Raw genomic sequence first — 108,523 nt, 5'->3', positions numbered from 1 at the left:
TCAAGTCCCGGACCAGTGTGGGCCTCATCGGTCTGTTCATCGCCGCCTACAGCGGACTCGGCTGGATGGCCAACCTGCGCGCCGCGCTGACCGAACAGTGGGAACAGCCCGCGCACGAGGGCAATTGGTTCAAGACCAAACTGTCGGACCTGATGGCGCTGGCCGGGCTCGGCGTCGCGATGGTGGTGTCGCTGGGGCTGTCGGCGTTGTCGTCGAGTGGACTGGCGCTGCAACTGCTGGAAAGTGTCGGGCTCGACAAGGCGCCCGGTGTCTCGTGGCTGTTGCGATTGCTGACTCTGGTCCTCGCGGTGCTCGCGTCCTGGGCGGTCTTCGTCTGGATCATCGCCCGGCTGCCTCGCCAGCCGGTGACCTTCCGCAGTGCCGTGCGCGCGGCGTTCATCGCCGCGATCGCCTTCGAGATCTGGAAGCAGGTGGCCTCGTTCTACCTGCAGAAGGTGCTCACCAGCCCCGCGGGCGTCGCCTTCGGCTCGATCATCGGCCTCATGGTCTTCGCCTACATCACCGCCCGCATCATCCTGTTCGCCACCGCCTGGGCCGCCACCGCCCGGGAGAACGAGGTGGAGGCCGAGATCCCGGCGCCGGGACCGGCGGTGATCGAGCCGCGGATGCACGCGGGCATGACGGCGTCCACGGGTCTGGCCCTGTTCGGGGTGGGTGCGGCGCTGGGTTCGATGGTCGGTATCGCGCGCCGGAAGCGGTGACGGGCCGGGCTCGGAAGTTATTGCCCGCCTGGTGGTCTGATCGTCGCACCGTCTGTGCCGGGACCGAAGTCCGTCTCGGGCTCCTCGGGATCGGGGAACCGCTCGGCGTAGCGGTCGATGATGTTCGCCCCCGCTTCGTCGTCGCCGACCGTCTCGTGCACGGTCGCCGCGATCTGCTCCCGCATCCGCACCTGGGCGCGCTGCAGGGTGCGCATCAGCTCGGCGGACAGCGCGACGGGATCGATGCCGCGGACGGATTCGGCGAAGCGGATGTCGGTGGGAATTCCCTCGCCGTCGACCGTCACCGCGATGCCGTCGCGTGAGGTTTCGGTGACGCTCAGACTCGCCATCCGGTCGTGCAGCTCCCGGTATTGCCCGGCCTTGTGTTCGAGGTCGTCGGCCCAGGCCGTCAGCTGGTCGGCGGCGCCGTCCGGGTCGTTCGGATCCACGGGGTCCATCCTGACACAACGGACAGGTTTGCCGGGCGCGGGAACCGGCAACCGATCCGTTGCGTCGTAATACAGGACGCGACAAGTCCGATTGAGGGGAACCAGTGGATTCATCCGGCTACGATCAGCTGCGCGCGCGAACCGACGCCCTGCGGGTACAGGTCGATTCGATGCTCGAGAGCTATGAGCATCAACTGCGCGATATCGCCACGGCCCGAGACACTTTGGCCGCCGCGACCGCCGAAGGGTGGTCCTCGGACAATCTGATCCGCGTCACCAGCAATTCGGCGGGCATCCCGATCCAGGTGTGGGTCGACCCCGCCGCGTTCAAACGCACCACTCCGGAGAAACTCGGCGACGCCATCACCGAGGCCGCACAAGCCGCTGCCCGTGCGGCGAAGTCGGAGATCGGTGCGGCGATGGCCCCGATCCTCGCCGACGAGAAACGTTTCCACATCACGAATCCGCTCGGCGATGACCCGGACCTGGAGCGCGTCGTGGGCGGCATCCTGCCGCCGCCGCCGCAGCCGGTGGCCGAGCCGGAGCCTGTTCCGGAGCCGCCGCGTGTCGCGGACGACGACGAGGACAACGGGCCGCACTGGAAGGGTTGGTGAGCCGGAGATGACCAGCGGCAACGAGTTTCGCATCGAGCTCGACGAATTCCGGCGGCACGCACCGCGTCTGGGCCAACTCGGCAAGCAGCTCGAGCAGGATCTGAAAAATCTCACGGTCGACCTGGGTGAGGTCACCGGCAAATGGGGAGACGACATCTTCGGCTCCGCGTTCGCGCAGAACTATCTGCCGAAAGCCGAACAGGCACTGCAGGACATCGCGAAGGCCGCGCTGATGTTCGCACATCTGGAGGAGTCGTCCGGCGCTGCCGCCGATACGCTCGAGGCCGCCGACGAGGGATTGGCCGGGGTGCTGAACACGGTGCGCGAGGCCATCGAGAAGAACGGGATCAACGGGGGGGAGGCGTAAGCGATGGGCATCGAGATCCCCGACTATCTGAAGCCGGTCGCCTCCCTCGTCGCCTGCGATTGGCCCAAGGCCGACGAAACCGCCCTGCTGCGGATGGCCGACCACTGGGAACATATGGGCGACACGCTGTCGCAGATCCGTGCGGAAGGCGACGCCGTCACCACCGCGATTCTCGCCCGCATCGACGGCCGGACCCACGAATCCATCCAGCAGTTCTGGCGCACCGCCGGTGACGACCTGGACGGTCTGGTCACCTTCTGCAAGGCGATCGCCATCGCCTGCCGAGTCATGTCCGTGCTGATTCTCGCGGTGAAGCTCTACATCATCGCGATGCTGGTCGAGCTGGCGATCAACCTGGCGATCGCCGCTGCGGCGGCCGTCGAGACGCTGGGCGCGAGTATGGCCGAGGCTGCCGCGGCCGAGGTCGCGACCCGCGTGGTGATCCAGCAGGCGCTGAAGCAACTACTGACGCGCATCATCAAGGAAACCGCCATCGAGGGGTTCAAGGGATTCATGAAGGGGGCCGGTAAGGAACTGGCCTGGGAGGCGGGGGAGAACGCGCTCGGCCTGCGCGACGGCTTCAGCCTCGACGATATCGGGAAAGCCGGTCTGCACCACGGCATTTCGAGCGCGGCGAGCGGTGCGCTGGGCGGCGCTCTGGGCAAGGTGGGGGTGGACGAGCACAACAAGTCCCCCGACGGGCGCAACCCGCACACCCACGAGCCGGAGACCCCCGGCGCGCCGAAAACCGACAAGCGCAAGAAGTTCGAGGGTAAGGTCGGCGACTTCGGAGAGAAGGTCGCCGACGAAGTCGTCGACGCGCCGCAGGACGACAAGAAGCGCTTGAAGAGTGACGCCACCCAGTTGGCGAAGCATCGGTTCGGCAACGATTCCGAGGGCACCACACCGGCTCCGGCCGCACAGCTCCAGTCCTCGGCGGACGGCACGACGGTGCCCGCCGGCGTCGGCGGTGGCGACGATCCCTACGCGCTGTATCCGGACTCGCGTCCGGGTGGTGGTGCCGCCGACCATTCCGGTGCTCCTGGTCCGTATGGCGGCGTTGTGCAGCCGGGCCCGCAGGGCGGACCGGTCTCTTTCGATGGATCGGTGGATTCGAGCGGCGGCGACCAGCGTCCGGTGCCGTGCGGCGTCCCCGACCTCGAGCCTCCGCAACCGGTGGTGACCAGCTCGGTGGCGACCGGAAACTCCGGTTTCAGCCTGGATCTGGACGGTGACACCTTCTACCAGGAGGAGAACGGCGGCCGGTTGCGTCTCGACTGACGCCGAAACGGCCTATTGCGAGCACCCGCGCATCGGAGCAGTCTGAGAGCACCGGTGGCGCCGCCGGGCGCTGCCCCGAGCAGAGAGGGGGTGGGTCGTGTTCGCACGGTCTACCACGATTCAGGCGCAGCCCTCCGCTATCGATGCCGGGATTGCGCATATGCGGGACGAGGTCATGCCGGTGCTGGCCGAGACGCCCGGCTGTAGCGGGTTGTCTCTGCTGGTCGATCGCACCTTCGGTCGTTGCATCTCCACCACCGGCTGGGAATCCGAGGCCGCGATGCATGACAGCGAGGGCGCCTTCATGGCCGCGCGCGACCGGGCAGTGACGGTCTTCGGCGGCACCGCCGCGCAGGTCGCGGAATGGGAGATCGCCGTATTGCACCGCGACCACCGCTCGATGCCGGGGGCCTGCGTGCGCGCCACCTGGATCAAGACCGATCCGAGCCGGCTCGACATGTCGACCGACGCCTACCGCAACTACATCCTGCCGGGGATGGAACAGCTCGACGGCTTCTGCAGCGCGAGCCTGCTGATCAACCGCGCATCCGGCCGTGCCGTGTCCTGCGGCGTCTTCGACAGCGCCGAGGCCATGCAGCGCAACCGCGAGCAGTCCGCGGCCCTGCGGGTCGACGCGGCTCGCCAGGTCGGTGTCGAGGCGATCGACGTGCGCGAGTTCGAACTGGCGCTGGCCCATCTGCGGGTGCCGGAACTGGTGTGAGGGCGGCGTGGTGCGGCGTCGTAGCTATTTCGGCGCCGCCAGCTGCTCCAGCTTCTCGGCGAGCCACCGTCCGTCCACGAACTGCATGGTCAGCAGAACCGAGACCTGACTGCTTCGTTCGGTCGAGGACGTGTTGTTGGTGAGGGCCTGGGTGATGATCGCGGCGACCTCCGCGCGATCGGCATCGGAGGTCTTCACGAAACACTGAGCGTCGGACACGTGGGATCGCGCCTGCGACTGGGTGACGACATCGCGCAGGGTAGGCATGGTCGACTGCATCTGGGTCTTCAGATCACCGGTGGTGGCATCGAGAACTGCCGTCTGATAGTCCGCGAATTTGGTGTAGTCGTAGGTGGAAACGGTGCGGCCGAAGGCGCAGGCGGCGTCGCGGGCGGCGTCGGCCGAACGCTGCGTGTCGTCGGTGGACCTGTTGTGGTACAGGACGAATGCGCCGGCCCCGCCCGCGCCGAGGACCACCAGCACGGCCACGATCGCGGCCGCGATCCACCCCCAGCGGCGACCGGAGCCGGACGCCGGTGCCGCGTGCGGCGCGGGCGTCGGGCTTGCGGCCGATGCGTAGTGAGCGGCCGCGGCGAGTTCGCCGCAGCTGCCGAACCGCTCCTGCGGATTCTTGGCCGTGGCCAGCGCGATCACCGCGTCGAAAGCCGGTGGTAGCCAAGGGTTCTGCTGACTGGCAGGCGGAAGCGGAAGGTTGAGGTGGGCATGGACGAGCTGAGCGGGTGAGGCGCCGGGATACGGCGGCGCTCCGGTCAGCATGTGATACAGCGTGCAGCCGAGGGCATAGACGTCCACTCGGTGGTCGACCGGCACACCGGGGTCGAGCTGTTCCGGCGCGGCGTATCGGAGGCTGGCGTGCACCTCGCCTGACCGCGTCAACTCGTTCGCATGATCCAGGATCTTCGCTATGCCGAAGTCGGCGAGGAAGACTTGCTTCGAATCACCCTGCGCGAGCAGGATGTTGGCGGGCTTCACATCGCGATGAAGCACCCCGGCGCGGTGGGCGAAGTCCAGAGCCTTCGCCGCTTCGGTGACGATCGCGACCGCGTGTTCCGGATGCATGGGGCCGTTGCGCAGCACCGCCGCGACGTCGGTGCCCTCGATGTACTGCATGGCCATCCACAGCCGATCGCCCTCCTGGCCCCGGGCGTAGACGGTCACGATGTTCGGATGTGACAGGCGCGCAATGGTATCGGCTTCCCGCAGGAACCGATGGCGGGCATCCTCGTCACCCGCGAAGGCGGGATTGAGCACCTTCAGGGCCGTGTAGCGCGGCAGATCGCGATCGTGAGCCAGATACACCTCGCCCATACCGCCCGCACCGAGCAGTCGCTCGATCCGATATCCGGCAAAGACCTGCCCGTGCACCAGTGTCTGAGCCACCGGCTGTACCTCCCACCCTGAAATTCGCCCCGACCATACCGGACGCGTCGATGCATCCGGCAGCGGCCGTTGTGGTCCCGAGTCGTGCGCGGCCCGATGCGCCGTCCGGGATGCGGGTCGAAAGGCGCTGAGCGGTGCAAAGCTTCCTGGGATTATGCGGAGATCGAATGAAATTCCGCGGTGGACGCGTCGTGGTGGTTCACCTGATGGTGTGCTGGCGGCGTCGAATCGGAACCTGTTGGGAGGCAGGCATGTCGGAGTACGGGTCCACCTTGCCGCGACGGCAGCTCGGAAGGTATCTGCGCAACGGCCGCGAGGAGTGCGGGCTGACCCTGCATCAGGCGGCGGCGCTCATTCAGCGCAGCGCGAGCACCCTGCAACGCATCGAGCACGGCATGGTCGCGCAACTGCGGGAGGTGGATATCGATGCGCTGTGCAGAATCTACGAATTCGACGACGAGCGGATCGTCGCGATGAAAGCGCTTGCGGTCCAGGGGAACGAGCAGAGTTGGTGGTGTGAGTACGGCGATGTGATCCCACAGAACTTCGACTTCTATGTCGGTCTGGAGGCAGCGGCCGAACGCCTCGTTACGTACGAACCCGAACTTGTGCCAGGTCTTCTGCAGACCCCTGCTTATGGAAGTGCGTTGATGCACGCGGCGCATCCAGAGGACAACGCCGAGGAACACGCGCGACGTGTGCAGCTGCGTATTCGTCGGCAGACGCGGATCACACGCAAGTATCGACCGGCGACCTTGGATGTCATCCTGCGGGAGTCGGTCCTACACGGCGTGGTGGGTGGACCGAAGGTGATGGCCGCACAGTTACGACACCTGGCCGACATGAGTACCCGTAGCAATGTCAACGTGCATATCCTGCCGTTCAGCTCTGGTTTTCCGCTGGGGGAGGCAGTCGGGCCGTTCGTCGTTCTCGAGTTCGGGGCAAGCAGGAAGGGCGAAGCAGCTGAGCCGACCGTTGTCTACACCGGATGCTTCACGGGCGGTTTGTATCTTGCGAAATCCCAGACTGTGCGGCGGTACCATCGGGCTTACCAGGACCTGCGGCGAGGCGCGTTGGATGTGGATGCCAGCCGGGCCAGGCTCCGGCAGATGGCAAAGGAGTATGTCTCGTGATAAGCGATTTATCGGGCGTGCAGTGGTTCAAAAGCAGTTGGAGCGGCGGCTCCGAAAACTGTGTCGAGGTAGCGTTCCTGGCTCCCAACCTGGTAGGAGTGCGCGATTCGAAGGATCGCACCGGACCGGCCTTGGTCTTCACCGCAACCGAATGGACGTCGTTCACCGCGTCCGCCGCGCGGGGCGACCTCGACTGCTGATAGCGGAGTGTACTGGGGCTGGTCGCAAGCCGAGGTCTGCTCCGGCAGATAGCGAAGGAGTATGTGCGATGGTGGATCTGGCAGGCGCGCAGTGGTTCAAAAGCAGTCGTAGCGGCGGCTCGAAGAACTGTGTCGAAGTAGCATTCCTACGCGATAGCCGTGTGGGAGTGCGTGATTCGAAGGACGTCGGCGGACCTGCCTTGGTCTTCACCAGCCCGGAGTGGTCGTCGTTCACGGCGTCCGCCATCCGCGGTGACTTCGACTGCTGACTACTCGGAGATTTGCGAGGGGTGTGGCGCTGTGACCGCCTGGATTAGGCGGTCGCATTGGTTGAGCTCGCGTAGAACCACGATATTTCGATAAGCAGCTGCGCGGAACTGGCTTTCATCGCCTGCCCCGTCATTCCGCCCACATGTGGGCTCAGCGTGGTGTGCGGATTCGATGCCAGCGGAGAGGTGAAACCTGTTCCCTCCGTGGCGAATACATCGACGGCGACGTGCGCGAGACCGCAATCCGGGTCGCGCAGTGCCGCATCGAGAGCGTCCTCGGGAACCACATTCGCTCGTGAGGTATTGACCAGGATCGAGCCGGGTCGCATCCACCGCAGTTCCGGCGCGCCGATGAGCCCGGCGGTCGCCGCGGTGGCCGGTACATGCACGGAGACGATGTCGCAACCGGTCATGAGCTTGCGGAGGGTGGCAATCCATCGCGCGGGCCAGTGCTGCGCATCCCGCGCGGTGAAACGCGGCGAGCCGTGGACCCAGACCTCGGCTCCGAACGGCGCGAGTCGTGTCGCGACTTCCCGTGCGATCGAACCACTTCCGATGAGGCCGACGCGGGCATCGGCCAGGCTTCCGGTCGGAATACCGCCGATCGCCGCACTCCAGTCACCGGCGCGCAGTGCGGCATCGCGCCTGCTGATTCCGCGGAGAGCGTCGAGCATGAGACCGATCGTCAACTCGGCGACCGCGCCGGCATTGGCGCCCGGCGTGGACAGCACGGTGACGCCTCGTTCGGCGGCAGCGTCCAAGTCGAAGCTGTCCACACCCGAGGCGGCCTTGGCGACCAGGCGCAGCGGTTGATCGTGCGTGCTCGCGGTCAGCCGCTCGAAGACGTCGCAGGTCAGTGGGATGCCGGCGCGGCACTTCAGGGCGTCGTAACCGCCGTGGCGGTCGAATGCCGCCACGATGTCGTCGGCACGGAAACCGTCGATGTCGATCGAGTGCCACCGGCGGGAGATCTCCGAACGCAGCGTCGGATCCGCTACTCGCCGGAGGTTGGCCGTCGGAGCGAGTCCGAGTGCCGCCAGGCGCTCGAGTTCCGGGATCGCCAACTCACCTGGCGCGGGGTCGACGACGAGGATGCGGGGGTGTGCGGGCCGGGTCCCCGGCTCGGCGGGTATCACCGCGTCACGCTCGCACGCTGTCTCGATGGCCGTCTACCGCCGCGATCGTCCCATGCGTGACCACCCGAACAAACCCAGCGCGATGGCCAAGCCCAGTGCGCCGATGATGCCGATCGTCCGCAGGTTCGAGTTGCCGTGGGTTGTTGTCTGCGCGGCGGCGGTCGGGGTGTCGTGGGCGGGCGGGGAGGCCAGCGCGACGTTGGTGTTCGAGTCCTCGCCGGTGGTCCGGTCGGGGAGGGAGCCGATGGTTGCGCCGGCGGGGAGGGCGAAGGCGTAGTCCAGGAGGCGGGCGGCCTGCTCCGGCGGGCGGATGGGCAGGACGTCGGCCTTGAGCAGGGTGACGACCAGGCGGTGGCCGCCCCGTTCGGCGGCGGTCACGAAGGTCTGCCGCGCGTCGTCGGTGTAGCCGGTCTTGCCGCCCAGGTCGCCGTCGTAGTCGTAGAGCAGGTGGTTGTCGTTGGCGATGGGGAAGCCCGAGTGGTCCTTGTCGTCGGGGATCGTGGGGTTCGCGGGGTAACCCGGGAAGTCGTACTGCTCGGTGTGGATGATCGAGGCGAAGGTGGGGTTCTGCATGTCGTGGCGGAAGATCGTCGCCAGATCGTAGGCCGAGGTGCTCATCCCGGGGCCGTCCAGCCCTGAGGGGGTGGCGGCCCGAGTGTCCATGGCCCGCAACTGTTTCGCCATCGCGTTCATCTTCGCGACGGTGGCTTCGTCGCCGCCCAGCTGGGTGGCGATGGCGTGGGCGGCGTCGTTGCCGGAGCACATCAGCAGCGCGTGGAACAGCTGGTCGTTCGTGTAGCGGCCACCCGGACCGATGCCGACGCGAGTGCCGTCGGCATTCGCGTCGTCCTGCGTGCCGATCACGACCTGGTTCGGGTCCAGTGCGGGGAGCGCGACGGCGGCCAACAGCGTCTTGATCGTCGACGCGGGCCGGTAGCGGCCGTGCGGATCCTTCGCGGCCAGCACCTTGCCGGTGTCGAGGTCGGCCACCAGCCACGCGGTCGCCGAGATGTCGGCGGGCAGCGGTGGTGCTCCGGCCGGAACCACCACTCCGCAGCGCCCGAGTTTGTCGCCGCCGATCGGATCCGACGGCACCGGCAGCGGCGACGGCGTCGTACTGCCGGGCGCCGGCACCTCCGAGGTGTCGATCGGCGGCGGCGGGGCCGTCTTGTTCGGGCAGGAATCCGTATTCGGCGTCGTGAACGGCGTAGACGGCGGCGCAGGGGCCGCGTCTGCCACGCCGAGCCCGGTGACCGTGGTGGCGCCCAGCAGCCCGGCAGTCAGTACGGCGGCCGCCAGCGCGCGGGATCGGCGGAAGCGGACGGTGCGGGACATGCGGGTGTTCATCGATATGCAGCTTATGCGGCGTGGCGCGATGGTGCCGCGAACACGGGGCGGTCAAGTATTGACAGAGACCATTAAATGGGAGCTACTATCAAAATATAGACACACCCAACTGAATGGACATGTCATGAACTTGCGGAGATCACCGGAATCGCCCGCACTCGCCGAGACCGCGGCGCGAGAGAACGCGACCGGCAGCCGGAGAGCGACCGGCGGGTCGTCGGCAGCGAACCGCGAAGCGCCCACTGCCGATGCGGCGGGCGCCGGGCGGGCGCGCTGGCTCGCCCTCGGTGCGCTCGCGCTAGCGATGCTCACCATCGGCCTCGACACCACCGTGCTGGTCGTCGCGCTGCCCACCATGGCCCTCGACCTGCACGCGAATACCGCTGCGCTGCAATGGTTCACCACTGCCTACACCCTCGCGCTGGCCGCCGTGATGCTGCCGGCGGGTGCGCTCGGCGACCGCTACGGACGCAAGAAATTCCTGCTGGCGGCGCTGGTCGTCTTCGGCGGGGCATCGCTGTGGTGTGCGCTGGCTACTTCGGCGGGGATGTTGATCGTCGCCCGCGCGGTGCTGGGTATCGCGGCGGCCGCCATGATGCCGCTGTCGATGTCGGTGCTGCCCGGCCTGTTCCCGGATCAGGCCGAACGCCAGCGCGCGCTGACGATCTGGGTCAGCTCCACCGCACTGGGTCTGCCGCTCGGCCCGATCGTGGGCGGCTGGCTGCTGAACCACTTCTGGTGGGGGTCGGTGTTCTTGATCAACGTTCCGCTGGTCGTGGTGGGATTGATCGCGGTCGCCCTTCTCGTCCCGGAGACCCGCAGCGACTCGGCCTTCCGCATCGATCTGCCCGGTGTGCTGCTTTCGGCCGCGGGCATGCTGGGATTCACCTACGGATTCATCCGCTTCGGCGAACACGGGTGGAGTGACGGCGCGGCCTGGGCGGCGGTGGTCGCCGGTGCGGCGCTGCTGGGCGGCTTCGTGTGGTGGCAGCGGCGGATCGCACATCCGCTGGTCGATATCGCGCTGTTCACCAACCGTGGTTTCCGTTGGGGCACCGCGTATTCCGTCTTCGTGAACTTCGCGATGTTCGGGATGTTCTTCACGGTGCCGCAGTATTTCCAGGCGGTGCTCGGCGTCGATTCGCTCGGTAGCGGGCTGCGATTGCTGCCGCTGATCGGCGGGCTGGTGGTCGGCACGCGCGCGGTCGACAAACTGCTGCCGAGACTCGGAGCGCGGATCGTACTCAGCGGCGGCTTCCTGATCCTCGGCGCCGCCCTGGCCATGGGCGCGATGACCCAGGTGAGCAGCGGGTACGGCTATACCGCCGCATGGACCACCATCCTCGGGTTCGCGATGGGCCTGGTCATGCCCGCCGGAATGGGAATGGCGATGGGACAGCTCGGTCCCGAGCGCGCCGGTTCCGGTTCGGCACTGCTGCAGGCGCTGCGCCAGGCCGGTGGCACCATCGGCGTCGCGGTGCTGGGCACCGTCCTCGCCACGCAATACCGGTCCGACCTGGGGACCTACAACCACGAGCCGATATCTGACGGCGTGAACGCGGGCGTCGCGATGGCCCGGGCCACCGGCAACGGTGACATGCTCGCTCACGTGCAGTCCGCCTTCGTGTCCGGGATGGGCGCGATGCTGTGGCTGTGTGCCGCGGTGTGCGCGGTGGCGGCGCTGCTGGCCGCGATCCGCATCCGAAGCGGGGAGCCGGACCCGCACTCCGCCGCCGATGCGGGAGAATCGGTGCATGTCGGCTGAGTCGAAGGCACCCGCGCGGGCCCATTCCGGGGCGACCACCTCGCCCCGGATGGGTCTGCGTGAACGCAAGAAGCAGCGCACCCGCCGCACCATCCGCGCCGAAGCGATGAAACTATTTCAGCGACAGGGGTATTCGGCGACCACGATCGAGCAGATCGCCGAGGCCGCCGATATCTCGCCGAGTACGTTCTTCCGCTATTTCCCCACCAAAGAGCAGGTGGTGCTGGCCGACGACGTCGATCCGATCATGATCGACGCCATCGAGTCCCAGCCGCCGGAGCTGTCGCCGCTGGCCGCGTTCCGCCAGGCGATGCGCGACACCTTCCACAATCTGGACCCGCAGGATTGGCAGTTCGAGCAGGACCGGATGAAGCTGATCTACAACGAGCCCGAGCTGCGCAGCGTGATCATGCAGGAGACCGAACGCAACGTGGATCTGATCGCCGGGCTGCTCGCCCGCCGGATCGGGCGCGAACCGGACGATTTCGAGGTCCGCACCTTCTCCGGGGCGATGATCGGGGCCATGATGACCGCTTTCGGCCGCGAGGGTCTCGACCTGGACAAGGTGGACCGGATCGCGGAATTCATCGCGGCGGGCATGCCGCTGGGGCCGGGGACCCCCGCCCCGGAATCGGGCGACTGACTCCTGCGGCTGCGTCGCCGTCCGTGACCCCGACGAGGCAGCCTTCCGATCAGGACGCGGCCAGCTCGGCGGCCGCGCTGTCGTCGGTCATGCCGGCGATGAAGCCGCCGATCACGTCCTCGATCTCGGAAATCGACTGCGCGCAATACAGAATCGGCTGATAGTGCGTGATGTCGTAGGTCGCGGTGCCCATCTCGTGAATGTTCAGCGGACGCAACCGGGCGTGCCGGAACTCCTCGATCTCACCGAACGACGACAGCAAACCCGCACCGTAGCAACGCACTTCACCCTTTTCGCGCACCACGCCGAATTCCATGGAGAACCAGAACACGTCGGCCAGGAATTTCAGCGCCGCCTCGGTCTCCAGCCGGGCCACCGCGGCGCCGACTTCGGCATAGATCGCGGCGAACCGCGGTGACGCCAATTGGTTGGCGTGCCCGATGATTTCGTGGATCGAATCGGGTTCCGGTGTGTACAGCGGCGCGGAATGGTGGCGAATGTACTGGGTGGAGTGGAAAATTCGATCGGCGAACGAGCCGAAGAATTCCCGCAACGGCACCAGTCCTGCCGCGGGGACATAACGAAAGCCGGTGAGCGGCACCAATTTCGCGGTCACCTCGTCCAACTGCGGAATGTGGTCGGCAGGCAGGCTCAGCCGCCGGGCGCCGTCGAGCACCTCCGCCGACGCGTACGTCCGATGCTTACGCGTCAACTCCGCCGACACGATGCGCCACACCTGCTGCTCCTCCTCGGTGTAGTCGATGCGCGGCAGCGTCTCACCCTCCCGATACGCCAAGGCCAGCGCGGCGATCGCGTTGCGCCGCGCCCGATACTCCGGATCGTGCACACCCGGATGCTCGGCACTCAAATGCACCGTGACATCGCCGTCGCTACCCGTGGTAACCGGCGAATACAGCTGAGCTTCGGTGAACATGCCTCCAGGCAAGCACCCCGACCCCAATCCGACAACAAACCCCCAGCAAACTGAGCAAATTGCCTAGTTGCGGCCGGATCGTCAGTCGATACTTCCTTTCGGCACGACCCAGACTTGGGGCTGACGCGTGACCGAGGCGATGTGTTCGAAGTCTTCGTCGTAGTGCAGGATCGTGGCTCCGTGGTACTCGGCGACTGCCGCGGTGAGTAGATCGATGATGCCGGCTGCGCGGTGTTTTCCCTGTCTGGCGAGCAATAGTTGCACTTCACGAGCCCGGTCGGCGATCGGCTCGGTGACCGGAAGCGTGGTGAATCGTGCCCGGCGGCTGTGCGCGATGTTCTGGACGTCTGCCGGATTTCGACCCGAATAGCCTGCTTCGAGATCGAGCGTGACGCACGTTGCGGCCGCACGATCGGCGAGCAGACCGGCGATGACGGTCCGGACGCCGGGATCGCTCAGGCGGGCATATGCGGATGTATCGATCAGGTGCAGACGCAGTGGGATCGGCTCGATCACCGCCGAGCCCCGCGCATGACCTCGGGGTCGCCGATATCCGGACCGACTCCGAAGCCGTAGGGATCGTTGAGAATCTCCTCGACGCGCCGACGGCGTTCGGCGACGAACCGGAGCGCCGCGTTGACGGTGTCCTTCTTGGTGGTTGTGCCCAGCTCCTTGGCCGCCAGGGTCAAGGCCTCGTCGTCCAAGTCGATCATCGTCTTCATATTTACCACGGTATGTCCGCCCCCTTATAACGAGCAATACTGGTGATGCGACCGTTATTCGGCGCCACCGGCCATGTCGATGGGTGCCCGCGTGCGCCGGCGGCCCGGCGCCGCATACGAAAAGGCCGCCCGCGTCGAAAGATACGGGCGGCCTTCGTTTTTCGACTCTGCGAGGCTGCTACCTCAGGGCCGGGCGAACAGGAGGGCGCGCTTGACCTCCTGGATGGCCTTGGTGACCTCGATGCCGCGGGGGCAGGCGTCGGTGCAGTTGAAGGTGGTGCGGCAGCGCCAGACGCCTTCGACGTCGTTGAGGATGTCGAGACGCTCGCGGGCGCCCTCGTCGCGGCTGTCGAAGATGAAGCGGTGGGCGTTCACGATCGCGGCCGGGCCGAAGTAGCTGCCGTCGCTCCAGTACACGGGGCAGGAGGTGGTGCAGCAGGCGCACAGGATGCACTTGGTGGTGTCATCGAAGCGGTGCCGGTCGGTCTGGGACTGGATGCGCTCACGGGTCGGCGCGTTACCCGAGGTGATCAGGTACGGCTTCACCGCGCGGAACGCGTCGAAGAACGGCTCCATGTTCACCACGAGGTCCTTCTCCACGGGCAGGCCGCGGATCGGCTCGACGGTGACGGTGAGCTCCTTGCCGTTCTTGGGCAGCATGTCGCGCATCAGCACCTTGCACGCCAGCCGGTTCACACCGTTGATGCGCATGGCGTCCGAACCACAGACACCGTGGGCGCAGGAGCGCCGGAAGGTGAGCGTGCCGTCCAGGTAGGACTTGATGTAGATGAGCACGTTCAGGAAGCGGTCGGTCGGCAGGACCGGCACCTGGAACGAATCCCAGTGCGCGCCCTTGTCGTCCTCCGGGTTGAACCGGGCGACCTTGACCGTCACCATGGTCGACCCGTCGGGCACGGGGGCCGGCTTCTGCCCGGCCGGGGCTTCGGCTACAGCAGTCATCAGTACTTACGCTCCATCGGCTCGTAACGGGTCTGCACGACCGGCTTGAAGTCGAGCTGGATGTCGGCGATCAGCTCCGCCGGCTTACCGGGCTCGACCTGCTTGTACGCCATGGTGTGGCGCATGAAGTTGACGTCGTCGCGGTCGGGGTAGTCCTCGCGGGCGTGGCCGCCGCGCGATTCCTTGCGATTGAGCGCGCCCACGACGGTGACCTCGGCCAGCTCCAGCAGGAAGCCGAGTTCGACGGCCTCGAGCAGGTCGCTGTTGTAGCGCTTGCCCTTGTCCTGCACGGTGATGTGCTGGTAGCGCTCCTTGAGCGCGTGGATGTCGGTCAGCGCCGTCTTGAGGGTCTCCTCGGTGCGGAACACCGCGGCGTTGGCGTCCATGGTGACCTGCAGGTCGGTCCGGATGTCGGCGACCCGCTCGTTGCCGTGGTCGCTCAACAGCAGCGCCAGCCAGTCCTGCACCATCTGCGCCGGGTTCTCCGGCAGCTCGACGAATTCGGTGCGGGCGGCGTATTCGGCGGCGGCGATACCCGAGCGGCGGCCGAACACGTTGATGTCCAGCAGCGAGTTGGTGCCCAGGCGGTTCGAGCCGTGCACCGACACGCAGGCGCACTCACCGGCGGCGTACAGGCCGGGGACCACGTCGGTGTTGTTGCGCAGCACCTCACCGCGGATACGGGTCGGGATGCCACCCATCACGTAGTGACAGGTCGGCATGACCGGCACCGGCTCCTTCACCGGGTCCACACCCAGGTAGGTGCGGGAGAACTCGGTGATGTCGGGCAGCTTCTCCTCGAGCACGTCCTCGCCGAGGTGGGTCACGTCGATGAAGACGTAGTCCTTGTTCGGGCCGCCACCGCGACCCTCGAGGACCTCCTTGACCATCGACCGGGCCACGATGTCGCGGGGCGCGAGGTCCTTGATGGTGGGGGCGTAGCGCTCCATGAAGCGCTCACCGGAGGCGTTGCGCAGGATGCCGCCCTCACCGCGGACGGCCTCGGAGATCAGGATGCCCAGACCGGCCAGGCCCGTCGGATGGAACTGGTGGAACTCCATGTCCTCCAGCGGCAGTCCCTTGCGGAACACGATCGCCATACCGTCACCGGTCAGCGTGTGCGCGTTGGAGGTGGTCTTGTACATCCGGCCGGAACCGCCGGTGGCGAAGATGATCGCCTTGGCGTGGAAGACGTGGATCTCACCGGTGGCCAGCTCGTAGGCGACCACACCGGTGGCGACCGAACCGCGGTCGGTCTCGGTCATCACCAGGTCGAGCACGTAGAACTCGTTGTAGAACTCCACGTCGTGCTTGACGCAGTTCTGGTAGAGCGTCTGCAGGATCATGTGGCCGGTGCGGTCGGCGGCGTAGCAGGCGCGGCGCACGGGCGCCTTGCCGTGATCGCGGGTGTGACCGCCGAAGCGACGCTGGTCGATCTTGCCCTCGGGCGTCCGGTTGAACGGCAGGCCCATCTTCTCCAGGTCCAGCACCGCGTCGATGGCCTCCTTGGCCATGATCTCCGCGGCGTCCTGGTCGACCAGGTAGTCACCACCCTTGACGGTGTCGAAGGTGTGCCATTCCCAGTTGTCTTCTTCGACGTTGGCCAGCGCGGCGCACATACCGCCCTGGGCCGCGCCGGTGTGGCTGCGGGTCGGGTACAGCTTGGTCAGCACGGCGGTGCGGGCCCGGGGGCCGGCCTCGATCGCCGCACGCATCCCCGCGCCGCCGGCACCGACGATGACCACGTCGTAGCGGTGCTCCTGAACCGGTCGAGTCTCACTCATCGCGGAGGCGTTCCTAACTGATGTTGGGGTCGAAGGTGAAGATGACGTAGGTGCCCACGCCCATGATCAGAATCATGGCGACGGCCAGCAGGGTCTTCAGCCAGAAGCGGGTGGAGTCCTTGCGGGAGTAGTCGTCGATGACCGTGCGCAGGCCGTTGCCGCCGTGCAGCTGCGCCAGCCACAGCATGGCCAGATCCCAGCACTGCCAGAACGGGCTGGCCCAGCGGCCGGCCACGAAGCCGAAGTTCAGCCGCTTCACGCCGCCGTCGAGCATCAGCATGATCGTCATGTGGCCGAACACCAGCACGATCAGCAGCAGGCCGGAGAAGCGCATGAACAGCCACGCGTACTTCTCGAAGTTGTTGCCGGAGGAACGGCGCGGGGTGCGCGGCGAGTCGAGGCTGGCGGGCCGGTCGTAGGACTTGCCGAGAACAGGTGCGGTCATATCAGTGCTCCGTCAGCAGGTAGAAGAACTGGCGGCCGACGCCGGCGGCGGAGACCAGAACCCAGATGGTGAGCACGATCCACAGCATCAGGCGCTGGTACTTGGGGCCCTTGGACCAGAAGTCGATCAGGATGACGCGGACGCCGTTGAGCGCGTGGAACAGCACGCAGACGACCAGGCCCATCTCCATGAGGGCCACGACCGGGTTCTTGTAGGTCTCGATGGCCCGGTTGTAGGTGTCCGGGCTGACCCGCACCAGAGCGGTGTCGAGTACGTGGACGAACAGGAAGAAGAAGATCGTGACACCGGTGATCCGGTGCATCGCCCAGGACCACATACCCGGGTCGCCGCGGTACAGGGTCTTCCGCTTCGGCTGGGCCGGAGCTTCCAGTGTGGTCGTCATAGAGTGCGGTGCCTCCAACGTCGTTGATGGACACGCCGGCGAGCCGGCAGTCGGATCCGGTCGCAGCTTCGGCATACGCCGAGCATGTGAATCTGGAGAAACACCAGCTCATCTCGGGCGCTGACATCCGGAGGCGGTGGCCGGCGGTGCGTTGCCAAACCTGGACCGATCTGTGGAGAACTCTAATCCCCGGCGATTCGCGGAACTAATTCGGCGTGCCGTGCGTTGAGCCTCCAAGCGGGGAGTTAGGTTTGCCTTGCCTGAATGTTCGACAGCGTCGCGATGCCATTTCTACGCTGTCATATCAACCATTCGAGCGGAGGTCCGATATGCCGGAAATTGATTGGGATTCCCTGCGTCACAACGCATTTCGAGTAATGCGTAATGCGTATGCACCGTACTCCGGCTTTCCGGTCGGCGCCGCCGCTCTCACGGCCGGCGGTTCCATTGTGAGCGGTTGCAATGTGGAAAATGTCTCATACGGCCTCGGCGTCTGCGCCGAAACTGTACTCGTCGGTAACTTCTGTTCTTCCGGCGGTGGCCGTTTGCTGGCGATCGCGGTCTGTGATTCGCACGGGGAAATCCTGATGCCCTGCGGACGGTGCCGGCAGGTGCTCTACGAGCACGGCGGACCGGACCTGCTCGTCGATCATCGCGACGGCCCGGTTCCGCTGGCGAGGTTGCTGCCGGACGCCTTCGGGCCGGACGATCTGGCCGCCGGCCGGACGTGATGTGAATTTCCGCACCCCCAACGGGATCTGGAAGGCTTTTCGCCATGACCCATACGGCGGTGTCGGTGATCGCGGCCAAGCGCGACGGTGCGGAACTCGACGACGAGCAGATCGACTGGGTGGTCGACGCATTCACCCGTGGCGAGGTCGCCGACGAACAGATGTCGGCCCTGGCGATGGCGATCGTGCTGCGCGGTATGACGCGGCGCGAACTCGACCGATGGACCGCCGCGATGATCGCCTCCGGCCGGCGGATGGACTTCACCGACCTGCCCCGGCCGACCGTCGACAAACACTCCACGGGCGGTGTCGGCGACAAGATCACCCTGCCGCTGGCGCCGCTCGTGGCCGCCTGTGGGGCGGCGGTCCCGCAGCTGTCGGGCCGCGGCCTGGGCCACACCGGCGGAACCCTGGACAAATTGGAGTCGATTCCGGGCTGGCGGGCCGATCTGGACCCGGCGCGGATGCGCTCGATCCTCACCGATCCGGAAATCGGCGCGGTGATCTGTGCGGCGGGAGCGGATCTGGCGCCTGCCGACAAGCGCCTGTACGCGCTGCGCGATGTCACCGGCACCGTGGAATCGGTTCCGCTGATCGCCAGTTCGATCATGAGCAAGAAGATCGCCGAGGGGACCGGCGCTCTCGTCCTGGATGTGAAGGTCGGCGGCGGCGCGTTCATGAAGAACTTCCGTGACGCCACCGAATTGGCCACGGCCATGGTCGAATTGGGGACCGACGCCGGGGTGCGGACGGTCGCGTTGCTGACGGCGATGGACACTCCGCTCGGGCGTACGGCGGGCAATGCGCTCGAGGTCGCCGAAGCGGTGGAGGTGCTGGCCGGCGGTGGCCCCGCGGATGTCGTGGAGCTGACGGTGGCGCTGGCGCGAGAAATGGTGGCGCAGGCCGGAATTCACGATATCGATCCCGCCGATGCGCTGGCCGACGGCCGCGCGATGGATCGCTGGCGGGCGATGATCGCGGCGCAGGGCGGTGATCCCGGCGCGGCGCTGCCGCGGGCCCGGCACTCCGAAACCCTGGTGGCGCAGGAGTCGGGCATTGTGACTCGGCTGGATGCGATGGCGGTCGGCCTCGCCGCCTGGCGGCTCGGTGCCGGACGCGCGCGTCAGGGCGATCCCGTCCAGTTCGGCGCGGGCATCGAAATGCACTGCAAGCCGGGCGATTCGGTGACGGCCGGGAAGCCGCTGTTCACGCTGCACACCGATTCCGAAGCGGCCGTACCCGCGGCGATCGCGCAACTGCGGGCGGGATACGACATCGGGCCGGTCCCGCCGACCGCGCATCCATTGATCCTCGGCCGGATCGGGCTCTGAGCAATATCAGCTGACCTGTCTATTGTGCCAATAACTAACGGCACGTCGTCTGGGTTGCTATTCTGTGCTCGCACGACCGCAAAATCCGGCTGGTAAGCACCGCCCGCGTGCGGCGGCATTCGATTGCCTAGCGAAGGACGTGTGCTCGTGGGTGCTGTCGCTCTCGGACTCATCTTCGTGTTCATCCTGGCCGCCGGCGGATTACGGTCCGTCGAGGTCGGCTGCCAGAACACGCAGAAATTCCATCTGAAGAACATGTGGTTGTGCGCGGTGGTCTCCTACGCCGTCGCGCTGGCCGGATTCTCGATTTTCCTCGTGATCTCGACCGTGGTCTCGCACTCGCCGTGGCCGACATGGGCCGACGTGGAACGAATGCCCTGGTGGGCGCCGTTCGGCGGGCTGATCGGCGGTGTCGCGGTGCTCGGCATGATCACCGTGGCCAGATATGTCGGTGTCGCCACCTTCAACGCCGTCGTCATCGTGGCCGAAATGTTGGTCGCGCTGGTGATGGACGACCTCGGCGCGATGGGTTTCGCCGAACGGCACGCGACCCCGCCCCGGCTGCTGGCGGCCGCGCTGATCACCGTGGCCGTGTATCTCATGGCGAGCGATTCTCAGGAGGCCGCGCCCCGGCCACCCGCGTTCGTGCCGGGCGGGGAGGCGGCGCGATGACCGCTCGCACCACAGTCCGGCCTGCGACGCTCGGCCGCGGAGCGATGATTCTCGTCTTCGTGCTGATGCTCGTCGGCGGCGCCCTGCGCTCGGTCGAGGCCGGATGCCAGAACTCGCTGAAACTCGCCCTGCACAACGTCTTTCTGTGCGGGGTGATCTCGTATGCGGTGGCGCTCGCCGGTGTGGGCGCGATATTCGCTGTGACACTCGCGATTTCGCCGCGTCAGCCGTGGCCGTCCCGAGCGGATCTGAAGGCGATGCCACGATGGGCTCCCTTCGGTGGGCTCACCGGCGGCGCCGCCATCTTCGCGATGATCACCGTGGCCTCCAGCGTGGGAGTGAGCACGTTCAATGCCCTGATCATCGCCGGTCAGATGCTGCTCGCGGCGGTTATGGACCATTTCGGTGTCATGGGTTTCCCGCGCCGGCCGGTCAGCGCGCAACGACTGGCGGGCTGTGCGTTGATCGTCATGGGCGCGTATCTGATGGCGAAGTACTGAGCCGGGCCCGGCTACACGCGGGCGACCATCGGGCAACGACAGCCCGGCGGGTAGATGCACACCGGGGCAAGTTGCCTGCGCGGGCCCGCGAATGCGGATAGCGTCGTTACATGACTGGACCGATGCCTTTGACTCTCGCCTCGATCCGCCAGGCCCCCAAGGCCGTGCTGCACGACCATCTCGACGGTGGCCTGCGTCCCGCGACCGTGCTCGAACTGGCCGAGGATTGCGGATACGACCAGCTCCCCGCCACCGACGCGGAGGCGCTGGCGCACTGGTTCCGCGAGGCGGCCGACAGCGGATCGCTCGAGCGCTATCTCGAGACCTTCGCCCACACGGTGGCGGTGATGCAGACGCCGGAGGGCCTGCGACGAGTGGCCCGCGAATGCGCGCTGGACCTGGCGGCCGACGGCGTGGTGTACGCCGAGGTCCGCTTCGCGCCCGAACAGCATCTCGAACGCGACCTCACCCTCGACGAGGTCGTCGAGCACACCCTGGCCGGGTTCCGCGAAGGGGAGCGGCTGGCCGCCGAAGCCGGCACTCCCATCCGGGTGACCTGCCTGCTGACCGCCATGCGTCACGCCGCGCGCTCCCGTGAGATCGCCGAACTGACGGTGCGCTTCCGAGACCGCGGCGTCGGCGGATTCGATATCGCGGGAGCCGAGGCGGGCTATCCGCCCTCGCGGCATCTGGACGCCTTCGAATACATGCGGGCCAACTGCGCGCAGTTCACCATTCACGCGGGGGAGGCGTTCGGACTGCCGTCGATCCACGAGGCGCTGGCGTTCTGCGGCTGCGATCGGCTCGGACACGGGGTGCGGATCACCGACGACATCTTCGACAGCGACGGCGCCGAACCCACCCTCGGGCTGGTGGCCAATTATGTACGTGACAAAAGGATTCCGCTCGAGTTGTGCCCCTCGTCGAATGTGCAGACCGGTGCGGTACCGGCTCTGGACAAGCATCCGTTCGACCTGCTGGCCCGGTTGCGGTTCCGGGTCACGGTCAATACCGACAACCGGCTCATGAGCGATACCGACATGAGCCGCGAGATGCTCAAGCTGGTCGAAACATTCGGCTACGGCTGGAGCGATCTGGAACGGTTCACCATCAACGCCATGAAGTCGGCGTTCATCCCGTTCCCGGACCGGCTGCGCATCATCGACGAGGTGATCAAGCCCGGTTACGCCGTCCTCATCGGATGACGACCGCCTCGGGAGCCGGCTAGCCCTTCTCCAGCCGGTTCTCGAAGGCCTGTTCCAGGGCCCGCCAGCTCTCGGCCTCGGCGGTGAACGGCGGACTCGGCGCCAGCCGGGTCGGGTCCGGCTCCAGCAGATAGGAGACGTACCAGCCCAGCGGCGTCGACTTCGCCAGCGCCTGCTCGACCGAGTCGTCGCCGACGTAATCGGCTGCGTCGGTGAACAATTCGACCGCCAGATCGAGCTGGTCGATGTCGACCGACTTGGGGCCCTGCCCCAGATCGTCGGCCAGACCCGGCAGCACGTAGACGTTCTCCTCGGTGACCTCGACCTCGAGCGATCCGTCGACCGCCGCCGTGCGGACCTCACCGTAGGTGCTGACCCGCGCCAGATCGTGGTCGTGATCGTCGGCCAGATAGCGGGCCAGCGCGCGTTCGGAGGGGAAGACGGTGATGGTGCCGTTGCCGCCCAGGAACACCGGTTCGTCGTCCAGATAGCAACGCAGGGTGAAGAATTCGCCCTCGGAGGTGACGATCTTGACGGGGTCGATGCCGACCTCGTGCCAGAAGGTCTCCTCTTCGTCCTCGTCGTCTTCCTCGTCGGTGTCCTCGTCCTCGTCGAGGTCGACCGGTTCGATGTCGTCGTCGTCGGTGTCGGCGGCGTCCTCGGCGTCGACGACGTTCTCCTCGGCGGCCAGCAGTTCCGCCTCGGCCACGGCCAGCGCTTCGGCATCGACCTCGGGCGAGGCCACCACCGAATCGATGGCGTCGATGACCTGGTCCCAGTCCTTGGCGATCGCGTTGCCGACCTGATCCCACAGCTGTTCGCCGTCGCGGCCCACGAACGCGGTCACACCCGCCGGCAGTGCGCCGAGGACCGGGTGCGAGCCGAAGAACTTGGTGACCACCTCGAGTTCGCACACCTCGCCGATGGTGCGGACCATCTCGAGGGTCTCTTCCAGTTCGGCGATGGTCTCCGGGTCGGGCTCACCGGCCGCGAGCTCCGGGACACCGACCAGATCGAAGACGTGCTCCTCGTGGGGCTCCAGTTCGGCGGCGGACAAACCGACGACGACCTTCCAGGACGGATGGTCCACGAGATCGTTGTCGTCGTTGGTCCGGATGAACGCGGCGAGCTCCGCGGGAGAGTCGAATCCGTAGAGCTCGTCCTCGTGACCGAGGAATGCCTCCCACTCGTCGTCACCGTCTCGCCAGCGCGGTGCCCACAGGGTGACCAGATCGCCGTCGGTGAGACCGAGCTCGATCGGGACGATGTCTCCAGAAGCCATGAACGGAAGCCTATCGAGCCGTTGCCTTCGGCACTATTCGGCCCGCCCCCCAACGTTTCCCGATTCGGGTGCGGTGAAGGCGGAATTCAGGGTGGCGACCACCTCGGAGCGCTGCTCTCCCGCGTTCTGCGCAGCTTGCTGGCACGCCCAGATGATCAACTGGCCCACTTCGGCCGGAGAATGGGAGGTGACGGCCTCGGACAGGTCCAGGCCCACGAGGGCGCCGTCGCTGTCGACCTCGACGCTCACCGAACCGTCCTCGGCGGTGAAGCGACCGCGCACGTTCTTGAGGTTGTAGAGCGCGGCCTCGAGGGCCTCGAGTTTATTCGTCGCCGCGGCGACCAGGGCATCCATTTCCGCGCTCACAGTGCGTCCTTTCCGGCATATGCGCTGGCGCTCATGCTGTGCTGATCAGCCGTATGAGCCCGGCCGCTCATACCGGCCTCATCCAGCTGGTGGGTCCGGTGTCCTCGTCGTCCATGCGGTCGAGTTCGTCGACGGCTTCCTGACGGGTGGGCAGGCCCAATTTGTCCAGGATCTCGGTGGGCATGCCGGATTCGGCGAGCAGTTCGCGCCGGCGCGCCTTGGCGACGATCGCCGACCGCTTGGTCAGCCGCAGGATCTCGGCGGCCAAAGCCTGTGCGCCGTAACGGTATTCGCTGCGCTCGAATTTGATCTCCACCGGAATGCCCTGATCGGTGGCCCGCACGCTGATGGTGCCGGCGCGATTGGTGCTGGCGGCGACCGTGACGCTAGGGATCTGCTGCTGCGGCTGGCTCATGACGTCGGCCTGTAGAACCCGTGGAACGCCATTCCCATGTTCTCCGTTCGAATCGAGTCGATCTGCACCGGATCACCGGCCTCGACCATCTGTCCGTTACCGACGACCATCGCGACGTGACCGTCCCAGATGGCCAGATCACCCGGCATCACATCGCCCGGGCTCACCGGTGTCGCGCCGGCGCTCTGATCGCAGGCGAGCCGGGGCAGGTCGACACCGGCTTCGCCGTAGGCCCATTTGGTCAGGCCACTGCAGTCGAGCCCGGCGCCGGGGGTGTTACCACCCCAGACGTACGGCGTGCCGCAGGCGCTGATCGCCGCCTTGACCGCGGTCGCGGCCTTCTGATTGGGTGCCTCGACCTGGCTGCCGTCGGGCAGGGTGATCATGACGCCGCCGTGGCGGCCGGGCTTGTCGGCGCCGGACTGCTGAGCGCCGGGCGTTTTCGTCGCGCCCGAACTCGACCGCGACTGCGTCGCCGCCGAGGCCGGGCTGGTCATACTGCTCATCATCGAACCGCCGCTCGACACCAGCCCGCCGAGCAGTGAACTGGCCGTCTGCGCGCCGGTGCTCAGCGCGGGCGCGGCGACCGAGGCCGCGGCCACCGGGGTGCCCGACATGGACGGCGTCGGCGGGGGCGGGGTCAGTTCGGTCATCGAGGTGGTGTGCGTGTCGAGGTCCGACCGCACCCGGCCGACCACACTCAGAGCCTGCCCGAAATGGTCGATAGCGGAGTTGACCACGGTGATCAGTCCCGGAGGAGTCGTCAGCGCGGGCCCCAGCGCCGTCACCGACTGCACGAACGACTGGACGATTCCGTCGAGTTCCTTCTGCCCCGTCTGCACCGTGGCGGCGGCCTGGCTGACCACGTCGGCCATATCGTTGCCGCGATCCGACATCGTGGCCGCCGAGGTCTGCACCTTGAGCGCCTTGTCCATCGCGGCGTCGCCACCACCGCCGTTCCAGACGTTGGTCATCTGATTGATACTCGCGCTGCCGGCCTGGTGGATTCCGTCGAGGTGGGTGGACACCTGACGCAGCGCGTCGGCCGGGCCGCCCGCCGGCAGCACACCGGAGCCGAAGCTGGTGAGCAGATCGATGAGTGGTTGGGCGAGTGCGTCGAGATCGATGACGCCCGTCATCCGATCGGGCCTTCGGCGGCGCGCAGTGCGGCGGCGTGGGCGGCGTCGGTTTCGGAATAGGTGGTGGCGGCGCCCGTCGCGGCGGCTCCCACACTGCCCATCACCGCGGACAGTTCGCCGATCCCCGCGACATGCCCGGCGTGGGCCGCGGCATAGGCAGCGACGAAATCGCCTCCCACCAGTCCGAAGATCGGGCCGAGCAGAAGCGGGTCGGCCCCGGCGGCACCCGCCGCGGCGACACCCATCTCACCGGCCAGTCCCGCGGCTGTCGCACCGTAGGCGGCGACGCCCTCGGTGTCGACCGAGATCTTGTGCATCAACATCCCCCATCGTGCTGGTCTGGTGGCAGATTACGTCATCCGAGTAGTTCGACGCATGCTCCTGCGCAACGGTTCCCACTCCGGTTGCGGAAATCCGCCCTCGGTTGACGATTCCGAACCCCGACAGACCTTATCGTTCCCTCATGCGTACGCATATCGTGGAACACCCGCTGACGGCCACCCTCCTGACGGCCATGCGCGATGCCCGCACGTCCAACGCGGGTTTCCGCGCGGCACTGGCCGATCTGACCGGATTCCTCGTCTACGAAGCACTGCGGGAAGCCCCGACGCACACCTTCGACATCGACACCCCGGTCGCACCGACCCGGGGCGCCCGGCTGGCGAAACCACCGCTGCTCGTGCCGGTGTTGCGCGCCGGCCTCGGCATGGTCGACGCCGCCAGTGCGCTGATTCCGGAATCCCGCGTGGGTTTCGTCGGCGTGGCGCGCGACGAGCAGACCCATCGTCCGGTGCCGTACATGGAATCGCTGCCGGCGGATCTGGCGGGCCTACCGGTCTTCGTCCTCGATCCGATGCTGGCCACCGGCGGATCCATGCGCCACACCCTGGAACTGCTGTGTGCCCGCAACGCCACCGACATCACCGCCGTCTGTGTCGTCGCCGCCCCGGAAGGCATTGCCGCGCTGGAGAAGTCGGGCCTGCCGGTGCGGTTGGTGACCGCCGCGGTCGACTCCGGACTCAATGCCGACGCCTTCATCGTGCCGGGACTGGGTGATGCGGGCGACCGGCAATTCGGTCCGCGCCACGACTGAGGTCGCCTGGGGAACAGGGGAGCGCGTCGAGCCGCAGCACGGCGCGTCTGCTCGCGCGGTACCGCACGCGAAACCGCCGAGAGTAGGGGTCGCCTGCCGGCCCCCAGCCGCACGACCGCAGCGGTGCGCCGGGACAGACGGGTGCTATTTCGGCGGCGGCCGGAGTCGGGCCGCTACGACCGCCGGTCCGCCGTGGCCCGTCGCTCGGCAGCGGGCCCACCGTTCACAGTTGCTCGCAGAATGCGCGCAGCGCCGATAGACGGTGTGCCGCTATGGATTTCGACTGAATCAGCGCGTCGCGGTCGCGAACCGGCTCGACGACCTCCAGATAGCATTTGAGTTTCGGCTCGGTACCCGACGGGCGGATGACGATGCGCTGCCCATCGCCCTCGAAGATCAACGCGTCGGTCCGCATCCGGCCGCGAACCGTCGACAGGTCGGTGCAGCTGACGGCGACGCCCGCGATGACGTCGGGCGGCGTGTCGCGCAGGCGGGCAACGGCTTGCGCGGCGGCCGCCGGATCGGCCGGCCGCAGTGACACCTGGTCGCCGGCGTGCAGGCCGAACTCCACGGCGTAGTCGTCGAGGACGTCGAGCAGGGAACGCCCCTGCTCTCGCAGACGAGCCGTGAGGTCGGCGGCGGCGATCGCCGCCGTGATGCCGTCCTTGTCGCGCACGGCGGCCGGGTCGACGCAGTGGCCGATGGCCTCTTCGTAGGCGTACACGAGGCCGTCACCGGCGCGGGCGAGCCACTTGAAGCCCGTGAGTGTTTCGGCGTAGCGGGCGCCGCGTGCGGGCGCGAGCTTCCCCAGCAGCCGCGACGACACCACCGTGGTGGCGACCAGGGAGTTCGGCGGCGCGGCACGCAGGACGTAATCGGCCAGCAGCACACCTGTTTCGTCCCCGCGCAGCATGCGCCACCCGTGCGGGCCGGGTACCGCCAGCGCACAGCGATCGGCATCGGGATCGAGGGCGACAGCGAGGTCGGCATCGATCTTCTCCGCCAGTGCCAGCAGCAGATCCGCGGCGCCGGGCTCCTCCGGATTCGGGAATGCCACGGTCGGGAAGTCCGGATCGGGGGTGAACTGTCGCTCGACCACGTGGACGTCCCGGAATCCCGCCGCGGCCAGCGCCGCCACCGCGGTCTCGCCGCCGACACCGTGCATGGGCGTGAGCGCGATCCGGATATCGGGGCGTTGCACCGTCATCCGTTCTCCCGTCCCCGGTTCGCCGTCCCGCTCGAGGACGCCGGGTTCGCGCGCGGTGCCGCCGCGGATGTCGTCGTGTCGCGGTTCGCGCTTGTCGCCCACGGAGTGGTGGCTCGGATGGACCGGGACCGTGCGCGCGCCGCCGATCGTCTCGGGCACGGCGGCGGCTCGCGTCAGGTAGCGGCGAATTATCTCCTTGCCGAGATCGGCTGGGGTGGCATCCGCGGGCAGCGACAGGATCGATGGCGCCGGGGCGCTCGCGGCCGGGGCGATGCGCGGGATCGGTTCGGTGACCGCGTCGATGCAGCGTTCGATCTCGGCGTCGGCGGGCGGGATCAGCTGCGAACCGCCGTCGAGGTAGAGCTTGTAACCGTTGTCCGTGGCGGGGTTGTGGGACGCGGTGATCTGCACCCCAGCCACCGCCCCCAACTCCCGGACCGCGAACGCCACGATCGGCGTCGGCAGCGGGCGCGGCAACGGCAGCACCGAAAAGCCCGCTGCCGCAAACACTTCCGCGGTGACAGTGGCGAACTCCGCGGAGCCGTGGCGGGCGTCGCGGCCGACGATCACCAGGCCGCCGCCCAGACAGCGGTCGCGGAGCCATGCCGCCACACCGGCGCTCGCGCGCGCCACCGTGCCGGCATTCATCCCGTCCGGCCCGTCTTGCAGGGGGCCGCGCAGACCTGCGGTTCCGAATCGCAACATGGCGCTCGCCTACAGCCGTTCCAGCACACCGCGCAGCAGTTTGCCCAATCTCGGCGCGGCGGCCTGCCCTTCGGCGAGCACCTCCTCGTGGGACAGCGGCGCGCCGGTCACGCCCGCGGCCAGATTGGTCACCAGCGAGATGCCCAGCAGCCGCAGGCTCAGCGAGCGTGCCGCGATCGCCTCCAGCACGGTCGACATGCCGACCAGATCGGCGCCCATGCCGCCCAGCATGCGGATCTCGGCGGGTGTCTCGTACTGCGGACCGTTGAGGCCCGCGTAGACGCCCTCGGTCAGCGAGGGATCGATTTCCCTTGCCAGCGTGCGTAATTCGGGGTCCCAGGCATCGACCATGTTCACGAACGCGGCGCCGGTGAGCGGGGTGCGCCCGGTGAGATTGAGGTGATCGCTGATCAGTACCGGTTCGCCGACCCGCAGGCCCGGACGGATACCGCCCGCGGCGTTGGTGAGGATCACCGTCTCGGCACCCGCCGCGGCCGCCGCGTGTACCGCGTGCACCACCCGGTGCGGTTCGTAGCCCTCGTAGAGGTGCTGGCGACCCATCATCAGCAGGACCGGCACCTCGCCGACCTGGACCGAATGCACGATGCCCTGATGTCCCTGGGCCGTCGGCGGTTCGAAGCCGGGCAGTTCGGTCATCGGAATCGATGCCCGCGGCGCTCCGATCTCGGTGGCGGCGGACTGCCAGCCGGATCCGAGTACCACCGCGACCCGATGGTGCGTGACTCCCGTACGTGTGGCGATCGCCTCGGCGGCCTGTTCGGCAAGCATGCGCCCACGATAGTGCGCCGACGGGCCGGTGGTGCGCGTCGCGGGCCGGACACGAGTGCCGCCGCCGGGCGCGGTCGGCGGGGCGAGGGCAGGATGGTGCCGTGCGTGAACTCGTGGTCCTCGGGACGGCCAGTCAGGTGCCGACCCGCCGACGCAATCACAACGGATATCTGTTGCGCTGGGACGGTGACGGCCTGCTGTTCGACCCCGGCGAAGGGACCCAGCGGCAGATGCTGTTCGCGGGGGTTTCGGCGAGTGGCATCACCCGGATCGGCCTGACCCATTTTCACGGCGATCACTGCCTCGGCCTGCCCGGGGTGCTGGCGCGGCTCAATCTGGACCAGGTCACCCATCCGGTCGACATCTGCTTCCCGGGATCGGGCGCGGAACTGCTCACACATCTACGCGGCGTGGTGCCCGAGTTTCCCGGTCTGCGCGAGCATCCGATCGAAACGGACGGCCCGGTGCCGCTGCCGGACGCGCCGTTCACCTTCGAGGCGGTGCGGCTGTCGCATCGCATCGACACCTTCGGCTATCGGCTCGTCGAACCCGACAGCTATCGGATCCTGCCGGAGCGCCTCGCCGAATTCGGCCTGGCGGGTCCGACGGTCGGGACGTTGCAGCGCGAAGGCGCGGTCCGGCTGCCCGACGGTCGCACGGTCACCGTGGACGAGGTGTCGGTTCCGCGCCCCGGGCAACGCTTCGCCTTCGTCATGGACACCCGAATGTGTTCGGGCATAGTGGAATTGGCCGAAGGCGCCGATATGCTCGTCATCGAGTCGACCTTCCTGGAGGCCGAGGCGCAGCTGGCCGACGATTTCGGCCACCTCACCGCCGGGCAGGCGGCGCGCGTGGCCGCGGCGGCAGGGGTGCGAACGCTCGTGCTCACCCATTTCTCGCAGCGCTACGGCGATCTGGCCGGGCACCGGGCCGAGGCGCAGCGGTATTTCGACGGAGAACTGGTGATCGCGGAGGACCTGATGCGGGTGCCGCTTCCACCGCGTCGCTGACCTGTGCACCGGCGGCGATTCCAACTCGCCGGTAACTTGTCCGGGGGTGTGATGCGGGCGTTCGTTCGGAGCTGCATATTCTCTGCGTATGCCGTACTTGGACCGTGACGGAGACGTATTCGTGCTCTACCTCGGCAACGAGGGTCAGACCGACAGCGAGAACCGCTTCCATCCCGACTGGATCGACGCCATCCACGCGAAACTGGACGAGGTCGAGGCCGCCGAGGGGCCGGCGGCGCTGGTCACGGTGGCCACCGGAAAATATTTCAGCAACGGCCTGGACACCGACTGGCTGTTCGGCAACATGGACAAGATGCACTGGTACCTGGACCGGGTGCACACCGTCTTCAGCCGGCTGCTGGCCTTCGGCATGCCGACCGTCGCCGCGCTGAACGGCCACGCCTTCGGCGCGGGCGCCATGCTGGCCACCTCGCACGACTTCCGGGTGATGCGCTCGGATCGCGGGTACTGGTGCCTGCCCGAGGTCCATCTGGGAATGCCGTTCACGGTGGCGATGAACGCGCTCGTCACCGAGCGGCTGACCAATCAGGTGGCGCTCGAGGCGATGACCACCGGCCGCCGCTACGGCGCCGCCGACGCGATCGCCGCGGGCATCGTCGACGAGGCGGCCGAGGCCGACGGACTACTGGCCGCGGCCATCGCGCGGGCCGCGGCACTGACCGGCAACCGCAAGCCGAATCTGCCGGTTATCAAGCGTGCGCTGCACGGCCGCGCGCTCGCGGGCCTGAATACCCCGACGACACCGGAAAATCTCGCCTTCGGCTCCTGAACACCCGATGATCACCGCGTGGCGCACAGTGCGAGACTGTGTGCCATGCCACGCAGCGGGGACGAACGCAGCTGGAGTCGCGCGGACCGGTCGGCGCACCGGGCCGCGGCATCCGGCTGCGCCCGCGCCGACGACGTCGATCCCTCGGTGGATCCGGCGGATCCGGCCCTGCTCGCCGCCGCCGATGCCGCCGTCACGGCGGCCGAATCGGAATTGATCGCCCTCTCGCATTCCATCCACGCCGAGCCCGAGCTGGCATTCGCCGAGCACCGCAGTGTGGCCAAGACGCTGGCCCCGCTGCGCGAGCGCGGGTTCCGGATCGAGATGCCGGTCGCGGACCTGGACACCGCCTTCGTCGCCACCTTCGGCAGCGGCGAGCTGGTGGTGGGAATCTGCGCCGAATACGACGCCCTGCCCGAGATCGGTCACGCCTGCGGCCACAACATCATCGCCGCGGCCGCGGTGGGCGCGGGGCTGGCCCTGGCCGAGGTGGCCGATCGGTGCGGTCTGACCGTGAAGGTTTTCGGCACACCGGCCGAGGAGAGCGGCGGCGGCAAGGTTCTGATGCTGCAGCGCGGCGTCTTCGACGAGGTCGCGATGGCCCTGATGGTCCATCCGGGTCCGATGGACATCGTGGGCGCGCGGTCGCTGGCCCTGGCCGATCTGTCGGTGTCCTTCCACGGCCGCGAGGCACATGCCAGCGCCGCGCCGGAGTACGGCCGCAACGCCGGGGATGCCGCCACCGTCGCGCAGGTCGCGCTGGGTCTGCTACGTCAGCATCTGCGCCCCGGCCAGCAACTCCACGGTATAGTCGAGTCGGGCGGTGTTGCCCCGAATATCGTGCCCGGCCATGCGGAACTGTTGTACTACCTGCGGGCAGACGATTCCGCATCCCTCGACGATTTGCTGCAGCGCGCCTCGGCCTGCTTCGAGGCGGGAGCGCTGGCGACCGGATGCACTCATGAAATCCGGGCGTTGGCGCCCACATATACCGAGCTCACGCCGGATTCCGCACTACTGTGTGCTTACCGCGAGCAGATCATCGGTATGGGTCGCATGCCGCTCGCGCCGGAACTCGAGGCAGCACGGCCGCTGGGCAGTACCGATATGGGCAATGTCACCAACGTCATTCCCGGCATCCACCCGGTTATCGGCATCGAGGCGAACGGCGCGGTGACACACCAGCGGGAGTTCGCCGCGGCCTGTGTGACGCCGTCGGCCGATCTCGCGGTGACCGACGGGGCGCGGGCACTGGCCCGTACCGCAATCCAGGTTGCGGGCGATCAACTACACAGGGACAGGTTGTCGGAGCGCAGTATCCAGCGACAGGAGGAAATTCGGTGAGCACGATCGGCCGGTCATCACCGGCGGGCCGCGAGGGAGATGCCGCGGCGGGTCGCGGCGACGATGCCGCGACCGGTTCGGAGGACGACTCCGCGACCGCTTCGCGCCCTTCCGCGGCGGGTCGCAAGGCGGGGAGCTCCGGCCTGCAGAGCAAGGCGGTGACACCCGGCCTGCAGAGCAAGGCGGTAGGCCCGGAGGCCGGTACCTGTCGGCACACCGGACTCGCGACCGGACGGCAGGCCGAGATCACGGCCGGACAGGCCGCGGTCGAGGCGTGGCTGAGCGAGCACGGTGACGATCTGATCGGCTGGCGCCGCCACATCCACGCCAATCCGGAACTGTCCCGCGCCGAGCACGGCACCACCGAATTCGTCGAATCCTGGCTGGTCAAGGCCGGTCTGGAACCGCGCACACTGCCCACCGGCACCGGCCTGATCTGCGATATCGGCCCGGCCGGGCCGCGCCTGGCACTGCGCGCCGATATGGATGCGCTGCCGCTGCAGGAGTACACCGGGCGGCCGTTCGCCTCGACCGTTCCCGGCGTCTCCCACGCCTGCGGACACGACGCGCACACCTCGATCCTGCTCGGCACCGCACTCGCCCTCGCCGAGATGGACGAACTTCCGGTCGGCGTCCGGCTGGTCTTCCAGCACGCCGAGGAGGTCATGCCCGGCGGTGCCATCGACATGGTCGCCGCCGGTGCGATGGACGACGTCTCGCGAGTCTTCGCGCTGCATTGCGATCCCCGGCTCGAGGTCGGTCGGATCGGGGTGCGGGTCGGCGCCATCACCTCGGCCGCCGACACCGTGGAACTGGTACTGGACTCGCCGGGCGGGCACACCTCCCGGCCGCATCTGACCAGCGATCTGGTGTACGCCATCGGCACCGTCATCACCGGCCTGCCCGGTCTGCTGAGCCGCCGCATCGATCCGCGGACCAGCACGGTGATGGTGTGGGGCGCGGTATCGGCGGGTAAGGCGCCCAATGCGATTCCGCAGACCGGCATGCTGACCGGGACCGTGCGCACCGGTGACCACACCACCTGGTCGCTGCTCGAGCCGATGGTCCGCGAGATCGTCGACGGGCTGCTCGCCCCGACCGGGGTGCGGTATCAGCTGAACTACAAGCGCGGCGTGCCGCCGGTGGTCAACGACGAATTCTCCACCCGGATGTTCGAGGACGCGATTCTCGGTCTGGGCCCGGACGCGCTGTCGGACACTCCGCAGTCGGGTGGTGGCGAGGACTTCTCCTGGTACCTCGAGGAGGTTCCGGGTGCCATGGCGCGGCTGGGTGTCTGGTCGGGCGAGGGGCCGCAACTGGACATCCACCAGCCGACCTTCGACATCGACGAGCGCGCGCTGGCGGCCGGCGTGCGCGTGATGACCAATCTGGTCCTGCAGGCACGCTGATCGTACGGCCCGTCGGGTGGCGAACCCGGCGGGCCGTCCGTCCGGCGTCCCGGCGGGCCGGCTACATCGAGCCGAAGGTCCCCGGACCCACGTTGCGGCTGTTGCGGGTGCGCAGCGCGTGGACGTAATCGCCCGGAGCTCCGGCCTTTTCGGCCGCGTCGGCGATCACACCGATGTAGCGGGCGGAAGGCAGCCCGCCCTCGTAGGCGTCCAGCACGTACAGCCACGCCAGCACCGGCTGCGTACCCGTCCCCGAATTGGGCGAGACCCGGAGCCGGATCTTCTTGTGGATACCGAAATCCGAACCCTCCCACCGGTCGAGGCTCTGCTCGTCCTCGGCGGAGACGTCGTACAGCACGACGAACACCCGGGAGCCCGGATCCTCGACCACCGTCGCGAGCGGGCCTTCCCAGCCGATGTCGTCGCCGGCGAAGGTCAGGCGCCACCCTTCCAGCCAGCCCGTTCCGTAGACGGGGGAGTGCGGACAGCGCTTGAGCATCTGCTCCGGGTCCATATTGGATCCGTAGGCGGCGTATATCGGCACCTGGCAAGAGTATCGAATGTAGGGACCGCTTGTTTCGATCCGGCCGGGTTCGGGCCGTGCCTGTCTCCGGCGGGGCGGGCGGATGTCCGGAGAATTACCGGTAGGTGACACGCGCAACGTCACCCATGACGCGGTCAAAACGATGAGGAACAGGACCGATAACGTTGACGGCAGTGCCGGAGATCCCGGCCGCACGGCTCGATAGCGGAGGTACACATGGCCCGCATTGCAATCATCGGGGGCGGCCCCGCCGGCTACGAAGCGGCGTTGGTGGCAGCTCAGCACGGAGCCACGGTCACCGTGATCGACTCCGACGGTATCGGTGGTGCATGCGTGCTGTGGGACTGCGTCCCGTCCAAGACCTTCATCGCTTCGACCGGTGTGCGCACCGATCTGCGGCGCGCGCGTGATCTGGGTATCACGCTGCATGTGGCGCAGGCGCAGGTGCGGCTGTCGGAGGTGAACTCCCGGGTGAAGGCGCTGGCGCAGGCGCAGTCGTCCGATATCCGCTCGAAACTGCAGGCCGCCGGCGTCACCATCCTCAACGGCCGCGGTCAGCTGATCGACCAGATCGCCGGTCTGGCCACACATCTGGTGCGCGCGACGCTCGCCGACGGCACCGAACGGGTGATGGAGGCCGAGATCGTCCTTATCGCCACCGGCGCCAGCCCGCGGGTGCTGCGCGGCGCCGAACCCGACGGTGAACGCATCCTCACCTGGCGGCAGCTCTACGACCTGAAGGAGCTGCCGGAAACGCTCGTCGTCGTCGGCTCGGGGGTCACCGGCGCGGAATTCGTCTCGGCGTACACCGAGATGGGCGTGCAGGTGAAATTGGTCTCCAGCCGCGACCGGATGATGCCCGGGGAGGACGCCGACGCCGCGCTGGTCCTCGAGGACGCCCTGGCCGAACGCGGGGTGGAGCTCGTCAAACAGGCCCGTGCCGACGCCGTCGAGCGGACCGCGGACGGGATCGTGGTCAAACTGTCCGACGGGCGTACGGTCACCGGCTCACACGCGCTGATGACGGTCGGCTCCACGCCCAACACCCAGGATCTGGGTCTCGAGCGCATCGGCATCGAACTCGACCGCGGCGGTTATCTGCGCGTCGACCGCGTCTCGCGGACGGCGGCGACCGGGATCTATGCCGCCGGTGACTGCACCGGGCTGCTGCCGCTGGCCTCGGTCGCGGCGATGCAGGGCCGGATCGCGATGTATCACGCACTCGGCGAGGGAGTGCAGCCGATCCGGTTGAAGACGGTGGCCTCCGCGGTGTTCACCCGGCCCGAGATCGCCACGGTCGGTGTCAGCCAGACCGCGATCGACAACGGTGAGGTGCCCGCGCGCACGGTGATGCTGCCGCTCAACACCAATCCGCGTGCCAAGATGTCGGGCCTGCGCCGCGGCTTCGTGAAGATCTTCTGCCGACCGGCCACGGGCGTGGTGATCGGTGGCGTCGTGGTCGCGCCGATCGCCTCCGAACTGATCCTGCCGATCGCGATCGCGGTCCAGAACAACTTGACGGTGAACGACCTGGCCCAGACGTTCTCGGTGTACCCGTCGCTGTCGGGATCGGTCACCGAGGCGGCGCGGCAGTTGATGCGTCACGACGATCTGGACTAGTGGGCGGCGGCTGTTTCAAATGCGCTGCCCCGCTTGATCTTTTGCCGGACCGAGTGTGGCTTCCCACAGTCGGGTAGCACCGGTTGCCTGAAACTTGTTCGTATGGTTCACTTCCGGCAGAGATGTCAGTGGTGGGCGGTTGGCAGGTTCACGTGGCGGGGGGAATGCAATCTTTCCCGGGCCGGGAATCCGCGAGCGGCTCGCGGCCCGCAGCAGGGTGCGGGCCGGACATCGATGAGGGACCAATGGAGACGGCCCCATCGAGCGGCGTTCGTCGGTCGGTGGCACTGGCCGAGCTCGGGAAAGGGATTGCGAGACAGTGAAACATCGTAAGCCGAGTCGGGCGCAGCGAGCGATGGCCACGACGTCGTTGCCGCTGGCCACCGCGGCCGCCGTGGCGACCATCCTCGCGTCGGGTACGGCGAGTGCCGCGCCGGCCGATCAGCCGAGCGTGCCGACCACTCCGGCGCAGCCGGGCGCCACCAACGAGGCACCCGCGCAGGGCGACAACGGCCAGGGGCAGAACACGCCGGGCACGCAGGAGAACGCTCCGCAGGGTGGCACTCAGCAGAACAACAACCAGCAGAACGGGACCCAGCAGAACGGGCCCCAGCGCAACGGCAACCCCCAGCCGGGTGTCACCACCCCCAATCAGCCGGGTGTCACGACTCCGAACCAGCCGGGTGTCACCACCCCGCAGCCGGGTGTCACGACCCCGAACCAGAACACGCCGAAGCCGGACCAGAACCTGGCCTCGCCGACGCAGCCGGGTGTGACCACCCCGCGCGTCGCGCCGCTGCCGGTGCCGGGTCAGGGTGGCCAGGTGCAGCCGGCCGTCGTTCCGGATCAGCCGACCCCCAACGGCCAGGCCGACCAGCTGAAGCCGGGTCAGCAGTCGCCGGACCAGACCGTCGGCACTCCGAACAAGCCACAGTCGCAGAACGGCGGCAACGCGGACACGCTGCGCAGCCAGCAGGGCAACTCGAACCCGTCGCAGCAGGCGCAGTGGACCTCGCCGAGCCTGCAGGCCGCACCGGCCGCACCGGTCGTCCAGATGAACGGCCCGCACACCGAGGTCGGTGCCAACGTCGACGGCGGCGGACTGCTGCCGGGCTACGTGGCCAACACCCACCACTTCAGCAACCTCGACGGCTATGTCGGCACGGTGGGTTACAGCACTCCGAACGGCGTGGGCGACGCGGGTGTGTCGGTGGAGTTCGTCGAGGCGAACAAGATCAAGATCACCTCGTACACCCACGCCACCGGCTTCGATGATCTGAAGTCCGAGAACTACGTCGACACCACCGAGGCGAATGCGGCCAAGGCCGCCGTCGAGGGCTGGATCAAGCAGCAGCCGGGTGGTGCCGCAGCACTGGATGCGGCCGCTCAGATTGGTAGACTCCCGCAGGGTGATTTCGCTCCGCAAACGGTGAATGTCGCTGGTGCGACAACACAGTGGGGTGGCACGGTCCAGTACTGATACAGACTGAATCGACGCGTGGGGCGGTCGTTCGCGACCGCCCCACGCGTGTGTCTCGGGGAAGGAACGGGTGATGGCCTCCGGCGACGATCAGGACCGGGACGAAGGCGAGTCGGGATTCGGCCCGCCGGTTTCCGGATTCGGACCACCGCTGAACGATTTCGGGCCGCCGACGGGTGAAACGGGTGCGGTCGGCTGGGCGCCGGCCGGGGAACCGGAACGTCCCACACTGGGCTGGCAGCCCGCCGATGGCCCCGCGACGCCGTCCGTCCCGCCGCCGCCCCCGCAATACCGTGCGCCGGATTCGTCCGCGGCGCCGGAAACCGTGCGCCATCCGGTGCCCGAGACGCCGCGCGCGGCCGACACCACGCGGGCGCCGGAGACCGTTCGGACCCCCGCGCCCGAGACTGTTCGGGCGCCCGCGCCCGAGACCCGCCGCATCCCCGAGCCGCCCCGCGCTGCGGATGCGCCGCGCGCTCCGGAGACCGTGCGGTACCCGGACGCCGGCGGTGCCGAGGCGGATCGTGGAACCTGGTGGCGCGCAGACGATTCCGGCTTTCCGCCCACTCCGCCGCGGGAAACCACGGGATCGCTGTGGGACGACGACGAACTCGCCAAGAAGCTCACCGTCCCGCGCGGCGGTGGCGAGCAGAAATCGGGTTCGCTGTGGGACGACGACGATCTGGCGAAGAAGCTCGCGCCGTCGCGGCCGGTGCCCGGGCCCGAACTTGTCGAGACCGGTCGCAACAAGACAGTGCTGATCGGCGGCATCGGTGCGGCCGTCGTGCTGATCGTGGCGTTGATCGTGGTCGTCGTCTTCGCCACGAGCGGTGGTGGCGACAAGTCCGACAATGCGCAGGCCGGTGGTGCGACCAATGCGGCCGACGGTGCGGACTGCCGGGCCCGCACCGAGGGCAATCTGATCTACGGCAACGGGCCGGGCGACACGTCGAGTGGTGCGAACGCCATCTTCGGTTATCAGCATGCGTACTACACCGATCGCAACGCGGAGAAGGCGCACACCTTCATCGCTCCCGGGGCGAATGTGCAGGCCCCGCCGGAGCTGCAGAAGACCATCGACGAGCACATCCCCAAGGGCACGACGTACTGCCTGCGTATTTCGACGACCGCGGCCAACCAGTTCAACGTCGAGGTCTCGGAGTTCCACCCCGACGGTACGAAGTCGCTGTATCTGGAGGTCATCACAACCGTGAATCAGGGAGGCCGGAACCTCATCCAGCTGATCCAGTCGTTCTAAATCTCACAATATGAGAATCTGAGTTCATATTGTGGATGCCGCTGTGCGAAAGTGGAGGTACCACCCTTTCGCTCGGAGGTCTCCATGTCGCCGCATACTCCACCCCTGTCCCGCCGGCTGGACGGTCTGCAGAGTTCGGCGATCCGGGATCTGCTCAAGCTGACCGCCCGGCCGGATATCGTCAGCCTGGCCGGGGGGCTGCCCGACGAACAGCTGATGCCGCGCGATGCCATCGCCCGCGCGGCGGAGTCGGCGCTGGCCGACCCGTCCCGGTTGCAGTACACCGAATCCGCGGGCTGGGGGCCGTTGCGCGAGGTGCTCGCATCCCGGGAGTCGGTGCGGCTGGGCCGGCCCGTCCCGCTGGAGGAGATCTTCGTCACGCACGGCTCGCAGCAGGCGTTGTCGCTGCTGGGTGAGGTGCTTCTCGATCCGGGTGCTCTCGTGGTGGTCGAGGATCCGGCCTATGTCGGCGCGTTGCAGGTGTTCCGCGCGGCGGGGGCGCGGATCGTGGCGATTCCGCTGGATGCCGACGGTATGCGTGTCGACGCGCTGGCCGAGCTGCTCGAGCGCGGCGAGCGCCCGGCGCTGGTGCATACGGTGAGCAATTTCCACAATCCGCGCGGTGTGACGCTGAGCCCGCAGCGCCGGCGCGAACTGGCGGCGCTGGCCGAACGGTACGGCTTCTGGGTGGTCGAGGACGATCCGTACGGCGAACTGTGGTTCGACCGCCCCGCGCCGCAGGCTGTTGCCTCCTACTCGCCCAACGTGATTCGGCTGTCGAGTGCCTCGAAGATCCTGGCGCCGACGCTGCGGGTGGGCTGGATGATCGCCCCCGACGAGGTGTGCCGCGGCGTGGAACTGCTGAAGCAGGGCGCCGATCTGTGCGGTTCGGCGCTCACCCAGCAGATCGCCGCGGACCTGCTGGGTGACGAGCCGTGGCTGGGCGCCCACCTGGACAAGGTGCGCGGCATCTACGGTGAGCGCGCCGCCGCCCTGGTGAGCGCGGTTCGCGTCCGCTTCGGCGACCGGGTGGTGAGTACCGACGCCGCCGGCGGCATGTTCGTGTGGCTCGATTTCACCGACGGCACCGATACCGTCGAACTGCTGCCGCGCGCGATCGACCACGGCGTGGCCTACGTCCCGGGCTCCGCCTTCGCGGTCTCACAGCCCTACCGCGGCTCCATGCGCATGTGTTTCACCACCTCGGATGCGGCCGTGCTCACCGACGCGGTCGATCGGCTGGGCCGCGCGGTCGACGCGGCGGGGTAGCGCGGCGGATCTACCGCGCCCACCCGTAGGTGCGTTCGACGGCCTTGTTCCATTCGCCGTAGAGGTGATCGCGGTCGGCGTCGGACATCGTCGGCTGCCACACCTTGTCCTCGGACCAGTTGGCGCGGATGTCGTCGGTGCCGGACCAGTAACCGACCGCCAGTCCGGCCGCGTAGGCGGCGCCGAGCGCGGTCGTTTCGGTGATGACCGGCCGCACCACCGGCACATCCAGGATGTCGGCCTGGAATTGCATGAGCAGTTCGTTGGCGACCATGCCGCCGTCGACCTTGAGGGTGGTCAATTCGACGCCGAGATTCTCCGCCTCGGCGTCGGCGCGCATCGCGTCGATCACCTCGCGGGTCTGAAATGCGGTGGCCTCCAATACCGCTCGGGCCAGATGCGCCTTCGTGACGAAGCGGGTGAGTCCGGTGATCACGCCACGCGCGTCCGGCCGCCACCGGGGTGCGAACAGGCCGGAGAAGGCGGGGACGATATAGGTGCCGCCGTTGTCGTCGACGCTGCGGGCCAGCGGTTCGATCTCCGCCGCGGATTCGACGATGCCGAGGTTGTCGCGCAACCACTGCACCAGGGATCCGGTCACCGCGATGGAACCCTCCAGCGCGTACACCGCGGGCTGGTCGCCGAGCCGGTAACACACCGTGGTCAGCAGACCGTGCTTGCTGAACACCGGCGTGGTACCGGTGTTGAGCAGCATGAAGTTGCCGGTTCCGTAGGTGTTCTTCGCCTCGCCCGGTGACAGGCACGCCTGCCCGAACGTCGCGGCCTGCTGATCGCCCAGGATGCCGGCCACCGGAACCCCCGCGAGTGGGCCGGCGGAGATCTCGGCGTACACCTCCGAGGAGCTGTGGATCTGCGGCAGCATCGAGACGGGGATGCCGAATTCCGCGCAGATCTGCGAATCCCATTGCAAGGTCTCGAGATTCATCAGCATCGTGCGGGAGGCGTTGGTGACGTCGGTGAGGTGGCGGCCGGTCAGCTTCCACAGGATCCAGCTGTCCATGGTGCCGAAGCACAGGTCACCGGCCTCCGCGCGGGCGCGCGCACCGTCGACGTTGTCGAGAATCCAGCGCAGTTTGGGACCGGCGAAATATGTGCTCAGCGGCAGCCCGGTCCGGTCGGCGTAGCGCGCGGGGCCGACGTCGCCGGCCAGCTCGTCACACAGCGCCGCGGTGCGGGTGTCCTGCCAGACGATGGCGTTGGCGACCGGCTTGCCGGTGGCACGGTCCCAGACGACGGTGGTTTCGCGCTGATTGGTGACTCCGACCGCCGCGATGTCGCCGGCGCCGATCCCGGCATCCTCGAGCGCCGCACCGATCACGAATTCGGTATTGCGCCAGATGGTTTCGGCATCGTGCTCCACCCAGCCCGGTCGTGGGAACAGCTGTTCGTGCTCGCGCTGCCCGAGGCCGGCGATGCGGCCGGAGCGGTCGAACACGATGCACCGGCTCGAGGTTGTCCCCTGGTCGATGGCGGCCACGAAGCGTCGCATCCGTGCAGGCTACTAAACCTCGCACGCGCCGCGCATCACATCGCCGCGCGCCTGTCGGTGGACTAGGGTGGTAGCGATTACCGACGGGTAACGCAGGACGATCCCACCGAACAGTGCGGAGGAAGTCGAGCGATGAACGAGAAGTCACACGGTCAGCACACCGGCGAACTGGGGCCCGAGCAGCGCGCGGCCACCTGGGACAGCTTGGGCGCCAAGCATTTCGACGTCATCGTGATCGGTGGCGGGGTCGTCGGCGCGGGCATCGCACTCGATGCCGCCACCCGGGGCCTGGAGGTGGCCCTGGTGGAGGCGCGCGATCTGGCCTCGGGCACCTCGAGCCGTTCGTCGAAGATGTTCCACGGCGGCCTGCGCTATCTCGAGCAGCTGGAATTCGGGCTGGTCCGCGAGGCGCTGCGGGAACGTGAGCTGAGCCTGAAGACCTTGGCCCCGCATCTGGTGAAACCGCTGCGGTTCCTCTACCCGCTGACCCATCGCGGCTGGGAGCGGCCCTACGTCGCCTCCGGCCTGGTGCTCTACGACACCATGGGCGGAGCGAAATCCGTTCCGGGCCAACATCATGTGACCCGCTCGGGAGCGCTGCGCCTGGCGCCGGGGGTGCGCCGGGACGCGCTGATCGGCGGTGTCACCTACTACGACACCGTGGTCGACGACGCCCGCCACACCATGACGGTCGCCCGCACCGCCGCCCACTACGGTGCGGTGATCCGCACGTCGACCCAGGTCGTGGACTTCCTGCGGGAGGCCGACCGCGTGGTCGGAGTGAAGGTGCGCGACAGCGAGGACGGGCGCACGACCGAGGTCCGCGGACATGTGGTGATCAACGCGACAGGCGTATGGACCGACGAACTGCAGGCGCTGTCGCATGTTCGCGGTCGATTCCATGTGCGCGCGTCCAAAGGCGTGCATATCGTGGTGCCGCGCGATCGGATCGCCAGTGACGCCGCGCTGATTCTGCGCACCCGCACCTCGGTGCTGTTCGTGATTCCGTGGGGGAGCAATCACTGGATCATCGGCACGACCGACACCGACTGGAATCTGGACCTGGCTCATCCGGCCGCCACCAAGGCCGATATCGACTATCTGCTCGAACGGATCAACGAGGTACTGGTCACCCCGCTCACCCACGACGACATCCAGGGTGTGTACGCGGGGCTGCGGCCGCTGCTGGCCGGGGAGAGCGACGAGACCTCCAAGCTGTCGCGCGAGCACGCGGTGGCGCAGATCGCGCCGGGGCTGGTCGCCATCGCGGGCGGTAAATACACCACCTACCGGGTGATGGCCTACGACGCGGTGGATCTGGCCGTCCGCGACATCCCGCAGCGCGTGTCGTCCTCGATCACCGACAAGGTGCCGCTGCTCGGCGCCGACGGCTACTTCGCTCTGCTCAACCAGACACCGCAGCTCGCGCAGACCTACGGTGTGCATCCCTACCGGATCGAACATCTGCTCAACCGGTACGGCTCCCTGATCACCGACGTCCTCGATCTGGCCGAGGGCAAACCCGAACTGCTGCAGCCGATTACGGACGCGCCCGGATATCTGCGGGTGGAGGCCGTCTACGCGGCGGTCGCCGAGGGGGCGCTGCATCTGGACGACATTCTGGCCCGGCGCACCCGCATCTCCATCGAGTTCTCCCATCGCGGTACCGAATGCGCCGACGAGGTGGCGCGGCTGGTGGCGCCGGTACTGGGCTGGGACGAGGAGCAGATCCGGCGCGAGGTGAGTACGTACAACGCCCGCGTCGAGGCCGAGATTCGATCCCAGACCCAACCCGACGACGTCTCGGCCGACGCCCTGCGCGCGGCCGCACCGGAGCCCCGTCCGGAGATTTTGGAGCCGGTGCCGCTGCCCCAGGCGTAGGCGGGGCGGCTAGGGGGCGTTCGACGTGGGCGCCGAGGTGTGACCGGAATGGACGGGGCCCGTACTCACCGAATGCTGCAGCGCATAGGTGAACAGGACGGTGGCCGCGATGGCGATGGCCGTGATCAGCAGTTGGGTGACAAGCCGTGTGCTACGACGCATCGCGGTGCTCGCATATGTCATCTGCCCTGCTTCCCGACCGGTGACGATCTGTGTCGCCCTTATGTCGCATTCACGCTCCGAAGTGTTAGCGGCCGAGAGATATAGCTATCGATCGGCAAACATCGCGGTTCGTGACCGATCAGCGGCGAGTCCGGCCTGCGGTCCTCGGCTCCGGCGTCTCGGGTGCGGGCTGACAGCGAGGACAGAAGTAGATCCCGCGTTCGGTGGCGGGCGCGGATGCGGCATCCGGGCCGAGCATGCGGACGAGGATCATCGATCCGCAGCGGGGGCATGGTTGGCGCTGCCGGCCGTAGACCACCGCGGGCCGGGGTGGATGGTGTGCGGCTCGGCCGAGGATGCGATGCGCGGCGTCGACGAGTCCGGGAAGATCGGGTACGGCGGCGACCGGGGTGGCCGGGTGGACCCGCTCGGCGAAACAGATCTCGCTGCGGAAGATGTTGCCGACTCCCGCCATGGTCGTCTGATCGAGTAGCGCGAGCCCGATCGGCCGCTCCGGATCCGTGCGCAGCCGGCGGACCGCCTCGGCCGCATCCCAATTCGGGCCCAGCAGATCCGGGCCGAGATGGTCGACGGCGGTGTGCTCGTCGGCGAGGCGTAGCACCTCGACCAGGCCGAGGGAGAACCCGACGGCTTCGGTGTCGGCGGTGGCGAGAATCAGTCGCGCGGTGAATCCGGGTTTGGTCCACCGCTGCCCGGGGCGGTAGATCCGCCAGGTGCCCTCCATCTTCAGATGGGTGTGGATGCTGAGCGTCTCGGTCCGCACGAACAGGTGTTTGCCGTAACTGCCGACGCTGTCGACCCGGGCGCCGCGCAGATCGAGCGTGGCGTAGCGCGGGACGCGAAAATCACTGCGCGTCAATATCTTTCCCGCTAGCGCGGTACGCAGCCGCGCCGCCGCGAGATAGACGGTATCTCCTTCCGGCATCGGCGTTCACCACCGGTGCCGGTGGGCGATGCGTGCCGGTCTCATGCCGTGCTCCGTAGCCGGAAGCCCCGGGGAGTGGTGTGGAAACCGGCGTCGGTGAGGAAGGTGGCGAAGGTGTTGCCGTGCACGGATTCTCCGTCCACGCGTTCGACGACCAGGGAGTCGATCCGGCGGTCGTGGACCAGGGCCGCCAGCGCGGCCGCGGCCTCGGTCCGGATTTCGGGATCCTCGGTGAAGGTGAGCAGCGTCTTGCCGCCGCGTTCCAGGTACAGGGCCAGTTCGCCCGCGGCCAGGACGACCAGAGCCCCCGCCTTGCGGCCCGGGCGATGTCCGGCTCCCTCACCCGCGTTCTTCGGCCACGGCAGGGCGGCGCCGTACGGATTGGCCGGATCGCAGGCGGCGAGTGCGACCGTGCCGACCCGGCCGGTGCCGGGGCCCAGCCGGTCGGAATCGTAGGAGCGCAGCCGATCCACCACGTCGGTGGTGGAGAACTGCGCACCGCCGAGGGTGTCGACGAAATAGCCGCGCCGGCAGCGCCCGCGGTCCTCGAATTCGGTGAGCACCCGGTACATCAGCGCGAACCCACCCGGAATCTCCTCGTTCTGCACCGAACCGCGGGTCAGCACGCCATAGCGCTCCAGTAGCAGATCCGCGGTGGCGTGGGCGCGAATCGTGTTGTCCGCCAGGCGCTGTGGCAGCAGCGACCATCGCCCGGCCACGGCGGGAGGGCCGGTCCGGGTCGGCATCGCCGGCCGCGGCAGGTACATGCGCCCGCGCGGGGTGCGCCGCGGGGTGCGATGGGCGGTGGTGCTGCGGGTAGTGCCCGACAGTCGCGCCCGGACCGGAGCGAAGGTGTCGCCGGACAGATATCCGGCCCACACCAGCTCCCACAGTGCCGCCGCCACGGCCGCGTCGTCGAGCACGCCCGTCGCATCGGACAACTGCCGGAAGAAATAGGCGCCGCCCGCCACCACGACGAGCCGGTTGCCGGCGCCCGATTCGGTAGCAACCGTGCCGTCGGCGTCGAGCGGAATCGCGTCGGTGGCCGCCGCGGTCATCTCCGCGCCCAACGCCGTCAGCAGGCGCAGCTGCACATCGGTGAAGTCGATCTCCTGCGGCGGCCCCAGCGTGACCGGCGCCTGATCCGCCGGATGCAGGGCGATCCAGCCGTCCTTGGCGGTGATGGCGCCGTGACCGGACCACAGCACTTCGCCGGAGGCGGTGAGTTCGTCGAGCATCGCCGGTGTGTAGTCGCGCACCCGCGACGGCAGGATGAGCGACTCCCATGCGGAAGCCGGAATCGGCACGCCCGCAAGCTGTTCCACCACCGCGGCCACCCCGTCCACGCCGCGCAGGGTCGAGGTGCCGATATGCTGCCACGCCGGCAGGAACCGGCCGAACGCGCCCATGGAGACCGGCTCGACCTCCTTACGCGCGGCGGCCAGCGAACGGCGCCGCAGCCGGCGCAACACCTGCGCGTCGCACCATTCCGCACCGGCCGAACCCGGCGTGAATTCGCCCTCCACCACTCGCTTCTCGGCTCCGAGCCGATGCAATGCGGTGGCCGCGACGGCCGGCCCGATGCCGAAGCGCCGGGCGACGGCGTCGAGGGTGAACGGGGCGTGGGTGCGGGCGAAGCGGGCGACCAGATCACCCAGCGGATCGGCGACCGGTTCGATGAAGGCCGCCGGCGTGCCGATCGGCAAGGGGACGCCGAGGGCATCGCGCAACCGGGCGGCGTCCTCGATCGCCGTCCACCACCGCGATCCCGCGAACGACACTTCCAGAACCCGCCTGGCCTGCAGCAATTCGGCGAACCACGGGCCCGGGTCCGCGGTGCAGCGCTCGGCCGCCTCGGCGGGGGTGAGCGGGCCGAGCAGTCGCAGCAGGTCGGCGAGCCCTTCCGCGTCGCGGGCATGGCGTTCGGGGGTGAGCCGTTGCAGTTCGCGTTCGGTCAGTTCGAGGACCGCGGCGTCGAGGAGTTCGCGTAGTTCCACCCGGCCCAGCAGCTCGGCGAGCAGGCTCGAATCCAGCGACAGCGCGGCCGCGCGGCGCTCGGCCAGCGGACTGTCGCCCTCGTACATGAACTGGCCGATGTAGTCGAACAGCAACGCATTGGCGAACGGTGAGGGGGAGGCCGTCTCGACCTCGACCAGTCGCAGTTTGCGCCGCGCCACATTCGTCAGCAGATCCCGCAGGGCCGGCAGATCGTAGACGTCACGCAGGCATTCGCGCACCGTTTCCAGCAGGATCGGGAAATCCGGGAATTTCCTGGCCACATCGAGCAATTGGGCCGCGCGCTGGCGCTGCTGCCACAGCGGCGCGCGGCGGCCGGGATCCCGGCGCGGCAACAGCAGTGCCCGCGCCGCGCATTCGCGGAAACGAGAGGCGAACAGCGCCGACCCGCCCACCTGCTCTGTCACCACGTCGTCGATCTCGTCCGGTTCGAAGACGAACAGTTCCGCGCCCGGCGGATCGTCGGTGGTATCGGGCAGCCGCACCACGATGCCGTCGTCGGACGCGGTCGGCGCGGCATCGACTCCGAACCGCTCCCGCAACCGCGCACCCACGGCGAGCGCCCAGGGCGCATGTACCGGTAATCCGAAGGGCGAGTGCAGAATCAGCCGCCAATCGCCGAGTTCGTCGCGGAAGCGTTCGACCAGCAGGGTACGGTCGGTCGGCAGATGACCGGTGGCTCGGCGCTGCTCGGCGAGCAGCGCGACCAGGTTTGCCGTCGCGAAATCGTCGAGGCCCGCGGCGTGGACGAGCTGTTCGAGTTCGACCAGTTCGCCGCCCTTCGCGGCGGTCTTACCCGCCTTGGAGGCCGCGGCTCCCGCGCGGGAGGACGTGCGTCGCGTGGCGCCGTTTCCGCTGGGGTCGGCGGACGATCGGCGTTGTGGCGCAGGACTTTCCGCCCGCACCGCCGGGGACCGCGGCTGCTCGTCACCGATCGAATCGGCGCCGTTCCCGAGGGCCCGGCGAGCGGGCTGCTGCCGTCCGCGGCCGAGCGTCGCCGGCTCGGAGTCGATGGCTTCACCGTCGAGCGCAGCATCGAAACCGCCCGCATCCCGCACGAGTTCCTCGATCCGCCCGGCCGGTGCGCGTTCGACGGCCTGACCGGCCGTGCGGACGAATTCGCCCAGGGCCGCACCCAATTCGGCCGGGCGTCCGAGGGAATCGCCGTGCCAGAAGGGCAGCCGGCCGGGCAGGCCGAAGGCTGGGGAGACGAGAACCCGGTCGTGGGTGATGTCCTCGATGCGCCAGCTGGTCGCGCCGAGGGCGAACACATCGCCCACCCGCGATTCGTAGACCATCTCCTCGTCGAGTTCACCGACCCGCGAGGCCTTTTCGCCAACCATGAACACCGGGAACAGGCCGCGGTCGGGTATCGCGCCGCCGGAGGTGACCGCGAGGCGCTGCGCACCGGGGCGTCCGGTCAGCGTGCCCGCATCGCGATCCCACACCAGGCGTGGACGCAGTTCGGCGAATTCGTCGGAGGGGTAGCGGCCCGACAGCAGATCCAGCACCGATTCGTACGCCGAACGCGGCAGGAGGGCGAAACTGCCTGTGCCCCGGACGGTTTCGAACCATTCGTCGACATCGATCGGTTCCAGGGCGCAGGCGGCCACGGTCTGCTGGGCCAGGATGTCGAGGGGATGAGCGGGGATCTTCAACTCCTCGATCTGTCCCGCCGTCATCCGCATCGACGCCACCGCGCAGTGGATCACGTCGGTGCGGTGTTTGGGGAAGATCACCCCGCGTGAGATCTCACCCACCTGATGTCCGGCACGACCGACCCGCTGCAGCCCGCCGGCGACCGACGGCGGCGCCTCGACCTGCACCACCAGATCCACCGCCCCCATATCGATACCGAGCTCGAGGCTGCTGGTCGCCACCACACACCGCAACCGGCCGCTCTTGAGATCGTCCTCGATGATGGCGCGCTGTTCCTTGCTCACCGAACCGTGATGGGCTCGCGCCAGCAACGGCGCCGCCCCGTGATTGACCTCGGTCGGTGACCCGAGTTGTGCGGGCGGCGCGTGCTCGCGGCGTCCCGCGACCTCCTCCGCCTCGTCCGGTGCGGCGATGCGCTCGGCGTATTCCTCGTTCAGCCGCGCCGTCAGACGTTCGGCCAGCCGCCGCGAATTCGCGAACACGATGGACGAACGATGCGCCAGCACCAGATCCACGATCGCGGCATCCACATGCGGCCAGATCGAACCCGGCTGATCGGATTCGCCCGGCTCGGTCATATCCGCCACCGGCACCCGCACCGACAGGTCGAACGTTTTCGGCGCCGGCGGCGACACGATCGTGATCGGCGCCGAGCCGACCAGGAAGCGCCCCACCTCCTGCGGCGGCCGGACGGTGGCCGACAACCCGATGCGCTGCGCGGGCCGCTCGGTGAGCTGATCGAGCCGGGCCAGCGACAGAGCCAGATGCGCCCCGCGCTTGGAACCGGCGATGGCGTGAACCTCGTCGACGATCACGGTGCCGACCTGTGACAACGTCTCGCGCGCCGCCGAGGTGAGCATCAGGTACAGCGATTCCGGCGTCGTGATCAGGATGTCGGGCGGCCTGCGCTGCAGGGTCCGCCGGTCGGCCGGCGTGGTGTCGCCGGAACGCACGCCGACGCTGATCTCCGGGGCGGGCATACCGAGCCGGGCGGCCGTGCGGGTGATGCCCACCAGGGGGGCGCGCAGATTGCGCTCGACGTCGACCGCCAGGGCCTTGAGCGGGGAGATGTAGAGCACGGCAGTGCGCTGCGGACCGTCCGTGGGTTCGCGGGTGGCGAGCCGGTCGATCGCCCACAGGAAAGCCGACAGCGTCTTACCCGACCCGGTCGGCGCGATCACCAACGTGTGTTCTCCGGCGGATATCGCCTCCCAGGCCCCCAGCTGGGCGGTCGTGGGCGCGGGGAACGCACCGTCGAACCACTCCTGGGTCGGCCGGGAGAACTGCTGCATGGGTTCAGTCTGCACCCGGGCACCGACATCGAGTCCCGACGGCGATGTGTGTGGAGGTGTTTCCCGGGCCCGACCTCGCCGGATGAGGTGGCCGGATCGGCGCCGGTCCACGGCTCGTCCCGATAGGCTGGCCGCGAATGCGGTGGACACCGACGATGGGACCGACCATGAGCGAGCGCCCCGACACTGTGACCGAGATTCCGGCCGACCCCGCACAGGTCACGAACGACCCGGACAACCCGCCGGTCCCGCCCGGCACGCTGCTGCTGGAATTGGTGCCGGTCCCGGTGCGAGATATCGACCGGGGGATCGAGTTCTATCGCGATCGGGTGGGATTTCATCTCGATGTCGACGTGGCGCCCGCACCGGGTGTGCGAATCGCGCAGCTGACCCCGCCCGGTTCGGCCTGTTCGATTCTGCTGTCCGAAGGCGTCCCCACCACGGACGGCGCGGTCGGCTCCCTGCGCGGACTGCACTTGGTAGTGGCCGATATCGAGGCTGCCCGCGCGGAGCTCGTCGCGCGCGGCGTCGCCGTGGGTGACGTCGAAGATGTCGGCGGGGGTGTGCTGTACGCCCATTTCGCCGACCCCGACGGCAATACCTGGAGTCTGCAGTACATGCCGTGGCGGTAGCGGGGGCCGTTCATTGCCGAACGGTTGCGATCGGCCGACCTGAGCGCGCAGCGCGCCCCTCGCCCGCTAGTGTTTGAGACTATGCGTAACAGTAACGGGTTACAGCGACGTGGCCTGGCGATCGGATGCGGCGGCACCGTCGGTGCGGCCTGGATCGTGGCGGCGCTGGCCGCGGTGCGGGATGTGCTGCAGTGGGATCCGCGCGAGGCCGACGCGCTGATCGGCACCTCCGCCGGTGCGGAGATGGTGACGATGCTGGCCTCGGGGATCTCCGTCGACGATCTGGCGGCCATGCAGCGCGGTACCGTCGCCGATCCGATCCTGGCCCGGCACATGGCCGACGAACCGGGCCGCTTCCCGCCGCTGCCCCGCCCCCGCCTCGGCGCACCGCGAATGGCCTTGCACGGCAACCGTTCCCGGCAAGCTCTGCTGAGCGCGGGCAGTCGGCTGCTGCCGGTCGGGGGCGGCGACGCGAGCTGGTTGCAGCGCCTGGCCACCGACCTGAACCACGATCGGGACTGGTTCGCTCATCCGGCCGCGTGGCTGGTCGCGATGGACTACGACTCCGGCGAGCGGGTGGCCTTCGGCGCACCGGAGGCGCCGGCCGCGACGGTCGGTCAGGCGCTGCGGGCCTCGTGGGCGGTTCCGGGCTGGTTCCCGCCGGTGCCGATCGCGGGCCGGCGGTTCGTCGACGGCGGTGCCGCCTCCACCGCCTCGGTGGATCTGCTGCTGCCGCTGCACCTGGACGAACTGGTGGTGCTGACCCCGATGGCCTCGGCGCGGTCGGTGCCGGCGGGCGGGCCCGGGCACTGGCTCGAGCGTCAGCTCCGCAAGCCGATGAGCGCGCAACTGGACTCCGAGATCGCCGCCGTGCGCGCGGCCGGAACCCGCGTGCTGCGATTGGCGGTGACCGCCGCCGACCTGGCGGTGATGGGCCCGAATTTCATGGACGGCCGCCGCCGCGGCGAGACCTTCGAACACAGTCTGCGCAGCACCCGCCGCGCCATGGAACGGAGTGAATTCACATGAATCTGTTCGGCAACGGCTATCCGCCGATCGACCTCGCCGCGGCCCGCGTCCTCGTCACCGGCGCCGGACGCGGCATCGGCCGGGCCGCCGCGGAATCGTTCGCGCACAAGGGATCCGAGGTCGTCCTCGCCGATGTGGACGCCGCGGCCGCCACCGACGCGGCGGCCGCCCTCGGTGCCCGCGCTGTCGAACTCGACGTGCGTGACCGGGCGCGGTGGGACGAGGTCGTCGCCGATCTGGGCCGGATCGACATCCTGGTGAACAACGCCGGAGTGATGCCGGCGGGCCCGTTCCTCGGCGAACCGGATGCGGTGGGGCACACCACGATCGACGTCAACGTCTGGGGTCTCATCCACGGCATGCGGGCCGTCGCACCGGCGATGGTCGACCGCGGCCGCGGTCATATCGTCAACGTCGCCTCGCTGGCCGGCAAAATTCCGCTGCCCGGCCTGGCGGTGTACAACGCGAGCAAATTCGCCGCCGTCGGGTTGTCGGCCGCGACCCGGCTGGAATTCGCTGAATCGGGGGTCAGCGTGAGCTGTGTGCTGCCCGCCGCGGTGCGCACCCGGCTGTCCTCGGGGCTGACCCTGGGCCGCGGGCTGCCCACGGTGGACCCGGTCGACGTCGCCACCGCGATCGTCAAGACCTGCCGCTCCCGCCGAGCCGAGGTGGCGGTGCCGCAATACCTCGACCCGGTCGACATCGCGCTGGCGGCCGCGCCCGAGTCGGTGGTGCGCAGGGTGCGCGGCCTCTTCGACGGCGACCGGGCGCTGCATCCGGGCGATGCGGCGGTGCGGGCCGTCTACGAGGACCAGGTCCGCGCCATCGGCCGCGAACCGGAGCGCTAGGCGTTCAGCCGAACCGAATGCCCTGTGCCAGTGGCAGTTCGGTGGAGTAGTTGATCGTATTGGTGACGCGGCGCATATACGCCTTCCAGGAGTCGGATCCCGATTCGCGCCCGCCGCCGGTCTGTTTCTCACCGCCGAACGCACCGCCGATCTCCGCACCCGAGGTGCCGATGTTCACATTGGCGATGCCGCAATCGGAGCCGTCGGCGGCCAGGAACCGTTCCGCCTCACGCTGATCACAGGTGAAAATGGCCGATGAAAGCCCCTGCGGCACACCGTTGTGCAGGGCGATCGCGGAGTCGAGATCCTGGTAGGTGAGCACGTAGAGAATCGGCGCGAAAGTCTCCTCCCGCACGATCGCGGTCTGCCCGGGCATCCGGATGATCGCCGGGCGCACGTAGTAGGAGTCGCCGCCACCGACCTCGACCCGCTCACCGCCGCAGATCAATTCACCGCCGTCGGCGAGCGCACGGTCGATCGCCGCCCGCATCGCCGTGTGCGCGCGGCCGTCGATCAGCGGTCCGACCAATACCGTGTCGTCGAACGGATTACCCACGGGCAGTTGGCGATACGCCGCGCTCATCCGATCCAGCAGCGGTCCGGCCACATCCACATGCGCGATGACCCGGCGCAGCGTCGTGCACCGCTGCCCGGCCGTGCCCGCCGCGGCGAAAACCACGGCCCGCGTGGTGAGGTCGAGATCCGCGGACGGGGTGACGATCGCGGCGTTGTTACCGCCCAGCTCGAGCAGGCACCGGCCGAAACGTGCCGCCACCCGGGGTGCTACCGCCTGTCCCATCCGCACCGATCCGGTGGCGCTGACCAGGGCCACCCGCTCGTCGTCGACGAGCTGAGTGCCGACCTCGGCGCCGCCCTGGATCAGCTGGTGGATCCGCGGGTCGGCGCCGACGTCGAGGGCCGCGCGCCGCAGCAGCGCATCGCAGGCCAGCGCGGTCAACGGCGTCGTCTGCGAGGGTTTCCACACCACGGTGTCGCCGCAGACCAGCGCGATAGCGGTGTTCCACGACCAGACCGCGACCGGGAAGTTGAACGCCGAGATCACCCCGACCACACCGAGCGGATGCCACGTCTCCATGAGCCGATGCCCGGATCGCTCGGAGGCCATGGTGCGGCCGTAGAGCTGGCGGGACAGACCGACGGCGAATTCGCAGACGTCGATCATCTCCTGGACCTCACCGCGTGCCTCGGCGCCGATCTTGCCCGCCTCCAACGTGACGAGTCCGGCCAGCGCGTCGAGGTTTTCGGTCAGTAGTTGTCCCAGCCGCCGCACCACCGCGGCGCGTTGTGGCGCGGGGACGGTACGCCACGCGCGAAAAGCGCTGTGCGCCTTGTCGATCGCGCAGGTCACCGCGAAGGCGGAGGTGGCCGGGACGCGCATCAGTTCCCCGCCGGTGATCGGGGTGCGCGCCGGCAGGTCACCGGAATCGATCGGGTCGACGCCGAGTTCGAGCAAAAGGCGCGCGGCCCGGTCGCGAAGTTCGTCGGTGGTGGGCAGCACGGGTGCGGATGTCATCTGCGGCTCCGTTTCCGAAATCGGTTGACGAGGGACTTCACACCGGTGGGAGATCGTTTCCGGCCCCGGCCACCGCCCGCTGGGTTAGCCTTCGCTGATGGCGGATGCACCTGCGAAACCTGTTCTCGACGATATCGATCGGCTCCTGATCCGCGAATTGATGGCCGACGGCCGGGCCACGCTGTCCAATCTCGCCGAGAAGGCAAGCCTGTCGGTTTCCGCGGTGCAGTCGCGGGTGCGCCGGCTCGAGGCGCGCGGCGTGATCCGCGGATATTCCGCGAAGGTCGATCCGGAGGCGCTGGGACAACTGCTGTCGGCATACGTCGCGATCACTCCTCTCGATCCGTCACAGCCCGACGATGCTCCGGCCCTGCTGCAGCACATCCCCGGCATCGAGGAATGTCATTCGGTGGCGGGGGAGGAGAGCTACATGCTGCTCGTCCGGGTGGCCTCGCCCCGCCATCTCGAACAGTTGCTGCAGGAGATCCGCGCCACCGCCAATGTGCGCACCCGAAGCACCATCATTCTGCAGACATTCTATGACAGATGAGACCTGATCGTAATTTATCCGTTTGTTCGTAGTAAAACCGTAAATATTTTCGTATCCTGTGGGTGTGACCCTCGAACTGGAGCGCCCCGGAACGGCCGACGCGGAGGTCACGAACCCGGCGTCGGTCACCGCCTCGCGCGTACACGACATCCTGTCCGCCCATCTGCTCGCCGACGGTTTCGATCTGGTGCTGGACCTGCGCAGATCGCGGGGACGCAACCTGGTCGACGCCCGCGACGGCACCGTCTATCTGGATATGTTCGGCTTCTTCGCCTCCTCCGCGCTCGGAATGAACCATCCGGCGCTGGCGGCGAACGCCCGCTTTCGCGCCGAACTCACCACGGCCGCGCTGAACAAGCCCAGTAACTCCGATGTCTATACGGTCGCGATGGCGCGCTTCGTCGACACCTTCGCGCGCGTCCTCGGCGATCCGGCACTGCCGCATCTGTTCTTCATCGACGGCGGCGCGATGGCGGTCGAGAACGCGCTGAAGGTCGCCTTCGACTGGAAGAGCCGCCACAACGCGATGCACGGCCGCCCGGCCGACCTGGGCACGAAGGTGCTGCATCTGACCGGCGCCTTCCACGGCCGCTCCGGCTACACCCTGTCGCTGACCAACACCGACCCGATCAAGACCGAACGGTTCCCCGCCTTCGACTGGCCGCGCATCGAGACCCCCTACCTGTGTCCCGGTGTCGACATCGAGGCCGCCGAGCAGCGTGCGCTGGCGCAGGCCCGGGCCGCGTTCGCCGAAAATCCGCACGACATCGCGTGTTTCATCGCCGAGCCGATTCAGGGCGAGGGCGGCGACCGGCATATGCGACCGGAATTTCTCCGCCACATGCAGGATCTGTGCCACGAGCACGACGCGCTGTTCGTCGTCGACGAGGTGCAGACCGGCGTGGCGATGACCGGCTCGACCTGGGCCTACCAGCAATTCGGCCTGCGACCCGATGTGGTCGCGTTCGGGAAGAAGACCCAGGTCTGCGGGATCATGGCCGGCGGGCGCGTCGACGAGGTGCCCGACAACGTGTTCGCGGTGAGTTCACGGCTCAATTCCACCTGGGGCGGCAACCTCGCCGATATGGTGCGGGCGCGGCGCATCCTCGAGGTGGTCGAGGCCGAAGACCTGGCCGCTCGCGCGCAGGAACTGGGCGCCCTGTTGCTCGACCGGCTGCGTGCGCTCGCCGCCCGGCACGAGCGGCTGACCGATCCGCGCGGTCGCGGTCTGATGTGCGCGGTGACGTTGGCATCCGCCGAACTGCGCGATGCCGTCCTCGCCGATCTGCGGCAGCGTGAACGGGTACTGTTCCTCGGAACCGGCGATCGCGGCATCCGGTTCCGGCCGCCGCTGACGGTCACCGCCGACGAGCTCGAGCGGGCGGTGGATGCCATGGATCGTGTCCTCACGGGCATGGCCGATCGGTGACCTGTCCCCGGCTCACGGAGCGTGTCCGGACCATCGTTGTGGCACTTCACCAGCGGTTTTCCGCTGACAGGTAGTCAATAACGGTACTGGTCGGTAGCCCCCACTGGAATTCCGCCGGACTGCGCCACTGGTTACACTCCGGGGCATGACGAGTGTCCAGAGTCAGCCTTCGCCGGGTTCGGCGGGCGCCCCCGATATCCACACCACCGCAGGGAAGCTGGCTGATCTGCGCAATCGGCTCGAAGAGGCCCAGCACCCGATGGGTGAGGGGGTGGTCGAGAAGGTCCACGCCAAGGGCAAGCTGACCGCGCGCGAGCGCATCCTGGCCCTGCTGGACGAGGGTTCGTTCGTGGAGATGGACGCGCTGGCCCGGCATCGCAGCGTGAACTTCGGCCTGGAGAACAACCGTCCGCTCGGCGACGGCGTGGTGACCGGTTACGGCACCATCGACGGCCGCGACGTCTGCATCTTCAGCCAGGACTCGACGGTGTTCGGCGGCAGCCTCGGTGAGGTCTACGGCGAGAAGATCGTCAAGGTCATGGACCTGGCGCTCAAGACGGGCCGCCCGCTGATCGGCATCAACGACGGCGCCGGCGCTCGCATCCAGGAGGGCGTGGTCTCGCTCGGGCTCTACGGCGAGATCTTCCACCGCAACATCCAGGCCTCCGGCGTGATCCCGCAGATCTCGCTGATCATGGGCGCCGCGGCCGGTGGGCACGTGTACTCCCCGGCGCTGACCGACTTCGTCGTGATGGTCGACCAGTCCAGCCAGATGTTCATCACCGGCCCGGACGTCATCAAGACCGTCACCGGTGAAGAGGTCACCATGGAGGAGTTGGGCGGCGCCCACACCCACATGGTGAAGTCCGGTACCGCGCACTACGTCGCCTCGGGCGAGCAGGACGCGCTGGACTGGGTCAAGGACCTGCTGAGCTACCTGCCCAGCAACAACCGCGCCGAGGCCCCGCGCTTCCCGGCCAGCGACCCGATCGCCGGCGCGATCGAGGATTCGCTGACCGAGGAGGATCTGGAGCTCGACACCCTGATCCCGGATTCGCCGAACCAGCCCTACGACATGCACGAGGTCATCCGGCGCCTGGTCGACGACGACGAGTTCTTCGAGGTGCAGGCAGAGCGCGCGATGAACGTCATCGTCGGCTTCGCCCGCATCGACGGTCGCAGTGTGGGTTTCGTGGCCAACCAGCCCACCCAGTTCGCCGGTTGCCTCGACATCGACGCCTCGGAGAAGGCCGCGCGGTTCGTGCGCACCTGTGACGCGTTCAATATTCCGATCATCACGCTGGTCGACGTTCCGGGCTTCCTGCCGGGCACGGGCCAGGAGTACAACGGCATCATCCGCCGCGGTGCGAAGCTGCTCTACGCCTACGGCGAGGCCACTGTGGGCAAAATCACGGTCATCACTCGCAAGGCCTACGGCGGCGCGTACGACGTGATGGGCTCCAAGCACATGGGCGCCGATGTGAACCTGGCGTGGCCCACCGCCCAGATCGCCGTCATGGGCGCCTCGGGCGCGGTCGGCTTCGTCTACCGCAAGAAGCTGCAGCAGGCCGCCGCGGAGGGCGCCGATGTCGACGCACTGCGCCTCGAGCTGCAGAACGAGTACGAGGACACGTTGGTCAACCCGTACGTGGCGGCCGAGCGCGGCTACGTCGACGCGGTGATCCCGCCCTCGCACACCCGCGGCCAGATCGTCTCCGCGCTCCGCTTGCTCGAGCGAAAGATGGTTACTCTCCCGCCGAAGAAGCACGGCAACATTCCGCTCTGATCCGACGATATGTGCGGTAGCGGAGGCACACTTTCCGGATGAGTGATGCGTTCGCACCGCGCACGATCGCCGCATCCGGGCGAAGATGGTAGGAAAAGGCCCTCATTCGATGAGGGCCGCACGAATACCCTTCGCGGCGTGGGTTCGTCCCGCACCGTGAACGCCGGCCCCTCGGGGCCGGCACAGAACAGGAGGAGTTGGCGCTGTGACGGCTGTGGCTGACGAAGAGATATTGCGCGCTGCCGAATTGGATTTGGCGGTCGACGAATTCGGTGCGGACGACACGAAGCTCGCATCCGTCGCCGCTGCCGTCGAGGTCGAGGCCGGTTACGGGCCGGTCATCCGCGTCCTGAAGGGTTCGCCCACCGACGAGGACCTCGCCGCACTGGTCACCGTGTTCGCCGCCGCGAGCGCGACTGCAGGCGCGCCGCAGGACCAGGGCCCGGTGGACAACTGGGGCCGGCCCACCATGATGCACCGCGGTACCTCGCCGTTCTCCCCCTACGCCTTCCCCTACCTGTCGCACATCCGCGGCTGACGTGACGGGATTCGTTCTCGGTTCCGCCTCGCCCGCGCGGCTGCAAGTGTTGCGCGCGGCCGGGCTGGATCCGGTGGTGCGAATATCCGAGGTCGACGAGGACGCGGTCGCCGCGGCCCTGCCGTCGGACACTCCGCCCGCCGGCGTGGTCACCGCCCTCGCCACGGCCAAGGCCCACACCGTGGCCGCCGCCCTGATCGCCGACGCCGCGGCGTCCGTACACGGCCCGGCCGCTCCGGATTCCTACGGCATCGTCTCCGCGCGGACCCCGCGCCTGGTGGACGACTGTGTGGTCGTGGGCTGTGACTCGATGCTGCTGGTCGGCGGCGTCCTGCAGGGTAAGCCCCATACTCCCGACGTCGCCCGCGCCCGCTGGGCCGAAATGGCCGGGCGCAGCGCCGATCTGCTGACCGGCCACTGTGTGCTGCGCCTGCGCGACGGGGCGATCGTCGCCGACGCCCAGGACTGCAGCATCACCACCGTGCATTTCGCCGAACCCGGGCCGGTCGAGCTGGATGCCTACATCGCCACCGGCGAGCCACTGCGGGTGGCCGGTGCGTTCACCCTGGACGGAATGGGCGGCTGGTTCGTCGACCGCATCGACGGTGACCCGTCCAGCGTTATCGGGATCGGCCTACCGCTGCTGCGTCGCCTCCTGGGCGACGTGGGCATCGGTATTGCGCAGTTGTGGATCGGTGCGCAGCTGCGGGCCGACGCGATTGGCTGACGGCGTCGGCAGTCGCGGCGCCGCTCCCGCCTGATCGGGGAGGTGAGCGGGATCCGGCAGCGTGCTGGCCAGTGCTTCCAGATGGATCACGCACAGTTCCGGGCCCACGAACGGGTGCAGCCGGACGTTCACCGCATCGCGTCCGCCGTTGCGATCCAGTACCTCGCGCATCAGGCCCTGATGCACACCGCAGACCACCTCGGAATGGGTGCGCGCCAATTCCCGCAGCGGGCACGCCGTCAGGCGGATGTTGAGCTGGTCGCCGGTTTCGGAGGCGGGGTCGCGCTCGGGGGCGAAACCGAGCTCCGAGCTCACCGTCACCGCGACGTCGCGCGCGTCGTCGAGCGAGGCGATGGGCTGCTCCAGCTGTTCGACCTTGGCGCCCCACGCTCGTCCGGCCGTCACGGCCAATTCGGAACGCCGGCGGGGATCACTGCCGAGCTGATCGGCCAGTACCTGCGCCAGATCCTGATAACCGACCGATCGCTGTACCGCCGTGTATCCGATGCGTGGGCGGCCGCGGCCCCGGGGAGGCTGCTGGAATTGGCGAACCAGCGATTCCCGGGTGAGAACATCGAGATGAAAACGGACGGTGGTGACGTGCTGTCCGGTGATGCGCGCCAGTTCCTGGGCATCGAGAGGCTCGCTGGCGCCGCGTAGGATCGCAAGCAGGCGCCGTCGTGGCCAAGAATCGGACATAGCTCACCCCTCCTCCCATGTGACTTTATCGGACGAAGCTGCGACTTAATCGCGCTTCATCCGATTCGTGATGTGAAACCGCCGCCGCGCATTGTTCGCACCTACGATCGGTACTGCCCAGCCGACCATCGTCTACCACGTGTGAAGGATCTTCCACCGTGCCCGTCGCTTCGGACTCTCATCCATCCTTCGGCTCTCATGCATATCCACAACGATTGGTAACCACCGAGTGGCTGTCGGCAAACATCGGTACGCGCGGCCTCGCGATCGTCGAGTCCAACGACGACATCCTGCTCTATGACATCGGCCATGTGCCAGGGGCGGTCAAGATCGATTGGCGGGCCGAGCTTACCGATCCGATCACCCGAGACGTGATCGACGGCGCCCGTTTCGCCGAACTCATGCGCGCCAAGGGCATCGCGCGCGACGACACGGTCGTCGTCTACGGAGACAAGGCCAACGGCACCGCCGCCGCCACCGCCTGGGTCTTCGGCCTGTTCGGGCATCGCGACGTGCGGCTGCTCGACGGCGGCCGGGAGGCGTGGATCTCCGAGGCCCGCGACACCACCTTCGAGGTGCCCGACGTCGGGCTGGGGGAGTATCCGGTCATCGAGCGCGACGACCGGGGCGGCCGGGCCTTCCTCGAGGACGTGCGCGGCTACCTCGACCGCGGCGGATCGGGCGTCGGACTGGTCGACGTGCGCGCGGCGGGCGAATACACCGGCGACGACGTCCGCATCCTCGACCGTCCGGAGGAACAGTCGTTGCGCGCCGGGCACATCCCGACCGCGATCAACATCCCGTGGACCGCGGCCGTGGGCGGCGACGGCCGATTCCGCAGCCGGACGGAGCTGGAGGAGATCTACGCGCCGCTGCTCGGCGCCGCGGACACCATCGTCTATTGCCGCATCGGCGAACATTCGGCACACACCTGGTTCGTGCTGACTTCGCTGCTGGGCGTGACGAATGTGCGCAACTACGACGGCTCCTGGACCGAGTGGAGCAACGCCGTGCGCACGCCGATCGTCAAGGGAAGTGAACCCGGTTCGGCTCCGGCCGAAGCGTCGGCGGCGGCACAGTCGGTCTAAGGTGTTGTTCATGTCACGGGGGTCCGGGCTACTGTTCGGTAGCCCTAGCCGTGTTCGGCGTCAGTTGGCACACTGCCTACACTCACCCGAGACGTAAGTTGTCCACAGCACAGGAGGCTCAGTGCCCAGCCATGCCAGCGCGCAGATCACGAAAGTCCTGATCGCCAATCGGGGCGAGATCGCGGTGCGTGTGATCCGGGCCGCCAAGGATGCCGGTATCGCCAGTGTCGCCGTGTACGCGGAACCGGACGCGGACGCGCCGTTCGTCAAATTGGCCGATGAGGCATTCGCGCTCGGGGGGCAGACCTCGGCCGAGTCGTACCTGGTCTTCGACAAGATTCTCGACGCGGCGCGCAAGTCCGGCGCCGACGCGATCCACCCCGGTTACGGCTTCCTGTCCGAGAACGCGGACTTCGCCCAGGCCGTCCTGGACGCCGGGCTGATCTGGATCGGCCCGTCGCCGCAGTCGATTCGCGATCTGGGTGACAAGGTCACCGCGCGGCACATCGCCGAGCGCGCGCAGGCGCCGATGGCCGCGGGCACCAAGGATCCGGTGAAGGACGCGAACGAGGTCGTCGAGTTCGCGAAGCAGTACGGCGTCCCGGTGGCCATCAAGGCCGCTTTCGGTGGTGGTGGCCGCGGCATGAAGGTCGCCCACACCATCGAGGAGATTCCGGAGCTGTTCGACTCCGCCACCCGCGAGGCGACCGCCGCCTTCGGCCGCGGCGAATGCTTCGTCGAGCAGTACCTGGACAAGGCCCGCCACGTCGAGGCCCAGGTGCTGGCCGACAAGCACGGCAACGTGATCGTCGCCGGCACGCGCGACTGCTCGCTGCAGCGCCGGTTCCAGAAGCTGGTCGAGGAGGCGCCCGCGCCGTTCCTGTCCGACGAGGTCCGGGCCAAGATCCACGAGTCCGCCAAGCGGATCTGCAAGGAGGCCCACTACTACGGCGCCGGCACCGTCGAATACCTGGTGCAGGGCGAGACCGTCTCCTTCCTCGAGGTCAACACCCGCCTGCAGGTCGAGCACCCGGTCACCGAGGAGACCTCGGGTCTGGACCTGGTGCGCTGGCAGTTCCGCATCGCCAACGGCGAGGAGCTGACCATCACCGAGGACCCGGCCCCGCGCGGCCACTCGATCGAATTCCGCATCAACGGTGAGGACGCCGGCCGGGGGTTCCTGCCCGCACCCGGCCCGGTCACCGTCTACAAGGAGCCGACCGGCCCCGGCGTGCGCGTGGACTCCGGCGTGGTCGCCGGCAGCGTGATCGGCGGACAGTTCGACTCCATGCTGGCCAAGCTGATCGTCACCGGCGAGAACCGCACCCAGGCGCTGGAGCGGGCCGCGCGTGCGCTGGCCGAATACGAGATCGAGGGCCTGGCGACGGTGCTGCCGTTCGACCGCCACATCGTGACCAACCCGGCCTTCGTCGGCGATGGCACCAAGTTCGACGTCTACACCAAGTGGATCGAGAACGAGTGGGAAAACACCATCGAGCCCTACACCGGTGGCCAGCCCATCGAGGACGAGGACGAGGGTGCGCGGCAGACGGTGGTCGTCGAGGTCGGCGGCCGTCGCCTCGAGGTGTCGCTGCCGGGTCAGTTCAGCGTGGGCGCGGGCGCGGCCGGCGCCGGTAACAACGGCGCGGGCGTGATCCGCAAGAAGCCCAAGCCGCGCAAGCGTGGCGGCGCGGGCGCCTCGGCCGCCTCCGGCGACGCCGTGACCGCGCCGATGCAGGGCACCGTGGTGAAGGTGGCCGTCGAAGAGGGCCAGTCGGTCGAGGCCGGTGACCTGATCGCCGTGCTCGAGGCCATGAAGATGGAGAACCCGGTCAACGCGCACAAGTCCGGTGTGGTCACCGGTCTGGCCGTCGAGGCCGGCGCCGCCATCACCCAGGGCACCGTGCTCGCCGAAATCAAGTAGTACCAACGGTTTCTACGAAGGCCCCGCTCCGATTCGGAGCGGGGCCTTCGGCATTTCGGCCGTGATGTGTGGCAGCCCAGCCCTGTGCCGGTCGGCGTGTATCCCGGCGGGCAGGCGGCGACGGCTCGTCGGCGGCCGATCGCGGGACGGCTTATCGGCTCGCGCCCTCGCAGGCGGTGGTGTCCTCGTCGCACGAGGCCCGGTCGGTACGCGGTGTACCCGGACTGCCCTTCTTTGCCGGTGTCGGGTAGTGCTCCTCGGAATGCGCTGCGGGATGGGGAAATTGGAGGGGCGGCGGCAGGATGTTCGTCGGGAAGGGTAGCGTCCAGCGCGGTGGGATGACCGTGGTGGTGTATTCGGGTTCCGGGGTGGCCGGTGCCGCGGTGGTCGGCGCCGGAGTGTTCACCTCGGTCCGGGGGGTCGACGGCTGGTCGGACGGCGTGCGGGAGCCGCTGCTGAGCAGAGCCGTGCATCCGGCGACGACCGCGAGGGCGACGATGGCGGCGCCGATCAGGGCGGCGGCGACGGCGAGAGTCGGGCGTCGTGGCGGCGTTGCCGGAACATGCTGTGCCGGAACAGATTTCACCGGAAATGACATGCTACCGACCAGAGTCGGCCGAGGGTTACCAACGGACGGCGGATTCGGCCGGGCGGACACCGCGCGATCTGCCGGGGCCGCCGGCGAACCTACGGGTGCGCTCGCGTCCGGCAGCACACGAGTAGCCCGGACCGGGGCAGGCGGCCGGTCGGATGCCATGCCTGCGGGCTCGGAGCCGACTCTTCTCGTTACGGGTGCGGGCCCGGGGTGCCCGTACGCGTCGGGCGCGGGGCCGGAGTAACCCCTCGGGGCCGCTGCGGCGTCCTGCCGAGTCGCCGTGAAGGTGGGGCCGGTCCCAGGCGCAGGGCTGATGTACCTGGTCGCGGATGCCGACCCCAGCCGCGTCGTGGCTTCCTGTTCGGAGTGCAGCAACGGCGGTGTGCGATCGGACATCGTCATTCCGACGGCGGCCCGGGCCGCGGCCGCCAACTCGCCCGCGGTGCGGTACCGGTCGTCCGCACGCTTGGCCATACCTCGCGCGACCACCGCGTCGAGGGTGGCGGGGATGTGCGCAGCGGCGGCGGAGGGGCGCGGCGGGGCTTCGTGCAGGTGGGCGTGCAACTGCTGCACGGCGTCTGTGTCGCCGAACGGCCTTCGCGCGGTGAGACATTCGTACAGCACACATGCCAGCGAGTACACGTCCGAGCGGGAGTCGCCGTGCCCGGTGAAGCGCTCCGGCGCCATGTAGGCGAGCGTGCCGACCGTGAAACCGGTTGCGGTGATGGTGGTCTGGCCGGCCGCACGGGCGATGCCGAAGTCGATGAGGTAGACGAATCCGCTCGTATGCACGATGATGTTGGCGGGCTTCACGTCTCGGTGCACCAGGCCGGCCGCGTGCGCGGCATCGAGCGCCTCGGCGATCTGCGAGGTCAGTTCGACCGCCTCCGCCACCTCCATCGCGCTCGACCGCACCAGCCGCGCCAGGTCCACGCCCGGGATGTAGGCCATATCCAGATACAGTCGTCCGGCGTATTCGCCGAACCGATGGATCGGCGCGATATGCGGATTGTCCAGCTGCGCCCCGATCCGGGCCTCCCGCTCGAACCGCCGCCGGTAATCCGCGTCCTCGGCCGCACTCCCGGACAGGATCTTCAGCGCGACGGTCCTCGCATCCGCCGGGTCGTACGCCAGCCACACCTCCCCGGCCGCCCCCCGGCCGAGCAGTCGATCGAGCCGGTACCGCCCGAATTCCCGCGCGGTCATCGCATCCGCCCGATCACCGCTCCGCGCGAGGCGACTGACGGAAATCCTTGCCCTGCCGCAGTTTTCGACAGCCATGACGCCGCCTCCTCGCACCATGCGGGTCGACGTCCGAGGAGCGTGCGGACTGTTCGATCCGCTGTCGCGACCGCGCACGGCGTCGTGCCCGTCGGTACCCGACTCGGTCTCGCCTCCGAGCTCGGACCGGGTGCGCGGCGGCTTGCCGCCCACGCCCGGAGTGCTGCGTCGCCGATCGGGGCGGGCGTCTCGGCGTCCGGTCGCGGAGAGGGAGCGCTCGGCGCTTCGACGAGCGGGGCGGCAGCGGTGCCGATGCCGCGCTGGCGGAACATGAGACCGACGATAGTGCCGATATGCGGTCGGCGGTACCGCGGGTGGATCGAGCCCGCTCACCGGCCCGCAGCGCGGTAATCTCGTGCCATGGCTGATTCTCCCGACGTCCGCATCGGTACCGCGGAGCGCGAGCAGGCGATGCAGCGCCTGTCGGAGCACTTCGCCGCCGGTCGGTTGTCGGTCGCCGAGTTCGACGAACGCAGCGGACTGATCGCCGCGGCGGTGACGCGCGGTGATCTGGCGCCGGTGTTCAGCGATCTCCCGGCCGCCGTACCGGAGCCTCCGGAACCGCCGGAACCGGCCGCCGCCCAGCCGGGCGGGCGTCGCGAATTCGCCGGTTCGATGATGGGCCTGGTGGTGATCCTCGCGCTGGTGCTGTTCTTCACCACCCATACCTGGCTCTGGTTCCTGCTCATCCCCGCGGCCGGCATCATCACCGGCGGCCTGCAGCAGCGCGGTCACGATCGCCGGCTTCTCGGCGGGGATGATTCCCGCGTGCTCGACCGCCGTCGGCGCGACCGTCGCCGGAGGTTGTGATGGAACCGATCGAGATCAATGCAGGCAGTTGGTATCTGCGCGCGCTGCGTGCCGACGACCGCATCGACGACCGCCCGGCACTGGCCGACGGCGGCATCACCGATCCCGGCTATGTCGAACGCCGTGCCCGCGAATGGGCCGAGCAGACCGGGTATTCGTGGGCGGTGTGCGAACCCACCACCGCGGAACTGGTCGCCGAGATCGTGGTGACGCCTCGAGCCGATGGCACCGCGGAGATTTCGGGCTGGTCGCGTGCGGGCTACGATTCCGCGCTGCAGTCGGGTCTGACCGCGGTGAGCCGCTTCGTCGCCGGAGCATTGGGCCTGCAACCCCTGTAATTTCACCGAACACGCTGTATCGCAGCGGTTTTCGCGGCGATCAAGCCGGGGCGGCCGATTAATTCGGTGGATTGCCGGGTGCTCGTACCCGTACCGTGAGGACTCCGAAATCAAGCACTGGGGAGGTGCGCGATGTGGGAGTGGAGTAGATCGGTCGCGGAACGGGCCACCGCGGCAGCGTGGACCCGGTCGGCCGGAGAACCGGCGCCGACCGTCGTGGATCCGGAGGTCTGGGCCGAGCGGCCGGGGGAGCCGGCCCCGGAAGAGGTCGCCGAACCGGCATCCGACGCCGTCATGGCATTCGGGGGCGCGATGGTGCGCTCGATCCATCTGCCGGAGTACGACCTGGCCCGATGAGTGAAACCGGGACGCGGGCGCCGTTCACAGGCCGGCGCTCGCGTCCCGGCCGCATTCGCCGGCTGGGACCTTCGATGCGGAGCGGCACCTCGGCGGCCGTAGCCCGCAGGAGTAGCCTGCGAGGCGTGCAGAGGCCACCCTTGGACGCCGATATCCTGCGACGTGCCGTCGCCGAACAGCCCGACCTGTCGTTCTTCTCCCGTATCGATGTGGTGGAGTCGACCGGTTCGACCAATGCGGATCTGATCGGTGAGGCCGGCGATCCGTCCTCCGATCGACGGGTGCTGGTCGCCGAATATCAGGACAGCGGGCGGGGCCGCCACGAACGGTCGTGGGTGAGTCCGCCGCGCGCGCAGATCGCGATGTCGATTCTGGTGCGGCTTGGCGGTATCGAACCGGCTGTCCTCGGCTGGCTGCCGCTGCTGACCGGTGTCGCCGTCGTGGACGCGGTCCGCGAAACCACCGGCCTGGACGCGAACCTCAAGTGGCCCAACGATGTTCTGATCGGCGGCCGCAAGGTGGCCGGCATTCTGGCCGAGGTGGCCTCCGGTGCGGGCGCTCCGGCGGTCGTCGTCGGCGTCGGGCTCAATGTGAGCCTCACCGAGGACGAACTGCCTGTGCCGCATGCCATTTCACTGACCCTGGCCGGTGCCGAGAACGCCGACCGCAATGCGTTGGTCCTCGCCCTGCTGCGCGCCTTCGCCCGCCACTTCACCGAATGGCGGACGGAGAACTGGAATGTCGGCGGACTGGCCGACGCGTATCGTGCCCGCTGCGCCACCCTCGGCGCGGATGTGCGGGCGGAGTTGCCGGGCGGCGAGGTCCTCACCGGCGTGGCCACCGATATCGACGCCTACGGCCGCTTGATCATCGGTGGTCGTTCGGTATCGGCGGGCGACGTCACTCACCTTCGCCCGGCATAGCGGGACGAATCAGGGGGTAGGGTTCGCATATGAGTTATCCGGAGGAGCTGCTCGCGCCGGACGAGCAGCTGCTACTGCACCGTCATCCGCATTGGAAGATGTTGTTCTTGCCGGCGCTCACCTTCATCCTCGCCACGGCGCTGGCCGGATTCCTGAGCGGGCTGGCCTGGCGCAATACCGAGGGCACCACGCGCAACATCGTTCTCATCGCGATCGTCGTGGTGTGGGCGCTGCTGGTCGTGTGGCGTTGCCTGTCGCAGGTGATCCGTTGGAAGTCAACGCATTTCATCATCACCGACCGGCGCGTGCTGGTGCGCGAGGGCGTGCTCACCCACACCGGCATCGATATTCCGATGAACCGCATCTCCAGTGTGCAGTTCCGCCACGGGTTGTCGGACCGGTTGCTGGGCACGGGCACGCTGATCATCGACGCCGCCTCGGGGGATCCGTTGGAATACGACGACATTCCGAACGTGCAGAAGGTGCATTCGCTGCTGTACCACCAGGTCTTCGACAACCCGCACGGCGATCCGGGCCACGACCAGTATCAGGACCCTCGTTACGGCCGCCGTCGGTAGCGGCCGCCGCGGTTCGGTGGCGCACGCCCGATCGGCCCGGTTCGCCAGTAATCTTGTGCTGTGACCGCCGTACTGCTGGCCGAGGACGATGAGGCCATCGCCGCTCCGCTCTCGCGAGCCCTGGGGCGCGAAGGCTATTCGGTAACCGTCGAGAGTTTCGGCCCCGCCGTGCTGCGCCGGGCGCTGGAGGGTGAACACGATCTGCTCATCCTCGACCTCGGGCTACCCGGTATGGACGGCCTGGAGGTGTGCCGCCAGGTACGCGCCCGGGGCGCCGATCTCGCGGTGCTGATGTTGACCGCCCGCACCGACGAGGTCGATTTCGTGGTGGGTCTCGACGCCGGCGCCGACGACTATGTCGGTAAACCGTTCCGCCTCGCCGAACTGCTGGCCCGCGTGCGAGCCCTGTTGCGGCGCAGCGGCATCGGCGACGAGGCGGTGGAGATCGGTGGCGTGCGGCTCGAACCCGCGGCGCGACGGGTACTGGTCAACGGCCACGAGGTGAATCTCGCCAACAAGGAATACGAACTGCTCAAGGTGCTCATCGACCGGGCCGGGCAGGTGGTGCCGCGCGAGACGATCCTGCGCGAGGTGTGGGGCGATGCCGATCTGCGCGGCTCCAAAACTCTCGATATGCACATGTCCTGGTTGCGCCGCAAGATCGGCGACGAGGGCCCCGTCGCGGAGCGGCGCATCGTCACCGTGCGCGGTGTCGGTTTCCGCTTCAACACCGATTGATCGCCGATGCGGCGCCGAATTCTGCTGTCCATGCTGGCGGCCCTGACCCTGACCACGGTGGTGCTGGGCATCCCCTTGGCGTTCACGGCGTGGCAGTGGGTGGCCGATATCACCCGCAGCGACCTGCGGGCCCGGCTGGATCGCATGTCGGTGGAGATCGTCGGCCAGGAGCGTGACGACGGGTTGGTCCATGGAGTGCTCGACCTGCGCTCGGTGCGGCCGCTGATCCCGTCCGGCGGACGGCTGACCATCATCTATCCGACGCCCGAGGACGCCGCGCTGCGCGTGGACGCGGGTGCGCCGGAGGTCGAGAACCCGGTGGTGGAATCGCTGTCGATGGGCACGTCCGGCTCGCTGCGACTCGAGGTGCCGGCCGCCCCCATGCATTCGATGCAGCGGCAAGCGGTGGGCGCGGTGGCGCTGGTGGCCCTGGCCTCGCTGGCCGCGGGCGCCGCGGTGGCGGTGGTGACCGCGCGACGGGTCGCCGATCCGCTGCGCGATGTGGCCGCGCGCGCCGCGCGGCTGGCGAAGGGCGATTTCCGGCCCGATCCGCGCCGGCACGGGATCACCGAACTCGACCGCGTCTCGGATGTGCTCGATTCGGCGACGGTGGAGATCGCGGGCCGGCTGCAGCGCGAGCACGCGCTGGTCGCCGATGTCTCCCATCAGTTGCGCAGCCGCCTGACCGCGGTGCGGCTGCGCCTCGACGAATTGTCGGCGCATCCGGATCCGGCGGTCGTCCAGGAATCGGAGGAGGCGATGGCGCAGGTCGATCGGCTCACCGAGGCGATCGACGAATTGGTCCGCGATTCCCGCGACCAGGACGCCGCCGATCACGAACCGGTTCCGGTGGTCGCCGAATTGCGCGGGGTGGTCGCCGAATGGCGGCATCCCTTCGCCGAGGCGGGGCGCAAACTCGTGCTCTCCGGCGATCCGGGGCTGCGCGCCCCGGTGACCGGATCGCGGTTGCGTGAGGCGGTGGCTGTGCTGGTCGACAACGCGCTGGTGCACGGCGGAGGTGACTGCTCGGTGTCGGTGCGCACGGTCTACGGCGGGCCCGACCGGGAACCGCTGGTGGCGGTGGAGGTGGCCGACGAGGGGGAGGGGGTCAGCGACGAACTGGCGCCGCACATCTTCGACCGCGGCTTCTCCGGCGCCGGATCGACCGGAGTGGGGCTGGCGCTGGCGCGCGCGCTGATCGAAGCCGACGGTGGCCGCTTGGAACTCCAGCGACGGCGTCCGGCGCTGTTCGCGGTATTTCTCGGTAAGCCGACCGCGGGGCGGTCGGGTAACGGAGTCATCGGGGAGCCCCGCTGAACGAGGGGTTCAGCTGAAGCCGAGCGGTTTCTCTTCCTCGTACAGCTCTTCGAATTCTTCGACCAGCGCATCGATTTCGTCGGGGAACACCCAGCGCTTCATCGCCCAGAATCGGAACACCATCTGCAGGAGGTTGCCGATGATGAAGGCGCTGACGAAGTCGGCGATGTTCTCCACGGTCAAGCTGACATCGGGGACGTGCAGGTGGAAGAAATACCGCGAAACCCACAGCGGGAGATTCGACAGCAGCACTCCGATGGCGCTGACCACGAAGAACAGCAGGGCCTCGTGATGTTTCTCACGACCGCCGCGACCCTTGAACGACCATTCCCGGTTCAGGATGTAGGACGCGATGACCGCGATAACCCCGGAAATGATCTTGGCCGTGATCGGTTTCGACTCGAGAACCGTCAATTTGAGGATGTAGAAGATACCGCTGTCGATGACGAAAGTGGTCGCTCCGACAATCGCGAACTTGATCAGCTCGTGATGACGAATAGCGAGGTCCCGTAGTGTTTTCGGCAGGATGTTGACCACATCGTCGACAAATGGCACCCGGTGAGTCTACGTCCGTCTCGCGCTGGGCAATCAACCCGCACTCACTCCCGGGTGTGGGCGCATGACAACATGGTGGGCTGTGAGCGAGCGTAGTGGGCCATCGATGGACCCTTCCACCGGGGTGCAAGAGGTTGCCGAAGGTGAACCGATGCCGGTTTCGCGCAGTTTCGAAGGTGGCGGAATGCCGACCGTCGCGATGATCGGCGGCGGGCAGCTGGCGCGGATGACGCATCAGGCTGCCGTGGCGCTGGGACAGTGCCTGCGGGTCCTGGCCGACCGACCCGACGATCCGGCGGCTCAGGTCAGCCCCGAGGTGGTACTCGGATCGCATACCGATCTCGCGGCGCTGCGCAAGGTTGCCGTCGGTACGCACGCGGTGACCTTCGACCACGAACATGTACCGACCGAGCATCTGCTGGCGCTGGTCGCCGAGGGTGTGAACGTCCAGCCGCCGCCGGCCGCGCTGGTCTACGCCCAGGACAAGCTGGCGATGCGGCGCAAGCTGGCCGGGATGGGAGTGCCCGTTCCGGCGTTCACGGCGGTCGAGGCCGTCGCGGACGCCACCGGATTCCTCGCCGAGCACGGTCCGTTCGTGCTGAAGGCGGTGCGGGGTGGCTATGACGGCCGCGGTGTGTGGATGATCGACGCCGCCGCCGAGGCCGAACGCATCGTCACCGATCAGCTCGGGCACGGTGTGACGTTGCTCGCCGAGCAGCGGGTGGATCTGAAGCGTGAGCTCTCCGCGATGGTGGCGCGCTCACCGTTCGGGCAGGCCGCGGCCTGGCCCGTGGTGGAGACCGTACAGCGCGAGGGGCAGTGCGCCGTGGTGATCGCGCCCGCGCCGGAGCTCTCCGACGAGGCCGCGACCGAGGCCGAATCGCTGGCCCTGCGGCTGGCCGCCGAACTCGGCGTCACCGGTGCGATGGCCGTCGAGCTGTTCGAAACCCACGCCGGTGACCTGCTGGTCAACGAGCTGGCCATGCGCCCGCACAATTCCGGGCACTGGGGGATGGACGGCGCCGTCACCGGACAGTTCGAACAGCATCTGCGCGCGGTGCTGGACTATCCGCTGGGCGCGACCACGCCGCTGGCGCCGGTGACGGTGATGGCGAATATTCTCGGCGCGGCCGAGGCGCCGGCGATGTCGATGGACGAGCGGCTGCATCACCTCTTCGCCCGGATCCCGGAGGCGAAGGTGCACCTCTACGGCAAGGGCGAGCGCCCGAAGCGCAAGATCGGGCATGTGAACATCCTCGGTGACGACGTGACCGAGGTGCGGGAGAAGGCCGAACGGGCGGCGCACTGGATGTCGCACGCGGTGTGGACCGATGGATGGGATCCCCATGAGTAACGGAATCGGGTTCGATGGTCGCCCCGCGGGCACCGCTGCTGCGGTCGGCCTGATCATGGGCAGCGACTCCGACTGGCCCACGATGGAAGCGGCCGCGGAAGCGTTGGCGGAGTTCGGGATTCGCTTCGAGGTGGGTGTGGTCTCGGCGCACCGCACGCCGCAGCGCATGCTCGACTACGCCCGCGAGGCCGCCGGTCGCGGCGTCAAGGTGATCATCGCCGGTGCCGGCGGCGCCGCCCACCTGCCCGGTATGGTCGCCTCGGCCACGCCGCTGCCGGTGATCGGTGTCCCGGTCCCGCTGAAGTACCTCGACGGCATGGACTCCCTGCTGTCGATCGTGCAGATGCCGGCCGGCGTCCCCGTCGCCACGGTCTCCATCGGCGGCGCCCGAAACGCCGGCCTGCTGGCAGTCCGCATCCTCGCCGCCACCGACCCCCAGCTCCGCACCCGCATGGAACAGTTCCAGGCCGACCTGGAGAAACTGGTTCTGGAGAAGGACGAAACCCTGCGCACCCGCCTGCTGGGCTAGGGAGGTTTCAGCCTTGATCGCGGCGGCGAGCACGTGGCGGTCGTCCATGTCGGGTAGTTTCAGGCCCTCGATGAGTGGTTCGTAGCCTTCGACCAAGCAGTCGGGTACGGCCCGGACGAGCAACTGCCGAAGCCGCACGAGCTTGTCGGGTGCGATATCGGGCCGCTTGGCGGACAGGTTGACGAAGGTTTCATCGAGAATGCGGGCCGACCATTTCGCCTGCACTATGCCCGACCGCGCGAGCCGGACCATCATGTCCCGCAGTGTATTTCCGTAGAGAACATTGGCATCGTAGAGCACTACGAATGCCACGTCAGATGCCCAATTCCTGCCCGAGGGCGCCGAGCTCGTCGGCCGCGGACCTACTGACGGCTTCGGTGTGTTGCTGGTATGCCTTCAGGTCGTCGAACCGGACTCGGCGGTGGCGACCGACGAGGCGGAACGGAATCTCGCCGGATTCGAGGAGGTTGACCAGATACGGCCGCGACACGTTCAGCATGTCGGCTGCCTGCTGTGTGGTCAGTTCCGCGTTGGAAGGAACGACGGACACCCCCCGGCCTTCCGCTGCCTGGGCGAGGATGAACGCCAGCAGACTGACGGCTTCGCGCGGGAGAATCAAAGCGTCGCGGCCGGTCCCACCGGAAGCGACGATGGTTTGTTCGTCCGTGTGGCGCATCAGGTAGTCCTTGATCCGACGCATAGCGCGCGCGGCTACCTCCGGATCGATGGCGCCGGGTTCCGTCCGTTTGGCTGTCTGCATCCCCATCGTGGTCACCACTCCTTCCTGTTCGAACTATACGCAATATTCGCAATAATCGAAACAGTCACCGGTTCAGCGGGGTGTCGCCTCGGCATCTCGCTACCGTTTAGACGTGCCCAGCGACAATTCGACCCCCGTTCGTGCCGCCGACGCCGCGGAGTTTCGGCTCACTGTGGTCGATCACGCGTTGCGGTTGTTCGCGGAGCAGGGGTACGAGGCGACGACGGTGGAGGAGATCGCGGAGGCGGCGGGGATTTCGCGGCGGACGTTCTTCCGGCAGTTCCGGTCGAAGGAGGATGTGGTCTTCGCCGACCACGAGGAGCAGCTCGCCCGGGCGAAGGCGTATCTGACTGCGGCGCAAGGCGATCCGTGGGATGCGGTGCGGGAGGCGGTGGTCGGGATCTTCGAGCGGTTCACCGAGACCAGGGAACTGGCCGCGCGCCGCTATCGGGTGGTCCGGCAGGCGTCGGCGTTGCGTGATCGCGAGATCGTGACCGTCTTCCGGTACGAACGGCTGTTCACCGACTATCTGCGCGACCGGCTTCCCGATGTGCCCGATCTGGCGCTGATCCAGTTCAGTGCGGCCGTCACCGCCACCCACAACTATCTGCTGCGCCGCATGGTGCGTGGTCGAACCGAGGCGAGCGCGGCCGATCTGCGTGCGGCGGTGCGGGCGATCGCGCCTCCCGGTCCGGCGCCGGATCCGGCCGAGCTGGTGGTGGCGGTCTTCCCGCGCGCGATGCCCGCACGGCAGGTCGCCGACCTCCTTGCCGACCGTCTCGATAATCTGTGATCCGGGCCGACGAGTCCCCTGTTTGGCACTGAGTGCCAATGAAGATTCTGGGTATCTCCTCACGTTGTCGCGCTTCGGCAGCGTATACTCGAATGCGACTGGCACTGAGTGCCGAGGTGCGCCAGTGTAGTGCCGGAGTTCGCGGACCAGGCGAACCGAAACCCACGACCAGGAGTGAACCCATGGCGGGCAATCCCGATTTCGATCTGTTCAAGTTGGACGACATCCACGACGAGCTGCGCGCGGCGATTCGCGGCCTGGCCGAGAAGGAGATCGCCCCGCACGCCAAGGATGTCGACGGCAACGCCCGCTTCCCGAAGGAGGCCCTGGACGCGCTGAACGCCGCGGGCTTCAACGCGGTCCACGTCCCCGAGGCCTACGGCGGTCAGGGTGCCGACTCGGTCGCCACCTGCATCGTCATCGAGGAGGTCGCCCGCGTCTGTGGTTCCTCCTCGCTGATCCCGGCCGTGAACAAGCTCGGCACCATGGGCCTGATCCTGCAGGGCTCCGAGGAGCTGAAGCAGAAGGTGCTGCCCGACCTCGTCGAGGGCAAGATGGCCTCCTACTGCCTGTCCGAGCGCGAGGCCGGTTCGGATGCGGCCTCCATGCGCACCCGCGCCAAGCGCGACGGTGACGACTGGGTGATCAACGGCTCCAAGTGCTGGATCACCAACGGCGGCCAGTCCACCTGGTACACCGTGATGGCTGTGACCGATCCGGAGAAGGGCGCCAACGGCATCTCCGCGTTCATGGTCCACAAGGACGACGAGGGCTTCGTGGTCGGCCCGCTCGAGCACAAGCTGGGCATCAAGGGTTCGCCGACGGCCGAACTGTACTTCGAGAACTGCCGCATCCCGGGCGACCGGATCATCGGCGCCGAGGGCACCGGTTTCAAGACCGCGCTGCAGACCCTCGACCACACCCGGCCCACCATCGGTGCGCAGGCCGTCGGTCTGGCGCAGGGTGCGCTGGACGCCGCGATCGCCTACACCAAGGACCGTAAGCAGTTCGGCAAGGCCATCGCCGATTTCCAGAACACCCAGTTCATGCTCGCCGATATGGCTATGAAGGTGGAGGCCGCGCGCCTGATGGTCTACACCTCGGCCGCCCGCGCCGAGCGCGGCGAGAAGAACCTGGGCTTCATCTCCGCCGCCTCCAAGTGCTTCGCCTCCGATGTGGCGATGGAGGTGACCACCAACGCGGTGCAGCTGTTCGGTGGCGCCGGCTACACCACCGACTTCCCGGTGGAGCGGATGATGCGCGACGCCAAGATCACCCAGATCTACGAGGGCACCAACCAGATTCAGCGTCTGGTCATGTCGCGTCAGCTGCTGCGCTGATCGCACGTTGCCGAGGGCGTGGGCGGTGCCGGTGACGACCCGGCGCCGCCCGCGTCGCCTTATGACATCGAACCGAAGTGGCCGTGGCTCGTGGCGCGTCGCGCGCGGCGGGTTGTCAGGGCGCGTTACGGTATCGAAGCGCCGAATTCAGTGAATTACCGGCAATTTTCGCTGGTAGAACGGTACTGGCCCGAAAATCTCTGCGAAGTACTTTCATCTGCAATTTCAAATGTTCGTTCAATCGCAATCGGGCGAATTCGGAATTGTCCCAACGGCTTTCGCGGCGCAATATTGATGCATGGCAGGCGTGGAGATCACCGACAGGTTCGTCCGCCGCACCCTGGACAACGGGCGAATCGAAGAGGTCACCTGGCTGGAGTTGACCGAGGTGCGGATCATCACGACCGCCGACGGCCCCTTCGCCGACGATGTGTTCTTCGTGCTGATCGGTGTGCGCGGGAACGGTTGTGTGGTCCCGCATTCCGCTGCCGACACCGAGTTCCTGGCCCGCCTGCAGAAGCTGCCGGGGTTCGACAACGCCGCGGTGATCGACGCGATGGGGACGGTCGGCGACCGGCAGTTCCTGGTCTGGCGGCGCCGCATCTGATGCGGCCGCCGGAGTATGCCCGCTAGGCGACGAGGTCGGCGTATTCGCGGTGGTCGCCGATGTACTGCTCTACGTACCAACAGGTCGGCACCACGGCGAATCCGTTGTCGCGGCAGTCGGTGAGCGCGTAGTCGACCAGTTGCGCCGCCACCCCGCGCCCCCGGAATTCGGGGAAGGTGAGGGTGTGGTTGAGGTCGCGAATCGGCTTGTCGCCCGCGCTGCTTTCGTTGTAGTCCGCGTAGCCCGCGAGAGTGTCGTCGATGTAGATCTCGTAGCGGCCGGCGGCCGTATTGTGCTCGAGCCTGGTCGTCATATCAGGTAGAACTCCCTCGTCGCCTCGATTTGTTCCGTCCTGGACGTGGCCGGGCGCTAGAGCACCGCGCCCGGATTGAGAATGCCGTGCGGGTCCAGCGCGTCCTTGATGCGCCGGGTCAGATCCATCACCTCCGGACCGACCTGATCGGGCAGCCACGCCTTCTTCAACCGCCCGACCCCGTGTTCGCCGGTGATCGTGCCGCCCAGCGCGATGGCCAGTTCCATGATCTCGCCGAAGGCCTGATGGGCGCGTGCGGTCTCGTCCGCATCGGCGGGGTTGTAGACGATCAGCGGGTGAGTGTTGCCGTCACCGGCGTGCGCGATCACCGAGATCAGCACCTCACGCCGCTCGGCGATCTCGGCGATCCGCGTGACCAGGTCGCCCAGGCGCGGCAGTGGCACGCCGACGTCCTCGAGCAGCAGCGGGCCCTTGCGTTCCACCGCGGGGATCGCGAATCGCCGTGCGGCGCAGAACGCTTCGCCCTCCTCCGGGTCTTCGGTCCGGAAAACCTCGGCCGCTCCTGCGCTTTCGCAGGCCTCGGCGATGATCGCGGCCTCTCGCGCGCGGAATTCGCCGGGGGCGTCGGAGCGGGCCACGAGCATGGCGGCGGCCTCGCGATCGAGTCCCATCCGCATTTCGTCCTCGACCGCGTTGATCGCCACCGAGTCCATGAACTCCAGCATCGAGGGACGCAGCCGGGCCGCGACCGCCTCGATCGCCGCCGTGGCCGCGGTGAGCGTGGAAAACGTGGCGACCACGGTGCTCTGCTGCGACTGCGCGGGCAGCAGACGCAGCGTCAGTTCGGTGATGATGCCGAGGGTGCCCTCGCTGCCGACGAACAGTTTGGTCAGCGACAGCCCCGCGGAATCCTTGAGCCGCGGCCCGCCCAGCCGCACCACCGAGCCGTCGGCGAGCACCACTTCCATACCCAGGATGTAGTCGGTGGTGACGCCGTATTTCACGCAGCACAACCCACCGGCGTTGGTGGCGGCGTTGCCACCGATCGAGCAGATCTCGAACGAGGACGGATCCGGTGGGTACCACAGTCCGTGCTCGGCGGCGGCCCGTTTGACCTCCGCGTTCAGCAGTCCGGGCTGGGTCACGGCGGTGCGGGTGACCCGATCGACCGTGATCTCCCGCATGCGTTCTGTGCTCACCAGCAGGGCGCCGTCCTGCGCGGTCGCGCCGCCGGACAGTCCGGTTCCGGCGCCGCGCGGCACCAGCGGGACCCGATGTTCGTCCGCCCAGCCGACCACGGTCGCGACCTGCTCTGTGGTCAGCGGCCGCACCAGCGCCGCCGGCATCCCGGCGTGTGGATCGAGCGCGCGGTCGTGGCGGTACCCGGCGAGGATGTCGGGATCGGTGACGACCGTGCCGTCGGGAAGCCGGTCTGCGAGTGTTGCGATGTCCACACCCCGAACCTACGTGCCGGCACGGGATCCGTGCGCAGTACACTGCCGCGGTGTCCGATGCCAAGCTCGAGATCCAGATGCTCCACGACCGGATCATGGTTCGCGTCTCCCAGGAGGAGGGCGAACGACGCAGCAGTGGCGGCATTCTCATTCCCGCCACCGCGCAGGTGGCCAAGCGGCTGACCTGGGGTGAGGTCAGCGGTGTCGGTTCGCATGTGCGCAGCGTGGGCGTCGGCGACCGCGTGCTGTTCAGCGCCGAGGATCAGTTCGAGGTGGAAGTGCAGGGCCAGGCCTATCTGGTCCTGCGCGAACGCGACCTGCACGCGGTGGCCAGCGAGCGCCCCGAACACGGCACCGGCCTCTACCTGTAACCGCCACGGCGATGCCCTCGGTCGTGCGGCCGGGGGCATCGAGCCGTTCAGCGGGTTTGCCGCGGCAGCGCCAGCGCGGCGGCGAGCACCACGCCGAGAACCACGATTCCGGCCACCGCGGCCATCTCCATGGCGGTCACATAGCTGCCGGTGGTGTGTGCCGCACCCAGCGCCGAGAAGAAGATGACGCCGAGAACCGTTGCGCCGATGGCATTTCCGAACTGCTGTGCGGTGGTGAGCACGCCGGCCGCCATCCCGGCCTGCGGTGCGGGAATCCCCGAGGACAGTACGGCCGAGACGACCGAGGGGATGGTCATCCCGTTGCCGAGTCCGACGATCATCATGCCGGGAATCAGCGCCAGGGCGCTCACCTGTGTGCCCATACCGGCCAGCACCGCCAGGGTGATTCCCAGACCGGTCAGGCTGGTGCAGGTCCCGATCACCATGACCCGGTTGCCGAAGCGGCCGGCGACCCGCGGCGCGAGGAACAGTGAACTGCCCGCGAAGCACAGTCCCAGCGGCGCGAAGGCCAAACCGGCACGCAGCGGCGACAATCCGAGTCCGCCCTGCAGCATCAGCGTCAGGCAGAGCATGAAGCCGGCGAAAAAGGTCAGATAACCGCCCGCGATCACCAGACCGAGACTGAAGCCGCGTTCGCGGACCATGGCGGTGTCGAGGACCGGTTCCCCGCCCCGGCGTGCCAGCCGGTTCTCGTAGCGCAGTGTCGCCAGCAGCACCGGCGCCGCGGCCGCCATCGACACCCAGGTCCACAGCGGCCAGCCCTCCGGCCGGCCCAGTGTGATCGGGATCAGCAGCAGGGCCAGTGCTGCGGAAATACCCACGGCGCCAACGGGGTCCAGTCGTGCCCGGCGGGTGCTGCCGGTGCGGGGGAGCCAGCGCGCGGCCAGGGCGGCCGCGACCAGCCCGATCGGCACATTGATGTAGAAGATGGTCCGCCAGCCCCAGCCGAACAGATCGGCGTCGAGCAGAATGCCGCCGAGCACCTGGCCCGCGACCGCGCCGAGGCCGATGGTGGCGCCGAACGCGGCCATCGCCCGGGGCCGCTCGAGCGGCGGGAACAGGGTGTTGATCAGCGCGAGCATCTGCGGCACCATCAGCGCCGCGGTGCCGCCCTGCAGCACACGGGCCCCGACCAGCGTCCAGGCGTCGGTCGCGAGACCGCAGAGCAGCGACGCCACCGTGAAGGCCAGCATGCCGATCACGAACAGGCGCCGGTGGCCGAACAGGTCGCCGAGCCGGCCGCCCGTGATGAGGCCCGAGGCGTAGGCGAAGCCGTAGCCGCCGACGATCAGTTCGAGCGCCGCTTCGCCGGCGTTCAGGTCGTGTTGTAGCGAGGAGGCGGCGACATTGACGACGAACCAGTCGAACATCGCCATGAACATGGCGCTCAGCACCACCGGCAGGACCCGCCAGCGAGCCGGGTAGGGCACGACATCGGCCGGTGGTGTGCGCAGAAGTGGTGGGGCGGTAGGGGTTTCGAGGGTGGACATATCGGACTCCCCGGAATCGGTCGAGAGTGTCGGCGGCGCCGCGCTGCGCCGCGGGATGCGGATCGGTCTCCGCGAGGGTTGTAACTAACCGGTTGGTTAGAACTATTCCAGCGCCCGCGACGTCGTGTCAACCAATTGGTTGGTTAGCATCGATGGCATGCCCCCGCGCGATCCCGAGGCCACCAAGGCCCGCATCTTCGAGGCGGCGACCGAGGAGTTCGCCGCCCACGGGATCGCCGGTGCCCGCGTGGATCGCATCGCCCGCAATGCCAAGGCCAACAAGCAGTTGATCTACGCCTACTTCGGCGACAAGCAGCAACTGTTCGAGCAGGTGCTCGAGAAGGCGATGATCGATGTGGCCGCGGCGGTCTCGACCGACATCGACGATATCGACGCCTGGGTGGACGCTCATATCGCCTACCACCGCGAACATCCGGAATTCCTCCGGCTGCAGATGTGGGAGGCGCTGGAACTGGCGCCGGATCAGGTCACCGCCGGCGAGGCCCGCGCGCGCCGCTACCGGGACAAGATCGAGAAGGTCGAGGCCGCGCAACGGCGGGGACTGCTGCGCGGCGATATGCCACCCGGCTACCTGCTGACCCTGCTCACCGGACTGATCAACTATCAGCAGGCGCTCCCGCAATCCCGGCGGTTCGTCGTCGGCGGCCCCGACGACCCGGCGGAGCTGCGCAACTGGGTGCGCGACGCCGCGCGCCGGATCGTGGCGCCGCGCGAGGACGTCTGAGCCCGAGGCTCGCTAACGGCGCGCGGCCATCTCCCGCCCGAGGCCGGCGAGATCGGTGGTGAGCGACTCGCCGGCGAAAGCCATTGCGGCATAGGATCGCTCGGCCGCCTCGGGATGTCCGGCGCCACAGGCGTCGGTCACCGGATCGCACGTGTCGGCCACCGTGAGCGAACGGGTGTCACGCTCGGGTGAGCGAGTTCGCCGGTCGACGGGCGCGATGTCAGGTGCCTGCGGTCAGCATCTCGGTGCGTTCACCGTCGACCACGACGGCATCGTCGTCGGTCAGCGCCCAGTGTGGCGTTCCCGCCGCGCGTAAGCGCGCGGCCAGGCGGGTGCCGTGCCCGTCCGGATCGGTGCCGGGAGAATCCACATGCGGCACGATCGCCCGGTCCACCACCCCCAGTCCGTCCCAGCGCGGATCGATACCGCAGGCGGCCCGCACCTCGGCCGGATCGTCGGCGTCCTCGAGGCCGTGCAGGTCGGGCGTCAGCAGGCAGGCGCCCGCGCTGTAACCGGTGTAGGCCAGCGCGTCCTCGGCCAGCAACTCGCGCAGCACGAGATCGGCTGCGCTGCGGGCGAATTGGGCCCGCAGGACGAAGGTGTTGCCGCCGCGGACCCAGAGCGCCGGATATCCGCGCAGCACCTGCTCCAACGCGGCGGGGCGGCCGAGGTAATCGCGCAGATCGACCACCTCGGGCCGAAATCCGCTGCGCCGCAGGGGAACCAGATCGCTGGTTACCGCGCCGGACCAGGCGGACGGCCAGGCGTCGCAGGCGTTCGGAATCACCGCGATCGGCCCCGGGCCGCCGACCAGTTCGGCGAACCGGTCGTAGTGGGCGCCGAAGCGGTAGCTGGACAGGAAGAGTCGCACGGCGAATCAGATGGTGAACGCGAGATTCGCGGCGATCCGCTCACCCAGTTCCCGGTCGCCGTCGACCTCGATCTCGTCGCGATGATCCGCGGCGGCGGTGCGTCCGCCGCACAGGCGGGCGAACAGACCCGACCCCAGCCGGATCACGGTATCGGCCGGACCATCCAGGGCCGCAACGACTTCCGCGCGCCCATCGACGCGAATGTGCACGGTGCGGGCGACCGGACCGGTGGTCTCGATCGTGATGCGGGACCCGTCGGGCGCGCCGCCGCGCTTGACCACCACGCGCCCGAGGAAGGGTTCGATCTCGTCCAGCGCGATCTCGGCGCGCCGCCCGCCCTCGTCCACACCCAGGGCCTTCGCCTCGCCGCCGAGTGCGTCGGTGATGTCGAGTTGATGCATCCAGCAGTCGAACAATCGCACCCGCATGAACCGGCCGTACGGCACCACTCCGATCGGCGACTGGATGTCGGCGGCCCAGGCGGCCTCGTCGACGGCGGCCAGCGCGGCGCGGCGGCGGCCGGTGACTTCGGTGAACCGCTGCAGCAGTTCGTCACCGCGCAGCGGCCGCAGCGATTCCAGCCACATCTCGTTCAGCGCCCCGGTGTCGTTGCGGACATGGCCGAACGCGCGGACATCGCTGTCCACGTGGGGCAGCGGCTCGCCGAGCAGCATCGATTCGATGCCGATGACGTGAGCGAGCACATCGAAGACCGTCCAGCCCGGCAGCGCTGACGGCAGCCGCCAGCGGTCCTCATCCAATCCGCCGGTCAACTCGGCCAGCGCATCCCACTGGTCGGAGAGCGCACTGGTCAGTTCGGTGCGGTCGAGTGAGGCTGTGCTCATGAACGAGTCTCCCTGTCGGTCGGATCGAGTCGGTCCGGCTCCGCGCCGAGCCGGTCGAGCCCGGTGCGGATCGCGGCCGCCGTGGCCGCCGGATCGTGCGGGCGCCGCAGCAGGAAGCCGCGGGCGAAGGTGAACAGGTCACCACCGCGGCGCGGCACCACGTGCAGGTGGACGTGATGCACTGTCTGGAAGGCCGCCTTACCGTCGTTGAGGACGAGATTCGCGCCGTCGGCACCGAGGGCGCTGCGCCGCAACGCCTTTGCGATGCGATGACCCACGCGGAACAGATCCGCCCCCAGGTCGGCGTCGAGTTCGTCGAGGTGGGCGGCATGGCTCTTCGGAACCACCAGGGTGTGTCCCCGGGTGATCGGCCGGATGTCGAGGAAGGCGTACACCCGCTCGTCCTCGTAGATCCGCGTCGCCGGTGCGTCGCCCGCGACGATCCGGCAGAAGATGCAGCCAGTCACCCGGCAGACATTACGGCGTACGGCGCAGTCGGCATAGCCCCGCTTCTGTGCTGCGTGAACGGGCATTCGAGAGAAAAGGCGTGGTGTGGTGTGACGTTGATCTCAACGAATCTCACCGACCTGCCGGGTACAGTTGCGAGAATTATTTCGTAACTTACTGGAAAGTAAGTTCTGCTCGGCCAGACCCAACAGGCGGCCCACCTGGACATCAGGGGGCCAGCTTGCCGTCACAAGTAAGGAAGTTGACCAGTGGAGACAACGCAGGGCGCGAACGAGGGCGCGCAGCCCGGCGACGACAGTCGCACGTCGCACCGCACGCGTGTCGGTGTGGTTCGTGAGACCGGCACCGATGAACGACGCGTCGCGTTGGTGCCGAAGATCATCCCGAGCCTGGTGAAGCAGGGTGTGCAGGTCGTCGTCGAGGCCGGCGCGGGTGTCGGGGCATTGATTCCGGACGAAGCCTACGAGGCCGCGGGCGCGACGATCGGTGATCCGTGGCAGGCCGAGGTCGTGGTGAAGGTGGCCCCGCCCAACGACGCCGAGATCGCCAAGCTGTCGCAGGGCCAGACGCTGATCGGATTCCTGGCTCCGCGCAACGCGGACAACAAGATCGGCGCACTACAGGATGCGGGCGTGCGGGCCTTCGCGGTGGAGGCCATTCCGCGGATCTCGCGCGCGCAGGTGATGGACGCGCTGTCCTCGCAGGCCAATGTCGCCGGATACAAGGCGGTGCTGCTGGCGGCGTCGGAGTCGACGCGGTTCTTCCCGATGCTGACCACCGCGGCGGGCACGGTGAAGCCGGCGACGGTGCTGGTGCTGGGTGTGGGTGTCGCGGGTCTGCAGGCCCTGGCCACCGCCAAGCGTCTCGGTGCGCGCACCACCGGATACGACGTGCGGCCCGAGGTGGCCGATCAGGTGCGGTCGGTGGGCGCGCAGTGGCTGGATCTGGGTATCGACGCGGCCGGTGAGGGTGGTTACGCCCGCGAGTTGACCGATGACGAAAAGGCCCAGCAGCAGCAGGCTTTGGAGGATGCGATCAAGGGTTTCGACGTGGTGGTGACCACCGCGCTGGTGCCGGGTCGCCCCGCACCGCGCCTGGTGACCGCCGCCGCCGTGGAGGGAATGAAGCCCGGCAGTGTGATCGTCGACCTGGCGGGGGAGACCGGCGGCAACTGCGAGCTGACCGAACCGGGTAAGACGGCGGTCAAGCACGGTGTCACGATCTGCTCGCCGCTGAATCTGCCGGCGACGATGCCCGAGCACGCCTCGGAGCTGTACTCGAAGAATATTGCGGCGCTGCTGGAGCTGATGCTGAAAGACGGCCGGCTCGAGCCCGATTTCGGTGACCAGGTGCTCGCCGATTCCTGTGTGGCCGGTGCGCCGAGCCGTCCCGCCGACTCCGAGGAGCAGGGCTGATGTATACCGAGCTTTTGGCCAATATCGCGATTCTGGTGCTGTCCGGATTCGTGGGTTTCGCGGTGATCTCCAAGGTGCCCAACACCTTGCACACCCCGCTGATGTCGGGCACCAACGCCATTCACGGCATCGTGGTGCTGGGTGCCCTGGTCACCCTCGGCAAGGTCGAGCATCCGTCGGTGATCACGCAGATCATCCTGTTCGTCGCGGTGGTGTTCGGAACGCTGAACGTGGTCGGTGGTTTCGTGGTGACCGACCGGATGCTGGGGATGTTCAAGGGCAAGAAGCCCGCTGCGGGTGAGAAGGCGGGTAAGTAACCGATGGACAATCTGGTCAATATCCTTTACATCGTCGCGTTCTCGCTGTTCATCTACGGTCTGATGGGCTTGACCGGGCCCAAGACCGCGGTGCGTGGTAACTGGATCGCGGCGGTGGGTATGGGCATCGCGGTAATCGCGACGTTCATCTCCATCCGTGATACCTCGAACTGGATCATCATCATCGCGGGCCTGGTTGTCGGTGTGGCGCTGGGTGTTCCGCCCGCGCGGTTCACCAAGATGACCGCGATGCCGCAGCTGGTGGCCGCGTTCAACGGTGTCGGTGGTGGCACGGTCGCGTTGATCGCGTGGTCGGAATTCCTCAACAGCGACGGTTTCTCCTCGCTGCACGAACAGCCCACCGTGCACATCGTGATCGGTTCGCTGTTCGCGGCGATCATCGGTTCGATCTCGTTCTGGGGCTCGCTGATCGCGTTCGGCAAGCTGCAGGAGATTTTGCCCGGCCGCCCGATCGGACTCGGCAAACTGCAGCAGCCGGTCAACCTGCTGCTGGCCCTGGGTGCGATCGCTTCCGCCGTGGTGATCGGTATCGGCGCCACCCGCGACGGTGCGCCGTGGTGGTGGATGGTGCTGCTGCTGGTGCTGGCCGCCGTGCTGGGCCTGATGGTCGTGCTGCCGATCGGTGGCGCGGACATGCCCGTGGTGATCTCGCTGCTGAACGCGCTGACCGGTCTGTCGGCCGCGGCGGCCGGTCTGGCGTTGAACAACACCGCAATGATCGTGGCCGGCATGATCGTCGGCGCGTCGGGCACCATCCTGACCAACCTGATGGCCAAGGCCATGAACCGGTCCATCCCGGCCATCGTCGCGGGTGGTTTCGGTGGTGGCGGCGGTGCCGCGGCTGCCGGTGACGGTGAACAGAAGCAGGCCAAGGCCACCAGTGCCGCCGATGCCGCGATCCAGATGGCCTACGCCAACCAGGTGATCGTGGTGCCCGGCTACGGTATGGCCGTCGCGCAGGCCCAGCACGCCGTGAAGGAGATGGCCTCGCTGCTGGAAGCCAAGGGTGTCGAGGTCAAATACGCCATCCATCCGGTTGCGGGTCGTATGCCCGGCCACATGAACGTGCTGCTGGCCGAGGCCGAGGTCTCCTACGACGCGCTCAAGGAAATGGACGACATCAACGGCGAATTCTCGCGCACCGATGTGGCGTTGGTGATCGGCGCCAACGACGTCACCAACCCCGCCGCGCGTGAGGACTCCTCGAGCCCGATCTACGGCATGCCGGTGCTCAACGTCGACCAGGCCAAGAGCGTGATCGTGCTGAAGCGGTCGATGAACTCCGGCTTCGCCGGCATCGACAACCCGCTGTTCTACGCCGACCACACCTCCATGCTGTTCGGCGACGCCAAGAAGTCCGTCGGAGCCGTCACCGAGGAACTCAAAGCGCTGTAACGAGCGTAGGTTCGTCCCGAAGCGGCCCGCGGCACATGTGCTGCGGGCCGCTTCCGGTTTGTCGACGGTGAGCGGTGCGTGCTCGCGGCAACGTGGACGCACGCCGCCTCCCAGCCCGGGTGACGGACTAGAGTGGCCCGCAGGGCTCGGTGGTGCCGCGAGCGCGGCACGGCAGCCGGAAGGGGTCGATATGACGGTTCGGGAGCGGTTCGATCTGCCTGCGGTGGGCGATGATTCGGCGATCTACGGGACGCCGTACCAGACCCCCGAAGGCGCGACGGTCATCCCGGTGACGCGCCCCGGCGGAAAGTTCCGCCGCGCCCGGCCGCTGGGCGTGTTCGTCATCGAGGACGGCAAGACCGGCTGGCACGCCGTCACCGACGACACCGCCATCGCGCTCCTGGGCATCTTCGTCGGCTTGGTGGCGACGACACTGTCCTTGATCGCGGTGGTGCGGAATCCGCCGTGGCCGGACGTCACCATCCGGATCGACCGCAAGGAGCGCTGACGAGCTTCATCGCCGCCCGAAGGCGTCGGTGCGCTCGGCATTGTCGAGAAACGCGTCGACCATGCGGTGGTTGAGCGCGGCGAGCTGACGCAGATCCTCGGTCGACCACTCCGCCAGCGCGTCGCGCATGTGACGGCGGCTCACCGCGCGGATCGCGTCGACGGTGGCCCGGCCCTCGTCGGTGATGCGCACCCGCTGCGCCCGGCGGTCTTCGGGATCGGTCACCCGGTCGACGTAACCGGACCGTTCCAGGCGCTGGATCTGGCGCGTGACGTGCGGCGCCTCCACATCCAGGCAGGCCGCGAGCTCACCCATGCGCATGGGCTCCGCGGCGTCGGCGAGCATTCGCAACAGCGGCACGTTGGCGCGATCGAGATTCACCCCGGCCGCGGCCACGGTGCGATCGTGTCGTCTGGCCCGGGTGAGCAGGTGCGCGATCCGGGTCAGGGCGCGCTCGAGTTCCACGATGTAGTCGGCGTCGACCACCGATTCGGGGCTTCCTTCGGAACGCGGCACAGGGTTATCCTACTACCCAACTTACTTAAGTTAGGTAAGTATAAAGATAGGGAACTTCAGATGACGTCGACCGTCACCGGCCGATCCACCGGAACCGATTCCGACACCGGTGCGCCGGCGCACCTGGTCTTGACACTGCTGGCGCTGTGCGCGGCCGGACTCGTGGTCTCACTGCAGCAGACCGTGGTCATTCCGTTGCTGCCCAGGCTGATCGGGCAACTGCACACCGATGTGGCGGGTGTCACGTGGTTGTTCACCGCCGCGCTGCTCACCGGAGCCGTTGCCACACCGCTGCTTTCACGCTTCGGCGACATGTACGGCAAGAAGCGCATGGTGATGTTCTGCATGGGACTGCTGATAATCGGTTCGGTGGTCTGCGCGCTGGCGAGTTCGCTGGGCGTCTACATCGTCGGCCGGGCGCTGCAGGGCACGTCGTCGGCGCTGATTCCGCTGGGAATCGGCATCATTCGCGACACCTTCCCGCGCGAGCGGCTCACCACCGCGATCGGCGTCATCAGCGGCACCATGGGCGTCGGCGGCACCATCGGCATGCTGGTGACCGGTGTCATCGCGGACAAGACCACCGATCCGCATCCGGTGTTCTGGATGACCGCGGTGCTGGCCGTGCTCGCCACCGTCCTGGTCGGCGTGAGCGCCAAGGATGTGGGGCAGCGCCACGGCGGGCAGCCGGACTATCTGGGCGCGGTCCTGCTCGCCGGTCTGCTGGTGTGCCTGCTACTGGCCATCAGCGAGGGGCCGCGCTGGGGGTGGGGGGAGACCAGCGTGATCGGCCTGTTCGCCGCGGCCGCCGTGCTGGCCGTGGTGTGGGTGCTGGTGGAGCGCAAGGTCGCGCAGCCGCTGGTGCGTCTGCCGCTGCTCGTCGGCCCGCGCTCGCTGTCGGCCAATATGGCCTCGGCGCTGCTGGGCTTCGCGATGTTCGGCTCCTTCACCCTGATCTCGAACTTCGTGCAGACCCCCGCCGACAAGGTCGGTTACGGCCTGTCCGGGTCGGTCCTGGCCGTGGGTCTCTACGGCATTCCCAGCTCGGTGCTGATGACCTTCTTCTCCTTCCGCACCGGGCGCATCGTCGCGCGCATCGGACCCGCCTTCACCCTGGCCATCGGCGCGGCCTTCGCCGGCGCGGCGACCGGATGGCTGGCGCTGTCCAATGCACACGGCTACGACATGGTCATCTCGAATACGCTGCAGGGCATCGGCTTCGGTATCGGCTACGCCGCACTGGGAACCCTTGCCGTCCAGCATGTTCCGATGAGCGAGAGCGGAATCGCCAGTGGGATAAACTCACTGGTGCGCACCGCAGGCGGCAGTATCGCGGGCGCGATCACGGCCTCGATTCTGAGCGCTCTCACCATCGGCCACACCGGCGTGCCGTCGCTGCACGCCTACGTGATCAGCTTCGCGGTGCTGAGCGTCGGGGCGTGGCTGGCCGCGGCCGTCGCCTTGGGCAATGGCCTGCGGCACAAGCACGAACGGTAGTGGACGTCAGGACAGCCGTCCCAGTGCGGGGAGTAACACAAAGCAGACGGCGGTGCCGACCAACGCCACCGCGATGCCTGTGCAAAGCTGTCGCGCGCGCCCGCCGCGAGCGCAGAGCACAGCAGCGGCGATCAATTCGATCGCGTACAGCAGGATGAGCGCGAAGATCAGGTATCCGTTGATGAAGAACGGAATCACGTTCAGCGTGAGGAAAACTGCAGCCCCTCTGAATGACAGTGGGCCGAACCAGGTTTCGCGCCTGTACTGCGGAGCGGAGTGTTCTCGGGTCACAGGACGCTCCTACCTGGTCGCGAAATAGAGGCATCCGATGATGACAGACGACCCGAGCCATATGCCCGCGGTGGTCACTGCGGCAAGAGCTACACCGCGGACGGGCCCCCGTGCCTTCCATCGAAGGAGCGAGGCGATGAGGGTACCTACCACCGAGGCGGCGAGAAACGAACCGAAGATCGTGCCGTCGGTGTCCGAGTGCATCACCCGCGCCGCGATCATCATGACCACCAACTGCACCAGGAAGAAACCCGCGACGCCCCATGTGGCGAAGCGCCAGAACCGCGCATTATCTCCCACGTGGCACGAGTTCAGGCGCGCTGGTCGAATCCGTCTGCTTTGACGGTGCTGGTGAAGGCGTCCCATTCGGTGGGGGTGAAGATCAGCGCGGGGCCGGTGCGGTCCTTCGAATCGCGTACGCCCACAGGGCCTTCGGCGAGGAAGGCGACCTCGACGCAGTCTTGGCCGCCTGCACTGTGGCTGCTCGTGAACCAGTGGGCTCCGTGTAGGTCAACGTTCACGCTCGTGCTCCCTCGCGATTTCGCGTAGCAGGTCTCGACTTGCGCGACCATCCAGAGCCGCACACTGGATGGTCCGATGTACCTCACGATACCTATCGACGTCATCGGTGTTCTCGAAGTACATGGCACCAGTGAAGTTCTCCGCGTAGACCACGGTCGGCTCGACTTCTTCGCCCCTGCTGTTCAGCCCGAATTCCAGGATCGTAAACGGACCGGGGGCACATCCGGCCGGGAAGCCGGATCGGAACGGGAGAACATGAATCGATACGTTCGGTTCAGTGCTGACATCGGCCAAGTGCCGTACTTGTCTTGCCATCACTTTCGGCGAGCCCACCACCGTTCGCAGCGCAGACTCGTGCAATGTCGCTCCCAGGCAGGCGGGCTGGGTCCTTCGATTGATCACTCCCTGCCGTCTCAAACGCATCTCTACGCGCCGATCGAGCTCATCCTCGCTATCGTTCGGGAAGTAGATACGGTCCAGACCTTGCGCGTAATGCGCGGTCTGGAGCAATCCGGGGATCAAGCACGGCTGAAACGACTTCATCTCTCGCGCAGCGGATTCCAACCCCATGTACACGTCGAAGTTCGGTGAGATCAGCGACCCGTAGGCCTGCCACCAGTTTTTGACCGCAGCCTGTTCCGCCAGTGCGACCAGATCGGCCGTCTGCTCGGATTTGAGCTGGTAGATCTCGCACAGTAACCCCACATCATGGGTGCGGATCTTCTCGGTCTGTCCCTTCTCCAGCCGCTGCAGCGTCGACTTTCCCCATTGCATGAGTTTGGCCGCTTCCACCAGGGTCAGCCCGATGGACTCCCGGCCCTCCCGGAGGTGTCGCCCGAGTTGACGGCGTGGAAGCGTGCTGTCGGCCACCGACATTGTTGTCCCCTCCTGATTCGGCAGACTTTCCCAGCCCGGGAAATATTTGCATTTGCTATGGGAGTCGCGCAGGGGTTTTCGCGCAGATTTCCGGCTGTCGGTGTTCTGCCGCTCTGTGGTCCCCGCCTGCGGTCTGCTGATCATCGCACCCGGTTGCGCCGTAGGTGCCGCGAAACTCCCTGCGGCGCACAGGACTCGGCCGACCGAGCGGCCGAGTCCGCCGGGTGCCCTGTCCGTGGAGAGAAAGGTAGCGATGGATCAGAGGACATTCGCCGACACGCCGGTCTCGCGATGCGTCTACTACCGCCGAACGTGTGGCCTACCCGCTGCGATACAACCTGATACGGGCCGGATCGTGGTGCACGCCGGTCCGGTCGGTGCCGTCACGATGCCAGGCGAACTCGGGTGCCGGGTGCGCGACGATATGCTGCATCGTCGAATAGATTTGGGGCCCATCATTTCTCATATCGGATCGGGCCGCTGGACCTTCCTGTGCCGGCAGGGCGTAGGTGACGGCCTGGTCGATATGCGACTGTTCGCGGCACTGTTCCGGCTCAACGTGTCGATCGTGGCGGCGGGTGCGGCGATCGCACTGCCGTCGCCGACGGCGGAATCGATGCGGCACCGCCGCTGGGTCGTCGCGCCACGCGACAGTTTCCGGCCGGCCGAGGAGGCGATCCTCGACACGGTCGCCGCCTGCACGGGCGGATGGTCATGGACCCGATAGCTGCCCTGCCACCGAAATATCAACTGCTGCAAGCATGTCGTGGCAATATCCGCACCGGTCACCCGCTCCTGAACGGCGCACACCGGCTCGCTGTCCTGCACGCCCAACGGCGGCACTGTGACCGCGACGGCGCCGACATCATCGACCGGGCCAGAGCACTGCTCATCGCCGAACTCGATCAGTGGATCACCGGCCGCTTCCCGCCCGCGCACGGCGCCGCATCGATTCACACCGAAACCTTGGGCTCGGTCATCGACCGGCTCGCCTACTACACCGCCGGTGTGGATGCGGCGTTCGCCGAGGCGCGCGCCGCGGAATTACGGTATCTGTGGGGAAAACTCGGCGAGCTGGCAGTCGCCTACTCCGATCTCGTCACCGACATTCAGAGCGGCCTGCGCCGCTTGCCGGGTTGCAGTTGACCGTCGGGGCGTGGCCGGCCGCAGGCCGTGGCACTGGGTCACGGCCTGGGTACAAGCACGAACGGTAGCGGCTACGCGACTTTCAACGTCCCGCCGTCGATGACGTAGTCGGCGCCGACGATATTGCCGGCTCGCGCGGAGGCGAGGAAGGCGACCAGTGTGGCGACCTCCTCGGGCTCCGAGATCCGCCCCGAGGCGATGCCGAAACTCTCGCTGATGCCCGCGAGCAGGTCGTCGTGCGAGATGCCCTGCGCCGCAGCGAGTTTTCCGCCGAAGCGGTTCGGGTCCCGCCACAGTGGAGTGCCCACGACGCCGGGGGATACGGTGTTGACGCGCACGCCGCGCGGGGCCAATTCCTCACTGAGGCGTTTGCTCAACGCGGTCAGCGCGGCCTTGGCCTCGCTGTAGCCGATCGGCCCGGCCGCGGGCAGGCGCGAGTTGATCGAGGAGATGTTCACGATCGCGCCGCGGCGTTCCAGCAGGCTGGGCAGCGCCGCGCGCGTGGTCCAGACGGCGCTGAACAGATTGAGGTCGAACAGGGTTCGCCATTGTTCGTCGGAGATGTCGGTGAATGCGCCCAGCCCCAGCCGATCCGCATCACCGCCACCGACATTGTTGACCAGGATGTCGATGCCGCCGAGTTCACGCAGCGCCGAATCGATCAGGGTGGTGGCGCCCTCGGAGGTGCCGAGATCGACGGAATAGGCTGCCACACTGGCCTTTTCCAGCTCCGGCGTGACGGTGCGCGCGGCGCCGACGACCAGTGCTCCCTCGGCGGTCAGCGCCTCGGCGATCGCCAGTCCGATGCCGCGGCTCGCGCCGGTGACGACGGCGGTCTTGCCGGTGAGTTCGAGGTCCATGAGCTTCCCTTTCTTGAACTTCAGGTCAAAAATTGCGGTATGAAAAAGGGCCGCGGTGGCGGCCCGGATGTCAGAGGGTGGTCAGTGCGGTGTCGATGATGCGGTGCAGGGTCTGCGCATCGCTGGTCTTCGCCATGACGCGCAGTCCCACGATGGTGTTCATCAGGAATTCGGCGGCGGCCCGCGGATCGACGTCCTGTGCCACGTCGCCGTCGCGTCGACCCCGATCGATCCGATCGGACAGTGCGGTCATGGTGTTCTCCTGCATGGTCCGGACCGCCTTCGTGATCTCGGGATCCTGCGCGGAGAATTCGGTCGCGGTGTTCACCGCCAGACACCCCCGCCGAACAGGCTGCGCCACATCGGAATCCACCAGAAACCGGATGAACGCGCCGATGCACTCGCGTGCGGTCCCCGGCCGGGCCATGAACTCCCCGGCCACTTCCGCTCCCATCCGGTCGTAACGGTTCAGTACCCGCTCGAACAGCTCCCGCTTGCTGCCGAACGTGTTGTACAAACTCCCCTTCCCGATCCCGGTAGCCTCGGCCAGCCGCGCCGGCGAGGTATTCGCATACCCATGAGTCCAGAACGCGTCCAGAGCCCGATCCACCACGGTCTCGGTCTCGAAGTTACGCGGCCTGCCCATGTCTCGACCCTACGAGTTTTTGTCCTTGAGGTCAATAATGGAGTTCGCCGACGGGCGAGCTCTCGGACGGTGCCCGTGTGTGACAGTTGTTGGCTGCGTTAATATCTCGTCATCAGGTTGCGGCCCGACGGGCTTCTGTGAGCAACGGATACGCCCCCAACCGCGCGAGGATTCGTGCTGCTTGGGGGTGTTGTCGTGTCATCTCGGGTGTACCGGTCGACGGCAGAAGAGGTGTTGCATCTGTCGGTGGAGCAGCAGCTGTCGGCGATAGTCTCCGAGCATCTGGGCCGGACGAAACGTAAGGTGCCGACCGCCGAGCAACGCTCCTGGGACGTGAGCCTGCCGTGGATCGCCGGGGATCTGGTCGCTACCGGGCTCGAGCACGTCGAGATGCTGATCGAATATCGGCTGCCCGAGACGAGCCGCCGGGCTGATGTGATTCTGAGTGGTGTCCACCCACAAACCGGAGACGATCACTACGTCGTCGTCGAGTTGAAGCAGTGGGGGCGAGCGGAGCTCGTCTGGAACAGCGACCGAATCGTGCGGGTACAGGGGCTGCCGGGCGAGCACCTTCACCCCATCGATCAGGTGCGTGGCTATTGCAGATATCTGACCCGATTCGTCGAGGCTCTCCATGATCGGCCGAATGCCGTCCGTGGAGTGGCCTACTTGCACAATGCAACCGAGAATTCCGTGAGCGCGCTGCGAGCTCTGCGGCCGGACGAGACGGGCCGCATGTTCACCGGTGAGCAACGGGAAGAGTTTCTGACCTTCCTCAAGAGTCAGTTCGCTCCGGAATCGGGCACCGGAGCAGCGAGCCGACTGTTGGAGAGCCCTATTCGACCGAAGCCGAACCTGTTCGGGTTCACCGGTGCGGAGCTGCGGTCGGCGACCGAATACTCGCTGCTCGACCACCAGAAACTGGCGTACGAAACGGTGATGAGCCGAGTGCGGTTGGCTCGGCAGACGGACCAGAAGAGTGTTGTGGTCGTTACCGGTGGACCGGGCAGTGGCAAGAGCCTCATCGCGGTCTCGCTGCTCGCGGAGTTGCACCGCGAGGGTTACCGTGTGCGGCACGCGACGGGATCCCTGGCCTTCACCGAATCGCTGCGAAAGTTCCCCGGCAAGGGCTCCAGGGAACTTCAGGACTTGTTCAAGTACTTTCGGAACTTCTCCGACTGCGAAAAGAACGAGCTCGACGTCCTCATCTGCGATGAGGCTCATCGAATTCGCGAGGTATCCACGAATCGGTTCACACCGCGCGCCCAGCGCACCAGCCGTCCACAGGTGGACGAGTTGATGGCTGCGGCGAGGGTCCCGGTCTTTCTTCTCGATGAACATCAGGTCGTCAGGCCGGACGAGGTGGGGACGGTTCACGCGATCCGAGATCATGCGGCGCGCGCGGGGTACGTGGTGCACCAGATCGAATTGGACGGGCAGTACCGATGCGGGGGCAGCGCCGAATATGACGAATGGGTGCGTCGTCTGCTGGGGTTGCGCATCGGAGGTCCGACACCGTGGGCGGGAGACTCCGCCGCGCTCGACGTCCGTATTGCGGAGACGCCGCAGGAAATGGAAACGTTCTTGCGAGACAAGAACGCCGACGGATGGACCGCGCGAATCGCCGCCGGATATTGCTGGCCTTGGAGTTCTCCGAGGGAAGATGGGACTCTCGTCGACGACGTGGTCATCGGCGAGTGGGCCAAGCCGTGGAACCTTCGAGGAGAACGGGCTGTCGGGGGCGCTCCGCCGAGTTCGCTGTGGGCAACCGACCCCCGCGGATTCGAACAGGTCGGCTGCGTCTACACCGCCCAGGGATTCGAATACGACTGGTCGGGTGTCATTATCGGTCCCGACCTGGTGGTTCGCGACGGGCACTTGACGACGGTTCGCGACGCTACCAAGGACAAGGCGCTCAAGGGCACGAAAACCAAACCGGTAGGTGACGAAACCTTCGACACACTGGTGCGAAATATCTACAAGGTGCTTCTCACCCGCGGGATGCGAGGAGTCGTTATACATTCTGTCGATCCGGACACACAAGCCTTTCTGAAGAGCCTTGTCGACTGAACAGCGACCGCGATAGGGATGTGCGTGTTCCTCGTGGCGGCTCCCGATGGCACGGTCGTCTGTTCGTAGTGATTGCGCGTCTACCTGTCGATGTCTTCGGCCGGAGTGCCGTTCCCGACGGTCCCGGCGAACCAGGCGGAGAGCAGGACGGCTATCAGGGGGAAGGTGAAGGCGACGGTGAGGGAGGTGAGTTGGGCGAGCCAGCCTATGACCGAGGGGCCGGCGAGGAAGCCCAGGTAGCCGAGGCCGAAGACCTTGGACATGTCGGTGGCGGCGGTGGCGGTGCTCAGATTGCCCGCGGCGGTGAAGATCTGGGGGACGCCGCCGGCGAGGCCGAGGCCGGCGAGGATCCAGCCCGCGAGGCTCAGGGGCAGCCACGGTGAGGCCATGATGGCGGCGAGACCGGCGGCGCTGAGAACCGAACCCCAGCGGACGACGGCGACGCGGCCGAAGCGTTCGCTGATCCGGTCCGCGGTGAAGCGGCCGACGGTCATCGCGATGGAGAACGCACCGAACGACAGGGCGGCGGTGGCGTCGCTGACGCCCAGATGTTCGTGCGTCTGCAGTGCGCTCCAGTCGTTGGCCACGCCCTCGGCCATCAGTAGAGCGAAAGCGATCGCGGCCAGCGCCAGAACTTTCGGAGGCAGCCATCGCCGGATACGTCGCCGCACTGCGGAATCGGCTACGCGGCGACCGGGCCGCGAACCCGCGGCGGGGGCGCCGGCTGCCGGAAGTGCCGCGGCCGATTCGGTGACAGCCACACCGTTTCCGGCCGAGGAGTGATCCGGCACCGCCGCGGATTCGGCGATCGTGGCTGCCGGCTCGACGTGCGAGGTGGCGTGCAGGCGGGGGAGCAGGCTCGGCGCACTGGCCAGCATCACCAGCAGGCCCAGCACGGCCGCGACCGCGAAACTCACCCGGATATCGGTCCCGGCGTGCATGGCCGCCGCGCCGGCGAGCGAGCCGACCAGACCGCCGCAGGAGAAGAGCGCGTGGAACGCCGCCATGATCGGCCGGCGGTAGACCCGCTCGACCTGCACGGCCTGGGCGTTCATCGACACGTCGAGCGCGCCGTTGCCGAAACCGAAGATCGCGAGCGCGATACCGAGCTGCACCGGCCCGGTGGCCCACGCCGGTCCGCTCACCGCCACGACCAGCCAGGTGACGGCCGCGGTGACCAGGGTTCGGCTGCCGAAGCGGTCGGCGAGCGGACCCGCCGCCTGCATACCGACGATGCCGCTGCCGGCCATCACCAGGATCAGAATTCCGAGGGTCCCGTGCGAGACCCCGGTGCGATCGGTGATGACCGGAATGTGCACCACCCACATCGCGGCCAGGAACCCGTTGAGCGCGAAAACCGCGAACACCGCTGCCCGCGTGCGGCGGGTGGCCGGAGCAACCGTCCCGCGCCGAGTCGTCTCCACCGATGAATGCATCGACTCGACGGTACCGGGCGCGCACCGATTGTTCACCGCACGAGAGGCCGTGCCGAACCATGTGGCTCGGCACGCGGAACCCCTTGGGGCCCAACACCCGAAGCGCCTGCCCCGCGGGTACGACTCCGGAGCGGAGGAGTGCGTCGAAGCGTCGTTGATTCGGCGGCGCCGACCGCGGTCGGCGGCTCCCCATATCCCGAGCGATCACGGCATCGTCGACGTCACCGCACGGGCCCCGGATGTAACCGGTTTCGATTCGAGTGTATGACCTACCACCGACACGTTTCGGCGCCGCGCCGGGTTCAACCCTGCCGCCTCCACCCGCGTCGCTCCGGCGGTCCTATGGCGACCTGCGCGGCGGGCTCCGTGGTGACGCAGGCTGCCGCCTCCGCCCGCGTCGCTCCGGTCGCGTCACTATTGTCGGGGCGGTGACCACACAGCAGGACTATCCGGTGCTCTGGCCGGTGCCGACCCGATGGGCCGACAACGACCACTACGGCCACGTCAACAACGTGACCTACTACTCGTACTTCGACACGGCGGTCAACGCCTGGTTGATGGCCGCGACCGGCACCGATATCCGGGAGCTGCCCGCGATCGGCGTGGTCGCCCAGACCTCGTGCCAGTATCTGGGCTCGCTGAGCTTCCCCGACCACCTGCGGGTCGGGTTGCGGATCAGCCGCCTCGGCCGCTCCAGCATCACCTACGATCTGGCGATCTTCCGTGTCCTGGACGCCGGCACCGCCGCCGACACCGCCGGAGAGAACCTGGAGCTGGCCGCCACCGGCACCTTCGTACACGTCTACGTGGACAACGAGTCCCGCAAATCGGTGGAGATCCCGGCGATCATCCGCAGCGCCGCCGCCGCGCTGGTGACCGGCGAGACCCAGGCGCCGGCGCAGCCCGGGAACGACGACGCCTGAGCACCGGCGAGGTCGGTGTTCGCGGGACCTCAGACCCGGCCGAGCAGGGTCAGCGGATCCTCGAGCAGTGAGGCGACCGTCGAGAGGAACCGCGCGCCTAGTTCCCCGTCGATCATGCGGTGATCGAAGCTCACACCGAGCGTCGTGATCCACCGGATCGCCGGCTCGTCGCGATACACCCACGGGCGTTTCCGGATCGATCCCAGGCACAGAATCGCGCCCTCACCCGGATTCACCAGCGGCACACCGGTATCGACGCCGAACACACCCACATTGCTGATGGTGAAGGTGCCACCGCGCAGATCGGCGGGGGTCGCCGAACCGGCGCGGGCCACGTCGGCGAGCCAGCCGATCTCCCGGCACAGTTCGCGCAGGCTCAGCGACTGCGCCTCCTTGATGTTGGGGACGAGCAGCCCGCGTTCGGTGGCCACGGCGATGCCGAGGTTGACGTAGTGCTTGGTGACGATCTGATTGGCTTCGGCGTCCCAGCAGGAGTTGATCCCGGGAAATTCGGCGATCGCCGCGAGCGTCGCCTTCGCCACCAGGGCGAGGGGAGTGAGCGACAGCCCGGTGAAGGAGTCGGTGCTGCGCAGATGGTCGAGCAACTCCATCGAGGCGGTGAAATCGGTGGTCACGAATGCGCTGGCCTGCGGAATCGTGCGGGCGCTGGTGGTCATGGCCGCGGCGATGCGCTTGCGGACACCGTTGACCGGGGTGCGGGTTTCGCGTTCGCTCGGCGTCGGCCGGATGATGCCGCCGTCGGGTCGCATGGTGGGCACCGGTGGCGCGGCCGGGCGCGGAGCGTCGGCGGCCTCCTCCTCGGTCCGCACCCGGCGCGGCGGCTGCGATACCGGCACCGCGTGGCGCACATCCTCGACCGTCACCGCTCCGCCCGGACCCGAGCCGGCCACGAACGCGATGTTGATACCGAGTTCGCGAGCCAGCTGGCGGGCGGCCGGAGTGGCGGGCGGGCGGCCCGGGAACTCCGGCGGAATCTCCTCGGGCCGTCCCGGTGCGGCCGAATGTGGCGTCACCGCACCATTTTTCGACGCCGGACGGCGCCGCGTGGGCGCTTCGGTCCCGGGCCCGTAACCGACGAGCACCGATGTCCGGCTTTCGTCCGCCGCTGGAGCGTCGCCGGCCGGCGCGGCGGTGTGCACTCTGATCAGCGGTGCGCCGACCGCCACCGTTTCGCCGGGCCGGGCCAGCAGTTCGGCGACCTGTCCGGCGAACGGACACGGTAGTTCGACCTGCGCCTTGGCGGTCTCCACCTCGGCGATGGTCTGGTTGAGTTCGACGGTATCGCCGACGGCCACCGACCAGGAGATCAGTTCGGCCTCGGTCAATCCCTCCCCGAGATCGGGCAGCCGGAACTCGAGTATGTGGTTGTTGTCGTCCACAGCAGGGTCTTCCAACGGGCACCTCTGTCCGAACAGTTGTCACGCGGCGAACGTTCGATCGACCGCGTCGAGAATGCGATCGGGGTCTGGCATGTGGTGCCGTTCGAGCTTAGCCGGGGGATACGGGATGTCGAAGCCACCGACGCGCAGGACCGGCGCCTCGAGATAGTAGAAACACCGTTCGGCGATGCGGGCGGCGATCTCGGCGCCGAGGCCCGCGAAGACCGGCGCCTCGTGTGTGACGATCAGCCGGCCGGTGCGGCGCACCGATTCCTCGATGGTGTCGAAATCGATCGGCGACAGGCTGCGCAGATCGATCACCTCGAGTGAATGCCCCTCTCCGGCCGCGATTTCGGCCGCCGTCAGCGCGGTCGCGACCATGCCGCCGTAGGCGACGATCGTGGCGTCGCGGCCCGAACGGCGGATGCGCGCCCGGTCCAGGGGAAGCGGATCCGCGTCCAGGGCGGGGAAATCCAGATCGGCCTTGTCCCAGTAACGCCGCTTGGGCTCGAAGAAGACGACCGGGTCGTCACACGAAATAGCTTGGCGCAACAGGCGATACGCATCCTCGGGCGTACTCGGCGAGACCACGCGCAGTCCGGCCGTATGCGCGAAATACGCCTCCGGCGACTCCGAGTGATGTTCGACCGAACCGATTCCCCCGCCGAACGGAATCCGGATGGTGATCGGCGCGCGAACCTTGCCCTGGGTGCGGTAGTGGATCTTGGCGACCTGCGAGACGATCTGGTCGAAGGCCGGGTAGACGAACCCGTCGAACTGGATCTCGCACACCGGCCGGAAACCGCGCAGTGCCATGCCGAAAGCGGTGCCGATGATGCCGGATTCGGCCAGCGGCGTGTCGATGACGCGGTTGTTGCCGAAATCCTTCTGCAGCGTGTCGGTCACCCGGAACACGCCGCCGAGCCGCCCGATGTCCTCACCCATCAGCACGACCTTCGGATCGTCCTCCAAGGCCCGGCGCATCCCCGTGTTCAGCGCGTTCGCGAAGGTGGTGATCATGCCCGTACTCCTTCCTCGAAACCCGCCAGGTACCCGGCGTACTCGTCGCGCTCGGCGGCGATCAGCGGATGCGCGGTGGTGTAGACGTGCTCGAACAGCTGCATCGGATCCGGGTCGGGCATATCGATGGTCGCGGTGCGGACCGCGGCACCGACCGCGTCGGCGTGCGCGCTGACCTGCCGCTCGAAATCGCTGTCCCACAGCCCCTCTCGTTCGAGGAGCCGTCGCATGCGGTCGATCGGGTCGCGGCGCTTCCACAGTTCGGTTTCCGCGGCCGAGCGGTAGCGGGTGGGATCGTCGGCGGTGGTGTGCGGGCCCATCCGGTAGGTGATCGCCTCGATGAACGACGGGCCGCCCCCGGCGCGGGCGCGGGCGACGGCCTGGCGCGTCATCGCCAGGACGGCCATCACGTCGTTACCGTCGACCTGCACGCCCGGGATGCCGTACCCGTAGGCGCGCCGGACGATCGGCGTCTGGCTCTGCAGCTGTACCGGTTCGCTGATCGCCCAGTGGTTGTTCTGGCAGAAGAACACCACCGGCGCACTCCAGGAGGCGGCGAAGCCGAGCGCCTCGGCGATATCGCCCTGACTGCTGGCGCCGTCGCCGAAGTAGGTCAGCACCGCGATCTCCGCGCCTTCCAGATGTGCGGCGTAGGCGTAACCGGTGGCGTGCAGGCCCTGAGAGCCGACGACGATGGCCGGATTGGTCATGTTGATCTCGTCCGGATCCCAGCACGAATGCGCCACTCCCCGCCACAGCCGGGTGATCAGGGCGGGATCCACGCCACGGCAGTAGGCGACACCCGCCTCGCGGTAGCTGCAGAAGACGTAATCGTCGTCGTGCAGGGCGTGGGCCGAGCCGATCTGCGATGCCTCCTGGCCGAGCAGTGGCGCCCACAGGCCGAGCTGTCCCTGCCGCTGCAGTGCGGTCGCCTCGACGTCGATGCGGCGGGTGACGACCAGGTCTTCGTAGAGTTCACGCAGTTCGGCCGGACCGATATCCGCGATCAGGGCCGCGTGCTCGCGATCGAGAACCCGGCGCCCGTCGGGCTGGACCAGTTGCACGGGATAGGGGTTCGTCCCGGTGTCGTACCTGGTTGTGGTGTTGTGCGTGGTCGTGTTGTGCACAGCCATCACCTCCTCGTTGCCGCGTACGACGGGGTCTTCCGTCCCTCGCGATCCGGCGGACTGCCTTTCGCCAGCTGTGTGCTGTACCTCACAGCATCCACGATTGAGCGCAGTGCGCAAGTGGCAACACGCGGACTGTGCAGAATGCTCGATCCGGACGGGGGCCGGACTGTCATACTGCGTTATATGCCCAGTGCTGAACCCGCTCCCGCGACAATCGACGCCACCGATGCCCGGCTGCTGCTGGAACTGGTTGCCAACCCTCGTGCCACCGGGGTGGAACTGGCCACGCGACTGGGGTTGTCCCGCAATACCGTGCAGGCCCGGCTGGCCCGATGGGAGGCCGCCGGGGTTCTCGCCGGATTCGAACGGCGCGTGGACCCGCGCGCCCTCGGTTACCGGCTGGCGGCCTTCGTCGCGGTGGTGGTCGATCAGCATCGGCTCGCCGATGTGGTGGCCGAACTCGCCGAGATACCCGAGGTCACCGAGGTGTGCGGCACGACCGGGCAGACGGATCTGACCGTTCGCGTGGTCGCGCGCGACGCCGACGACCTGTACCGGATCACCGGCGCGATCCTGAAGATCGCGGGTGTGCAGCGCACCAATATGGCGCTGGTGATGCAGCAATTGGTCGGGCCGCGCACCGCGCCGCTGCTGCAGCGGCTGGCCGGAGCCGACGAGTCGGCAGCGCCACGACAGGACGCCGGGGAGAATTCGGTCCAGTTCCGGCGTACTGGCCGCTGACGGCAGGGCCAGCCGCCCGCGAAGATAGCCCGGTGACTGCCACCGCCGATTCCACCTCCCACCCGCCCGACGTCGCCGAGGCGCAGACGGGCGTCCGGGCGGCAGCCGTCGAGGGCGGGCACGGCGGTACCGGACCGGCGATGGGCGCCGGGATCATCGCGGCGCTGGTCGGTTTCACCAGTTCGTTCGCGGTCGTGCTGGCCGGACTGACCGCGGTCGGCGCGACCCCGGCGCAGGCCGCCTCGGGTCTGCTGGCGGTCTGTGTCACGCAGGCGGTGGGCATGTGGATCCTGAGCCGGCGCTACCGCATGCCGATCACCCTCGCCTGGTCCACTCCCGGTGCGGCGCTGCTGGCCGGCGCCGGCGCGGTGACCGGTGGCTGGCCCGCCGCGGTGGGGGCATTCGTGGTCACCGGGGTTTTGATCGTCCTCACCGGATGCTGGTCCCGGCTGGGCCGGCTGATCACCGCGATCCCGGTCGAGATCGCGCAGGCAATGCTCGCCGGCGTACTGCTGCCGCTGTGCCTGGCGCCGCTGCGGGCGCTGACCACCTCGAGCGCGGCGGTGGTGGCGCCGGTGCTGGTGGTGTGGGTGGTGCTGCAGCGGTACGCGCAGCGGTGGGCGGTGCCCGGCGCCTTCGTCACCGCGGTGGCCGGGGCGGCGATCGCGATGGTCGCCGGACATCGCTCGATTCCGGTCGCCGATCTCGTGCCGAAGCTGGAACTCACTGTGCCGCACTGGAGTTGGCAGGCGATCATCGGCATCGCGATTCCGCTGTACGTGGTCACCATGGCCGCGCAGAACATCCCCGGCGTGGCGGTGATGAGCTCGTTCGGATATCGGGTGCCGTGGCGGGCGTCGATGACGGTGACCGGGCTCGGGACCATCGTGGGTGCCCCGGCGGGCGGGCATGCGATCAACCTGGCCGCGATCAGCGCGGCGTTGGCGGCCGCGCCGTCGGCCCACCCCGACCCGCGCCGGCGCTGGGCGGCCACCATGGCCGCCGGCGGGGCCTACCTCGTGCTGGCTCCGGCCGCCGCGGCGCTGGTCGCGCTCGCCGCCGCCGCACCCGCCGGTGTGCTGGAAACCGTTGCCGGACTTGCCCTCCTCGGCACTTTCGCCGCCGCGCTCACCGCGGCGCTCGGGGTCGCCGAACATCGAGTCGCGGCCACGGTGACGTTTCTGGTCTCGGCTTCCGGGATAGCGGTGTTCGGCATCGGCGCCGCGTTCTGGGCGGTGGTCGCGGGCCTGGTCGTGCGGTGGATGCTGACCCGCCGGGACGCGCCCGTGTCGTAGGCTGACACCTGTTCGCGTCACGGGTACATCTGTTGACTGAGGAGCCGGGCTTGACCGCGGTACTGATCTCCCCCGAAGAACTCCGGAAATCGCTGGCGGACAGTGAGAGCCGGGTGCATCTGCTGGATGTGCGATGGGCGCTGGGCGATCCCGACGGGCCCCAGCACTATCTCGCCGGCCACATTCCCGGCGCCATCTTCGTCGATCTGGAGACCGAACTGGCCGCGCCGCCGTCCCCGGCACACGGCCGCCACCCGTTGCCGACCCTCACCCACCTGCAGAAATGCGCCCGCAGCTGGGGCCTGCGCACCGGGGAGCCGACGGTCGTCTACGACGCCACCGGCGGCATGGCCGCCGCGCGGGCGTGGTGGCTGCTGCGCTGGGCGGGCCTGCGCGACGTGCGCATTCTCGACGGCGGCCTGCCCGCGTGGGAGCGCGGCGGCGGCGATCTGGCCGTCGGCGCCGAACCCGACCCGAAGCCCGGCGACGTGGTGCTCACGCCCGGCAATATGCCGGTGGTGGAAGCCGACGAGGTGGCTGGCTGGCGGGGCGCGCTGCTGGACGCGCGAGCCGGGGAACGCTATCGCGGGCAGGTCGAGCCGATCGACCCGCGCGCCGGGCACATCCCCGGCGCGGTGAGCGTGCCGACCGCGGAAAACCTCACGCCCGAGGGCACGTTCAAGACCCCGGACCAGTTGCGCGCGCGGTTCTCCGATCTCGGCTCCGGCCCGGTGGCGGTCTACTGTGGCTCCGGGGTGACCGCCGCCCACCAGATCGCGGCACTGTCGGTCGTGGGAGTGTCGGCGGCGCTGTATCCGGGTTCGTGGTCGCAGTGGTCGTCGGATCCGGAGCGCCCGGTCGCCACGGCGCTGGACTGACGCGAATCAGCCCACGGCCCCCGCCGCGAGGGCCGCGCGCCAGTCACCGTATTCACTGATGTCCTTGGCTTCGGCGGCGGCGGTCCCGTCACATCCGAACGCGGTGTGCCAGGTGCCGTCGTCGAGTTCGACGGCACCCAGCTGCATCGGCGCCGGCAGTGCGGCGAGGAAGCGGCCGAGGGCGGCGGGGGAGAGCAACCAGCGTTCACCCGCCACCGACACACCACCCTCGCAGCGGGTCACCGCGGGCTTCGGCGGCGTGGTGTCGAGGGCGGCGAGGCGATAGGCCGCGGCCGTGCGGACCGGACCGGCCCAGCGGGCGCCGAGCGCATGCAACTGGTGTTCCAACGGCTGGCCGCGCAGATGCGCCCCGAACACGATCAGCTCGCACACCGGCGCGACCGCCAGTGGCCACGGCCGCGTGATCTCCGCATCGCCGGTGATCGAGACGGCGATATCCGAGGCCACCGCATCCTCGAACGGACGCGCGAAAACCGTGACGCCGAAACAGGATTCGCCCGCCATCCCGGCGGGCACGGCCACGGCGCACAGATCGAACAGATTGCAGAAATTGGTGTAGGTGCCCATGCGGGAGTTCACCCCGATCGGATCCGCCTCGACCTGCGCGATGGTCGGATGCATCGGGGCGGTCGGCGCGAGCAGCGCGTCGGCGTCGCCCAGGCTGTCCATCGCGAGCGTGCGTAAGCGCTCGAGTTCGGCGCGGTCGGCGACCAGCCGATGCGCCGGAATATCGCGCGCGGCGCGGATGATGCTCGCGACGGCCGGATCGACCGCATCCGGTCGTGTCTCGATGAATTCGCCCACCGCGGCGTACCTTTCGGCGACCAGCGCCCCGTCGTAGAGCAGCCGGGCCGCTGCCAGGAACGGCGCCGGGTCGATCTCCACGATGGTCGCCCCGCGCTGCCGGAGTGCGGTGACGGTCCGGTCGAATGCCGCCCGCCACACCGGATCCAGTTCCGGCAGGTCGGCGAAGATCGCGACGGTCGGGCGTGGCGGAGCCGCCAGCCGGGTATCGGCGGGCCACGCGCGACCGGGCGCACCGGCGGCCATCACCCCCATCGCTTGATCGGCGCGTGCCGGGTCGGCGGCGAAGATCGTCACGCAATCATAGGAACGGCAGGCCGGGACGACCCCCGCGGTGGAGACGACTCCCACGGTCGGTTTGATGCCGACGATGCCCTGCAGCGCCGCCGGAACACGCCCGGACCCCGCGGTATCGGTGCCGATCGCGATATCGGCCGCGCCGGTCGCGACGGCCACGGCCGAACCGGAACTCGAACCGCCGGAGATGAATGCGGGACGCCGCGAGTCCGGGACGGGACCGTAGGGCGAGCGGGTGCCGACCAGGCCGGTCGCGAACTGATCCATATTCGTCTTGCCGATGACCACCGCACCCGCGGCGCGCAGGGCCGCGACCGCGGGCGCGTCGCGGTCGGGCAGAAAGGAGTAGTCCGGGCAGCCGGCGGTCGTCGGCAGGCCGGCGACATCGACGTTGTCCTTGACGGCCACCCGCAGACCCGCCAGCGGGCCGGTGCCGTGCGGACCCGGGTCTTCGGATCGATGAATCCAGATGCTCATGTCGGGCCCCTCATCCTCGTTCGTGCAATTCGCCCGCCGCCCGCCACGAATCCCGCTCGGCGGCAAACGCTGCCGCCTGCACGGTGCGGAAGTCGGCGATGGATTCGGCGTTGGCGGACAGGAAATCGCGATATTCGGCGAGCCGGAATTCGCCCTCCTCCGCGCGCAGTGCGCCGCGGCCGCGGGCGACGTCGGCCCGCAGGTCCAGCAGTTCCTCCGCGGACACCGGATACCAGCGGATGCGATCGAAATACCGCAGCAGCCAGGGATCCTCGGCGTCGCCGGTGCAGCGGTGGTCCCACACCTGTGTGGTACGGCCGACGAATTGATATCCGCCGGGCCCCTCCATGCCGTAGATGCACAGATAGGCGCCGCCGATGCCGACCGCGTTCTCCGGCGTCCAGGTGCGGGCCGGATTGTATTTGGTGGTGACCAGGCGGTGGCGCGGATCGGTGGGGGTGGCGACCGGTGCGCCGAGGTACACGTCGCCGAGGCCGAGCACGAGGTATTCGGCGGCGAAGACCGTATCGAAAACATCTGCCACCGTGGACAATCCGTTCATCCGGCGAATGAACTCGATATTCCAGGGGCACCACGGCGCATCCGCCCGCACGCCGTGCATATAGCGGATGATGGCCTCGCGCGTGGCCGGATCGTCCCACGACAGCGGCAGGTGCACGGTGCGGCTCGGCACCACCAGTTCCGCGGCCGGGGGCAGGGCGGATTCGGCCTCGCGCAGCAGTCGCAACAGTTTCGGCGTGGCCAGCCGGTCCGGATCGAAACGCACCTGGAGCGAACGGATTCCGGGTGTCAGTTCGGTGATCGCCGGCTCGGCGTGTTCGAGCAGATGCCGGTGCAGGGCGTGGACGCGGGCGCGCAATGCGAGATCCAGCGTCATATCGCCGTATTCGACGAGGACACCGTCGTCACCGGCGCGGCGATAGGTGACGGTGGTGGTGTCGTCGGCTTCGGCGCGGGCCAGGATGCCGTCGTCGCCGTCACCGCCGTCGGACAGCACGATCGGCCAGTCGGCCCGCCGGGCCGGTCCCAGGGCGCGGATCGAGGCGGCGCGGTCGGCGCGTACCGGGACGAAGCGCACGGTGTCACCGGGACAGAGCTGCCCCAGCTTCCAGCGTTCCGCGGCGACAACCGTGACGGGACAGACGAATCCGCCGAGGCTGGGGCCGTCCGGACCCAGCAGGATCGGCGTATCACCGGTGAAGTCCAGGGCGCCGATCGAGTAGGCGGTGTCGTGGATGTTCGAGGGGTGCAGTCCGGCCTCGCCGCCGTCGCTGCGCGCCCAGTGCGGTTTCGGCCCGATCAGCCGGACCCCGGTCCGATCGGAGTTGAAGTGCACCTCGTAGTCGGTGCCGAGGATGGTGTCGATATCGGCGCGGGTGAAGAATTCCGGCGCGCCGTGCGGGCCCTCGGTGACGGCGAGTTCCCATCGGCGCGTCAGCACCGGCTGCTCGGCCATCGGCACCCCGGACCCGACGGTGCCGGTCGGCTCGCCCAGGGGTAACCGGTCGCCGCCGCGAAGGGCGGCGCCGGTGCCGCCGCCGAACCTGCCGAGCGTGAAAGTTGCTGTGCTGCCGAGGTATTCGGGAAGGTCGAGCCCGCCCTCGAACAGGACGTAGGTCCGCATCCCCGGTCCCTGCACGGCGCCGACATCCAGCGTGCCGCCCGCCGGGACCTCGACGGTGCGCCACTGGCGCACTCGCTCGCCGTCGAGGGTGACCGTCGCGGGCGCACCGGTCACGCACACCCGGGTCGCGGTGCGGAATCGCAGCGCGGGCCCGGCGAGGGTGCATTCGAGTCCGGCCGCGCCCTCGTCGTTGCCCAGCGCCCGATTGCCGAGCCGGAAGGACAGATCGTCCATCGGTCCCGACGGCGGGACGCCGACGTGCCAGTAGCCGACGCGGCCCGGCCAATCCTGCACGGTGGTCAGCATTCCCGCCCGCACCACCTCGATGCCGGTGGCGTTCGCCTCCAGATCCGTTGTGCCGGTATCTATTGCGATCGCCGTCGTCACTGTGTCACCACCATCCGTACCGGCGTCGGATCGAATCCGTTGCAGGGGTTGTTGATCTGTGGGCAGTTGGAGATCAGGACGAGTGTGTCGATCTCGGCACGCAGCATCACCGACTTACCCGGTGCGGAGAGCCCGTCGACGATCCCGAGGGTGCCGTCGGCCTCGACCGGAACGTTCATGAACCAGTTGATGTTCGAGACCAGATCGCGTTTGCCCAGCCCCCAGCGCAACGCCTCGGTGAGGAAGTTCTCCACGCAGGCGTGCTGATGGCGGGTGTGGTGGCCGTAACGCAGGGTGTTGGATTCCTGTGAGCACGCGCCGGCGATGGTGTCGTGATTGCCGACCTCGTCGGCGACCACGGTCATCAGCGCCGTCCCCGATTCGGCGCGGAGCACGCTGCCGGTGGTCAGGAAGATATTGCGCTGGGCGGCGACGGTCGCCTGGGCGCTGTAGCGGTCGGCGTGATCGGCGGCCGAATAGAGCAGGCAGTCCACCGCCTGGTTGCCGTACAGGTCGATGATCTGCCACTGCTGACCCGCCCGGACCACGGTCGACCACGGTGCGCAGGCGGCCACGGTCTCGTCCAGGACGACGGTGCGTTCGGTAACGGTGGTCATGCGATCGCCTCCGGATCGTGTGCGGCCAGCCAGGCCTGTTCGGTGTTCTCCACGGCCCGGCGATATTCCGGGTCGGCGTCGGCGTCGTTCGGCTTCGCGGCGCCGCGCCAGGCGACGACGTCCAGCGCCGTGGCTGGCCGGTCGTCGAGTGGATGGGTGCCGTTGGCGATGAGGACGGTCAGCGGCAGGTGGATCAGCAGTTCCGCCGAGCGTCCCGGACCCGCGCTGCCGGTGGCGGTGAGGGCGCCGTCCGTGCCTACGCGCACCCCGCGGAACAGGGCGACCGACGGGCCGATATCGCGCGGTGAGAGACCGTGTTTCGCGCCTGCGACCCGCAGTGCCTGTCGTACCCGCGGTGTCGGTCCGCACAGCGTGTCGTGGTGGCCGGAGGTGTCGGCGACGATCGTGGCGAGCACGCGCCCCTGATCCGACAGCAGCGGATGGCCCGGGCCCGGATAGGCCTGCCACGGCACCTTGATGGTGTCGGCGACGTTCAACCGTTCCCACGGCGCCTCGGCCCGTAGGAGCAGCAGGTGGGCGCCGGCCGCGCCGTCCGGATCGGCCAGCCGGAGCCGGGTGCCGCGGGCGAGTACCGCGGTGGTGTACCCGTTGCCCGGAACGCGTTGGGCGAAAGTCACTTTCGCGGGGTCGACGCCCTCGGGCAGGTCGGGACCGGCGACGGTCGCGGCCGCGGCTTGCGCTCGCGCGTGGTCGCGGGCGCCGACGGTGGAGGCGGTTGCGGACATGATGTCTCCTCGCAGAGTCGGATGGGAATGTCGCTCAGGCGGGTTGCGGGGCGGGCCGGGCTTCCGCGGCCGCGGCGCGGGGGGTGACGATGCGGTGCACCACCGCGCCCACCGCGACGGTCAGGAGCAGGAACAGCGGTGCGGCCCAGAGCATCCACCATCCGCCACCGGCCGGCGTGTACACCTCCGCGCGCGGCCAGGCCAGATTCACCGCCATCGCGACGCCCCACACCACCGCCGCGACGTTCACCGCGATGCCGTAGCGGCCCAGTGAGAACAGGCCGGGTTCGGCGGCGGGCAGTCCGCGCAGCCGCCGGATCAGCAGCGGGACGGTGACCAGCAGATACGCGACGTACAGCGTCACGATGCACACGCTGGCCAGCGTCGCGAACAGCGCGGCGTTGCCGAGGTTCACCACCAGCAGCGCCACGGCGAGTACGCCGATGATCACCGCGGGCAGGACCGGGGTGCCGAAGCGCGGGTGCACGGCGGCCAGTCGCGACGCGAACGGCAGGCGGCCGTCGCGGGCCATCGAGAAGATCAGTCGCGAACCCGCGGTCTGAATGGCCAAGGTGCACACCGTGATCGCCACCGCGACACAGCACAGCAGCACGGTGCCGGCCGGACTGTCGAGTTTGGCGGTGATCACGTAGGCCAGTCCGTCGGTGGCCAGGTGGCCGTCACTGATGCTGGGCGCTGCCATCAACGCGCCCAGCAGGAGCAGGCCACCGCCGAGGGCGGAGGCGGCGAGCGCCAGCAGGATGGTGCGCGGCGCGACCCGGCGTGGATTCTTCGTCTCCTCGGAAAGCTCTCCGGCGGAATCGAATCCGACCATCACATAGGCGGCCATCAAACCGGAGACCAGGAACGCCGCCCAGTACGGGCCGGGCGCCGCCTGGTCGGTCTGCAGGACCACATCGGCGCCGCGTTCGGTATGGGTGAAGAACAGGGCGATGACGGCGAGCACGCCCACGATCTCGACGGTGACGCCGATCGAATTGATCCGGGCCATCAGATCGATGCCGATCACATTGATCACCGTCGTGATCACCAGCAGCACACTGCCCAGCAGGACCGCGTTCGCCGCGCCGTCGGTGGACGTGAGAGCGGTATCGGTGCCGACCAGCTGGAACCCGCTCCAGATCGAGGGCAGGACCACTTGTAGCGCGATGGCGGCCGCGGCGGCCGTGACGATCTGCGCGATGATCATCATCCAGCCCGCGAACCAGCCCACCACCTCACCCGCGAGCCGGCGCGACCACTGGTAGATGCAGCCCGAAATGGGATAGCGCGCGGCGAGTTCCGCGAAATTCAGCGCGACGAGGAACTGACCGGCGAACACGATCGGCCAGGTCCAGAAGAACGCGCCGCCGCCGAATCCGTAACCGAATCCGAAGAATTGGAAGATGGTGGTGAGGATCGAGACGAAGGAGAATCCCGCTGCGAACGAGGCGTAGCGGCCGAGTTTGCGATGCAGCACCGGCTGATATCCGAAGCGTTCGAGAT

At 68.1% G+C, this 108,523-nt stretch carries 111 protein-coding genes (1 of these 111 only partly in view); 61 read left to right on the top strand and 50 right to left on the bottom strand.

Annotated elements, in window-relative coordinates:
• Positions 1-722 (top strand): YhjD/YihY/BrkB family envelope integrity protein (locus IRT45_RS12120; protein ID WP_194805931.1); only part of this gene is annotated, 722 nt, incomplete at its 5' end.
• A 17-nt stretch (positions 723-739) separates the two neighbouring features.
• Here the strand turns inward: IRT45_RS12120 and IRT45_RS12115 are convergent.
• Positions 740-1,171, bottom strand: coding sequence for a YbaB/EbfC family nucleoid-associated protein (locus IRT45_RS12115; protein WP_194805930.1), 432 nt, complete (start codon positions 1,169-1,171; stop codon positions 740-742).
• 104 nt (positions 1,172-1,275) lie between these two features.
• Here IRT45_RS12115 and IRT45_RS12110 point away from each other — a divergent pair, with 104 nt between their 5' ends.
• The 4 genes from IRT45_RS12110 to IRT45_RS12095 all read left to right on the top strand — a co-directional run bounded on the left by IRT45_RS12110 (position 1,276) and on the right by IRT45_RS12095 (position 4,154).
• Positions 1,276-1,785: a YbaB/EbfC family nucleoid-associated protein gene (locus IRT45_RS12110; RefSeq protein WP_194805929.1), complete on the top strand. Its 510-nt coding sequence runs from the start codon at positions 1,276-1,278 to the stop codon at positions 1,783-1,785.
• A 7-nt stretch (positions 1,786-1,792) separates the two neighbouring features.
• Positions 1,793-2,152, top strand: a complete 360-nt coding sequence (locus IRT45_RS12105) for a WXG100 family type VII secretion target (protein ID WP_194805928.1) — start codon at positions 1,793-1,795, stop codon at positions 2,150-2,152.
• 3 nt (positions 2,153-2,155) lie between these two features.
• Positions 2,156-3,433, top strand: coding sequence for a hypothetical protein (locus IRT45_RS12100; RefSeq protein ID WP_194805927.1), 1,278 nt, complete (start codon positions 2,156-2,158; stop codon positions 3,431-3,433).
• Between the two features lie 97 nt (positions 3,434-3,530).
• The gene (locus tag IRT45_RS12095; RefSeq protein WP_189594907.1) at positions 3,531-4,154 is read left to right on the top strand and encodes an antibiotic biosynthesis monooxygenase; all 624 of its coding nucleotides are present in this window, start codon (positions 3,531-3,533) and stop codon (positions 4,152-4,154) included.
• 24 nt (positions 4,155-4,178) lie between these two features.
• Here IRT45_RS12095 and IRT45_RS36780 read toward each other — a convergent pair whose 3' ends face one another.
• Positions 4,179-5,555 carry a serine/threonine-protein kinase gene (locus IRT45_RS36780; RefSeq protein ID WP_309240909.1) on the bottom strand — a complete coding sequence of 459 codons (1,377 nt, stop codon included), beginning with the start codon at positions 5,553-5,555 and terminating at the stop codon, positions 4,179-4,181.
• A 251-nt stretch (positions 5,556-5,806) separates the two neighbouring features.
• Here IRT45_RS36780 and IRT45_RS12085 point away from each other — a divergent pair, with 251 nt between their 5' ends.
• From IRT45_RS12085 to IRT45_RS12075, 3 genes are all read left to right on the top strand, one after another.
• Positions 5,807-6,688 carry a helix-turn-helix transcriptional regulator gene (locus IRT45_RS12085; protein WP_194805926.1) on the top strand — a complete coding sequence of 294 codons (882 nt, stop codon included), beginning with the start codon at positions 5,807-5,809 and terminating at the stop codon, positions 6,686-6,688.
• Complete coding sequence (locus IRT45_RS12080; protein ID WP_194805925.1) at positions 6,685-6,888, top strand: DUF397 domain-containing protein; 204 nt, start codon at positions 6,685-6,687, stop codon at positions 6,886-6,888. The genes IRT45_RS12085 and IRT45_RS12080 overlap by 4 nt, the downstream gene beginning before the upstream one ends.
• Positions 6,889-6,956: 68 nt before the next feature.
• The gene (locus IRT45_RS12075; RefSeq protein WP_194805924.1) at positions 6,957-7,157 is read left to right on the top strand and encodes a DUF397 domain-containing protein; all 201 of its coding nucleotides are present in this window, start codon (positions 6,957-6,959) and stop codon (positions 7,155-7,157) included.
• A gap of 44 nt (positions 7,158-7,201) precedes the next feature.
• Here the strand turns inward: IRT45_RS12075 and IRT45_RS12070 are convergent, their stop codons facing one another.
• A complete protein-coding gene (locus tag IRT45_RS12070; protein WP_194805923.1) occupies positions 7,202-8,293 on the bottom strand; it encodes an NAD(P)-dependent oxidoreductase in 1,092 nt (363 codons plus the stop codon).
• 33 nt (positions 8,294-8,326) lie between these two features.
• Positions 8,327-9,640: a serine hydrolase gene (locus IRT45_RS12065; protein WP_194805922.1), complete on the bottom strand. Its 1,314-nt coding sequence runs from the start codon at positions 9,638-9,640 to the stop codon at positions 8,327-8,329.
• 304 nt (positions 9,641-9,944) lie between these two features.
• Between IRT45_RS12065 and IRT45_RS12060 the strand changes: the two genes are divergently transcribed.
• Positions 9,945-11,405: an MFS transporter gene (locus IRT45_RS12060; RefSeq protein ID WP_194805950.1), complete on the top strand. Its 1,461-nt coding sequence runs from the start codon at positions 9,945-9,947 to the stop codon at positions 11,403-11,405.
• Positions 11,395-12,048 carry a TetR family transcriptional regulator gene (locus tag IRT45_RS12055; RefSeq protein ID WP_228534191.1) on the top strand — a complete coding sequence of 218 codons (654 nt, stop codon included), beginning with the start codon at positions 11,395-11,397 and terminating at the stop codon, positions 12,046-12,048. Before IRT45_RS12060 ends, IRT45_RS12055 begins: the two co-directional genes overlap by 11 nt.
• Before the next feature lie 49 nt (positions 12,049-12,097).
• Here the strand turns inward: IRT45_RS12055 and IRT45_RS12050 are convergent, their stop codons facing one another.
• From IRT45_RS12050 to sdhC, 7 genes are all read right to left on the bottom strand, one after another.
• Positions 12,098-12,982: a phenylalanine 4-monooxygenase gene (locus IRT45_RS12050; protein WP_194805920.1), complete on the bottom strand. Its 885-nt coding sequence runs from the start codon at positions 12,980-12,982 to the stop codon at positions 12,098-12,100.
• Between the two features lie 81 nt (positions 12,983-13,063).
• On the bottom strand, positions 13,064-13,498 hold the full coding sequence (locus tag IRT45_RS12045) for a PIN domain nuclease (protein WP_194805919.1): 435 nt from the start codon (positions 13,496-13,498) through the stop codon (positions 13,064-13,066).
• Positions 13,495-13,704: a type II toxin-antitoxin system VapB family antitoxin gene (locus IRT45_RS37740; RefSeq protein ID WP_039776673.1), complete on the bottom strand. Its 210-nt coding sequence runs from the start codon at positions 13,702-13,704 to the stop codon at positions 13,495-13,497. Before IRT45_RS37740 ends, IRT45_RS12045 begins: the two co-directional genes overlap by 4 nt.
• A gap of 183 nt (positions 13,705-13,887) precedes the next feature.
• Entirely contained in the window at positions 13,888-14,664 is a 777-nt protein-coding gene (locus tag IRT45_RS12035; RefSeq protein ID WP_036498394.1) for a succinate dehydrogenase iron-sulfur subunit, read from the bottom strand.
• Complete coding sequence (gene sdhA, locus IRT45_RS12030; RefSeq protein ID WP_194805918.1) at positions 14,664-16,448, bottom strand: succinate dehydrogenase flavoprotein subunit; 1,785 nt, start codon at positions 16,446-16,448, stop codon at positions 14,664-14,666. The genes IRT45_RS12035 and sdhA overlap by 1 nt, the downstream gene beginning before the upstream one ends.
• A gap of 13 nt (positions 16,449-16,461) precedes the next feature.
• The gene (locus tag IRT45_RS12025; protein ID WP_194805917.1) at positions 16,462-16,893 is read right to left on the bottom strand and encodes a succinate dehydrogenase hydrophobic membrane anchor subunit; all 432 of its coding nucleotides are present in this window, start codon (positions 16,891-16,893) and stop codon (positions 16,462-16,464) included.
• Between the two features lies 1 nt (position 16,894).
• Complete coding sequence (sdhC, locus tag IRT45_RS12020) at positions 16,895-17,296, bottom strand: succinate dehydrogenase, cytochrome b556 subunit (protein ID WP_194805916.1); 402 nt, start codon at positions 17,294-17,296, stop codon at positions 16,895-16,897.
• 329 nt (positions 17,297-17,625) lie between these two features.
• Between sdhC and IRT45_RS12015 the strand changes: the two genes are divergently transcribed.
• The 5 genes from IRT45_RS12015 to IRT45_RS11995 all read left to right on the top strand — a co-directional run bounded on the left by IRT45_RS12015 (position 17,626) and on the right by IRT45_RS11995 (position 21,735).
• Positions 17,626-18,027 (top strand): cytidine deaminase, encoded by a 402-nt coding sequence (locus IRT45_RS12015; protein WP_194805915.1) that lies wholly within the window; start codon positions 17,626-17,628, stop codon positions 18,025-18,027.
• A 44-nt stretch (positions 18,028-18,071) separates the two neighbouring features.
• Positions 18,072-19,358: a thymidine phosphorylase gene (locus tag IRT45_RS12010; RefSeq protein WP_194805914.1), complete on the top strand. Its 1,287-nt coding sequence runs from the start codon at positions 18,072-18,074 to the stop codon at positions 19,356-19,358.
• Positions 19,359-19,505: 147 nt separating this feature from the next.
• Positions 19,506-20,030, top strand: a complete 525-nt coding sequence (locus IRT45_RS12005) for a DMT family transporter (protein ID WP_194805913.1) — start codon at positions 19,506-19,508, stop codon at positions 20,028-20,030.
• Positions 20,027-20,530 (top strand): DMT family transporter, encoded by a 504-nt coding sequence (locus IRT45_RS12000; RefSeq protein WP_194805912.1) that lies wholly within the window; start codon positions 20,027-20,029, stop codon positions 20,528-20,530. Before IRT45_RS12005 ends, IRT45_RS12000 begins: the two co-directional genes overlap by 4 nt.
• A 110-nt stretch (positions 20,531-20,640) precedes the next feature.
• Entirely contained in the window at positions 20,641-21,735 is a 1,095-nt protein-coding gene (locus IRT45_RS11995) for an adenosine deaminase (protein WP_062994112.1), read from the top strand.
• 19 nt (positions 21,736-21,754) lie between these two features.
• Here IRT45_RS11995 and IRT45_RS11990 read toward each other — a convergent pair whose 3' ends face one another.
• The 5 genes from IRT45_RS11990 to IRT45_RS11970 all read right to left on the bottom strand — a co-directional run bounded on the left by IRT45_RS11990 (position 21,755) and on the right by IRT45_RS11970 (position 25,254).
• Positions 21,755-23,017, bottom strand: a complete 1,263-nt coding sequence (locus IRT45_RS11990; RefSeq protein WP_194805911.1) for a primosomal protein — start codon at positions 23,015-23,017, stop codon at positions 21,755-21,757.
• A 33-nt stretch (positions 23,018-23,050) separates the two neighbouring features.
• Entirely contained in the window at positions 23,051-23,383 is a 333-nt protein-coding gene (locus IRT45_RS11985; protein ID WP_030513580.1) for a YbaB/EbfC family nucleoid-associated protein, read from the bottom strand.
• 67 nt (positions 23,384-23,450) lie between these two features.
• Positions 23,451-23,798, bottom strand: coding sequence for a hypothetical protein (locus IRT45_RS11980; protein ID WP_036498400.1), 348 nt, complete (start codon positions 23,796-23,798; stop codon positions 23,451-23,453).
• Positions 23,795-24,937, bottom strand: coding sequence for an NlpC/P60 family protein (locus IRT45_RS11975; protein ID WP_194805910.1), 1,143 nt, complete (start codon positions 24,935-24,937; stop codon positions 23,795-23,797). The genes IRT45_RS11980 and IRT45_RS11975 overlap by 4 nt, the downstream gene beginning before the upstream one ends.
• Positions 24,934-25,254, bottom strand: coding sequence for a type VII secretion target (locus IRT45_RS11970; protein ID WP_194805909.1), 321 nt, complete (start codon positions 25,252-25,254; stop codon positions 24,934-24,936). Before IRT45_RS11970 ends, IRT45_RS11975 begins: the two co-directional genes overlap by 4 nt.
• 146 nt (positions 25,255-25,400) lie before the next feature.
• Between IRT45_RS11970 and upp the strand changes: the two genes are divergently transcribed.
• The gene (gene upp / locus IRT45_RS11965; protein WP_194805908.1) at positions 25,401-26,030 is read left to right on the top strand and encodes a uracil phosphoribosyltransferase; all 630 of its coding nucleotides are present in this window, start codon (positions 25,401-25,403) and stop codon (positions 26,028-26,030) included.
• A gap of 223 nt (positions 26,031-26,253) precedes the next feature.
• On the opposite strand, the gene IRT45_RS11960 is transcribed toward upp, so the two are convergent.
• A complete protein-coding gene (locus tag IRT45_RS11960; protein WP_194805907.1) occupies positions 26,254-27,942 on the bottom strand; it encodes a phospho-sugar mutase in 1,689 nt (562 codons plus the stop codon).
• A 9-nt stretch (positions 27,943-27,951) separates the two neighbouring features.
• Complete coding sequence (locus IRT45_RS11955; RefSeq protein WP_194805906.1) at positions 27,952-28,731, bottom strand: purine-nucleoside phosphorylase; 780 nt, start codon at positions 28,729-28,731, stop codon at positions 27,952-27,954.
• 101 nt (positions 28,732-28,832) lie between these two features.
• Between IRT45_RS11955 and IRT45_RS11950 the strand changes: the two genes are divergently transcribed.
• The 4 genes from IRT45_RS11950 to IRT45_RS11935 all read left to right on the top strand — a co-directional run bounded on the left by IRT45_RS11950 (position 28,833) and on the right by IRT45_RS11935 (position 33,284).
• The gene (locus IRT45_RS11950; RefSeq protein ID WP_194805905.1) at positions 28,833-29,741 is read left to right on the top strand and encodes a ribonuclease Z; all 909 of its coding nucleotides are present in this window, start codon (positions 28,833-28,835) and stop codon (positions 29,739-29,741) included.
• 88 nt (positions 29,742-29,829) lie between these two features.
• Entirely contained in the window at positions 29,830-30,531 is a 702-nt protein-coding gene (locus IRT45_RS11945; protein ID WP_194805904.1) for an enoyl-CoA hydratase-related protein, read from the top strand.
• 168 nt (positions 30,532-30,699) lie between these two features.
• Positions 30,700-31,875, top strand: coding sequence for a M20 family metallopeptidase (locus tag IRT45_RS11940; RefSeq protein ID WP_194805949.1), 1,176 nt, complete (start codon positions 30,700-30,702; stop codon positions 31,873-31,875).
• Positions 31,876-32,120: 245 nt separating this feature from the next.
• The gene (locus IRT45_RS11935) at positions 32,121-33,284 is read left to right on the top strand and encodes a M20 family metallopeptidase (RefSeq protein WP_194805948.1); all 1,164 of its coding nucleotides are present in this window, start codon (positions 32,121-32,123) and stop codon (positions 33,282-33,284) included.
• Positions 33,285-33,345: 61 nt separating this feature from the next.
• Here IRT45_RS11935 and IRT45_RS11930 read toward each other — a convergent pair whose 3' ends face one another.
• On the bottom strand, positions 33,346-33,828 hold the full coding sequence (locus IRT45_RS11930; RefSeq protein WP_194805903.1) for a gamma-glutamylcyclotransferase: 483 nt from the start codon (positions 33,826-33,828) through the stop codon (positions 33,346-33,348).
• 201 nt (positions 33,829-34,029) lie between these two features.
• On the opposite strand from IRT45_RS11930, the gene IRT45_RS11925 reads away from it, so the two are divergent.
• From IRT45_RS11925 to IRT45_RS11910, 4 genes are all read left to right on the top strand, one after another.
• Positions 34,030-35,448, top strand: coding sequence for an NAD(P)H-quinone dehydrogenase (locus tag IRT45_RS11925; RefSeq protein ID WP_223273405.1), 1,419 nt, complete (start codon positions 34,030-34,032; stop codon positions 35,446-35,448).
• Between the two features lie 355 nt (positions 35,449-35,803).
• Entirely contained in the window at positions 35,804-36,928 is a 1,125-nt protein-coding gene (locus IRT45_RS11920) for a hypothetical protein (protein WP_228534189.1), read from the top strand.
• A gap of 73 nt (positions 36,929-37,001) precedes the next feature.
• Positions 37,002-38,186, top strand: coding sequence for a hypothetical protein (locus IRT45_RS11915; protein ID WP_194805902.1), 1,185 nt, complete (start codon positions 37,002-37,004; stop codon positions 38,184-38,186).
• An 84-nt stretch (positions 38,187-38,270) separates the two neighbouring features.
• Positions 38,271-39,455 (top strand): PLP-dependent aminotransferase family protein, encoded by a 1,185-nt coding sequence (locus tag IRT45_RS11910; protein ID WP_194805901.1) that lies wholly within the window; start codon positions 38,271-38,273, stop codon positions 39,453-39,455.
• 10 nt (positions 39,456-39,465) lie between these two features.
• On the opposite strand, the gene glpK is transcribed toward IRT45_RS11910, so the two are convergent.
• Complete coding sequence (glpK, locus tag IRT45_RS11905; RefSeq protein ID WP_194805900.1) at positions 39,466-40,965, bottom strand: glycerol kinase GlpK; 1,500 nt, start codon at positions 40,963-40,965, stop codon at positions 39,466-39,468.
• Between the two features lie 132 nt (positions 40,966-41,097).
• Between glpK and glpD the strand changes: the two genes are divergently transcribed.
• On the top strand, positions 41,098-42,846 hold the full coding sequence (gene glpD, locus IRT45_RS11900) for a glycerol-3-phosphate dehydrogenase (RefSeq protein WP_194805899.1): 1,749 nt from the start codon (positions 41,098-41,100) through the stop codon (positions 42,844-42,846).
• A gap of 9 nt (positions 42,847-42,855) precedes the next feature.
• Here glpD and IRT45_RS11895 read toward each other — a convergent pair whose 3' ends face one another.
• From IRT45_RS11895 to IRT45_RS36770, 3 genes are all read right to left on the bottom strand, one after another.
• Entirely contained in the window at positions 42,856-43,029 is a 174-nt protein-coding gene (locus IRT45_RS11895) for a hypothetical protein (RefSeq protein WP_194805898.1), read from the bottom strand.
• 118 nt (positions 43,030-43,147) lie between these two features.
• Complete coding sequence (locus IRT45_RS11890) at positions 43,148-43,954, bottom strand: DNA-formamidopyrimidine glycosylase family protein (RefSeq protein ID WP_194805897.1); 807 nt, start codon at positions 43,952-43,954, stop codon at positions 43,148-43,150.
• Positions 43,955-43,995: 41 nt separating this feature from the next.
• Positions 43,996-48,921: a DEAD/DEAH box helicase gene (locus IRT45_RS36770; protein ID WP_228534216.1), complete on the bottom strand. Its 4,926-nt coding sequence runs from the start codon at positions 48,919-48,921 to the stop codon at positions 43,996-43,998.
• A gap of 167 nt (positions 48,922-49,088) precedes the next feature.
• On the opposite strand from IRT45_RS36770, the gene IRT45_RS11875 reads away from it, so the two are divergent.
• From IRT45_RS11875 to IRT45_RS11865, 3 genes are all read left to right on the top strand, one after another.
• A complete protein-coding gene (locus IRT45_RS11875; protein WP_194805896.1) occupies positions 49,089-49,553 on the top strand; it encodes a VOC family protein in 465 nt (154 codons plus the stop codon).
• 81 nt (positions 49,554-49,634) lie between these two features.
• Entirely contained in the window at positions 49,635-50,582 is a 948-nt protein-coding gene (locus IRT45_RS11870) for a patatin-like phospholipase family protein (protein WP_194805895.1), read from the top strand.
• Positions 50,579-51,430 carry an SDR family NAD(P)-dependent oxidoreductase gene (locus IRT45_RS11865; RefSeq protein ID WP_194805894.1) on the top strand — a complete coding sequence of 284 codons (852 nt, stop codon included), beginning with the start codon at positions 50,579-50,581 and terminating at the stop codon, positions 51,428-51,430. Before IRT45_RS11870 ends, IRT45_RS11865 begins: the two co-directional genes overlap by 4 nt.
• 4 nt (positions 51,431-51,434) lie before the next feature.
• Here IRT45_RS11865 and IRT45_RS11860 read toward each other — a convergent pair whose 3' ends face one another.
• Positions 51,435-52,964: an aldehyde dehydrogenase family protein gene (locus tag IRT45_RS11860; RefSeq protein WP_194805893.1), complete on the bottom strand. Its 1,530-nt coding sequence runs from the start codon at positions 52,962-52,964 to the stop codon at positions 51,435-51,437.
• Between the two features lie 97 nt (positions 52,965-53,061).
• Here IRT45_RS11860 and IRT45_RS11855 point away from each other — a divergent pair, with 97 nt between their 5' ends.
• From IRT45_RS11855 to IRT45_RS11835, 5 genes are all read left to right on the top strand, one after another.
• A complete protein-coding gene (locus tag IRT45_RS11855; RefSeq protein WP_036498415.1) occupies positions 53,062-53,514 on the top strand; it encodes an Lrp/AsnC family transcriptional regulator in 453 nt (150 codons plus the stop codon).
• Positions 53,515-53,578: 64 nt separating this feature from the next.
• Positions 53,579-54,943: an L-lysine 6-transaminase gene (lat, locus tag IRT45_RS11850; protein WP_194805892.1), complete on the top strand. Its 1,365-nt coding sequence runs from the start codon at positions 53,579-53,581 to the stop codon at positions 54,941-54,943.
• Positions 54,944-55,088: 145 nt separating this feature from the next.
• A complete protein-coding gene (locus IRT45_RS11845; protein WP_194805891.1) occupies positions 55,089-56,729 on the top strand; it encodes an acyl-CoA carboxylase subunit beta in 1,641 nt (546 codons plus the stop codon).
• Between the two features lie 205 nt (positions 56,730-56,934).
• The gene (locus IRT45_RS11840) at positions 56,935-57,267 is read left to right on the top strand and encodes an acyl-CoA carboxylase subunit epsilon (RefSeq protein ID WP_194805890.1); all 333 of its coding nucleotides are present in this window, start codon (positions 56,935-56,937) and stop codon (positions 57,265-57,267) included.
• Between the two features lies 1 nt (position 57,268).
• Positions 57,269-57,994 carry a nucleoside triphosphate pyrophosphatase gene (locus IRT45_RS11835; RefSeq protein ID WP_194805889.1) on the top strand — a complete coding sequence of 242 codons (726 nt, stop codon included), beginning with the start codon at positions 57,269-57,271 and terminating at the stop codon, positions 57,992-57,994.
• Here IRT45_RS11835 and IRT45_RS11830 read toward each other — a convergent pair.
• Positions 57,902-58,693: a metalloregulator ArsR/SmtB family transcription factor gene (locus IRT45_RS11830; RefSeq protein WP_194805888.1), complete on the bottom strand. Its 792-nt coding sequence runs from the start codon at positions 58,691-58,693 to the stop codon at positions 57,902-57,904. The genes IRT45_RS11835 and IRT45_RS11830 overlap by 93 nt on opposite strands.
• A gap of 158 nt (positions 58,694-58,851) precedes the next feature.
• Here IRT45_RS11830 and IRT45_RS11825 point away from each other — a divergent pair, with 158 nt between their 5' ends.
• Together IRT45_RS11825 and IRT45_RS11820 are read left to right on the top strand one after the other, a co-directional pair.
• Positions 58,852-59,781, top strand: coding sequence for a sulfurtransferase (locus tag IRT45_RS11825; RefSeq protein ID WP_194805887.1), 930 nt, complete (start codon positions 58,852-58,854; stop codon positions 59,779-59,781).
• Positions 59,782-59,902: 121 nt separating this feature from the next.
• Positions 59,903-61,705, top strand: a complete 1,803-nt coding sequence (locus tag IRT45_RS11820; RefSeq protein WP_194805886.1) for an acetyl/propionyl/methylcrotonyl-CoA carboxylase subunit alpha — start codon at positions 59,903-59,905, stop codon at positions 61,703-61,705.
• 151 nt (positions 61,706-61,856) lie between these two features.
• Here IRT45_RS11820 and IRT45_RS11815 read toward each other — a convergent pair whose 3' ends face one another.
• Positions 61,857-63,506 carry a serine/threonine-protein kinase gene (locus IRT45_RS11815; protein ID WP_194805885.1) on the bottom strand — a complete coding sequence of 550 codons (1,650 nt, stop codon included), beginning with the start codon at positions 63,504-63,506 and terminating at the stop codon, positions 61,857-61,859.
• Between the two features lie 435 nt (positions 63,507-63,941).
• On the opposite strand from IRT45_RS11815, the gene IRT45_RS11810 reads away from it, so the two are divergent.
• The 7 genes from IRT45_RS11810 (at position 63,942) to IRT45_RS11780 (ending at position 68,642) form a co-directional block, all read left to right on the top strand.
• Positions 63,942-64,391 carry a DUF1707 domain-containing protein gene (locus IRT45_RS11810; RefSeq protein WP_194805884.1) on the top strand — a complete coding sequence of 150 codons (450 nt, stop codon included), beginning with the start codon at positions 63,942-63,944 and terminating at the stop codon, positions 64,389-64,391.
• Entirely contained in the window at positions 64,391-64,729 is a 339-nt protein-coding gene (locus IRT45_RS11805; protein ID WP_106955910.1) for a hypothetical protein, read from the top strand. The genes IRT45_RS11810 and IRT45_RS11805 overlap by 1 nt, the downstream gene beginning before the upstream one ends.
• Before the next feature lie 132 nt (positions 64,730-64,861).
• The gene (locus IRT45_RS11800; protein WP_194805883.1) at positions 64,862-65,086 is read left to right on the top strand and encodes a hypothetical protein; all 225 of its coding nucleotides are present in this window, start codon (positions 64,862-64,864) and stop codon (positions 65,084-65,086) included.
• Positions 65,087-65,211: 125 nt separating this feature from the next.
• A complete protein-coding gene (locus tag IRT45_RS11795; RefSeq protein ID WP_309240908.1) occupies positions 65,212-66,009 on the top strand; it encodes a biotin--[acetyl-CoA-carboxylase] ligase in 798 nt (265 codons plus the stop codon).
• Positions 66,010-66,038: 29 nt separating this feature from the next.
• Positions 66,039-66,587: a PH domain-containing protein gene (locus IRT45_RS11790; protein ID WP_036498425.1), complete on the top strand. Its 549-nt coding sequence runs from the start codon at positions 66,039-66,041 to the stop codon at positions 66,585-66,587.
• A 60-nt stretch (positions 66,588-66,647) separates the two neighbouring features.
• Positions 66,648-67,325 (top strand): response regulator transcription factor, encoded by a 678-nt coding sequence (locus IRT45_RS11785; RefSeq protein WP_030513615.1) that lies wholly within the window; start codon positions 66,648-66,650, stop codon positions 67,323-67,325.
• A 6-nt stretch (positions 67,326-67,331) separates the two neighbouring features.
• Positions 67,332-68,642: a HAMP domain-containing sensor histidine kinase gene (locus IRT45_RS11780; protein WP_036498426.1), complete on the top strand. Its 1,311-nt coding sequence runs from the start codon at positions 67,332-67,334 to the stop codon at positions 68,640-68,642.
• A gap of 9 nt (positions 68,643-68,651) precedes the next feature.
• Here IRT45_RS11780 and IRT45_RS11775 read toward each other — a convergent pair whose 3' ends face one another.
• The gene (locus tag IRT45_RS11775; protein ID WP_194805881.1) at positions 68,652-69,197 is read right to left on the bottom strand and encodes a GtrA family protein; all 546 of its coding nucleotides are present in this window, start codon (positions 69,195-69,197) and stop codon (positions 68,652-68,654) included.
• 151 nt (positions 69,198-69,348) lie between these two features.
• On the opposite strand from IRT45_RS11775, the gene IRT45_RS11770 reads away from it, so the two are divergent.
• Positions 69,349-70,551 carry a 5-(carboxyamino)imidazole ribonucleotide synthase gene (locus tag IRT45_RS11770; protein WP_309240907.1) on the top strand — a complete coding sequence of 401 codons (1,203 nt, stop codon included), beginning with the start codon at positions 69,349-69,351 and terminating at the stop codon, positions 70,549-70,551.
• A gap of 55 nt (positions 70,552-70,606) precedes the next feature.
• A complete protein-coding gene (gene purE / locus IRT45_RS11765; RefSeq protein ID WP_194805945.1) occupies positions 70,607-71,080 on the top strand; it encodes a 5-(carboxyamino)imidazole ribonucleotide mutase in 474 nt (157 codons plus the stop codon).
• Between the two features lie 313 nt (positions 71,081-71,393).
• Here the strand turns inward: purE and IRT45_RS11755 are convergent, their stop codons facing one another.
• Positions 71,394-71,846: a helix-turn-helix domain-containing protein gene (locus IRT45_RS11755; protein ID WP_194805944.1), complete on the bottom strand. Its 453-nt coding sequence runs from the start codon at positions 71,844-71,846 to the stop codon at positions 71,394-71,396.
• 106 nt (positions 71,847-71,952) lie between these two features.
• Here IRT45_RS11755 and IRT45_RS11750 point away from each other — a divergent pair, with 106 nt between their 5' ends.
• The 3 genes from IRT45_RS11750 (at position 71,953) to IRT45_RS11740 (ending at position 74,580) form a co-directional block, all read left to right on the top strand.
• A complete protein-coding gene (locus IRT45_RS11750) occupies positions 71,953-72,633 on the top strand; it encodes a TetR family transcriptional regulator (protein ID WP_194805880.1) in 681 nt (226 codons plus the stop codon).
• 182 nt (positions 72,634-72,815) lie between these two features.
• Complete coding sequence (locus IRT45_RS11745; RefSeq protein ID WP_039776753.1) at positions 72,816-73,973, top strand: acyl-CoA dehydrogenase; 1,158 nt, start codon at positions 72,816-72,818, stop codon at positions 73,971-73,973.
• 298 nt (positions 73,974-74,271) lie between these two features.
• Complete coding sequence (locus tag IRT45_RS11740) at positions 74,272-74,580, top strand: hypothetical protein (RefSeq protein ID WP_194805879.1); 309 nt, start codon at positions 74,272-74,274, stop codon at positions 74,578-74,580.
• A gap of 22 nt (positions 74,581-74,602) precedes the next feature.
• Here the strand turns inward: IRT45_RS11740 and IRT45_RS11735 are convergent, their stop codons facing one another.
• Both IRT45_RS11735 and IRT45_RS11730 read right to left on the bottom strand, forming a co-directional pair.
• Positions 74,603-74,893 (bottom strand): GNAT family N-acetyltransferase, encoded by a 291-nt coding sequence (locus IRT45_RS11735; protein ID WP_194805878.1) that lies wholly within the window; start codon positions 74,891-74,893, stop codon positions 74,603-74,605.
• A gap of 56 nt (positions 74,894-74,949) precedes the next feature.
• Positions 74,950-76,308: an FAD-binding oxidoreductase gene (locus IRT45_RS11730; RefSeq protein WP_194805877.1), complete on the bottom strand. Its 1,359-nt coding sequence runs from the start codon at positions 76,306-76,308 to the stop codon at positions 74,950-74,952.
• A gap of 50 nt (positions 76,309-76,358) precedes the next feature.
• On the opposite strand from IRT45_RS11730, the gene IRT45_RS11725 reads away from it, so the two are divergent.
• Positions 76,359-76,679, top strand: coding sequence for a co-chaperone GroES (locus IRT45_RS11725; protein WP_030513633.1), 321 nt, complete (start codon positions 76,359-76,361; stop codon positions 76,677-76,679).
• 47 nt (positions 76,680-76,726) lie between these two features.
• Here the strand turns inward: IRT45_RS11725 and IRT45_RS11720 are convergent, their stop codons facing one another.
• Complete coding sequence (locus IRT45_RS11720; protein ID WP_194805876.1) at positions 76,727-78,190, bottom strand: MFS transporter; 1,464 nt, start codon at positions 78,188-78,190, stop codon at positions 76,727-76,729.
• 157 nt (positions 78,191-78,347) lie between these two features.
• Between IRT45_RS11720 and IRT45_RS11715 the strand changes: the two genes are divergently transcribed.
• Positions 78,348-78,935, top strand: a complete 588-nt coding sequence (locus IRT45_RS11715; protein WP_194805875.1) for a TetR/AcrR family transcriptional regulator — start codon at positions 78,348-78,350, stop codon at positions 78,933-78,935.
• Between the two features lie 12 nt (positions 78,936-78,947).
• On the opposite strand, the gene IRT45_RS37475 is transcribed toward IRT45_RS11715, so the two are convergent.
• From IRT45_RS37475 to IRT45_RS11700, 4 genes are all read right to left on the bottom strand, one after another.
• Positions 78,948-79,076: a hypothetical protein gene (locus tag IRT45_RS37475; RefSeq protein WP_255535563.1), complete on the bottom strand. Its 129-nt coding sequence runs from the start codon at positions 79,074-79,076 to the stop codon at positions 78,948-78,950.
• 79 nt (positions 79,077-79,155) lie between these two features.
• Positions 79,156-79,806 (bottom strand): Type 1 glutamine amidotransferase-like domain-containing protein, encoded by a 651-nt coding sequence (locus tag IRT45_RS11710; RefSeq protein ID WP_194805874.1) that lies wholly within the window; start codon positions 79,804-79,806, stop codon positions 79,156-79,158.
• A gap of 6 nt (positions 79,807-79,812) precedes the next feature.
• Positions 79,813-80,652 carry a maleylpyruvate isomerase family mycothiol-dependent enzyme gene (locus IRT45_RS11705; protein ID WP_194805873.1) on the bottom strand — a complete coding sequence of 280 codons (840 nt, stop codon included), beginning with the start codon at positions 80,650-80,652 and terminating at the stop codon, positions 79,813-79,815.
• On the bottom strand, positions 80,649-81,119 hold the full coding sequence (locus IRT45_RS11700; protein WP_194805872.1) for an HIT family protein: 471 nt from the start codon (positions 81,117-81,119) through the stop codon (positions 80,649-80,651). The genes IRT45_RS11705 and IRT45_RS11700 overlap by 4 nt, the downstream gene beginning before the upstream one ends.
• 327 nt (positions 81,120-81,446) lie before the next feature.
• Between IRT45_RS11700 and IRT45_RS11695 the strand changes: the two genes are divergently transcribed.
• The 4 genes from IRT45_RS11695 to IRT45_RS11680 all read left to right on the top strand — a co-directional run bounded on the left by IRT45_RS11695 (position 81,447) and on the right by IRT45_RS11680 (position 84,776).
• Complete coding sequence (locus IRT45_RS11695; protein ID WP_194805943.1) at positions 81,447-82,535, top strand: Re/Si-specific NAD(P)(+) transhydrogenase subunit alpha; 1,089 nt, start codon at positions 81,447-81,449, stop codon at positions 82,533-82,535.
• On the top strand, positions 82,535-82,852 hold the full coding sequence (locus IRT45_RS11690; RefSeq protein ID WP_039776763.1) for an NAD(P) transhydrogenase subunit alpha: 318 nt from the start codon (positions 82,535-82,537) through the stop codon (positions 82,850-82,852). Before IRT45_RS11695 ends, IRT45_RS11690 begins: the two co-directional genes overlap by 1 nt.
• A 3-nt stretch (positions 82,853-82,855) precedes the next feature.
• Positions 82,856-84,268, top strand: a complete 1,413-nt coding sequence (locus IRT45_RS11685) for an NAD(P)(+) transhydrogenase (Re/Si-specific) subunit beta (RefSeq protein WP_194805871.1) — start codon at positions 82,856-82,858, stop codon at positions 84,266-84,268.
• Positions 84,269-84,458: 190 nt separating this feature from the next.
• Positions 84,459-84,776 (top strand): hypothetical protein, encoded by a 318-nt coding sequence (locus IRT45_RS11680; RefSeq protein ID WP_194805870.1) that lies wholly within the window; start codon positions 84,459-84,461, stop codon positions 84,774-84,776.
• Between the two features lie 6 nt (positions 84,777-84,782).
• On the opposite strand, the gene IRT45_RS11675 is transcribed toward IRT45_RS11680, so the two are convergent.
• Positions 84,783-85,292 carry a MarR family transcriptional regulator gene (locus IRT45_RS11675; RefSeq protein WP_309240906.1) on the bottom strand — a complete coding sequence of 170 codons (510 nt, stop codon included), beginning with the start codon at positions 85,290-85,292 and terminating at the stop codon, positions 84,783-84,785.
• Between the two features lie 60 nt (positions 85,293-85,352).
• On the opposite strand from IRT45_RS11675, the gene IRT45_RS11670 reads away from it, so the two are divergent.
• Positions 85,353-86,789, top strand: a complete 1,437-nt coding sequence (locus IRT45_RS11670) for an MFS transporter (protein WP_194805869.1) — start codon at positions 85,353-85,355, stop codon at positions 86,787-86,789.
• A gap of 6 nt (positions 86,790-86,795) precedes the next feature.
• Here the strand turns inward: IRT45_RS11670 and IRT45_RS11665 are convergent, their stop codons facing one another.
• From IRT45_RS11665 to IRT45_RS11655, 3 genes are all read right to left on the bottom strand, one after another.
• The gene (locus IRT45_RS11665; protein ID WP_194805868.1) at positions 86,796-87,080 is read right to left on the bottom strand and encodes a hypothetical protein; all 285 of its coding nucleotides are present in this window, start codon (positions 87,078-87,080) and stop codon (positions 86,796-86,798) included.
• A gap of 311 nt (positions 87,081-87,391) precedes the next feature.
• On the bottom strand, positions 87,392-87,601 hold the full coding sequence (locus IRT45_RS11660; RefSeq protein WP_194805867.1) for a DUF397 domain-containing protein: 210 nt from the start codon (positions 87,599-87,601) through the stop codon (positions 87,392-87,394).
• Entirely contained in the window at positions 87,591-88,478 is an 888-nt protein-coding gene (locus IRT45_RS11655) for a helix-turn-helix transcriptional regulator (RefSeq protein WP_194805866.1), read from the bottom strand. Before IRT45_RS11655 ends, IRT45_RS11660 begins: the two co-directional genes overlap by 11 nt.
• 388 nt (positions 88,479-88,866) lie before the next feature.
• Between IRT45_RS11655 and IRT45_RS11650 the strand changes: the two genes are divergently transcribed.
• Positions 88,867-89,205: a hypothetical protein gene (locus IRT45_RS11650; protein WP_228534187.1), complete on the top strand. Its 339-nt coding sequence runs from the start codon at positions 88,867-88,869 to the stop codon at positions 89,203-89,205.
• The gene (locus IRT45_RS11645) at positions 89,193-89,624 is read left to right on the top strand and encodes a DUF4254 domain-containing protein (protein WP_194805864.1); all 432 of its coding nucleotides are present in this window, start codon (positions 89,193-89,195) and stop codon (positions 89,622-89,624) included. Before IRT45_RS11650 ends, IRT45_RS11645 begins: the two co-directional genes overlap by 13 nt.
• Before the next feature lie 71 nt (positions 89,625-89,695).
• Here the strand turns inward: IRT45_RS11645 and IRT45_RS11640 are convergent, their stop codons facing one another.
• A complete protein-coding gene (locus IRT45_RS11640) occupies positions 89,696-90,484 on the bottom strand; it encodes an oxidoreductase (protein ID WP_194805863.1) in 789 nt (262 codons plus the stop codon).
• Positions 90,485-90,554: 70 nt separating this feature from the next.
• A complete protein-coding gene (locus tag IRT45_RS11635; protein ID WP_194805862.1) occupies positions 90,555-91,130 on the bottom strand; it encodes a TetR/AcrR family transcriptional regulator in 576 nt (191 codons plus the stop codon).
• Positions 91,131-91,325: 195 nt separating this feature from the next.
• On the opposite strand from IRT45_RS11635, the gene IRT45_RS11630 reads away from it, so the two are divergent.
• On the top strand, positions 91,326-93,200 hold the full coding sequence (locus IRT45_RS11630; RefSeq protein ID WP_309240905.1) for a DNA/RNA helicase domain-containing protein: 1,875 nt from the start codon (positions 91,326-91,328) through the stop codon (positions 93,198-93,200).
• Between the two features lie 80 nt (positions 93,201-93,280).
• Here IRT45_RS11630 and IRT45_RS11625 read toward each other — a convergent pair whose 3' ends face one another.
• Entirely contained in the window at positions 93,281-94,636 is a 1,356-nt protein-coding gene (locus IRT45_RS11625) for an MFS transporter (protein WP_194805860.1), read from the bottom strand.
• A 428-nt stretch (positions 94,637-95,064) separates the two neighbouring features.
• On the opposite strand from IRT45_RS11625, the gene IRT45_RS11620 reads away from it, so the two are divergent.
• The gene (locus tag IRT45_RS11620; protein WP_194805859.1) at positions 95,065-95,559 is read left to right on the top strand and encodes a thioesterase family protein; all 495 of its coding nucleotides are present in this window, start codon (positions 95,065-95,067) and stop codon (positions 95,557-95,559) included.
• A gap of 29 nt (positions 95,560-95,588) precedes the next feature.
• Here the strand turns inward: IRT45_RS11620 and IRT45_RS11615 are convergent, their stop codons facing one another.
• Genes IRT45_RS11615 through pdhA form a run of 3 tightly spaced genes read right to left on the bottom strand, consistent with a single transcriptional unit; the run spans position 95,589 to position 99,112 of the window.
• A complete protein-coding gene (locus IRT45_RS11615) occupies positions 95,589-96,974 on the bottom strand; it encodes a dihydrolipoamide acetyltransferase family protein (RefSeq protein WP_194805858.1) in 1,386 nt (461 codons plus the stop codon).
• 24 nt (positions 96,975-96,998) lie between these two features.
• On the bottom strand, positions 96,999-97,979 hold the full coding sequence (locus IRT45_RS11610; protein WP_194805857.1) for an alpha-ketoacid dehydrogenase subunit beta: 981 nt from the start codon (positions 97,977-97,979) through the stop codon (positions 96,999-97,001).
• Positions 97,976-99,112, bottom strand: a complete 1,137-nt coding sequence (gene pdhA / locus IRT45_RS11605; RefSeq protein ID WP_194805856.1) for a pyruvate dehydrogenase (acetyl-transferring) E1 component subunit alpha — start codon at positions 99,110-99,112, stop codon at positions 97,976-97,978. Before pdhA ends, IRT45_RS11610 begins: the two co-directional genes overlap by 4 nt.
• Positions 99,113-99,292: 180 nt before the next feature.
• Here pdhA and IRT45_RS11600 point away from each other — a divergent pair, with 180 nt between their 5' ends.
• The 3 genes from IRT45_RS11600 (at position 99,293) to IRT45_RS11590 (ending at position 102,023) form a co-directional block, all read left to right on the top strand.
• Positions 99,293-99,850 (top strand): Lrp/AsnC family transcriptional regulator, encoded by a 558-nt coding sequence (locus tag IRT45_RS11600; protein ID WP_194805855.1) that lies wholly within the window; start codon positions 99,293-99,295, stop codon positions 99,848-99,850.
• 140 nt (positions 99,851-99,990) lie between these two features.
• Positions 99,991-101,145: a benzoate/H(+) symporter BenE family transporter gene (locus IRT45_RS11595; RefSeq protein ID WP_194805941.1), complete on the top strand. Its 1,155-nt coding sequence runs from the start codon at positions 99,991-99,993 to the stop codon at positions 101,143-101,145.
• Positions 101,146-101,207: 62 nt separating this feature from the next.
• Positions 101,208-102,023 (top strand): sulfurtransferase, encoded by an 816-nt coding sequence (locus IRT45_RS11590; RefSeq protein ID WP_194805940.1) that lies wholly within the window; start codon positions 101,208-101,210, stop codon positions 102,021-102,023.
• A gap of 6 nt (positions 102,024-102,029) precedes the next feature.
• Here IRT45_RS11590 and atzF read toward each other — a convergent pair whose 3' ends face one another.
• The 5 genes in view from atzF to IRT45_RS11565 are tightly spaced (at most 56 nt apart) and all read right to left on the bottom strand, a layout consistent with a single transcriptional unit that may run on beyond the window.
• Complete coding sequence (gene atzF, locus IRT45_RS11585) at positions 102,030-103,622, bottom strand: allophanate hydrolase (protein WP_194805854.1); 1,593 nt, start codon at positions 103,620-103,622, stop codon at positions 102,030-102,032.
• A 10-nt stretch (positions 103,623-103,632) separates the two neighbouring features.
• Positions 103,633-105,594, bottom strand: a complete 1,962-nt coding sequence (locus IRT45_RS11580) for a 5-oxoprolinase/urea amidolyase family protein (protein ID WP_309240910.1) — start codon at positions 105,592-105,594, stop codon at positions 103,633-103,635.
• A gap of 56 nt (positions 105,595-105,650) precedes the next feature.
• A complete protein-coding gene (locus tag IRT45_RS11575) occupies positions 105,651-106,271 on the bottom strand; it encodes an urea amidolyase associated protein UAAP2 (RefSeq protein WP_194805853.1) in 621 nt (206 codons plus the stop codon).
• Positions 106,268-107,017, bottom strand: coding sequence for a DUF1989 domain-containing protein (locus IRT45_RS11570; RefSeq protein WP_194805852.1), 750 nt, complete (start codon positions 107,015-107,017; stop codon positions 106,268-106,270). The genes IRT45_RS11575 and IRT45_RS11570 overlap by 4 nt, the downstream gene beginning before the upstream one ends.
• Before the next feature lie 34 nt (positions 107,018-107,051).
• On the bottom strand, positions 107,052-108,523 hold the 3' portion of the coding sequence (locus IRT45_RS11565; protein WP_194805851.1) for an amino acid permease. It continues 52 nt past the right edge of the window; the window shows 1,472 of its 1,524 coding nt (coding positions 53-1,524); its start codon lies beyond the right edge, outside the window; the stop codon is at positions 107,052-107,054.

The organism is Nocardia sp. BSTN01, from assembly GCF_015354405.1.
Taxonomy (GTDB): domain Bacteria; phylum Actinomycetota; class Actinomycetes; order Mycobacteriales; family Mycobacteriaceae; genus Nocardia.
This window is presented reverse-complemented; position numbering and strand designations above follow the sequence as displayed.

What these genes read in the sequence shown, in the direction of transcription:
- IRT45_RS12105 (WP_194805928.1), top strand. Translation starts at nt 1,793, where the DNA reads ATGACCAGCGGCAACGAGTTTCGCATCGAGCTCGACGAATTCCGGCGG.
- IRT45_RS12100 (WP_194805927.1), top strand. Translation starts at nt 2,156, where the DNA reads ATGGGCATCGAGATCCCCGACTATCTGAAGCCGGTCGCCTCCCTCGTC.
- IRT45_RS12085 (WP_194805926.1), top strand. Translation starts at nt 5,807, where the DNA reads ATGTCGGAGTACGGGTCCACCTTGCCGCGACGGCAGCTCGGAAGGTAT.
- IRT45_RS12075 (WP_194805924.1), top strand. Translation starts at nt 6,957, where the DNA reads ATGGTGGATCTGGCAGGCGCGCAGTGGTTCAAAAGCAGTCGTAGCGGC.
- IRT45_RS12065 (WP_194805922.1), bottom strand. Translation starts at nt 9,640, where the DNA reads ATGAACACCCGCATGTCCCGCACCGTCCGCTTCCGCCGATCCCGCGCG.
- IRT45_RS12060 (WP_194805950.1), top strand. Translation starts at nt 9,945, where the DNA reads ATGCTCACCATCGGCCTCGACACCACCGTGCTGGTCGTCGCGCTGCCC.
- IRT45_RS12055 (WP_228534191.1), top strand. Translation starts at nt 11,395, where the DNA reads ATGTCGGCTGAGTCGAAGGCACCCGCGCGGGCCCATTCCGGGGCGACC.
- IRT45_RS12050 (WP_194805920.1), bottom strand. Translation starts at nt 12,982, where the DNA reads ATGTTCACCGAAGCTCAGCTGTATTCGCCGGTTACCACGGGTAGCGAC.
- IRT45_RS37740 (WP_039776673.1), bottom strand. Translation starts at nt 13,704, where the DNA reads ATGAAGACGATGATCGACTTGGACGACGAGGCCTTGACCCTGGCGGCC.
- IRT45_RS12035 (WP_036498394.1), bottom strand. Translation starts at nt 14,664, where the DNA reads ATGACTGCTGTAGCCGAAGCCCCGGCCGGGCAGAAGCCGGCCCCCGTG.
- sdhA (WP_194805918.1), bottom strand. Translation starts at nt 16,448, where the DNA reads ATGAGTGAGACTCGACCGGTTCAGGAGCACCGCTACGACGTGGTCATC.
- IRT45_RS12025 (WP_194805917.1), bottom strand. Translation starts at nt 16,893, where the DNA reads ATGACCGCACCTGTTCTCGGCAAGTCCTACGACCGGCCCGCCAGCCTC.
- sdhC (WP_194805916.1), bottom strand. Translation starts at nt 17,296, where the DNA reads ATGACGACCACACTGGAAGCTCCGGCCCAGCCGAAGCGGAAGACCCTG.
- IRT45_RS12015 (WP_194805915.1), top strand. Translation starts at nt 17,626, where the DNA reads ATGCCGGAAATTGATTGGGATTCCCTGCGTCACAACGCATTTCGAGTA.
- IRT45_RS12010 (WP_194805914.1), top strand. Translation starts at nt 18,072, where the DNA reads ATGACCCATACGGCGGTGTCGGTGATCGCGGCCAAGCGCGACGGTGCG.
- IRT45_RS12000 (WP_194805912.1), top strand. Translation starts at nt 20,027, where the DNA reads ATGACCGCTCGCACCACAGTCCGGCCTGCGACGCTCGGCCGCGGAGCG.
- IRT45_RS11995 (WP_062994112.1), top strand. Translation starts at nt 20,641, where the DNA reads ATGACTGGACCGATGCCTTTGACTCTCGCCTCGATCCGCCAGGCCCCC.
- IRT45_RS11990 (WP_194805911.1), bottom strand. Translation starts at nt 23,017, where the DNA reads ATGGCTTCTGGAGACATCGTCCCGATCGAGCTCGGTCTCACCGACGGC.
- IRT45_RS11980 (WP_036498400.1), bottom strand. Translation starts at nt 23,798, where the DNA reads ATGAGCCAGCCGCAGCAGCAGATCCCTAGCGTCACGGTCGCCGCCAGC.
- IRT45_RS11975 (WP_194805910.1), bottom strand. Translation starts at nt 24,937, where the DNA reads ATGACGGGCGTCATCGATCTCGACGCACTCGCCCAACCACTCATCGAT.
- IRT45_RS11970 (WP_194805909.1), bottom strand. Translation starts at nt 25,254, where the DNA reads ATGCACAAGATCTCGGTCGACACCGAGGGCGTCGCCGCCTACGGTGCG.
- upp (WP_194805908.1), top strand. Translation starts at nt 25,401, where the DNA reads ATGCGTACGCATATCGTGGAACACCCGCTGACGGCCACCCTCCTGACG.
- IRT45_RS11960 (WP_194805907.1), bottom strand. Translation starts at nt 27,942, where the DNA reads ATGTTGCGATTCGGAACCGCAGGTCTGCGCGGCCCCCTGCAAGACGGG.
- IRT45_RS11955 (WP_194805906.1), bottom strand. Translation starts at nt 28,731, where the DNA reads ATGCTTGCCGAACAGGCCGCCGAGGCGATCGCCACACGTACGGGAGTC.
- IRT45_RS11945 (WP_194805904.1), top strand. Translation starts at nt 29,830, where the DNA reads ATGCCGTACTTGGACCGTGACGGAGACGTATTCGTGCTCTACCTCGGC.
- IRT45_RS11920 (WP_228534189.1), top strand. Translation starts at nt 35,804, where the DNA reads ATGGCCACGACGTCGTTGCCGCTGGCCACCGCGGCCGCCGTGGCGACC.
- IRT45_RS11915 (WP_194805902.1), top strand. Translation starts at nt 37,002, where the DNA reads ATGGCCTCCGGCGACGATCAGGACCGGGACGAAGGCGAGTCGGGATTC.
- IRT45_RS11910 (WP_194805901.1), top strand. Translation starts at nt 38,271, where the DNA reads ATGTCGCCGCATACTCCACCCCTGTCCCGCCGGCTGGACGGTCTGCAG.
- glpK (WP_194805900.1), bottom strand. Translation starts at nt 40,965, where the DNA reads ATGCGACGCTTCGTGGCCGCCATCGACCAGGGGACAACCTCGAGCCGG.
- glpD (WP_194805899.1), top strand. Translation starts at nt 41,098, where the DNA reads ATGAACGAGAAGTCACACGGTCAGCACACCGGCGAACTGGGGCCCGAG.
- IRT45_RS11895 (WP_194805898.1), bottom strand. Translation starts at nt 43,029, where the DNA reads ATGACATATGCGAGCACCGCGATGCGTCGTAGCACACGGCTTGTCACC.
- IRT45_RS11890 (WP_194805897.1), bottom strand. Translation starts at nt 43,954, where the DNA reads ATGCCGGAAGGAGATACCGTCTATCTCGCGGCGGCGCGGCTGCGTACC.
- IRT45_RS36770 (WP_228534216.1), bottom strand. Translation starts at nt 48,921, where the DNA reads ATGCAGCAGTTCTCCCGGCCGACCCAGGAGTGGTTCGACGGTGCGTTC.
- IRT45_RS11875 (WP_194805896.1), top strand. Translation starts at nt 49,089, where the DNA reads ATGAGCGAGCGCCCCGACACTGTGACCGAGATTCCGGCCGACCCCGCA.
- IRT45_RS11870 (WP_194805895.1), top strand. Translation starts at nt 49,635, where the DNA reads ATGCGTAACAGTAACGGGTTACAGCGACGTGGCCTGGCGATCGGATGC.
- IRT45_RS11865 (WP_194805894.1), top strand. Translation starts at nt 50,579, where the DNA reads ATGAATCTGTTCGGCAACGGCTATCCGCCGATCGACCTCGCCGCGGCC.
- IRT45_RS11860 (WP_194805893.1), bottom strand. Translation starts at nt 52,964, where the DNA reads ATGACATCCGCACCCGTGCTGCCCACCACCGACGAACTTCGCGACCGG.
- IRT45_RS11855 (WP_036498415.1), top strand. Translation starts at nt 53,062, where the DNA reads ATGGCGGATGCACCTGCGAAACCTGTTCTCGACGATATCGATCGGCTC.
- IRT45_RS11845 (WP_194805891.1), top strand. Translation starts at nt 55,089, where the DNA reads ATGACGAGTGTCCAGAGTCAGCCTTCGCCGGGTTCGGCGGGCGCCCCC.
- IRT45_RS11830 (WP_194805888.1), bottom strand. Translation starts at nt 58,693, where the DNA reads ATGTCCGATTCTTGGCCACGACGGCGCCTGCTTGCGATCCTACGCGGC.
- IRT45_RS11815 (WP_194805885.1), bottom strand. Translation starts at nt 63,506, where the DNA reads ATGACCGCGCGGGAATTCGGGCGGTACCGGCTCGATCGACTGCTCGGC.
- IRT45_RS11810 (WP_194805884.1), top strand. Translation starts at nt 63,942, where the DNA reads ATGGCTGATTCTCCCGACGTCCGCATCGGTACCGCGGAGCGCGAGCAG.
- IRT45_RS11805 (WP_106955910.1), top strand. Translation starts at nt 64,391, where the DNA reads ATGGAACCGATCGAGATCAATGCAGGCAGTTGGTATCTGCGCGCGCTG.
- IRT45_RS11800 (WP_194805883.1), top strand. Translation starts at nt 64,862, where the DNA reads ATGTGGGAGTGGAGTAGATCGGTCGCGGAACGGGCCACCGCGGCAGCG.
- IRT45_RS11790 (WP_036498425.1), top strand. Translation starts at nt 66,039, where the DNA reads ATGAGTTATCCGGAGGAGCTGCTCGCGCCGGACGAGCAGCTGCTACTG.
- IRT45_RS11780 (WP_036498426.1), top strand. Translation starts at nt 67,332, where the DNA reads ATGCGGCGCCGAATTCTGCTGTCCATGCTGGCGGCCCTGACCCTGACC.
- IRT45_RS11770 (WP_309240907.1), top strand. Translation starts at nt 69,349, where the DNA reads ATGCCGGTTTCGCGCAGTTTCGAAGGTGGCGGAATGCCGACCGTCGCG.
- purE (WP_194805945.1), top strand. Translation starts at nt 70,607, where the DNA reads ATGGGCAGCGACTCCGACTGGCCCACGATGGAAGCGGCCGCGGAAGCG.
- IRT45_RS11755 (WP_194805944.1), bottom strand. Translation starts at nt 71,846, where the DNA reads ATGGGGATGCAGACAGCCAAACGGACGGAACCCGGCGCCATCGATCCG.
- IRT45_RS11745 (WP_039776753.1), top strand. Translation starts at nt 72,816, where the DNA reads ATGGCGGGCAATCCCGATTTCGATCTGTTCAAGTTGGACGACATCCAC.
- IRT45_RS11740 (WP_194805879.1), top strand. Translation starts at nt 74,272, where the DNA reads ATGGCAGGCGTGGAGATCACCGACAGGTTCGTCCGCCGCACCCTGGAC.
- IRT45_RS11735 (WP_194805878.1), bottom strand. Translation starts at nt 74,893, where the DNA reads ATGACGACCAGGCTCGAGCACAATACGGCCGCCGGCCGCTACGAGATC.
- IRT45_RS11720 (WP_194805876.1), bottom strand. Translation starts at nt 78,190, where the DNA reads ATGTCCACCCTCGAAACCCCTACCGCCCCACCACTTCTGCGCACACCA.
- IRT45_RS11715 (WP_194805875.1), top strand. Translation starts at nt 78,348, where the DNA reads ATGCCCCCGCGCGATCCCGAGGCCACCAAGGCCCGCATCTTCGAGGCG.
- IRT45_RS11705 (WP_194805873.1), bottom strand. Translation starts at nt 80,652, where the DNA reads ATGAGCACAGCCTCACTCGACCGCACCGAACTGACCAGTGCGCTCTCC.
- IRT45_RS11690 (WP_039776763.1), top strand. Translation starts at nt 82,535, where the DNA reads ATGTATACCGAGCTTTTGGCCAATATCGCGATTCTGGTGCTGTCCGGA.
- IRT45_RS11685 (WP_194805871.1), top strand. Translation starts at nt 82,856, where the DNA reads ATGGACAATCTGGTCAATATCCTTTACATCGTCGCGTTCTCGCTGTTC.
- IRT45_RS11680 (WP_194805870.1), top strand. Translation starts at nt 84,459, where the DNA reads ATGACGGTTCGGGAGCGGTTCGATCTGCCTGCGGTGGGCGATGATTCG.
- IRT45_RS11670 (WP_194805869.1), top strand. Translation starts at nt 85,353, where the DNA reads ATGACGTCGACCGTCACCGGCCGATCCACCGGAACCGATTCCGACACC.
- IRT45_RS11655 (WP_194805866.1), bottom strand. Translation starts at nt 88,478, where the DNA reads ATGTCGGTGGCCGACAGCACGCTTCCACGCCGTCAACTCGGGCGACAC.
- IRT45_RS11650 (WP_228534187.1), top strand. Translation starts at nt 88,867, where the DNA reads ATGCCAGGCGAACTCGGGTGCCGGGTGCGCGACGATATGCTGCATCGT.
- IRT45_RS11645 (WP_194805864.1), top strand. Translation starts at nt 89,193, where the DNA reads ATGGACCCGATAGCTGCCCTGCCACCGAAATATCAACTGCTGCAAGCA.
- IRT45_RS11640 (WP_194805863.1), bottom strand. Translation starts at nt 90,484, where the DNA reads ATGGACCTCGAACTCACCGGCAAGACCGCCGTCGTCACCGGCGCGAGC.
- IRT45_RS11635 (WP_194805862.1), bottom strand. Translation starts at nt 91,130, where the DNA reads ATGGGCAGGCCGCGTAACTTCGAGACCGAGACCGTGGTGGATCGGGCT.
- IRT45_RS11625 (WP_194805860.1), bottom strand. Translation starts at nt 94,636, where the DNA reads ATGCATTCATCGGTGGAGACGACTCGGCGCGGGACGGTTGCTCCGGCC.
- IRT45_RS11610 (WP_194805857.1), bottom strand. Translation starts at nt 97,979, where the DNA reads ATGATCACCACCTTCGCGAACGCGCTGAACACGGGGATGCGCCGGGCC.
- pdhA (WP_194805856.1), bottom strand. Translation starts at nt 99,112, where the DNA reads ATGGCTGTGCACAACACGACCACGCACAACACCACAACCAGGTACGAC.
- IRT45_RS11600 (WP_194805855.1), top strand. Translation starts at nt 99,293, where the DNA reads ATGCCCAGTGCTGAACCCGCTCCCGCGACAATCGACGCCACCGATGCC.
- IRT45_RS11595 (WP_194805941.1), top strand. Translation starts at nt 99,991, where the DNA reads ATGGGCGCCGGGATCATCGCGGCGCTGGTCGGTTTCACCAGTTCGTTC.
- atzF (WP_194805854.1), bottom strand. Translation starts at nt 103,622, where the DNA reads ATGAGCATCTGGATTCATCGATCCGAAGACCCGGGTCCGCACGGCACC.
- IRT45_RS11575 (WP_194805853.1), bottom strand. Translation starts at nt 106,271, where the DNA reads ATGACCACCGTTACCGAACGCACCGTCGTCCTGGACGAGACCGTGGCC.
- IRT45_RS11570 (WP_194805852.1), bottom strand. Translation starts at nt 107,017, where the DNA reads ATGTCCGCAACCGCCTCCACCGTCGGCGCCCGCGACCACGCGCGAGCG.